A 96,213-nucleotide genomic window follows, 5' to 3' on the forward strand; every position below is an offset into this window, starting at 1 on the left:
TACAAGGAAAAAAGAGGAAAAGAACAAAAAAATTGGGCGCCACTTCTCCATGTAAAAGATGCTCTACAACAGGTGTATGAAGTTCCTGATTCAGCACAAATGCATTCACCTACTTATCGTTTGGCGTATATCGACCAAGAGTTTATGATGCGTCCGGAGTTACGTTCACAACGCATTGGTCTTGAGTTTTTAAAGCCAGAAATAGTACTTCAGGGATATAATATTCAATCAACAATTGTTTTATTTGGTGGTGCGCGTATTCCAGAATCTGGGCAAGCAGCATGGGCAGCAAAAAATGAAACGCAAAAGAAAAATCTACATGCTATGTCACATTATTACGATGAAGCAAGGGAATTTGCGCGTTTGTGTTCACGCTATTCTGCTACGACGGAGTATCGTGAATTTGTGGTTGTCACGGGGGGAGGACCAGGGGTAATGGAAGCAGGAAATCGTGGTGCCGCTGATGTTGGTGCACCAACGATTGGCTTAAATGTCGTTTTGCCGCATGAGCAAATGCCTAATTCTTATGTGACTCCGCATTTATGTTTTAATTTTCATTATTTAGGAATGCGTAAAATGCATTTTTTAATGCGGGCGAAGGCATTGGCTGTTTTCCCTGGAGGGTTTGGTACTTTGGATGAGTTGTTTGAAACTTTAACTTTAATGCAAACAGGGCGAATGAAACAGGTTCCAATTTTAATGTTTGGCAAAGAATTTTGGGACAACGTTATTAATTTCGATTATTTATCAGCACAAGGTACGATCTCTCCTGCTGATCTCACCCTGATGACATTTGTCGATACCGCAGCGGAGGCTTTTGAAGAAATCCGTTCCTTTTATAAGCTTCCTTAATTGCTTTTTAAGAAGTAACTTTTGCAGGATAGTTAATATTCCACTTTGGTCAAATAAAGTCCTGAAGGTGGTGCTACAACACCACAACGTGTGCGATCTTTAGCATGAAGAGCTGCTTCAAGATCTTGTGTTGTCCAGCGACCGATACCAACTTCCATGAGGCTTCCTGCAAATGAACGAATTTGATGATGAAGAAAAGAGCGGGCTTGTGCATAGAGAAAAATCTCTTCTCCTTCTCTTTGAACATCAAGGCGTTCAAGGGTGCGAATAGGGCTTTTGGCTTGGCAATGGGCTGAGCGGAAAGTGGTAAAATCGTGTTGCCCTATAAGTTTTTGGGCAGCTTCATGCATGGCTTCAGCGTTAAGGGGTTTTGGCAACCACCACACACGTTTGGCGTTTAAAGCTGGTGGTGAGCGGCGATTGAGAATTTTAAAAAGATAATGACGTTTGATTGCAGAAAATCGTGCATCAAAGTCATCAGGGACGTTTTGTACATTTAAAATCGAAATATCTTCTCCTTGTTTTCGTAAATGCGCATTGAGCGCATCACGTATAGTGTGCGTGTGCCAATTTTTTTCAAAATCAACATGTGCAACTTGCCCCGTAGCATGCACACCTGCATCCGTTCGGCCAGCTGTCGTAATAGTTCGTTGTTGGCCGCAAAAGTGAAAAATAGCTTGCTCAAGAGCTCCTTGTATGGTGCGGAGGTCTGTTTGGCGCTGCCAGCCAGCGTAATTTGAGCCATCATATTCAAGGGTGAGTTTAAAACGTGGCATATTAAAAAACAGCAGAAACATGAGCACCTCGCAAAAATGTGGCGCACTCAAGAATTTTACCACCAGATCTTTGGAGATGGGTTATTTCTAAACGTCCTTGTCCGCAGTGGACGATCAAAGAATTTGGCTCTATCCAACCAATTCCACGAGAAGGTCCCATTGTTAAGCGACTTCCAAGAATTTTTACGCGCTCTTCTCGTCCGCCGATAATCATGTTACACCAGCAACTAGGAGAGGGAAAAAGCGCACGAATATGCCTATGAATAAGTTCTGCAGGTTTTGTCCAATCAATGCGGGTTTCTTCCTTTTTGATTTTAGAGGCATAGGTTATGCCTTCTGCTGATTGTGGGGTAAGTTTAAGCTGGCCTTTTTCAAGAGCTGACAGAGCTTTTATCATGAGTTCTGCACCCATATGTGAAAGTTTATTTGAAAGTTCACAGGTCGTCATGTTATCAGTAATAGGGATAGAGTGGGAGAGAGCAATAGGTCCTGTATCAAGCCCTTCATCCATTTTCATAATCATCATCCCCGTTTCTTTATCACCAGCCATAATTGCACGCTGAATAGGAGCAGCACCACGCCAACGTGGTAAGAGTGAAGCATGAGCATTAAAACAACCAAAACGTGGTGTTTCAAGAATAGTTTTCGGTAAGAGGAGTCCATAGGCAACAACAACAGCAGCATCAACACCAAGTGCTGTAAATTGGGCTTGTTGTTCGGCTGTTTTGAACGTTAGAGGAGTGAACACAGGGATGCATTTTGCTTGTGCTGCGTTTTGAACAGGTGAGGGGATCAGTTTAAGACCACGACGACCTGCTGGGCGAGGAGGTTGGCTATAAACAGCTACAATATCATGTCCCGCATTCAACAAAGCATGTAAAATGGGAACAGAAAAATCAGGTGTTCCCATAAAACTTAACCGTAATGCCATTACAAAAGTGCTTTCTGTGCGTTGTTTTCTTTTGCGCGTTTTTTAAATTTTCGTATCACCATATCACGTTTGATTTTTGAAATGTGATCTATAAAAAGACAGCCGTTTAAATGATCAATTTCGTGCTGTAAGCAAGTAGCTAGGAGATCATCTGCTTCAATTTCTGTTTGTTTCCCTTGGCGATCTTGATAGCGCACACAAAGGCGTTTAGGGCGTTCAACTTCCGCGTAATATTCAGGAATAGAGAGGCAGCCTTCTTTATAAGTACTACGCTCATCTGAAAGCCATAAGATTTCTGGGTTAATAACAACAAGCGGATTTTTCGGGATATCATCTCTGGAGACATCTATGACCAACATACGCAGCGGTATACCAATTTGAATAGCAGCAAGGCCAACGCCTTGGGCATTATACATCGTATCCAACATATCATCAGCAAGCTTTTGGAGAGTTGAATCAATATGCTCTACGGGTTTGGAGACTTCCCGTAAAACCGGATCAGGTAAAGTAATTAAAGATTTAATTGGCATAAGTATAGATTAATCAATGGTTTGTTATGGGTCAATATTGAATAACGGATTCGTGCGCTTTTTTTATGATAAGAGGATTATATTATTTGGTATGTTTGATTCGTTTTTTTCTTTTATACTCACTAATGAGTCTTTTGCTAAACTGAGTGCTCTACTTTTACTGATACTCATTTGCTTAACATTTTTTATGCTGATACATTCTCATCGGAAAAAGGCACTTTGGGAAAATAAAACTGCTGAACGTGCCCGTGAAGCACAAATGCAGATGGCTACATTGCTAAAGACACAAGCTGAAATGCAAGGGCGAATGCAGACTATGGCAGAAATTTTTGGTCAAAGGCAGGCTGAATTGAATAAGTCACTCAGTGAGCAACTCAATGGGATGACAGCCAATTTGGGTCAAACGCTTCAGGTGCAGACCAAATCTACTTATGAAAATTTGGCTCGTTTGCAAGAACGTTTAGCGGTAATTGATGCGGCGCAAAATAATATTCAGTCGCTTACAGGGCAGGTTGTTCAGTTACAGGCTATTTTAAGCAATAAGCAGACACGTGGCACTTTTGGTCAGGGGAGGATGGAAGCAATTATTGCCGATGCCCTACCAACAAATGCTTATGCTTTTCAGGCAGTTCTCTCTAATGGAAAGCGCCCAGATTGCCTCATTTACATGCCGAATAAAGGACCATCTCTTGTGATTGATGCAAAATTTCCTCTAGAAGCGTGGAATGCCATGCGTAAAGCAACATCAGCGCAAGAGCGTCAGGAAGCAGAACGCCAATTCCGTACTGACATGGAAGTTCATATTCGCGATATTGCACAGAAATATTTAATTCCTGGAGAAACCCATGATACCGCTTTTCTCTTTGTACCCTCGGAATCGGTTTTTGCAACAATTTATGAAGATTTTGAGCCATTGGTACAAAAAGCCAATCGAGCACATGTGATTATTGTATCACCATCTTTGTTGATGTTATCTGTTCAGGTTGTACAAACTATTATGAAAGATGCGCGGATGCGTGAACAAGCGCATTTGATTCAGTCAGAAGTAGCAAAATTAATGGAAGATTTTGGACGAATGGATACGCGTGTTCGTGCGTTACAAAAGCATTTTTACAAAGCGGGTGAAGATATAGAGGGTATTTTAATATCATCTTCCAAAATTATGAAACGAGCTAATCGCATCGAAACTTTTGAGTTAAAAGAGAACAGCTTTGAGCCAACGAAAATGACAACCTCTATTCCATCTCAAAAATTACATTTGGTGGATGAGGAGTAAAACAAGGCTCCCAGTAATTACAAGTATGTCCATATTCTTTATTGGTTGGTAATAATTTTTTAGTATCTATATCTCATTAATTTCCTAATGAGAGGAAGAAAAGATATGCGGCGCTTTTTGTTTTTGGGGGCATTGGTGTTTCTGCTAGAGGGATGTGCAACAACCTCCCCAATCTATACAAACAATGCTTGCGCTGTTTTAGCACAAAAAAATAGTTTTTTTGATAATTGGGGAAAAGCTGCTCAACGCGCAGCAATGCACTATGGGATTCCTATGCCGATTATTCTTGCAACCATTAAGATGGAATCGAATTTTCGTTACAATGCACGTCCTCCACGCACAAAACTTTTTGGTTTTATTCCATGGAAACGCCGATCGACAGCATATGGTTATTCTCAAGCGCTTGACAGTACATGGGTAATGTATCTCCGTTCTACGGGACGGTCTTTTGCATGGCGGACTAATTTTGCAGATGCCGCTGATTTTGTTGCTTGGTACCATCGCCAAAGTGTCCAACGCAATGGTGTGAGGTTTGATGATGCGTATAGCCTTTATTTAAATTATCATATGGGGCATGGTGCTTATGCGCGCAGTAGGGGGCAAGCAAGTAGTAGCGCACTTGCACAAGCGGCACAGCGCATGGCAAGAATATCTAGACAATATGAACAACAATTAAAGGCATGTGGGTGGCGTTAAAGGAGGATATCTGCAAGCAGGGATTAGATTGGTTTTGGAATAGACTTAAACACAGAATTTATTATGCCTCGAGTGAACAAGTATGGTTTTTCTGATTACACGAGTTGAATAAATCCAGATGACTAGGAATCTTCCAATGCATTTAAGAATATTATGAGGAGGATTTTTTTATCAAAACCTTTATTAAAAAGAAACGCCCTCTCAAGAGATAAATAGTTCACTATAAATGCCGATAACAGAACAGATTCAAAGAGTATCAATCAACAAAGACCTTTTTTTATAGAAACAAGACAGTAGAATATCAAAGAAAAGAAAAAGCAGATACCATCGCTCAAAAGATTGATAGTGTATGAGAGGGATAGTAGGAAGTTAGATACAACTGCGCTTTTTTATTAAAAAAATTACGATACCTCACTGGAATGATCTGCTTCCAATTTACCCATACAAAGGTTTATTGTTGTGCTTTCCTATACAATATTGATAGCTTCATAAAGATGCTTTCATTATTTTTGGTGCAACAATCTAGTGCAGAGTCACAATTTGTAGCTCATGCTCATTAGCTCCTGCAAGAGCGATAGAACGCTCGTCGGATAAAATGATTGGATAGCCTGTTTCACCAAAGAGAGCCCATATTGTAATGCCTGGGGTCATTGGTGGAAGATCTGGAAAATTTTTAGCCAGATCATCTGTACAAACCTTTTTCAAATAAGCAATTTGCCCCGTATCAGAGTGGGCTGTATCTTGCAACGGCAGGTTCTGTTTGTGCTCTCCCATTTCACTACTCCTTTACGCCTTAATTTGTATTACTCACCACTACTACAGTTGATCGGAATCTGTACCGTTTGTTTTTTTGATTTTGGTTGATGTAGGTTAATTGATAAGAGACCATTTTTCAACTCGGCATTTGTAACATGCATTCCTTCAGCGAGAACGAAGATGCGTTGGAATTGGCGTGCGGCTATACCGCGATATAAATATTGATGATTTTGGCTATCTGTTTGTTTACCATGAATGATCAGTTGATTGTCATCGAGCAGGATACTAAGGTTATTGACTTTAAATCCAGCAACAGCCAAAGTTATGCGTATATGGTTTGTGTCATCGTTTTTGTGCAAACGTTCAATATTATAGGCTGGATAAGCCTCATCAGCTTTACCAATACGTCGCAATGTTTTTTCTATTGTTTCAAATCCTAAAAGAAAGGGATTGGAGAAAGGCGTCACATGTGTCATTGTGAGTGTCCTCTTCAAAGCGGCTCTACTTAACCAAGCTCTATAACAAATTGCTCGCTACATCTCTCTCAATATGGCGAGTGTGGATGACAACTTCAAGAGAGAAGATAAAAGAGTTCAATGATTCAAAGAAAAATAGAATTATTACAGACACGAAAATCTGTCAAAATATTATATAGCAAAGACGAAATTGAAGAAATATTTCGTCGTTTTTCTGTTCAACGCCCGCTTCCTAAGAGTGATCTTATCTATACCAATGTTTTTACTCTTTTGGTTGCGGTTGTTCTTTCGGCTCAAGCTACAGATACGAGCGTTAATAAAGCGACAAAAGAATTATTTCGCCTCGCTGATCAACCGGAAAAAATGGTTGCATTAGGAGAAGAAGAAATTGCACGTCATATTCGTACAATTGGTCTTTGGCGTGCAAAAGCGCGTAATGTTTATGCACTTTGCAACTTTTTAATTGATCACTATGGTGGTCAAGTGCCTGATAAACGTGAAGCACTTATGGCACTTCCTGGAGTAGGGCGTAAAACCGCTAATGTTGTTTTGAATGTTGCTTTTGGTCAGTCTACACTGGCGGTGGATACGCATATTTTTCGCCTTGGAAACCGCCTTGGTTTAGCGTCTGGCAAAACACCAGAGATTGTTGAAGAAAAGTTACTAAGGATTATACCAGTGCATTATCTTCGTCATGCGCATCATTGGCTTATTTTACATGGGCGTTATATTTGCCAAGCCCGTAAAGTACAATGTACGCAATGTATTATTGCTGATCTGTGTAAAGCAGCCATCAAAACAAATGCAATTCCAGCACCTTTGGTTGAAGTTCAAGGCAATGGGCCTCCGATTTTTTTTTGATATGGTCTTGCTATTTCGTGTATACTAGCTTATGAAAACGCTATCAGAGCCGCCCGGCAGGGCATGCCGTGGCTGTTTAAATGCTTGTTCAAGTGTTAGTCCGCGTTGGTCCGCTTGAATGAATAGATCCACTTGAATAAATAAATTGTATGGAGTAGCAAAATGCCCAAGATGAAGACCAAGTCGTCCGCTAAGAAGCGGTTTAAGATCACTGCGTCAGGCAAAGTTAAAGTAGCAGCTGCAGGCAAACGTCACGGTATGATTAAGCGTTCAAATAAGTTTATTCGCGATGCCCGTGGAACGATGGTTTTATGCGAACAAGATGCTAAAAAAGTTATTCAGCATTATTTGCCAAATGGTGTTTAAACCTTACGCTTTTGATTTTTAGGAGATTATTACATGGCACGTGTAAAAAGAGGTGTGACAGCGCACGCTAAGCACAAAAAAGTTTTGAAACAGGCTGAAGGTTTTTATGGCCGGCGCAAAAATACTATTCGTGCAGCTAAAGCGGCGGTTGATCGTTCAAAGCAGTATGCTTATCGTGATCGCAAAAATAGAAAACGTACTTTCCGTGCTTTGTGGATTCAGAGAATTAATGCCGCTGTTCGTGCAGAAGGTTTGACTTATGCGCGCTTTATTGATGGTTTATCGAAGGCTGGTATTGAGGTTGATCGTAAAGTTCTTTCAGATATAGCAGTTCACGAAACAGAAGCGTTTTCTACTTTAGTAGCTAGTGCAAAGAAGGCTTTGGAATATTTAAAAGACACGACGCCTAATGCTTTTGAAGGTGCTGTCAAGTAAGCCAGTCGTGTTCTCTTAAAGCATTCATTTATTCAGGGTCCCGTACTGGTTTTTACGAGTGCGGGTTTTTTTTATTAAAAACATAGGCAAAAAGATGAGCGATGTTGAGCGTCTGGAACAAGAAATTTGTTTAGCTTTAGAAGCGGCGGGGGATGAACAGGCACTTGAAGCAGTGCGTATTGCGGCGTTAGGCAAAAAAGGGAGCATCTCTGAAAAATTAAAAACATTAGGGAAGATGACCGCTGAAGAACGTCATAAAATGGGGCCTGCTCTTAATGGGTTAAAAAATCGTGTTTTAGAGTTATGGGCGCGAAAACGTGATCTTCTTAAAAAGCAAGCAATAGATGCGCGTCTTGTTAGCGAAACGGTTGATGTAACCTTGCCTGTTCGTTCTTCACCTATAGAACGGGGGCGTATTCATCCTATCTCACAGGTGATTGAAGAAATTATAGCTATTTACACGAATATGGGTTTTTCACTTGCGGAAGGACCAGATATTGAAACAGATTATTACAATTTTACAGCATTGAATTTTCCTGAAGGCCATCCAGCGCGTGAAATGCATGATACCTTCTTTTTTGAAGTCGATAAAGCAGGAGAGCGCAAATTATTGCGCACCCATACATCACCCGTGCAAATTCGTACGATGGAAAAACAAAAAGCACCCATACGTATCATTATTCCTGGAAAAACTTACCGTATGGATTCAGATGCGACTCATTCACCGATGTTTCATCAGGTGGAAGGTCTTGTGATTGATAAAAACTCTACCATTGCACATATGATGTGGCTTCATGAGACTTTTTGTAAAGCTTTTTTTGAAGTTTCATCTGTGAAGATGCGTTTTCGTCCCTCTTTTTTTCCTTTTACCGAACCATCTATGGAAGTGGATATCCAGTGTGACCGTTCTGGTTCAGAAGTAAAATTCGGTGAAGGACAGGATTGGCTGGAAATCTTAGGATGCGGAATGGTGCATCCTAATGTATTGAAGAATGTTGGTTTAGATCCCGATGAATATCAGGGATTTGCGTGGGGAATGGGCATTGATCGCATTGCCATGTTGAAATACGGTATGCCTGATTTGCGGGCCTTTTTTGATGCTGATTTGCGTTGGTTAGATCATTACGGCTTTCGTTGTTTTGATATGCCTGCTTTTTTTCCTGCTTTAAATAATGTGTGATCTTATCATAGCGTTGATGTGAGGTTTTAAAATGAAATTTACATTGTCTTGGTTAAAAGATCACTTAGAGACAGATGCATCTTTGAATGAAATTTGCGATAAACTAACGGCGATCGGTCTTGAGGTTGATCATGTTGATGACCGTTCTTCTTTAAAAGGTTTTGTGATTGCAAAAGTTTTAACAGCAACAAAACATCCTGACGCAGATAAATTACAGATTTTATCGGTAGATACGGGGTCTGGTACGTCTATGCAAATTGTTTGTGGGGCACCAAATGCGCGTGCTGGACTTGTTGGTGTTCTTGCATTGCCAGGCACTTATGTGCCGGGACTTGATGTGACCTTGTCTGTAGGCAAAATTCGTGGGGTTGAAAGTTTCGGGATGATGTGTTCACAAGCAGAGCTTGAATTATCAAGTGAGCATGATGGAATTATCGAACTCCCAGAGGATGCGACTATAGGAGGTTCATTCGCTGCTTATGCAGGTTTAGATGATCCAGTCATTGATATTGGTTTAACTCCCAATCGTTCTGATTGCACAGGTGTTCGCGGTATTGCGCGTGATTTAGCAGCTACTGGAATCGGGCGATTAAAAGAATTATCGTTCCCACAATTTGACGCTTCTTTTGAAACACTGCTTCATGTTTCTTTAGATTTTTCGCAAGGCTCATCGCTATGTTTAGGTTTTGCTTGGCGTGAAGTACGTAATGTTCAAAATGGGGCGTCACCGCAATGGATGCAGCAGCGTTTGAGTGCAATTGGTTTGAGACCTATTAATGCGTTGGTTGATATGACCAATTACATAAGCTTTGATCTTGGTCGTCCGCTTCATGTTTTTGATGCAGATAAGATTAAAGGGAACTTGAGTGTACGTTGTGGTCGTGAAGGTGAACAACTTCAAGCGCTTAATGGAAAAATTTATAATTTGGGTGTCAAAGATTGTGTCATCGCAGATGAAGAGGGAGTTGTTTCGATTGCCGGTATTATGGGTGGTGAAAGAACGAGCTGTGATGAGAAGACGCGTCGCGTTATTATTGAGTCAGCACTTTGGGATTCAAAGAGTATTGCGCAGACGGGACGTACATTAGGACTTATCAGTGATGCGCGTTATCGGTTTGAGCGAGGTGTTGATCCGACTTTTATGGAAAAAGGGCTTGAGATTGCAACAGAATTAGTCTTACGCCTTTGCGGTGGTGAGGTATCCAAGACGAAGATTGTTGGTTATCAGCAACCAGAAATCAAACAAATCGCTTTTCCTTTTTCTGAAATGAAGCGTTTGACAAATTTAGAAATAGAGCGTGAACAAGCCATTACTATTTTGATACAGCTTGGATTTCGTATTGAAGGGGAAGGAGATGTGGTTACCATTAAAGTGCCGACATGGCGTCCTGATATTGCTGATAAAGCTGATTTAGTAGAAGAAGTGATGAGGATTTATGGGTTGGATAAAATTAAACCCATTCCGTTAGCAGATTTTACAGCAGGAAAAGATCCAGTTTTCACAGGCGCACAGGTTCATTCACGTGTTGCGCGTTTAGCTTTAGCGCATCGTGGTATGAAGGAGGCCGTGACATGGTCCTTTATTTCTGAAAGTCAGGCTTTTGCTTTTGGTGGTGGTCAAGAACAGCTTAAATTAGTAAATCCTATTTCTGCTGACATGTCCGTGATGCGTCCTTCTCTTTTACCTAGTTTACTGATGGCAGCACAGCGCAATGCTGATCGTGGTTTTCCAGATCTTGCTTTGTTTGAGGTGTCCAGCATCTATGAAGGCGATACACCTGATAAACAGCAATGTGTTGCTGGTGGGATTCGCCGAGGAACAGAACGATTTGAAGGAGCAGGGCGTTTTTGGCATGGTGATGCTGCAACAGTTGATGTTTTTGATGCTAAAGCCGATGCATTGGCTGTTTTAGAAGCGTGCGGTATGGATATAGGCAAGATTCAAATTGGAGTTGGAGCACCTAATTGGTATCATCCTGGTCGTTCAGGGGTTATGAAGCTTGGATCAAAAATTATTCTTGGTTTTTTTGGCGTTTTTCATCCTGCTACATTGGAAAAGTTAGATGTAAGTGGTCCTTTATGTGGGTTTGAAATTTTTCTTGATAAAATTCCGGAGTCCAAGAAAAGGGTAACCAAAAGTCGTTCTCCATTGAAACTATCACCTTTTCAAATAGTGCGGCGTGATTTTGCATTTGTGGTTGATAAAACAGTGGCCTCCTCTGTTATCGTACGTGCTGCAAGTGGAGCGGATAAAAAACTTATTCATTCAGTGCAGGTTTTTGATATTTTTGAAGATTCAAGCCTTGGTGAAGATAAAAAATCTGTTGCGATTGAAGTCGCTATTCAACCCATTGAACGGACCTTAACGGATGAAGATCTAGAAGAGCTTGCTTTGAAAGTGGTAGAAAATGTCACTAAGGTGACAGATGCATGTTTGCGCTGTTAAGTCTTCTTCTCTTCTATTAGGTTATTTTATAAAGAGAGAGTACTCAAAAGTGCTCCCTCTTTTTTGGCATTCAGGATCTATAGAGCTCTTTGAAAAAAATTTTCCGTACAAAGCAGATTTTCTTTAAATCATTAGTCTTTTCAAAGTAGTAAAGAATGTTTTTAAATATCTTGAAAAGTTATTTTTTGTCAGAATCCTTCATTGCAAATGTTGAAGATAACTGTTATCTCTAAATGATAATGCAAATCATTGGCAATAAAGAGAGGATCAATGAACGTAAAAACATTTTGTACCGTATTTTTGGGAATTGTTATTTTTTTTACACCCAATTTCGCTTTTGGTGCTGGCAAATTTAAAGCTGTTACGACATTCACGATCATTGCTGATATGGCGCGTAATGTAGCAGGTGATGCAGCTGATGTTGAATCCATCACCAAACCAGGTGCTGAAATTCACGAATATCAACCTACACCTCGCGATCTTATGCGCGCCCAAGGTGCAAACCTTGTATTGTGGAATGGATTAGAATTAGAACTTTGGTTTGAAAAGTTTTTTCAAAATATCAAGGATGTTCCAAGTGTTGTTGTTTCAAAAGGCATTGTGCCAATTAAAATTGGTGAAGGACCTTTCAGCGGTAAGCCAAATCCTCATGCATGGATGTCGCCGAACTCTGCTTTGATTTATGTCGATAATATTCGTGACGCTTTTGTAAAGTATGATCCCGAGCATGCTGCTACTTATAAAGAAAATGCTGAAGTTTATAAGCAGAAGATTCGCGCAACGATTGATCCAATCAAGGCTGAATTGGAATCAGTACCGCAAGACAAGCGTTGGCTTGTGACAAGTGAGGGCGCATTTAGCTATTTGGCACGTGATTTTGATCTGAAAGAACTCTACCTATGGCCAATTAATGCTGATCAGCAAGGGACGCCACAGCAAGTTAAGCATGTTATTGACATGGTTCGCAAACACAATATCAAAGCAGTTTTTTCTGAGAGCACTATTTCTCCTGCGCCTGCTAAACAGGTTGCGAGAGAGACGGGAGCTAAATACGGCGGTGTTCTTTATGTTGATTCTCTGAGTGAAAAAGATGGTGAGGTCCCAACTTATATTGATTTATTACGTGTCACAAGCGGGCGTATTAGCAATGCGTTATTAGATGGAGTAAAAGGTTGATGACAGAATCTGGAATATTTGCTCAAGAGGTAACGGTAACTTATCGTAATGGGCATACAGCTTTACGCGATGTGAATTTTGAGAGTCCGACAGGTTCCATTACAGCATTGGTTGGCGTTAATGGATCAGGTAAGTCAACATTATTTAAAGCTATTATGGGATTTGTGCGACCATCCAAAGGAAAAATTCGCATTTTTGGTTTGCCTGTTGATACGGCTTTAAAACAAAATCTTATTGCTTATGTTCCTCAGAGTGAAGATGTTGATTGGAATTTTCCTGTTCTCGTTGAAGATGTTGTTTTGATGGGGCGGTATGGTCACATGAATTTCTTTCGCTATGCGCGGGCACGAGATTATGAGGCTGTCCGTGTTGCATTGGAACGTGTCGATATGTTGCCATTTGCTAAGCGCCAAATTGGTGAACTTTCTGGTGGGCAGAAAAAGCGTGTTTTTCTGGCACGTGCTCTTGCACAGCAGGCAAAAGCTATTTTGTTAGATGAGCCGTTTACAGGGGTTGATGTCACAACGGAAGATAAGATTATTGCTTTGTTGCAAGACCTGCGTCAAGAAGGAGCTGTGATATTAGTTTCTACCCACAATTTAGGCTCTGTTCGTGAATTTTGTGATCACACTGTCTTAGTAAAGGGAACGGTTTTGGCTTCTGGATTAACTGAAACTGTCTTTACAAAAGAAAATCTTGAGAAAACTTTTGGTGGTGCTTTACACCATCATATTTTTGATTTTCAAAACGCAAAAAAAAATAATGTTTTCACGGCAGGAAAACAATCTGTAATTTTCGAGAATATTGAAAAAGTGGAGCACGTAGCATGATGTCTTGGTTGCTTGAACCGCTGAGCTATCAATATATGGTTAATGCGATGTGGGTTTCGGGATTGGTGGGGTGTGTGTGCGCTTTTCTTTCTGCTTTTTTGATGTTGAAAGGTTGGTCGCTTATTGGTGATGCACTTTCCCATTCGATTGTACCTGGAGTAGCAGGGGCTTATCTTCTAGGGTTACCTTTTTCTCTTGGAGCATTTTTTTCTGGTGGTCTTGCTGCGGCAGCGATGCTCTTTTTTAATCACCGGACAAAACTGAAAGAAGATACTATTATTGGTCTCATTTTTTCTTCCTTTTTTGCTTTTGGCTTGTTTCTCAAATCATTAAAACCAATGGCCGTTAATATTGATACGATTGTTTTGGGAAATATTTTAGCAGTTAGCTCGTCAGATATTATACAATTGGCTTTTATTGGTTTTTTTTCTTTGCTTATATTGCTTTTGAAATGGAAAGATCTCCTTGTTTCTTTATTTGATGAGACGCACGCACGCGCTATTGGATTAAACGTAAAGTTTTTAAAGATACTTTTTTTCACATTGCTTGCCGCTTGTACTGTTGCTGCTATGCAAACAGTTGGAGCGTTTTTGGTCATTTGTCTTGTGGTGACGCCTGGAGCAACAGCTTATCTTTTAAGTGACCGTTTTGTGAATGTTTTAGTTATTGCAGTTATAATTGGGACATTCACAAGTGTATTAGGTGTCTATGTGAGTTATTTTTTGAATGCACAAACGGGTGGCGTTGTTGTACTTTTTCAAGCATTTCTATTTATTTTAGCTTTCATTTTTGCTCCTAAACATGGGTTTATAGCGGCACGCTTACGTATAAATGCGGCAAAAAAAGGTGTGATGTTATCATGATTGATCAATTACTACTTCCTTTTCAGTTTTCTTTTATGCTTAAGGGCATGCTTATTGTCATAATCCTTTCTGTTCCAATGGCGATGCTTTCTTGTTTTCTTATTTTGAAAGGATGGGCGCTTTTAGGCGATGCAATTTCTCATGCGGTTTTTCCTGGTGTTGTGCTTGGTTACATGGCGACACCGTGGGTGATAACAGTTTTGACTTCTTTGCCATTTGTTTGGTTTCAGCAAGTGCGCCCAGAGAATGTTACAATGACCTTGATTGCTTGTGGTGCTTTTATTGCAGGTATGGTTTGTGCTCTTACAACAGGTTTTTTAGGGAGCAATAGCCGTATCAAGCAGGACACGGTGATGGGTGTTGTTTTTTCGTCTATGTTTGGTTTGGGGCTTGTTTTGGCAACATCCATTTATAGTAGCTTAGACTTAAATCATATTCTATTTGGTAATCTCTTGGGTGTTAACTGGCTTGATATCACGCAGACGGCGATAATTTCTGCTGCTGTTACCTTTATTTTAGGAGCGAAATGGCGCGATTTTATGCTGTATATTTTTGATTCAGTTCAAGGTCGTGCAATGGGGTTGCGTATATCAGTACTCCACTACACTCTTTTAACAATGATTTCTCTCACGATCGTTGCAGCTTTGAAAGCCGTTGGGATTGTTCTCGTTATTTCTTTATTGATAGCACCGGGAGCAATTGCTTATCTTGTCACAAAGCGGTTTTCTTTTATGTTGGTGATTGCTATATTTATTGCCGCTTTTTCTGGTTTTTTAGGAGTTTATCTAAGTTTATTTCTTGGTTCTGATTCTGCTTCCACGATTGTGTTGATTTTGACTTTGATTTTTATCACTATTTTTACATCGACTTTTTTTCGCCGAGTTACAGTTCAGGAAATTTAAGTGTAATAAAGTTCGTGCATAGCAGACATGCGTTTTTGTCTATTGTCTCTTATGCTTGTTTTAACTAGAAGGCGTGGTGCTAGGCTGTTTTCCTCCTAATGTCTAGCAGATGGATGCAGTATGTATTCTCCCCCCAACACTGCATTCGTAATTGAGAGGCTGCATTGATTTATTCTGCAGCCTTTTTATTTTTTGTTTTCCCAACAATTTATTTTGCTTTCTTGAAACTTTTAAAATGATTATCATATTGCGTAAGTTGTTCTACGCGTTGAGAGGAGTAATTACCGAAAAATACGCTTATGAGTGAAATAGTATTGAGAAGTGGTTGTGTACCAAAGCGTGTAATATATTATGACTTTTCGTAGAGGAAAATGGTGCTAGAAGATGAAAAAAGATTTTACTACATCTCACCCTTTGCGTATCTTCATGTCTGTAGTGGGTTGGGCAATGGTTATATTGGGTATCATCGGCATAGTGCTCCCTATTATGCCAACCGTACCCTTTTTGTTAGTTGCTTCATGGTGTTTTGCGCGTTCATCACCACGTTTTCATCATTGGTTGAATAATCACCGCGTTTTCGGTCCGCCTATTAAGCAATGGGAAGAAAAGAGAGCTATTCCACCATTAATTAAAGTTTTTGCGGTGGTGAGTATGGCGGGAGGCTTTTTATCATTTTTGATGATGCTGCACCCTGCTTTGTGGTTTGCTTTGTTGGTTGCGGCTGTTTTATTGTTGATAGCCATTTATATTGTGACGCGTCCATCTTCATAATGACAGAAATAAAAAGCTTTATGAATCAAATGCTCTTTTTATCTTTGCTAGTGCGTTAGATTTATTGACAGAGATTTTCCACTCTCAAATTTAGTTAACGTTTCCATACCAAGGATGTATATGAGATAATAAGTTTTTTAGAGGGTTCATGAGATAGAATGATATATTCGTGAAACAATTTTATGAGCAGAGAGGATTATATAACACCTTAATCAAGTACGCTCGTAAAATTACTTTGATCAGCAATGATAGATTACATTGATAGAGAAGCACTACACTATTTTGTTAATGCTGAGAGAGTCTGCATCAGCTGACTAGTATCCATCAGTAATTGATTTTATAGCCGTTTGTATTTAATTTTATACAAATAAGCTTATGATTAAGTTTTTATAGGTATGGCAACACGTTTTTGATTACCAAAAAAATTGAGATAACGTTCTATTTCTTGCGGATTACCGATGGTTTTTTCAGGATTATCCGAGAGTTTTACAGCTGGTCGACCATTGGCATGAGTGGCTTTACAAACAAGGGAAAGAGCATCAAAGGTTGCAATTTCTTGGGGTGCACAACCTGCAAAATCATTGGTAAGATCTGTTCCCCATCCGAAACTCATACGCACTCTCCCGTGGAAATGATGATAAGTTTTTTCAATAGTATTGACATCAAGGGCATCAGAAAAAATCAATAATTTTTCGCGTGGATCTTTTCCTTTTTCTTTCCACCATTGGATAATGCGTTCGCCACCTTCAATGGGTGGAGCACTATCAGGTCTGAAACCTGTCCAATCAGCCACCCAATCTGGTGCATTGCATAAAAATGCTTCTGTACCAAAGGTATCAGGCAAAACAATGAGAAGATTTCCACCATAATAACGGTTCCAATCTTGCAGAACTTTATAAGGTGCTTTGCACAATTCGTTATCGTTATTAGCAAGAGCAGCAATGACCATGGGCAATTCATGTGCATTGGTTCCAAGAGCTTCTAAATCTGTATCCATGGCGAGAAGAACGTTGGAAGTCCCAGTAAAAGAATCGCCAATACCTTCTTTTAATGCTTCAACGCACCAGCGTTGCCATAAAAAAGAATGACGACGCCTTGTACCAAAATCAGATATTTTAATATCAGGCAATTTTTTAAGCCGCTCAACTTTACTCCACATTTTTGCTTTAGCACGTGCATAAAGCACATCAAGAGCAAAACGATCTAGTTTTTTCATAGCAGCACGTGAACGTAATTCACTGATAATAGCAAGGGCGGGGATTTCCCACATCGAGCTATGGGACCACGAACCATGAAAATGGAGGATATATTGGCCATCTTTGCGGGTGAGTTCATATTCTGGCAGTTGAAAGTTCTCGAGCCAATGAAGAAAATCTGGTTCGAAAATTTGTTTGCGTCCATAAAATGTATTACCAGCAAGCCAGATCATTTCTTTTTTTGTAAAGCGCAAACTGAGGGCGTGATCAAGTTGAGCACGCAATTCAGCCTCATCAATATCATCGGCGAGACGTATTGTTTTGGTACGGTTTATGAGGGAGAAAGTAACATTAACATTTGGATAAAGCCCCCAAATCATTTGTACCATAAGAAGTTTATAAAAATCCGTATCCAAAAGTGAACGAATAATAGGATCAAGTTTCCAAGTATGATTATAAACACGTCTCGCAATATCTGGATGATTCATAACCCTTTTTCTTTCAGTCTTGTGGAATCTAAAATTACTGTACACCAACACGATCAATATAGGGAATACAGGGACGATAACAACTCTATGGTTTTGGGCAAGAATAAAAAATCCGTTTCATTTTTCTGTTTTTAAGATTTAACAATACGTATGATTTCATATTTTCCCGTTTTTTTTAACTTTATTCCTGCGTGAACCTTGGCATATTTTTTACCATTAATACTGAGTGTATTTTCAGATCCCCATTTCACTTTAATGGTATAAACAGCATCATGAAACTTCATTTTTGCTTCGTATTCTGGCCATAAGGAAGGCAAATTTGGACGTAAAAATAATTGATTAGCTTGACGATTAATTCCAAGAATGTTTTGGGTTGCCGCGCGGTAGAACCAGCCTGCTGAACCTGTATACCATGTCCAACCACCTTGTCCACGACGTGGTTGGGTAGCGTAAATATCTGCGGACATGACATAAGGTTCAACACGATAAGTTTCAGGATTTTGCCCATGGGTAATGGGATTGATCATAGAAAACAAACTATAGGCTTTGTCCCTTTCACCCATTTCAGCAAGCGCTAAAATGCTCCAAATAGCACCATGCGTGTATTGACCACCATTTTCTCGTATTCCAGGAGGATAGCCTTTAATATAACCAGGTTCCAGAATACTTTTATCAAAAGGTGGCCAGAAAAGACGTATAAGTCCGCCGTCTTCATCACACAGATGTTCAAGCATGGATGCCATTGCTTGTTTTTGACGCTCAAGAGATGCCATTTGAGAAATGACAGCCCAAGATTGAGCAATAGTATCAATTTGGCATTCATCATTTATTTTAGAACCGAGAGGGGTTCCATCATCAAAATACCCTCGTCGATACCAAGCGCCATCCCAACTGTGGTTTTCTAGAGCATTCGTCAGACGTTTAAGGTGTGCACTCCATGATTGCATATGGCTGTTATCGCCACGGCTTTGAGCAAGGGGGATGAATGCTTTTAGCGTGGTTCCAAGAAACCACCCTAACCAAGTGCTTTCGCCTTTCCCTTCAATGCCTACCAAATTCATGCCATCATTCCAATCACCGCCGAGAATAAGCGGAAGTCCGTGTTGTCCACAGCGCTTTATGGCAAGGTCTAAAGCTAAAGCGCAATGTTCATAGACCGTTGCAATTTTTGAAGATTGTGTGGGTTGAAAATAAGCATCGTGTTGTCCATCGTTGAGAGCAGCTCCTTCAATGAAAGTGATTGGAGTATCGAGAAATGCGTAGTCGCCAGTCGTGTTGACATAAAGAGCTGTTCCATAAGCAAGCCAGACGATATCATCAGAAATGTGTGTGCGAACACCAGCATTGGTATGAGGGAGCCACCAATGCTGTACATCACCTTCAGGAAATTGATGCGCTACAGCATTTAACAATTGTTCACGCGCTAGTTTTGGTTCTAGCAATAACAAAGACAAGCTGTCTTGCAATTGGTCGCGAAAGCCAAATGCACCACTCGCTTGATAAAAAGCTGCGCGCGCCATCATGCGACAAGCATAGACTTGATAAGGAAGCCAATGATTGACCATAATATCAAAAGAGGGATCAGGTGTTTTTACTTGGAGGGGGGAAACAAAATGACTCCATTGTTGTTTTTGTTGTGTGAGCAGAATTTCAAAATCACTTGCACGTACTTGGTCTAGTAATTTTTCAGCCTCTTGTATATTTTCAGCACTACCAAGATAGAAAACGATTTCTTTTTTTTGTCCTGGGAGAAGATCAATATCATAGGCTAATGCTGAACAAGGATCACATCCTGTTTCAACCGTATTTGAAAGGGCGCCGGCTTTACGGATTGCGTGAGGATGTGTAACTGTTCCTGTTGGCCCGATAAACTCAGTGCGATTGGTGGTGGTGCTAGATGGTATTTCGGATGCGGATAAAAATGCTACGTGTTGAGATTTTTCGATATGATAGGGATTTTGAATAAAATGTGCACCACGTTTGGGATCATAAGAGGCAAGTATAAAAGGTGCATATTTTGTACGAATGTTTCCTAACACCCATTCAACATAATTGTAAAGACGTAAGTATCGCGGTTTCTTTCCTTCATTTTTAAGGATGAGACGTGAAAGGCGAGCCGATTTTTCTCGATCGAGTGTATGAGTAAGTTCTAATGTGATCTCTGAATGGGTAGATTTAAAGGTTGAGAATCCAAAACCATGGCAAGCTTCATAGATAACATTTTCATTACATTCAACGGCAGAAACAGGCGAGAAACGTTTTAAAGATAAGCGATCTACAAGGTAAAGTGCTTCTCCTGGACGGTTAGAAATGGGATCATTACTCCAAGGGGTTAATTGATAATCGCGGCTATTGTTTGCCCAAGTAAAAAGTGCACCTTCAGCAGAAACATGGAAACCAAAATTATGGTTAGCAATGACGTTAATCCATGGATGTGGTGTGGTGGTGTGTCCATGAAGACGTGTCACATAATAGTTATGCTGGTTAAACCCGCCATAACCATTCCAATATTGTAGGCCTTGTCCATCAACAGGGAGAATAGAATCTTTTTGATGACTGATAAGACCAATGGAAGCAAAAAGGCTTTGTTTTGTTTGTGTCGTAACTTGTCTTCCCTCGTTGCACTTTTTGTAGTTTAATTGATAATGAGATTCTTGATGACTATTGATTGCGAGATCAAAATCACTCTCATCAAGTCGTTTGAGCTGTTCAAACAAAGAGCCATTTTGGGCATCAAGAATGATGCGTGCTGATGCAAGAAGTGTCTTAAGGCTTTGGTCATTTATTTGATCACGTTGAAGCGTAAAAATATGTTGGCGTTCATTCGTGTCATGAGTGTGGTGGCGATAAGATTCGCATACCCATTCAATAGCACGTTGCGTATCTTGTATATAAGAACATGCTTGTTCATTGAGAATGACTAGGTCAACAATGAGGCCGCGCATGCGCCAATATTCATGTGCTTTAAGCAGTTCGCATAAAACAGTTATGTCTCCCTTATTATCTAATCTAAGAAGACAGATAGGGTAGTCTCCTGAAAGAGACATGGGCCAAAGATCAGATTGTTTACCGAGAGCTTTTGCTAATATTTTTGGAGAAAGACTCCATTTTCGGTCGGGATAAATAAGCGGTGTTGCATATTTTTGATACGTAATAGCTTCTTTAAGGTTGATGCCACTCTGATATAGCGAGACCTGCGAACGTGTCCACGCCATTGAAAATTCTTGCTGGAATATATTAGATTGTCGATAATGATTAATATGATTTTGCAGTGTTTCTTTTGTATTGGCAGCAAAAGTCCAAAAAATAAGTTCTGCTTTTTCATGTGCTGGGATTTTTATACGGCACCGGAGAGAGATGATCGGATCAAGAACACAACCTTGACTATTGTTAAAACGAGAATTTTGATCAAATGCCGCAGGTCGATGAATAGATCGACCTCGTCCAATAAACAGGGAGCGATCAGTTTCAGCTTCTACCTCTTGGAGAGTATCTGTTGTATCTGTAACAAAATGGGCAATATGAATCTCAGGGTCACTAGGTGAACGTTTACGCCTTTTGGCAAAAATCGTTCTTCTTTCCTCAGTAATTTCTGTTTCTATAAACATCCGAGAAAAAACAGGATGAGCGCAATCCGTATCCATTGTTGCAAGTGCTAGTTCGCCATAAGAGGTCACTTCAATGAGGCGCTCTTTGTTTGTTATATTTATAAGTTGAATACGTCGACCTTCACCGCACCCTTCAGATGTAATGAGACATTCAAGTGTTGATTTAATGCCGTCAACCATTTTCGTATATTCAGCTTTTTCATCTGTAAAAATGCAGATCGCTTCTTCTTCGACAACGCGTGTTGGTTCACCGGTAACAGACCACCAGCGTCCACTATGCGTATCACGGAGGAAGAATAAAGTACCTTGTTGATCTTCTGTCGTATCAGGAAGAAAGCGTGTAATCGCATAATTATGCCAACGGCTATAACCAGAGCCATTAGCGGTTAACATTACAGAGTAAAAACCATTGGATAAGAGCAAAGTTGCACGTGGTTTAAGAAGCGGGTTAGTAATAATGCGCAAAGGGACATCATCAAATTCTCGAGGGTTATTGCGCATTTGATTCATAACTTTGGTATGAATGATGGGAATTTGATGTGGAGCTCTTTCCTGTAATAATAATTGTACAGTTTCAATGATTGGATCACGGTGAAAACGATCGCGCATCCGCCCTTGAAAAATAACATTGTTAATGGCAAGAATGGACATGCCGTGATGGTGCGCATAATAATTACGCACAACAGCGTATTTTTTTCCTGTTGGCAGGCGTGAAGGGGTGAAGTCAACAGAGTCATAATAACCATATGTACCTAAAGCTCCAAGATCACGCAGCCGTTTTAAATTAGTTACAGCTTTGGTAGGCACGTATTGTGCTGCTAGAAGACTGGCATAGGGAGCAATAACAGCATTGCGTGAGAGACCACGTTGGAGTCCGAGGTTTGGTGCACCAAAATTGGCGTATTGGTAATTCATTAAGTGATCGCGAGCGTTAAATGCCGCTTCTGAAATACCCCAAGGTAATCTCCGTTTATGGGCGTATTGTATTTGATGACGAATAATAAGCCTATTAGTTTGATCTAAAAGAGACCCTAAAGGTTCGCACGTAACGAGGGACGGCATGAGATATTCGAACATGGAACCAGACCATGATAAGAGCGCGCTCTTCCAACCAATGGGGACGAGGAGGCGGCCAAGATGGAACCAATGTTTAATTTTTATATCGCCTTTCGCAATGGCAAAAAGACTTGCGAGGCGGGCTTCTGAAGCCAGTAGATCATAACAGCTTTCATCAAGTTTGTTTTCTTGAACACGATATCCAATGGACAAAAGATGCCTTTTAGGTTGTTCTAAAAAGTCAAATTTCATATCAAAGGCTATTTGTCGTGCCTTTACAGCTAAAGTGTTTAATTTTTTACGTAGTTTTTCACTGTCGTAATCGCTAGTAGCATCATGATGATGGGCTTCACAGGTTTCTACAAGACATTTGGCCCAAGAGAGTGCACGAGCGGATTCTATTGTTTGGATTTTTTGATTGAGCTCTTTTATTAAGTATAAAATATCACAGGCTGCGAGAGAAAGGTTAGTAGTGTAAAAAGTGGTTGTATCTGGTTTTTTGATGAAAACACTGATGGAGTGATAAAAATTGGTGATATGTTGTTCGATTTGTTGACGTAGGGGATGTGGAATATATTGATTATCTGGAATCTCTTTGACAGTTTCTTCAAGAATAGCATTAACATCACGTAAGCCTGCTCGATCACTTTGAAAAAAAACATGAGGTTTTTCAGCCCATTCACTTAAGGCTGAAGAGAGCGTCACCAAATGGCCAGCAAGATTTCCTGAATCAACCGTTGATATATAAGTTGGTAAGAGAGGTTTGAGTGTATCCGTTTCATACCAATTGTAGAGATGACCACGGAACTTTTCCATTTTTTCAAGAGAGCGTAATGTACATTCAACGCGTGTAATAGCCTCTGCAAAACTAATCCAACCAAAATCACGAGCAGCGATAATAGAAAGTAGATAAACTCCAATATTTGTAGGGGATGTCCGCTGGGCAACAAGAGGTTCTGGATCTTCTTGAAAATTATCGGGTGGTAAATAATTGTTTTGCGCATTAACAAAGGTTGCATAATAGAGCCATGTCCGTCGTGCAATGCATCGCAGGGTTTCTTTATCCCCTGAAGATATATGAAGAGTAGCTTCAAATGTTGAGGGTTGGCTGACAATCCACGCAATTAAGGGTGAAAAAAACCATGCGAGTCCAAAGGGCAAAGCAAGAAAGCTTGTAAAACTATGAAAAGAGAAAGGCAGCGCTATGGCAAGAATACCAATGAGCGATGCTGGCCACATTGTAAGGATATAGAAACCCAAACTATTAGGCATTGTTTTTGTTGAGGTGGAGGTTTTCCATTCAAGGAGGTGCTGTTTTGAAATCCCCATGCGATAGAGTGTGCGAACAATTGCATCAGTCATAAAATAAGCAGAATGAGCAATAAACGTGGTTTTAAGAAATATATTTGTTAGCGTAAAGATACTTTTGTTCAAAATCAATCGAAGATATCCACGTAAAGAATGATTAATATTGGAGGGAACAAAAGTTTTTAATACGCCTAAAATTGGTGAGACAAAGAGGCTAAGTAGCAAGAATGTTTGCCAAATGATTGCACTTTTTAACGGTAAAAGAGACCACCCTGTGATTGCTGCGATCAACCACATAAGTGGTGTGAGAGAGCGGCGCAGATTATCTTGCATTTTCCAACGCGTAATGGAGTTAATTTTATGGGGGGAAAAGAGATAAGGCAAGAGTTGCCAATCACCACGAATCCAACGGTGATGACGCGCAACATCAACATTATAAGCTGTTGGATAATCTTCAATCACTTCTACATTACTTACTAATGCAGTGCGTGCATATCCTCCTTCCAAGAGATCATGACTAAGAACAGTATTTTCTTTAATTTTACCCTTAAGTGCTTGTTGAAATGCATCAATATTATAAAGGCCTTTGCCTATGAAAGTTCCTTCTCCCAAAAGATCTTGATAAGTGTCAGAAACAGCAAAAACATAAGGATCAATGCCGCGATTGGTAGAAAAAAACCGTTGCAGAATTGATGTTACTTTTCCTGTTGTAAGAGAAGGTGTAATACGCGGTTGCAAAATGCTATAACCTTTTACAACTTTTCCATTGTGTGGATCAAAAATGGGATGGTTGAGCGGATAGTTAAGTTTTCCAACGAGTTTTGTAACACTTTCAGGGGTAAGACGTGTATCTGAATCTAGAGTCATCACAAAACGACAATCCATGGGAAGGTGTGGATTGGGGGGATAAAAGCTTGTGTTTTTATCGCCTCTTAATAGCAGATTAAGTTCATAAAGTTTACCACGTTTGCGTTCCCATCCCATCCAGCATTTTTCGCTAGCATTATAAAGGCGCCGACGATGTAAAAGGAAAAAGAGGGGAATGTCATAACGATGATAACGATGATTGAGTTTATCAATACTCCTTTGCGCATAATGCAATAGATCAAGATCATCTTGTGTTTGTTCAAAGGAAGAGTCATCCCAATCCGTAATGAGGGCAAAATGAATGGCGCCTTTGGGATTGGAAAGGTAGTGTATTTCAAGATTGCGCACTTGTTCATCAATATAATCGCGTGATGTGATGAGAGTAGGAACGACAACCATTGTACGTGCATTTTTAGGAATACCTTCTTTATATTCATAACCAATGAGCTGTTTTGATGGCATAAACCATGAAACAACAGTGTTAAAGAAAGCAAAAGCTGCATCCATAGCAGGAAAAAGCGCCAATGCGGTAAAGAGAAAGGTTGTCCTTGGTGTTGTTCCAGATGTCTCTAAGAAAGCGTAGACAGCAAGTAAAAGAGCAAAGGTTAAAAGAGAAACAGGAATTGCAATAATTCTTATTTTTGAACAACAAAGGGCTTGGATCCATTTTATGAAAAGGGGTGGAGTGTATCCACAAGCCTTTTCAAGAATATGTCGTCCCTCATCAACGAGATACCAGCCAACAGAGGGATTATTATGATGAGAGGACTCTTTAGAGGAAGAGGATGTCATCTCTACAGCTTTTCGTGCAACTTCCAGCTCATTGAGAGGTGAAAGGCGCGCAATCTTTTCAATCACTTGCCGATAGATATTGCGTGAGTGAGAATCAATTTTGGAAAAATCACTGTTTTCATGCAAAATAAAGTCTACAGAACTCACTGTTTCAAACCATATTGTCCAATCAGTATCATCAATGGCTTTAAGGGAACGAATAATATTGCCCATGGTTACACCATCTGAAGCTTGCCGAGTATGTTCATCGGCTGTTGCAATTTCTAAGCTACTGTTTTTGCTCTGTAATTGCTTTTCAAGCCAAGTGAGTGCTGTTGTTGAATCGATAGATGCACCACGTAGACGATAGAATAAATGCGCTGAAAAGGTTGAGTCGGCAGTGAATGGTTTATATAGCGTAAAAAGGGTGTGTAATTTTGTTTCATTGTCTGCGAGAGAAATTTTATCAGCTATTTTATGAGCGAGATGACGCATATACCGTGTTTGTTCAATACGTAATGAAAGACGACGAACATTTTCAATCAACAGCATTTGCATGACAGAAGGGAGCGCCCATAACTCACCAATTTCAAGGGCGCAAACTTTTTGGAATCCATTGATTGTAGCTGTGAGTGTTTCTTGTGAAAATTCGCTATCTGTGTGAGCAATATAAAGCCAAGCTAAAGCAAAAATGCGTGGTATGCCTGTTTTTTGTTTATAAAGAGGAAGTTGCTTGATGAAGGACTTTGATAAGTCACGTCGTAGTTGTTGTATAGTTTTGTCAATGGTATAATAATTATCAATGAGCCATTGAGCAGATGGTGCAATAGTTTCATCATTGTGAGCGGCAACATCGCTGATATGAAAGGCGTGGAGAATAAGTTTGGCATTTTCCCTCAACCTTTTGTGAAAATTATTTTCTCCTTTATATTCAGGAAGTGGGATTTCTCTTTTCGAAGCTATATCATGGCCTAATTTATAGAGTTCATTCTGCTGCTTATAAGTTGAGCGAATAGGAAAGTTGGTTTCAGTAAGATAGAGGTGTTCTGTTTTTTGAGAAAAAAAACACTTCATGAAAGATATTGTGTGTGCCATAATATTCTTTGTTATTTAATTACGCGGTTTCTTTATATTTAATAGGCTGTGAACACTTTATCTTAATAATGAGCAGTTTAAAGGAAAAAATGAACTTTTTGCTTTTCTTTGAGAGTATTTGCCATTTTTTGACTCTACAATTTAAGAAACAAACAGACAATTTCTTTGAAAAAAAAGGTCGCCAAAAACAGGCGACCTTAATTTTAACAACTGTTTAAATGTTTTAACAATTAATCTTGTTCTTGTTTTTTCAAAGCTGCACCAAGAATATCGCCAAGAGAAGCACCCGAATCTGTTGACCCATATTGAGCAACAGCTTCCTTTTCTTCTGCAATTTCTAAAGCTTTGATAGAAACTGAAAGCTTACGTGTTTTTTTATCGAATGCAGTAATGCGGGCATCAAATCTCTGACCAATTGCGAAACGTTCAGGGCGCTGCTCATCACGATCACGAGCCAAGTCAGCACGACGAATGGTTGTTTCAAGATTGTGGTCAATCAATTTCACATCAAGGCCATTATCATTAACCGCAGTAACTTCACATGTCACTACAGCACCTTTACGAAGTTCCCCAGCAGCAGCTGCTTCTCCAACTTTATCGCTGGAAAGTTGTTTAATTCCAAGAGAAATACGTTCTTTTTCAACGTCAACATCAAGGACCACAGCTTTAACGATATCACCTTTATTGTACGTATCAATGACTTGTTCACCAGGACGATTCCAATCAAGATCAGAAAGATGAACCATACCGTCGACATCGCCTTCAAGACCAATGAAGAGACCAAATTCTGTTTTATTTTTGACCTCTCCTTCGATTTGTGAATTGACAGGAAATTTATTAGCAAAAGCAACCCATGGATTTTCAAATGTTTGCTTTAAGCCAAGGGAAATACGTCGTTTAGATGGATCAATTTCAAGGACAACCACTTCCACTTCTTGTGATGTAGAGAGAAGTTTACCTGGATGGATATTTTTCTTTGTCCAACTCATTTCGGAGATATGGATTAATCCTTCGATTCCTGGCTCGATTTCAACAAAACCACCATAATCAGTAATGTTGGTAACAGCACCGGTAATTTTTTTACCAACCGGATATCGAGCGCTGATGCTTTCCCAAGGATCACTTTCAAGCTGTTTCATACCAAGAGAAATACGGTGTGTATCTTGATTGATGCGAATAATTTGGACTTTAATCGTTTGACCAATTGTAAGAACTTCAGAGGGATGGTTAACACGACGCCATGCCATATCGGTGACGTGTAAGAGACCATCAATCCCACCAAGATCAACAAAGGCACCATAATCGGTAATATTTTTAACAACACCTTCAACAATTTGGTTTTCTTCAAGATTTTGAACAATTTCTGAACGTTGCTCGGCTCGGCTTTCCTCTAAAACGGTACGACGTGAGACAACAATGTTACCACGACGACGATCCATTTTTAAAATTTCAAAGGATTGCGAATTATGCATGAGAGGTGAAACATCACGAATGGGGCGAATATCAACTTGGCTGCGGGGCAAGAAAGCAACAGCACCATCAAGATCAACTGTAAAACCACCTTTTACTTGGCTAAAGATAACTCCATCGACACGTGCGCCGGCATTGAATTTTTCTTCCAAACGAATCCAGCTTTCTTCACGCCGTGCTTTTTCACGCGATAGAATAGCTTCACCCATCGCATTTTCAATGCGCTCAATATAAACTTCAACTTCATCACCAATTTGCAAGGAACCGTCTTTTCCTTTAGCTCCAAATTCTTTGAGTGGAATACGTCCTTCGACTTTAAGTCCAGCATCAATAATGGCCATATCTTTCTCGATTGCAATGACACGGCCTTTAACAACGGATCCTTCATTAAGATCATTAGTTTGAAAGGATTCCATTAAAAGAGCTTCGAAATCCGCTGTTGTGGGATTGTATTGTGACATAAGAACTCCTGATACATACCTTAATTGCAAAAGGTATAAGCGCTAGGTTAGTGTTAATACACGGTAACTCCCTGCCTTTTTCCTCAATAACAGGAAGAAAGATTAGCGCTTGGCCGGAAATTACCTTGACGACATTATCCAATTATACGCGTTTTTATGATCGGATCAATAAAAGCGCGCGCAATTGCAAATGTTGTTTCTATACTCAATTCTGACGTATCAAGCAAGTGGGCGTTTTTTGCTGGTTTAAGCGGGCTGTGTTCACGGGTTATATCGCGCTTGTCGCGTTGTTCAAGTTGAGCTAGGATTTCATAATAATCTGCTTTGGCTCCTATTTTTAAAATCTCCTGATAGCGACGTTTTGCACGTGTTTGAACATTGGCTAGAACATAAAGCTTAATATCTGCATCGGGGCAGACGACAGTGCCGATATCACGTCCATCAAGCACACTACCAGGCAAAATTTTAGCAAAGTTACGCTGTTTGGCAACAAGAATTTCGCGTACAGTAGGGATGAGTGCTATTTTTGAAGCGGCTTCACCAAGTTCATGAGAAGAGAGAAGGGCTAGATTTAAAGTATTAAAATCAAGCTCTTTAGCACAAGCAAGAGCACTTTTTTCATCATCGAGAGCTAATTTTTGTTTTAGAAGTGCTTGGGCAACACCGCGATAAGTAAGACCAGTATCGAGATGACGAAGACGATAATGTGTAGCAATTTTTCTTGCTAATGTTCCTTTTCCTGAGGCTGCTGGTCCATCAATTGCAATAATAAAAGGTTTCAAGCGATTTTTCCCCCAAGCCGTTTTATGAAAGGGATAAATTCTGGAAAGCTGGTAGCGATCATCTGTTTATGGTCAATAGTAACGGGTTGTTCTGATGCCAATCCAAAGACAAGAAAACACATAGCAATTCTGTGATCAAGATGTGTGTTGACGTATCCACCACCTAGTCCTTTTGCGGAGTTTTTTCCATGAACAATGAGAAAATCCTTTCCTTCTTCGCACTCTACGTGATTTATTTTTAGCCCTTGAGCAAGTGCAGACAGTCGATCTGATTCTTTAACGCGCAATTCTTCAATTCCTAGCATAACTGTTTTGCCTTCCGCAAAAGCTGCTGCTACCGCCAAAGCAGGATATTCATCAATCATTGATGGAGCGCGTTCTTTAGACACCGTTACGCCTTTTAGCATTGATGATCGAACGCGCAGATCGGCAACATCCTCTCCACCTGTTTGGCGTTGGTTCAAAAGCTCAATTTGAGCTCCCATTTCCCATAATGTTTTGACAAGCCCCATTCGAGAATTGTTGATAAGAACATTTTCAATGGTGATATCGGAGTCTTCTACAAGAAGGGCGGCAATAAGCGGAAAAGCTGCAGAAGAGGGGTCGCCTGGGATATCAAGAGTTTGTCCAGTAAGGTGTGGTTGGCCATTAAGATGAATAAAACGCGTACCTTCAGCATCTGTTTCTATCTCAAGTTCAGCACCAAACGCTTTTAACATTTTTTCTGTATGATCTCGTGTGAGAATGGGCTCAATAACAGTTGTAGTGCCGGCGGTATTGAGTCCAGCAAGGAGGATTGCTGATTTAACTTGGGCGGAAGCCATTGGTAAACGATAGCGAATCGGGCTAGCCGTTTTCGGTCCATAAAGCGTTAAAGGAAGACGGTCGTCATGTGTTGCTTCAATTTCAACGCCCATTAAACGTAGTGGATCGAGAATACGTCCCATAGGGCGTTTGGAGAGAGAGGTATCACCGACAAAGGTTGTTTTCATATGATAAGGACCAGCCATTCCCATAACGAGGCGTGCGCCCGTTCCAGAATTACCGAAATCCAAAGGGCTTTGCGCTGCTAAAAGGCAACCATTTCCTGTTCCACGAATAACCCAGAGACCGTTTTTCCTAATAATACAAGCACCTAAGGCTTGTATAGCAGCTGCTGTATTGAGAACGTCATCGCTTTCAAGAAGTCCGTGAATATGTGTTTCACCACTGGCTAACCCTCCCAATATAAGAGACCGATGGGAGATTGATTTATCTCCTGGTATTTTAATTTTACCAGAAAGGCTGGTAGATTTGTAGGCGGTTATGGATATTGCTTTTTGCATAGAAGTTCTATTTAATCTCTATTTGCGTTTCGTTAAATTACGCTCCCTTTAGCACATGCTTTGAAAAGCGTCATGAGGAAATCCATGTAGCACTACGTTTTTATCTTTGACAAAGACATTATTTTTTGATTAAGCACCATGAAATTTATCTTTTAATGGAATTATAGTTAAGCAAAGAGGCATGGTTCATGGCAAAACAGGATCTTGGAACTAAGCGTGTTGATCCAGAAACGGGAAAGAAATTTTATGATCTTAATCGCGACCCTATTGTGTCGCCTTATACAGGGATTTCTTATCCGCGTTCTTATTTTGAGGTTGCAGCAGCTGAAGCAAATAGTGAAGAAGAAGTTGATACGGAAGAGCTTGATACAGCACTTGAAAAATCTGCTTTTATGCTTCTTGAAGAGGATGGTGACGACTCTAAAGATGATGATCTTCCTGATTTGGAGGATAGTGATGTGGATCTCGGGGATGACGATGATACATTTTTGTCTCACGACGAAGACGATGAGGATGATGACGTTGCTGATATTCTCGGAGGTGGTGTTTCTAACGATGATGATTCTTAAAAAGAGCGAGAGGGCATTCTTTTCATTGAATGCAAATTCTTCTTGATCTTCGATTTTTATCGTTCTAAAAACTCCTCTAAGATTGTTTACTTGTTCTTTTAGGGAAGAATCCATATTTATGTGGGGCTATAGCTCAGCTGGGAGAGCGCTTGCATGGCATGCAAGAGGTCAGCGGTTCGATCCCGCTTAGCTCCACCAAAAAGGTGAAACATTTGCTTAATAAAGCAGTAGCATTTATAAAAATACTTTATACACTGATCAAGAAGCACGGTGTTCTCCATAGAGATTGCTTCAATGTAACTTTGCTTTGTATTTTTCAATGATTTTATAAGGCGCTTCTTCAAAATTATTCACTATGTTTGTTCATTTATAGTATTCATAGGATTCTGCTGTATAAAAAAACGCAAGCTGTTCATCATTTGTGATGAAAATGTAGAAAATAAAAGGCTTCTAGATTAGAAAGTTATCACTGATGAAGGTTGTGTTATATGATAGACCAACTATTTCTATAATGAGGCAAATACCTGTTTCAACATTACCTCAATCTTAAAGATTTATGCAGCCAAGAGATAGCTATTTGCAATTCTATAAATGATAAAGATCATTCTTCTTAAAAACAATATTATTGGAGGGCCTCATTGTATTATGAACAATGGCTCTCAAACGGGCCTATGCGTAGCTTTAATTTTGTGATTTAAATGTCTCGATAGAAGCATTTTTCTCTTTTTCACGCAAGAGTTCTTGTCTTTAAGACTAGCTTGCGGCACAACAGAGAAAATGGAATTATTTGAGGGGAAAAAAATAATGCCTGCTTACCGTTCAAGAATATCGACTCATGGACGCAATATGGCGGGGGCTCGCGGTCTTTGGCGTGCAACAGGGATGAAAGAGACAGATTTTGGTAAACCCATTATTGCGATTGCGAATTCTTTTACACAATTTGTACCAGGGCATGTCCATTTAAAGGATCTTGGGCAACTGGTAGCACAAGAGATAGCTGTTGCTGGCGGTGTCGCGAAGGAATTTAACACAATTGCTGTAGATGATGGAATTGCCATGGGGCATGATGGAATGCTTTATTCTTTGCCTTCCCGTGAAATTATTGCTGATTCTGTTGAATATATGGTCAATGCCCATTGTGCTGATGCGCTTGTCTGTATTTCCAATTGTGACAAGATTACGCCTGGCATGTTAATGGCTTCTTTACGCTTAAATATTCCAACAATTTTTGTTTCAGGTGGCCCTATGGAAGCGGGTAAGATTAAATGGAAAAATCAAGATCTTACGGTTGACTTAGTTGACGCTATGATTGCAGCGGCTTCAGAGCATAATTCGGAAGAAGAAGTTGCTGAAATGGAACGTGCTGCTTGTCCTACATGTGGTTCTTGTTCAGGAATGTTTACTGCTAATTCTATGAATTGTCTGACTGAGGCATTAGGGCTTTCTCTTCCAGGCAATGGAACGATGCTAGCAACACATGCAGATCGTCGGATGCTTTTTGAAGAAGCTGGACGACAGATTGTTACATTAGCCAAGCGTTATTATGAAAAAGGCGATGAAACAGTTTTGCCGCGTTCTATTGCTTCGCGCAAGGCTTTTGAAAATGCAATGACTGTGGATATTGCTATGGGAGGGTCAACCAATACTGTTTTGCATATTTTAGCTGCAGCGCAAGAAGGTGAAGTGGATTTTACTATGACGGATATTGATCGCCTTTCGCGTCGTATTCCTGTTTTATGCAAGGTTGCACCTTCTGTAGCGAATGTCCATATGGAAGATGTACACCGCGCTGGTGGTATTATGGGACTTTTAGGAGAATTAGATGCGGCTGGACTTATTGATACATCCGCTTATACGGTGCATGCAAAAACGATGAAAGAAGCCCTTAGTCGTTGGGATGTGAAACAAACCCATGAACCAATAATCCATGAATTTTATCGTGCCGCCCCAGGAGGTATTCCAACACAGACAGCTTTTAGTCAATCTTGTCGCTATGAGACTCTAGATCTTGATCGTGAAAAAGGTGTGATTCGCGATAACGAACATGCATATTCGCAAGATGGAGGACTGGCAGTTCTTTATGGAAATCTTGCAAAAGATGGCTGTATTGTGAAAACAGCGGGTGTTGATCAATCAATTTTAACTTTTAAAGGACCAGCAAGAATTTTTGAAAGTCAAGATTCAGCTGTTTCAGCAATTTTGAATAATAAAATTAAATCAGGTGATATTGTTGTAATCCGTTATGAAGGTCCACGTGGTGGGCCTGGAATGCAAGAAATGCTCTATCCCACGAGCTATCTCAAATCTAAAGGATTGGGAAAAGTTTGTGCGCTTATAACGGATGGTCGTTTTTCAGGGGGAACTTCAGGGCTCTCGATAGGGCATGTTTCACCAGAAGCTGCTGAAGGAGGAGCAATTGCTTTGGTAGAAGAGGGAGATATTATAGAAATAGATATTCCTAATCGTACCATTCATATGATAGTCGATGACATTGAGATGATGCATCGTCATGGCAAAATGGAAGCAAAAGAAAAAGCGGCTTGGCAACCGGTTGAGGAGCGTAAGCGTAAAATTTCAAAGGCTCTCAAGGCATATGCAGCTATGACAACCTCTGCTGCTAAGGGAGCTGTTCGTAATCTTTGATGAGATGAAGGTTCATCTTGTGAAAGACAGGTTTTCTAGAGATTTTTGCACTTCAAGCGGGTTTTTCAATGTTCTTAACAGGATATTTTGAATCATTGCGAGTATAATTTTAGGGTTTCTGTAGTTTTCATTTTTTTCATATGAGAATAAAGAATTCATCTTAAGAAATATTATATATAGGCTTTGTCTCTCTATGCATTGTATTTATCAAGATACATTTGGTATAAAAAGAAATGATAATAGCGTGCATGGTTGCTACGCGTGAAGAATAACCATGAAGAGACACTTTTTTTAATTTGCCTATAGGGAGGTATTTTTCTCAAGTTGTTTAAGGCGATAAAGTGCTTCTAAAGCTTGCTTAGGGGAAAGTTCATCGGGATGAATATTCTCTAAAGCTTCATGAAGTATGCAATGTTTGTGTGTTTCTTCATTTATGGGAGATGCTGTTTTAAGGGAAAACAGCGGTAGATCATCAATTAATTTATGTCCTTTTCCAGCCATTTCACCTTGTTCTAGTTGGTGCAGAACATCTGTAGCACGGGTAATAACTGTCGCGGGAAGTCCAGCAAGTTTTGCAACTTGTACGCCGTAGGATCGATCAGCAGCTCCTGGCGCAACTTCGTGAAGAAAAACCACATCACCATCCCAATTTTTGACTTTCATGGTTACGTTATGAAGACGATTAAGTTTTTGGGTGAGTGCTGTCATTTCATGAAAATGTGTGGCGAGAATAGCACGACAGTGGTTAACTTCATGAAGATATTCAACAGCTGCCCAAGCAATGGAAAGGCCATCAAAAGTTGATGTACCTCGTCCGATTTCATCAAGAATAACAAGGGAATGGTGACTCGCATGATTAAGAATCGTTGCTGTTTCGACCATTTCCATCATAAAGGTTGAGCGCCCCCGTGCAAGGTCATCAGAAGCACCAACACGACTAAACAAGCGGTCAACAACGCCAATGTGGGCTGAAGTTGCAGGGACAAAGGAACCCATTTGCGCCATAATAGCGATAAGAGCATTTTGCCGTAAAAAAGTTGATTTTCCTCCCATATTAGGACCTGTCAAAAGCCAAATTGCTGCATATTGATGATTTTCCTGTGCAGAGAGATCACAATTGTTGGCAACAAAAGGTTCTGCTGCTTGCTTTCGTAGTGCTTGCTCTACGACAGGATGGCGTCCTGCGGTAATATGAAAGGTAAGTGAATGATCAATTATAGGACGACAATATCCTTGTTCTTCAGCGAGATGCGCTAACGCCACGGATACATCCAAAATCGCAAGAGCTTCAGCAGCTTTACGGATGAAATCAACCTGTTCAATAATTTCATTGACAAGAGTATCAAAGATTTCCAATTCAAGTGTCAATGCGTGGTTTGCGGCATGAGAAATACGACTTTCGAGGTCAGCGAGTTCTGTTGTGGTAAAACGCATAGCATTTGCCATCGTTTGCCGATGGATAAAACGAGCTTTTGCTTGTGAACTATTTGTAAGCGCGGGTGCTTGTAAGCTAGTTACTTCAATGAAGTAGCCTAGAATATTGTTATGTTTTATTTTAAGCGTTTTAATATCTGTTTCTTGGGCATATTGTGCTTGAAGTTCAGCAATGACACGACGAGATTCATCACGTAGAGCACGCATTTCATCCAGTTCTTTATGATACTGAGGACGAATAAAACCACCATCACGTTTAAGCAATGGGAGATCATCGGCTAGTGCTTGTTCTAAATGAAAGTGCAAAGTAGTAGGTAAGTGTGAGAAAATCTGCTGTACATCACTTATTTCTTGAGGAAGTAACGCATCGTTAAGAAGCTGATGAAGTTCGCGAATGATTTCAAAGCCGCGTTGGATTGCGGCCATATCACGGGGCCCCCCCCGTCCAAGAGCTAACCGAGAAACTGCGCGTGGCATATCTGGCCCCCCTTTTAAAATGAGCTTTATAGCTTCTGCAAGGGATGTATTGCGTAGAAAAAAGGCAATCGAATCGAGACGATGATCAATAGCTGAAGGTGTAGTGAGGGGTGCGATGAGACGATCAACAAGAAGGCGTGATCCACCTCCTGTTACGGTACGATCAATAGCTTTTAGTAAGCTTCCATCGCGTTGTCCTGATGTGGTCCGAACAAGCTCAAGGCTCAGTCTGGTTGCTGCATCAATGAAAAGCGTAGCGCTTTCATTTTGGCGTTCAGGGCGCATAAGAGGAGGGCGATGCGTGATTTGCGTTTTTTCGATATAACGAATGGCAGCGGCAATAGCGGAGAGTTCGGTGCGTGAATAATTGGCAACACCTTCAAGGGTTGAGAGTTTAAAATAATTGCAAATATCACGTTCAGCGGTGATTGGATCAAAGAGATTAGCGGGTTGAGGTGAAACAACGCGATCGAGAACATTAAAAAGCGGCTTGTGGGATTTATCATAAAAAAAAGAGTCTGCGACGATGATTTCTTGTGGATCTATGCGCATAATGTCTGCCAAAAGTTTTTCATGGCGGCTTTCTATTACACGAAATATGCCTGTTGAGATATCAATCCAAGAAAGGGCAAAATCTTCTCCGTCACTTGTTTTGATACGGGCAAGTGTCATCAGATAATTTGCACGCGTTGGATCAAGAAGTTTTTCTTCTGTTATGGTTCCAGGGGTGACAAGGCGTACGACATCGCGTTGAACAACGGATTTTGAACCACGTTTTTTTGCTTCTGCGGGATCTTCTGTTTGTTCACAAACAGCAACACGATAACCGCAGGCGATCAATTTTTGCAAGTAATCATCTGCAGCGTGAACGGGAACACCGCACATAGGAATATCTTCACCCAAGTGTTTGCCACGTGTTGTGAGTGTGATTCCTAAAGCTTGAGCCGCTTCAACCGCATCATTAAAAAATAATTCATAAAAATCACCCATCCTGTAAAAGAGAAGGGAATCGCTATTAACTGCTTTGATTTCTATATATTGCTCCATCATAGGTGTGAGACGTTTTTGTTGGGGAGCAGATGAGGGCGCAGGTTGTGGGATTAAATCGTTTTTATGGTTAGTTTTCTTATCCATTTTACGCGCTCGTTTTTTCAAGTGAGGCTTTGACGCCCTTTTTTGTTTACTTCAATGTTTATCTTCATTATTTCTGGATTGAACGCATGAACAGGTTCGTTAAAGCAAGCATAGCGATTTATGGCATATGAATCAAATTTTAAAATCGGATAATGACATGCATTATCAAGCAGAATTTACACTGTTTTGGGAGAAAATTAAGTGAGATGAAAAAAAGTGAGCAGGATCAGAAAATGCCTCAAATGGTTTATAATGCCAGTGAGCGAGAAGCCCTTGATTTTCATAGTCGTGGTCGGCCTGGAAAGCTTGAAATTATTGCAACAAAGTCTATGGCAACGCAGCATGATTTAGCACTTGCTTATTCGCCAGGTGTTGCTGTTCCGGTTAAGGCAATTGCGCAAAATCCAGCGTTAGCTTATGATTATACTGCAAAGGGAAATCTTGTTGCTGTTATCTCAAATGGAACAGCTATCTTGGGTTTAGGCAATTTAGGGGCGCTTGCATCTAAGCCGGTGATGGAAGGCAAAGCAGTGCTTTTTAAACGCTTTGCAGATATTGATTCTATTGATCTGGAAGTTGATACTAATGATCCAGAGAGTTTTATCAATTTAGTGCGTCATTTGGAGCCCTCTTTTGGTGGTATCAATCTTGAAGACATTAAAGCACCAGAGTGTTTTATGATTGAAAGTCGCTTACGCGAGGTTATGAATATCCCTGTTTTTCATGATGATCAACACGGTACAGCGATTATTGTGGCTGCCGGTGTGCTCAATGCCTTATCTTTAACGGGGCGCGATATGCAAAATACTCGGTTAGTCTGTAATGGCGCTGGTTCTGCTGGGATTGCTTGTATTGAACTGATTAAGGCGATGGGATTTCGACCTGAAAATATTATTTTATGTGATACGAAGGGTGTTGTCTATGAAGGACGTGAAGAGGGAATGAATCAGTGGAAGTCTGCTCATGCCATTCGAACAGATAAGCGTACGCTTGCTGAGGCAATGGAAGGCGCTGACATGTTTTTCGGGGTTTCTGCTAAAGGTGCCATTACTCCTGAAATGGTAAAGTCGATGGCGCCACAACCGATCATTTTTGCTATGGCCAATCCTGACCCAGAAATTACGCCAGAAGAAGTTATGCAAGTGCGCGATGATGCCATTGTAGCAACAGGTCGTTCAGATTATCCAAACCAGATTAATAATGTTCTTTGTTTTCCTTATATATTTCGTGGTGCGCTTGATGTACGTGCGACGGTTATCAATGAAGATATGAAGATTGCTGCAGCAAGGGCTCTTGCGGGTCTGGCTCATGAAGAAGTGCCTGACAGTGTTGCGGAAGCTTATCGTGGAAAGCGGTTAAAATTTGGTCCAAATTATATCATCCCCGTTCCTTTTGATCCGCGTTTGTTCACGGTTGTTTCAATGGCGGTGGCAAAAGCAGCAATGGAAAGCGGTGTTGCGCAAAAACATATTGATGATTTAGAGGCTTATGAGCGTGATTTGAGGGCAAGACGTGATCCCATTTCCTCTATGATGCGTGGAGTTTATAATCATGTTCGTCAAGCGCCAAAACAAATTGTCTTTGCAGAAGGTGAAGAAGAGCAGGTAATGCGGGCAGCTGTTTCCTATGTTCATCAAAAACTAGGGCAAGCGGTTTTGATTGGTCGTGAAGAACAAGTGAGAGAAACTGCTGCTATTGCTGGCATTGATCTTGAACGTGAAGGTATTTCTATTATGAATGCTAAGCTCTCTTGTCGCACGGATGCTTATGCGAATTATCTTTATAAAAAGATGCAACGCCAAGGTTGGTTGTTACGCGATTGTCATCGCCGCATCAATAATGATCGCAATTATTTTGCTGCGTGTATGGTGGCATTAGGGGACGTTGATGCGATGGTTACAGGGGTGACGCGCAATTATGAAACAGCGTTAATTGATATACGCCGAGTGATTGATGAGAAACCTAAGGAACGGTTGATTGGTATTTCAATGGCTATTTGCCGTGGAAGAACGGTGTTTATTGCCGATACAGCTATTTATGAGGCTCCTGACGCTGAAGAACTTGCTGATATAGCAGAACAGACAGCTTCTTTTGTTAGGGAGTTTGGATATAAACCACGGGTAGCATTTGTAGCATTTTCTACTTTTGGTTACATGAAAGGACAAGTTACGCAGCAAATTCAGGATGCTGTTAACATGTTGCATGAACGCAAAGTTGATTTTGAATTTGATGGAGAAATGAGTGCTGATGTGGCACTCAATTTGAAATTGATGCAGCAATATCCCTTTATGGGATTAACGGAACCAGCTAATATTTTGGTAATGCCTGGATATCATGCCTCTTCCATTGCGAGCAAGATGTTGCAAGAGCTTGGTGAAGCAACCATTATTGGACCTATTTTGATTGGGTTGGAAAAATCTGTCCAAATTGTACCGTTTAGTGGAAACGATACGGATGTTGTCAATATCGCAATGCTAGCAGCTTATCATGCGAAAAAGTTGTAAAAAATAAAGGCCTCTGATATTTCAGGGCCTTTTTTATAATGAAAAATATTTCTAAGAGGGTTGTGCCTGACTCTGATTGTTTTTTTGTTCTTCAGCAATACGTTTTTGAAACAATGCTGCAAAATCAATCGGATCAATCCACAGAGGTGGAAAACCACCATTTTGGGTGGCATCAGAGATGATTTGCCGAGCAAATGGAAATAAAAGGCGTGGACATTCAATAAAAACAAGAGGCATAATATGTTCTTGTGGAATGTTTTGAATATGAAAAACACCACCGTAAATCATTTCTACATGAAACAATATTTCGGTGTCATCATTGGCTTTGACGGAGAGGGATAAAACGACATCATAATTGTCATCACCAATTGGATCAGCGTTGACATTAATGTTGATATCAATTTGTGGTGCCTTATCACGTGGATGCAGTGAACGAGGAGCATTTGGGTTCTCAAATGAGAAATCTTTTAAATATTGAGTTAATACAGCAAAAATTGGCTCTCCACCACTGTTCTTTATTTCACTTTCGGCCATACTACAAACCTCTCATTATTAATTGTCTATATTTCTTTTTAGATCTAAAAACCAAGGTGGTTATCATGCCTTGCAAAAGGTTGCAAGAAACGTTTCCCTTGTCTTGATTATTTTTACGTCCGTTACAGATTTTTTTGGCACTTCAATGATTGTCATTATTTTTACGCCATGGAGATTCTGTGGTATTATGGATTTTGTAATCTTCTGCTTTAAGATCAATTATTTTTTCAGAATCATGCTGATCATTGGTTTTATTTTTAGTATGCGTGTTTATTTTGTTTTTAAATGATGAAAAGAAAAGCCAGACAATAGAACGGATTGGCCCAATAAGAAGTAATATTCCTAAAATATCGCTTACAAAGCCGGGAAGAATAAGTAAAATTGCGCTAAGAATGATGAAAGCATCATTGATAATATTATTCTCTACTGTATGCCTTTGAATAATTTCACGTTGCATATTTTTTAAAATGCTAACTCCTTGAATTCGCAGCAAAATGGTTCCAGATATTGTTGTGAGAACAATCAAACTCAGAGTTGCTAGAATTCCAATTTCTTTCCCGACAAAGATAAAACCAGCGATTTCGATCAAGAGAATGCTGAGGAGGATAATGATAAAAAAGCGAGGATTGATGGGGTAAGACTTTATCACATGAAAATTCCTTTCTTTAATTTTTGGGGTAGAAAATTATAAGAGCTATCTTTTTAAACATACATGAATAAAGGCTATAAAAATACATGAGAAGTTATAAAAATATTTGAATAGTAGATTCCCTATTTTACATATTTACTGATAGATGATATTGACAGCAATGTTTATTACAAGTCAGCTTAAGTTTGGAGATTGACAGCACCCATGGAATTTGACTTTATATTTGTCATAGCTCTTGTTATTATGGTTGTCGTTTTTGTGCAACTCCGTAATGTATTAGGAAAACGGATTGGTTTTGAAAAGCCTCCCTTTGATCCTTATTCACGTCGTTCTAAAAAACAGGTTGAGACAGAAACGGTTGAAAATATTGTTTCGTTCCCTCATCAAAGCAATTCAAAAAAGAACGATTTTAGCGAAATTGACGCTATTTCACCAGAGGGAAGTGCACTGAATGAAGGTTTGCGGGCGCTTCGCAAAATTGATTCTCATTTTTCTCCTCAATTTTTTATAAAAGGTGCTCAAGTTGCTTATGAAATGATCGTAACAGCTTTTGCTAAAGGTGATCGCGATCAACTTAAAAAGTTACTTTCTCAAGATGTTTTTGAGAGTTTTTGTGCTGCCATTGAGAAACGCGAAAACAACAATGAAAGAGTTGAGTTTACTTTTGTTGGAATTAATAAGATCGAGTTTATCTCAGCTGCAATACAAGACAAGGATGAATTTATAACTGTACGGATTATCAGTGAAATGATTTCTGTAACCTATAACGAGCAGGGAGAGCGCATAGACGGTGATCCTGATGCTATTGTAGAAATTAGGGATGTTTGGACTTTTGTTCGCAATAGCTTATCGTCGGATCCAAATTGGAAACTTTTTGCAACAGAAGATGCAAATTAAGATCTCTTTTTTTACAAGATCGTATAAATAAGATTTATAAGAGATTGAAATGTCCACGGATAAATGGAGACAAAAAAGGGATTTATTAGCTTCACGAGATCGTCTTTTATGGGAGATGGTTTGTCATACTACAATTCCGCTTCATGATAAGCTCCATTCTTCTACTGCAAAAGATGTTGTAAATATCGACAGTAAAAAACAGTACGTAACACCAATCTTTTCATTATTTCAGAGCAACCAACAAGAACCAACCGTTCTTAAAAGAGAAAAGGGAACAGTTGCACAAGCACATAAGATCCGTTTCTTCGATCGTATTGTACATCGTAAAATTGCCAAAGGTCTTTATCCACTTGAGGCAAGTCTTGATCTTCATGGGTATGGGCAGGAAGAAGCTTATTTTCTCTTAAAAAATTTTCTCCAATCATCTCAGCAGAGTGGATTACGTTATGTGCTTGTGATTACAGGAAAAGGCCAGTCTCTTGGAAGTGATGGTGCTTTGTATAAGTTTGTCCCTTATTGGTTATCAACCCCAGCTTTTCGGTATTGTGTTCATGCGTTTGAACAAGCGGCTCGCCAGCATGGTGGAGGAGGAGCGCTTTATATTTGGTTGCGCCGTTTTTTGCCATGAAAAGGGGGATGATATTGTTTGGGCTATTTCGAATTTAATATTGATTTTATCAGCTATAGTATTTTGCAAGCTATATTTTCTGGAAAAGTGTGAGAGCGCAAATTTGTATCGTGATATTCGCGCCATTGCGTCCAATTTTTACAGACAGTGCTCTGCTCAAGTCATTTTAGAAGAGGATGGCTGTTATCAGCAGCATGTTATCAAAATCACAATATTTTGTCTTCGCTTTTTCCCTTGGGGCATGTACGATAATGAAGGTGTATTACTACCATTCTTATGTTTATAAAATAACAGACTAGCGTTCTCATTGTATTTACTATCTACATACTGTACTTGTTCTCGCATGAAGATGATTTTATAAGCGCTATTTTTATAAACAGCATATGGTATGAATACTGATTTGAACAAGTGTATGATTGTGTAGGCAACAAAAGAGCGGTTAGCTCTAAGGAAACGAGATACACAAAATATTTTAACGGTTGATGTTAGCTGTTACTAGGTTTCAGTTACGTAATTAAAAGGGTTTTAGCTGCAATCAACATTTTCCTTTTTGTGAGGAATATTTGGTTACATTTTTGTTTCAGAAAATTCTTGCGGTTTAAAACGATGCGTTGTTGAACAAAACTCACATTTGACTGAAATATATTTGTTTTGAACCATTTTGTTCCGTTCATCAGTAGGAAAGCCTTCCAGTATTTCTTTAATTTTTTCGCGCGAACAAGAGCACTGATCTACAAGAGAAAAGGGATTAAAAATTCTAACACCTTGTTCATGAAAAAGACGGAACAATAGCTGTTTACTGCCGACTTGAGGATCTGTCAATTCTGCACTCTCAATGGTTACCATCAGTGCTTTGGCTTCTTGCCATTGGTCTTTAAGCCGATCATGTGTTCTGATCTCTTCTTGTTTTTTATCGGGTTCATATATTTTATGATGAGACGATTCTTGGGGTAAAAGTTGGGCTAAAATACCTCCTGCTCGCCAACTTTTCTGTGGTCTTCCGTGTTGGTCTCTGTTGACTAATATAGCAACTGCTAAACGAATATCGGTAGGAATTTGCTCTGATTGATCAAAATAAGTACGGGAAGCTTCTTGTAAATTTTCTCCCTCTAATGCAACTATCCCCTGATAGGGCTGTGTGTGTATGCCTTGGTCGATCGTGAAGGCTAAAGTGCCTCTTCCCAAAAGGGTTGCTGAAGATATTTGTTCATTAGCTGTTGCTTGTTTTAACTGTTCCTTATCAAAACGAGCATAACCGCGTAGACTGGAAGGAGGAGAGAAGTCGCACACTAACATATTAACCGGCCCATTAGAATGGGTTTGTAAAATAAATTTTCCCTTAAGTTTCAGGGAGGTACCAAGCAGAACAGTTAAGACTAAAGCCTCTGCTAGAAGGTAAGAAACTGGTTCAGGATATTGATGTCTTGTGAGAATAGAATTTAAAGTTTCTCCAAGTTGTACGGCACGACCACGGATATCAAGTTCTTCGACTTGAAAGGGAATAACGGTATCATCTGCGTTCCAGCAGATATTATTGAGAGAGTCTTCATTTTTAGTTTGTTTGCTTTCTCCACTCATATCTTTGCCTTGTATATGATTTGTTTTGGCAGGTTATTGTGGAGAGAAAAACGCATCTTGTAAACACCAAGAAAGAATTGCTTTTTGAGCATGAAGACGATTTTCAGCTTCGTCGAAAACAACAGAATGCGGTCCATCGATCACGGAATCTACGACTTCTTCTCCACGATGAGCAGGTAGACAATGCATGAAAAGGGCATTGGGTTTAGCTAATTTCATCAAAGCTTCATTAACTTGGTAAGGCTTGAAAATAGAATGACTACGGGCGCGAAATTCTTGCCCCATGGAAAACCATGTGTCGGTTATAATGCAATCGGCATCTTCGGCAGCTTTTTGAGGATTGTTTGTGAGCATAATATTAGCTCCGCGCTCACGTGCCCAGCTAACGTATTTTTCTTGTGGTTCATTGCCTTTTGGTGTAGCAAGGCGTAAATGAAAATTAAAGAGAGCTGTTGCTTCGATCAAAGAATGAAGAACATTATTGCCATCTCCCATCCAAGCAAATGTTTTGCCAGCGATTGGTCCACGATGTTCTTCATAGGTTAGGACATCTGCTAGAATTTGGCAAGGATGTGTGTCATCTGTGAGGGCGTTAATAATGGGAACTTGGGCATATTGTGCCAATTCGAGCATCCGGTGATGTGCTGTTGTGCGTATTATGATAATATCCACAAAACGTGATAATACACGCGCTGTATCGGCGATAGTTTCGCTATAACCGAGCTGCATTTCTGAGCCTGTTAACATGATCGTGTTCCCACCAAGCTGACGCATGCCAATATCAAATGAAACACGGGTTCGTGTAGACGGTTTTTCAAAAATCATCGCGAGTGTTTTGCCAACGAAAGGTTTTGAACTTTTCCCTGTTTTGAAAGATGCTTTGAGGGTTTTAGCATAATCGATAAGTGCGCGTGCTATTGGTGGGGTTAAAACAGATAAGTCGGTAAAGTGGCGAAGAACATTTGTCATGTTTATAATATTTGCCTTTTTTTATTTGTTTGCGAAAGATAAGCAATTGCTTTTTCAATACGCTGCAAGCTTTCATCTATTTCTTCTTCCTTAATAATAAGGGGAGGCAATAAACGCACCACATTGTTGTTGGCACTAACGCTTAGAACATATTCATTTTCCAAGGCACTGACGACAACATCTGAGGGAATGACGCACTGAATGCCTACCATAAGGCCCACACCCTGAATTGCACAGATAATATCAGGATAGGCATTGAGAATGCTCGAAAGACCACTTTTTAGCTTATTCCCCATATGTTGAACATGGTGGAGGAAGCCTGGTTCTAATATGATATCAAGAACACTGTTGCCTACAGCCATCCCAAGAAGATTACCGCCAAATGTCGAGCCATGTGTTCCTGGTGTCATACTTTTTGCAGCTTTATCTGTTGCAAGACAAGCTCCCAACGGAAATCCGCCACCTAGTCCTTTTGCGAGGGTAAGAATATCAGGTGTGATATCACTCCACTCATAAGCAAAAAGTTTTCCTGTTCGTCCAATACCCGTTTGAACTTCATCCAAAATTAATAATAGATTATTATCATCGCATATTTTGCGTAAGAACCTTAAAGTTTCATGAGAGACTGTTCGTATTCCTCCTTCGCCCTGAATGGGTTCAATAAGAATAGCTGCGGTGTTTTTATTGAGTGCATTACGTAAAGCGCTTTCATCACAAAAAGGAACTTGAATAAATCCACCAGCTTTGGGACCAAAACCCTCAAGATATTTTTCGTGTCCCGTAGCAGCAAGTGTTGCAAGTGTGCGCCCATGAAATGCACCTTCAAAAGTAATAATTTCAACGCGTGTTGGTTGACCAGATACATAATGAGTGCGACGAGCAGTTTTGAATGCACATTCTAATGCTTCAGCACCAGAATTGCAGAAAAAGACCTTATCAGCAAAGCTGTTTGTACAAAGCCGTGCAGCAAGAGCTTCTTGTTCAGGTGATTGAAAAAGATTGGAAATATGCCAAAGTTTTTCAGCTTGTATTTTGAGCGTCTCGACCAGTTTTGGATGCGCATACCCTAATGCATTGACAGCAATGCCAGATGCTAAATCAAGATAACGCTCTCCTTTATCAGAAATAAGCCACACACCATTGCCTTGTTTAAAATGCAAATTACGTCGAGCAAAACACTTATAAAGTGACTGTACAGTGGTAGCACTCATTGCTATTTCCTTTATATTTTAAATGGTACCGTACAATAAACAGAACAATGCTGCAAATAAGACAGTATTGTATCTTTAGGTACATCGCGACCAGTGTGTTATCACAAATCCACATAGTAGGTTATTACACTGATTGAAAAAAAAGCCAATGAGGGTTCTACAAGAAGCATTTGAAGGAAAAAGTTTTAAGCAAATACGATAATTTGGTTTGTGCTTGATTTGCAAGTTGGGGAAAACATTCTAAATAGACTCTTCAGGAAGGAAAGACTCTTGTCATAAAGTTAGTGCATATTGTAGTTTGAATCAGTAAATAAAGTTATGTGTTGGTTTATAAGTTCCGTAGGTTGGGTGAGTTTTTTGTGTTTGAGGTGGGCATAGAATTTTTCATTCGACGAGTTGGAAATATTATTCAAACATTTGAAGATGTTAAAGGGTGCGTCTTGGTAAGGTAATCAGAATGGAGTGCTGATATGGGTTGGACATATGAACGCGTTGAACTTCTTAAGAAGTTTTGGAGTGAGGGTTTAAGTGCAAGTCAGATTGCAACTCAGTTAGGTGGGGTCAGTAGAAATGCGGTAATCGGTAAAGTGCATCGGTTAAAGTTACCGGGACGTGGCAAGACAGCACAAGGGGGAGCACGTGCGCAAAAGACACCTGTGAACCAATCATCTCCGCGTGTGCGTCGTACACCATCGACGGTATTGCCAACGGATGCTACGTCTTGCAGTGTTGGAACAACAGCTTTAAAGATGGAGTTTATAGCGGAGAACGTGACAGAAGTTGATGTGCCGGCGAAGTCAAGTGTAGTTGTGCCTATATCACGTCAGCTTAATCTTTTGCAATTGAGTGAAAATACATGTAGATGGCCAGTTGGTGACCCTTTGGCAGCGGATTTTCATTTTTGTGGTGCTGATTCCGGTGAAAATAGTCCTTATTGTGCTTTTCATGCTAAAATAGCATTTCAGCCAATATCTGAAAGACGGCGAATAAGAATATAAAATTTGCAATGTAATTTCTATTGTCTTCTCTATCTTAGTCATTAACATATAATTCTTTTATAAGAGAGAAATTTGTGAAGGTGAGGGTTGTCGTGGAATAGAGAGAATCTTTCCGTAAAAAAGTTTATTCACGTGTTATTTTTTCGTACTATGTATAGTTATGTGCTGTAGAGATGCAAATAGGTATCCATTTTCCTCATCTCTTTTAATTCAACTTTACAGTTCTCTAAAGTCTCTACAGCGATATTTTAAAAACAGTGGAGATTGGATAGATGCCTCGTCTTTTTGTCTTTTGTGTTCTGTATTCAAATTGTTCATTGATATACTTATTTGAAAGAGATCTCTTTCCTTGCTCCAAATCTTATCACGCGTGAGAATAGCACAATTTAAGATTGATAGGGTAGAAATATTATTATGCTTATGAAAGTACAAATCAATACTATCCATTATATTTATCAGTTTTCAATGTTGTATCTTCTCTTACATTGAAAGATTTCATAAGAGATATATTCTGCCTTTTCTCAAACAGTTTTTATCTATACATCGCTTCTTGCTGTGACACGCAAGTAGTCATTTTTGGGGTTTCATCATAAGACGCGTTGAAGTGAGAAAATTTCACTGTGTTTTCATTCAATATGGGAAAATGGTGAATTGTCTTTATGAATTAATGCATTGCCGTTTGATGTTTCTTCTGTCGTGATAGCTTGTTCGATTTTTGGCAGGATTTTTTTCTGATAAATTTGCCATGTTAAAGGGCCAACATGTTTGGCAATAATAATGCTCTCTTTATTCAAAAGAAAGGTTTCTGGTGGCCCATACACTCCCCAGTTAATAGCTGTATGTCCTGAAACATCAAAGCCAATAAATTTAAAAGGATTACCAAAACTGTTCAGAAAACGTTGGGCATTCTCTTTGCTATCCTTATAATTAATGCCAATAAGATCAAAACGTTGATCTTGTATAATCTTCATAAGAAGCGGATGCTCTTCACGACAGGAGTGGCACCAGGATCCCCAAAAATTAACCAATGTTACACGCCCTTTAAAGTGTTCTGAGTTGAGAAGATAATTTTCATTACCAAGGAGGGGAAGACTGATTTTGGGGGCGGGTTTTTCAGCGAATGTGTTTGGGAGCAGAAAAGTATCATTGGGGTGTTTACTGTCCATAAAGTAGAAGAAGAGTATAATGAGAAGAAGAAAAAAAACAAATGGTCCAAAAAGACTAAACACGACGGACAAAGATATGTTTTTTTTAGATTTTTGAGGGGCGATTTTCATTCTATTTTTCTTTTCTAAACAGCTCTTTTTTGTTTAGCTGTTGTAGGATTTTTTTTTGGTATACACCTTTGCAAAGTGTGTATCCAATAAAACATAGGAGGGAGATTGCGGAAAGCATGTAGCTTAAAATAACAATTTGCTCGTTGTGAAGAGTACCAAGGAAAAAATCAATTTGCTGAGAAAGATTTCCTAAAAGTCCACTGTGAGTGCTATTTAAGTCGAGCATGATGAAGAGTCCTTATGTTGTGCGCGACGGGCCTTTTTTATCTGAAGTATTTGGATATGACGATTATTGATTTCGTTGCGCATAGCCATCAAATAAAGCAAAATAAACATAAAGCTAAAACAAAATATCATTGTTATGAGGGGCCATAACATAGCACGGTCGATTGTTGGGCCGCCTAAACGTAAAAGTGATGCTTGTTGGTGCAGTGTATTCCACCAATTAACGGAAAATTTGATAATGGGGATATTCACAAGTCCAACGAGTGTGAGAATTGCTGTAGCGCGTGCAGCTTTTTCTTGGTTATCAAAAGCGCGAGCAAGCATGACAATGGCAAGGTAAATAAAAAACAAAATCAGAACTGACGTTAGCCGCGCATCCCATACCCACCATGTTCCCCATGTAGGGCGCCCCCAAAGTGCGCCTGTCACTAGAGATAAGGCTGTAAAAATTGCTCCGATAGGCGCTCCACATTTGAGTGCTACATGAGCAAGATGATATCTCCAAATAAGACTTCCTAAAGCAGCAGCACTTATTATGATATAACAAAATGTAGAGAGCCACGCGAATGGTACATGAATATACATAATCTTGACGGTGCTACCCTGCTGATAGTCATCGGGAGAATGCATAATCAGAATAAGCCCTAAGATAAGAAGACACAATGTTATACCAGTTAACCAAGGCAAAACGGTGCCGCTTATTTTCATGAAACGGGTTAAACCTGTTGAGAGTGAACTCATTTTATGTATGTGAGATGTTTTATTCATGAGATTTATAATAGGCAGAGTTTTGCTGTGCGGCAATTACCTTTTATTATTCTGATAAAAGCTTGAGCGTTATAGCAGCAACAAAAGAGCTAAAAAGACTTAAAAGAAGTGAAAAGGCAATAAGAAAAGTCAAGGAGGTGAAAAAAGAAATGTTTGGGTTTGTCGGGGCTGTAGCAGCTGAAACACCAAAAATCATGATTGGAATGATCCACGGCAAGATGATGATAAAAACGAGAAGAGTGCTGTGTAACAATGACGTTGCGAGAGCTGCTCCTATAGCGCCAATAAAAATAATAGCAGGTGTTCCGCATAAGAGGGTGAGTGTTGTTGTAAAAGTTATCGTTGCATTTAAATGGAGCATGAACGCTAAAATAGGAGTAGCAAAAATAAGAGGCAGCATTGTTCCTACCCAATGGGCAAGGCATTTGGTAAATACAATCAGTGTGAAACTTTGTCTTTGTCCAGAAAGGATGAATTGATCAAGATTTCCATCATCACTATCGGTTTGAAAAAGTTTATTGAGATTAAGGAGTCCTGCGAAAAGGGCTCCAAACCATAATATGCCTGGGCCTATTTGTACAAGAATTTTAGGATTTGGCCCAATGGCGAAGGGAGTTATCATAATAAAAGCAATGAAAAACAAAAGTCCTGTTAAGGAAGAAGCTTGTGGTGCTAAGATTAATTTAAGATCACGCCAGAATAGTGCTTTCATTTGTTGATCTCCAAGGGAGGTAAGAATTTTTCCAGAGCGACTTTATGGTTTTCTGGAATACCAAGGGGATTATGGGTTGCAGCGATAATCATACCGCCTTGGTTTAGATGATACTGAAAAATATTGGTAAGGAGAGTTTGAGCATGGATATCAATTCCTGATATTGGTTCATCTAAAATCCAAATAGGACGATAGGAGAGCAAAAGGCGGGAAATGGCTACACATCTTTTTTGACCTGTTGACAGAATATTGAAGGGTAAGTGCTCAAGATTAGAAAGACCTACGTCGGCAAGAGCTTCATGGGGATAGCGTAGATGTTGTCCATAAAATGCTGACCAAAATTGCAGATTATCGATGACAGATAAGAGAGGTTTCATAGCATTTTGGGGACCAAGATAATGACATGCAGTTGCTACAGGATATGTTTGTTCTTTGTCTTTAAGGCTTACAACACCTTCGGCAGCTTCAAGAAGACCGACAATGATTCGCAGTAATGTAGATTTTCCGATTCCATTTGGGCCTGTGATTGTCATAAGTTGTTGTGGAAATAAACAAAAAGAAAGACCTTGGAATAAAACTTCTGCGTTTCTATAAGCCGCTAAATCTTTGCCCGATAACACCATATGCTTACCTGTTTTGCTTTTGTTGCTATAAACTTTATTGCATTATAGGATAAAAAACACGTTTTTTATACAATTGTACCTAGAATAGTTCTAGAAATAGTTCTATAAGGCATGTGTTACATCAAGATCTGGTGTAGAATGGTTTTTAGTGCCGATTTCTGAATTTGCTGATGAAAAGGTAGAGGAGGAAATGGAAGGCAGAGGTGATTGCGTCTGCACTCAAGCTGCGACCTTGACTCGTAGTTTGTGTTGTTTGTTCCGGGAAATTGTATGGTTTGTAGTATGAGGGTAGACAGTCATGACTCAAATTGATAGCTTTAATTGTCGCAAAACTTTAAATGTTGGTGGCAAAGAATATACTTATTATAGTTTGATTGAAGCGGAGAAGAACGGTCTTCAAGGTGTTTCTCGTTTGCCGTTTTCAATGAAAGTGATTCTTGAAAATTTGCTACGATTTGAAGACGGACGTTCGGTCAAAAAAGGAGATATTCTAAATGTTGCTAAGTGGTTAAATGATAAAGGCAGCGCTGGCGCAGAAATCGCCTACCGCCCCGCGCGTGTTCTCATGCAAGACTTCACGGGTGTCCCTGCCGTTGTTGATCTCTCTGCGATGCGCGATGCCATGGTAAAACTTGGAGGAAATGCTGAAAAAATCAACCCTCTTATTCCCGTTGATCTTATCATTGATCACTCGATTATCGTTGATCATTTTGGTAATCCTATGGCTTTTAAAGACAACGTTGAGTATGAATATGAACGCAATAGCGAACGTTATCGTTTCCTTAAGTGGGGACAGCAAGCTTTTCAGAATTTTCGCGTTGTGCCTCCAGGAACGGGAATTTGCCATCAGGTTAATCTGGAATATTTAGCACAATGTGTGTGGTTAAAGAATGAAGGAGGGTATCAGACGGTCTATCCTGATACCTGTGTGGGAACTGATTCGCATACAACTATGGTGAATGGTTTAGGCGTTTTAGGCTGGGGTGTTGGCGGTATTGAAGCAGAAGCGGCAATGTTAGGACAGCCTGTTTCTATGTTATTGCCTGAAGTGATTGGTTTCCGTTTAACAGGTAAACTTAAAGAAGGTGTGACGGCTACTGATTTAGTGTTGACAGTGACGCAAATTCTACGCAAGAAGGGTGTTGTTGGTAAGTTTGTTGAGTTTTTTGGTCCAGGTCTGGAGCACATGACGCTTGCTGATCGGGCGACGATTGCGAATATGGCACCCGAATATGGTGCAACATGTGGTTTTTTCCCAATTGACAAAGAAACAGTGCGTTATCTCAACATGACAGGGCGTGATGAAAGTCGAATTGCTCTAGTAGAAGCTTATTCCAAGGCACAAGGGATGTGGCATGACGAAATAATCGTCGATCCTATTTTTACTGATACAATTGAATTAGATATGGAAAGTGTTGTGCCTTCTATGGCCGGTCCTAAACGTCCTGAGGGGCGTATTGCATTGGAAAGTGTTGGACAGGGTTTTGAAGTGGCATTGTCTGGGGACTATAAGAAGACTGGTAGTCAAGATGATCGTTATAGAGTTGAGGGTGAGGGATATGATCTTGGCCATGGCGATGTGGTGATTGCTGCGATTACTTCTTGTACGAATACATCCAATCCAAGTGTTCTTATTGCTGCAGGTCTTTTGGCACGTAATGCTGTAGCGAAAGGTCTTAAAAGCAAACCGTGGGTTAAGACTTCTCTTGCCCCTGGCTCGCAAGTTGTTGAAGCTTACCTTATCAATTCCGGTCTTCAAAAAGATTTAAATACATTAGGGTTTAACTTAGTCGGGTTTGGGTGCACGACATGTATTGGAAATTCTGGCCCTTTATTGCCTGCTATTTCCAAAACGATTAACGATAATGGTTTAATCGCTGCTGCGGTTCTTTCAGGAAATCGTAATTTTGAAGGGCGTGTATCACCTGATGTGCAAGCGAATTATTTAGCTTCCCCACCGCTCGTTGTTGCACACGCTTTGGCAGGAACGGTGCGTAAAGATTTAACCAAGGAGCCTCTTGGAGAAGGTTCAGACGGACAACCGGTTTATTTGAGAGACATTTGGCCAACTTCTAAAGAAATACAGGAATTTATCGAAAAGAATGTCACACGTAAGATTTTTGCTGAAAAATATGCAGATGTGTTTAAAGGAGATGAAAATTGGCAAGAAGTCCAAGTCCCGACAGGAGCTACTTATTCTTGGGATGAACAGTCGACATATGTGCGTAATCCGCCATATTTTAATAATATGCGGAAGATCCCTGATGTCTTACAAGACATTAAAGATGCACGGATTTTAGGTTTGTTTGGTGATAAAATCACAACGGATCATATTTCTCCTGCTGGTTCTATTAAGATTGATTCTCCTGCAGGGAAATATTTGACGGATCATGGGGTTAAAGTAGCTGATTTTAACCAATATGGAACGCGTCGTGGAAATCATGAAGTGATGATGCGCGGAACCTTTGCCAATATTCGCATTCGTAATTTCATGCTAGGAGAAAATGGTCGTGAAGGAGGCTATACGATTCATTATCCGTCAGGAGCAGAGCAGGCAATTTATGATGCAGCAATGGCATATAAACGGGAAGGTGTTCCGCTCGTTGTGTTTGCTGGTATTGAATATGGTAATGGGTCATCGCGTGATTGGGCAGCTAAGGGTACCAATCTTCTTGGTGTAAAGGCAGTGATTGCTCAGTCTTTTGAAAGGATTCATCGCTCTAATCTTGTTGGTATGGGAATTGTTCCTTTTGTATTTGAAGAAGGCGAGAGCTGGAGATCTTTGGGTTTAAGGGGGGATGAAAAGGTAACGATTGAAGGAATTCATAGCTTGAAACCTCGACAAAAGACTATAGCCACAATCACTTTTTCTGATGGAATGATAAAAACTGTTTCATTATTATGCCGTGTTGATACTGAAGACGAGTTAGATTATTTGCATCATGGTGGAATTTTACAATATGTTTTGCGTAATCTTGCAGTTTAAATGCATTGTTCATTGAGGAATGATTTTAAATTATGAATGTAGGTTTCAAGGAGTTTGGCTTTGTTTTTTATACCTCTCTTCGAAAATTCGATTGACGTTGGCTTGAGGATTGCGTTATAAGCCGTACAGTTATCAGCAGCTTTATAGTTTTGCTTGGCTTGAGTTTATTTGGATTAGAAGGGATATTATTTAGACTCTTCCTATCCTGTGCGTTGAAAGAGAGAGATATTTATGGCGAATACACCTTCCGCTCGAAAAGCGGTGCGCAAAGTTGTGGCACGTACGCAGGTTAATAAGGCCCGCCGTTCACGTGTTCGTACTTTCGCACGTAAATTTGATGATGCTTTGGCTGGTGGTGATAAGACATCTGCGGAAATAGCATTTAAGAATTTAGAACCTGAGATTATGCGTGCGGTTTCCAAAGGGGTTTTTCATAAGAATACTGCTGCGCGAAAAGTATCGCGTTTAGCGAAACGTTTGAAAGCTCTTAGCGTTTAAGCTTCTTCCATTTTATTAGAATCGGGCCAGCATCTATGAAAGATGCTGGTTTTTTTTATTTTTAGAGAATTTTACACTTTTTAGGAGGGGAACTTGCAGCGATTCTTTCCATGAAAAGGGAGAGAAGATTTGTAGAATTTGTATGGTTATCCACAAGCTTTGTGGATTTTTACAGAGTCTTTTTTGTCAAGCATTTTTATTTTTTTTTTTTAATCTGAAAAGATTCTTTAATTATTGGTAAATTTATAGAAAAAAAATGAATTGAATCAATTATTTTTCTCATTCCTTATTTATGTGAGCAGATTTATAGCGGCCTTTTAAAGGCTTTTGATTTTATTTTGACCCCTTGCATTTTACCTCTGCTGTTTTGTATGGTTCTTATGAAAATTAAAAATGTATAGGGGTCACATCAGCGCATTATCTTATGTTACGTTGAGTTTAGATTCTTTTGTTTAGGTTGTTATGAGCTCTTATTTTGGATGGGTTTTCTGACGTATTTTTTAATTTTCTTGATCGGTATGTTTGCCATTTTAGAAGAATGGGTCGTATCATGAGGGCGAGTAAATCTTATTGGTCATCTTTGTTATGGAGTTGTAATGAAACTATCCCAAGGGGGGGATGAGTGATCTTATTTGGGGTAGGGCGTTTTGCCTTTGCTAAATCTGTTTTTAGCTGTTTGGCAGGACAAAATTTTTATTTTTATCAGGATGAAAGATGGTGGATAAATTGAACTCTAAAGCTAGTTCCTATAAAGGAGTTTTGGTGAATGTCCTGTCGACAGAGAAAATAATAAAGAGTAAAATGACGGATAGTGGAGGGGCAGTTGGTGGAAATGCTTCTATAGAGCATCCTGTTATTTCAGAGGAAGAAGGCACGGCGGCTTTCGCGCGTGTGATGGCGCAATTAAAAGCGCAGGTTGGTATTGAGGCTTATACGAGTTGGTTTGGTCGTGTGAAGCTTGCTGAATATAGCCGTAGTCTTGTAAAGCTTTCTGTCCCTACAGCATTTTTGCGTTCATGGATTAGTAATCACTATGGTTCTCTTTTGACAAATTTATGGAAACAAGAGAATTCAGCGATTCTTCGTGTTGAAGTCATTGTTCGCGGTATGAAGCGTGTTTCAGGAGGTGTGATCTGTAAAACGAGTACAGCTCCTGTTGTTCTGGAAGAGCGGACACCTCCATCTTTTGTTGAGAATTACACAGAACATTCTGTAAAGAATGTTCAAGCGGGTGTTTTTGGTTCACCACTTGATTCTCGCTATACTTTTGAAAGTTTTGTGGAAGGTTCTTCTAACCGTGTTGCTTTAGCTGCAGCACGTTCGATTGCAGAAGGACATAAAAGTGCTTTAAGATTTAATCCTCTTTTTATTCACGCATCTGTTGGTTTAGGGAAAACGCATTTGCTTCAAGCTATTGCAGCTGCAGCACTGAAGCGTTTGACACCTGCGCGGGTTATTTACTTGACCGCTGAATATTTTATGTGGCGTTTTGCGACGGCTATTCGTGATAATGATGCCCTTTCTTTTAAAGAGCAGCTTCGTGATATTGATCTTCTCATTATTGATGATATGCAATTTTTGCAGGGAAAGTCGATACAGCATGAATTTTGTCATTTGCTTAATATGTTGCTTGATAGTGCAAAACAAGTTGTTGTGGCTGCGGATCGTCCACCAGCAGAATTAGAATCGCTTGATCTTCGTGTTCGGTCTCGTCTTCAGGGAGGAGTAGCCCTTGAAATTGAAGCACCAGATTATGAAATGCGTTTAAAAATGCTACATCAGCGGTTGAAGGTAGCACAACAAGATGATAATATGCTCTCGATTTCTGATGATATTCTGGAGTATATTGCGAGAATAGTTTTAGGGTCGGGACGTGATATTGAAGGAGCATTTAATCAGTTATTGTTTCGTCAGTCTTTTGAGTCTGATTTATCGTTAGAACGGATTGATGAGTTATTAGGTCACTTGACACGTTCTGGTGAGCCTAGGCGCATCCGGATCGAAGAAATTCAGCGCACAGTTGCGCGTCATTATAATGTTTCTAAACAGGATTTGTTATCTAATCGTCGAACCCGTACAGTTGTTAAACCGCGACAAGTTGCGATGTATTTGGCAAAAATGTTGACACCTCGCTCGTTGCCAGAAATTGGGCGTCGTTTTGGTGGGCGTGATCATACAACAGTTTTGCATGCTGTTCGTAAAATTGAAGATTTGGTTTGTGGTGATCAAACTTTGGCCAAAGAGCTTGAATTGCTTAAGCGGTTGATTGGAGAGCAGGCTGCATAGTGTTTGTAGTCTTTCCTCTTTTTGGAGAAATCTTACAGAGGGTTTCATGAAGAGAGCTTTTTTTTCTTATAAAAGAGTCACTTGCCATTTTAAGAGAGGTTGAATAGAGTTTGGTGGATGATTCTTAAGGGGATAGGTTATTTTTCTAGAGAGTTTCTATAGTTTTCGGTAAATTATAACGGATATTTTATGCGTATTACAGTTGATCGCAGTCAATTTCTCAAGTCTCTTGGTCGTGTTCACCGTGTGGTTGAGCGTCGTAATACTGTTCCTATTTTGTCAAATGTGCTGATTGATGCAGAGAATGGGAGTGTGCAATTAAAGGCAACAGATCTTGATTTAGAGATTACAGAATCTTTTATAGCAAATATTGAACAAGCTGGGGCAATAACTGTTCCAGCACATTTGCTGTATGACATAGTTCGAAAACTTCCTGATGGCAGTGAAATCCTATTATCGGTTGATGAGAATCAAGCAAATACCATGTCCGTTGTTTCGGGTCGTGCACATTTTCAGCTTCAGTGTCTTCCAAAAATAGATTTTCCAGAGTCGCTTCCCGGTCAGTTCGGTTATCGTTTCTCTCTGTCAGCATTGAGGTTGAAACATTTACTTGATTGTACGCAATTTGCTATTTCTACTGAAGAAACACGTTATTATCTTAATGGTATTTATTTTCATGTTGTTAATGACGGTATTTTGAAACTGCGTTTAGTTGCGACCGATGGTCACCGTTTGGCACAAGTTGATATGGAAGCTCCTTCAGGTGTTGATGGTATGCCAGGTGTCATTATTCCTCGTAAAGCCGTAGGGGAATTACAAAAACTTCTTTCAGAAGAAATTGATGGGGATATGTGTGTAGAGCTCTCAGAGACGAAGATTCGTTTTTCTGTAGGTTCTGTAGTTTTTACATCAAAATTAATTGACGGAACATTTCCAGACTATCAACGTGTTATCCCTCTTGGAAATGATAAAAAGTTGATTGTCAATAGACAGGATTTTTCTTCTGCGGTTGATCGTGTTTCAACGATTTCGAGTGATCGCGGACGTGCGGTAAAGTTAACGATTGAGCATGGGCAATTGAAGCTTGTCGTTAATAATCCTGATTCGGGAAGCGCGGAAGACCAATTAGCGGCAGATTACACATCGGATCCATTTGAGATAGGGTTTAATTCACGTTATCTTTTGGATATTGCAGGGCAATTTTCGAGTGATGAGATGGTTTTTATGTTGTCTGATGCTGTGGCTCCAGCTCTGATTCGTGATAATGATGATGCGGACGCACTTTACGTGCTGATGCCCATTCGCGTTTAGGGAAGATTGTTTTGCAATGCATGGCTGGTCATGTGCACAAAGTGGCAGTGAGACAGCTAAAGCTTTGGCGTTATCGCAATTATCCTTCTTTTAATATTCGTTTTTCAGGTCAGCATGTGGTTCTTACTGGCCATAACGGTGCTGGTAAGACTAATCTTTTAGAGGCGTTATCTTTTCTTTCTCCTGGTCGTGGTTTGCGGCGTGCGTCCTATTCTGATGTTAGTTTTGCAGATAGTAGAGGCGAAGGGTTTGTTGTGTTTGCGCGTCTTGAATGTGCTCTTTATGGTGAAGTGAATATCGGTACAGCTTTAGAAATTGATGATAACAGTCGAAAAGTGCATATTAATGGTGTGAATGAGACAGGTGATTGTTTAACAGATTATTGTCATATTAGTATCCTGACTCCTTCTATGGACGGGCTTTTTACAGGTTCTGCGCTTGAACGTCGTCGTTTTTTGGATCGTATGGTTTTGGCTATTGATCCTTTGCATAGTCGCCGCATAGCAGATTATGATAGGGCTATGCGTGCACGTAATCGTTTGTTTTCGGATGGAAATGATGATTGTGCTTGGTTTGATGCTTTAGAAAAGCAAATGGCAGAACTTGCGACGGCTATTGCTGCGGCGCGTATTGATGTTATTCGGCTTTTAAATGAGATATTTTCACAAACGCCATCTCATATACCTTTTCCACGGGCTTTTTTGCAAATTGATGGTTTTTTAGAAACGGCTTTAAGTAAGATATCGGCGGTTGAGGTTGAAGAACAATTTTGTGATCGGTTGCAACATAACCGCGCAATAGATCGTGCTGCTGGGCGGACATTAGAGGGACCGCATCGCACGGATTTGCAGGTTTTTTATGCTGATAAAAATATACCTGCAGGATCTTGTTCAACAGGTGAACAAAAAGCTCTGCTAACAGGTTTGGTTTTGTGTCACGCGCGTTTAACAGGGATGATGTCGTATAAGGCTCCCATTCTTCTTCTTGATGAAATGGCTGCGCATCTTGATTCTTATAGGCGTGCTGCTTTATTTGATATTCTTGATGACCTAGGTGGACAAACATTTATGACAGGAACAGATCGCATTTTATTTGATGCCTTAAAAGGACGAGCAGAATTTTTTGAGATTAAGGATGGAGCTTTATTGCAGTAAGAAACATGCTAAAATTTTTTTATAAGGTGATGGTCGAGATGAGAGGCTTGCTGTGTCTAAAATTATAACGGTTTTAAATGGTCCTAATTTAAATTTTCTAGGTCAACGTGAGCCAGAAATTTACGGAACTGAAACCCTAGAAGATATTGAAAAATTTTGTAGGGAATGGGCAACAAGAGCTGGTGTGATAGTACACTTTCATCAAAGTAACTGTGAGGGTCAATTGATAGAATGGATCCAAGCAGCGATTGGGGTGAGTGCTGGATTGATCATAAATCCAGCTGCTTATAGTCACACATCTGTTGCAATTCTTGACGCCTTAAAAATGTTTTCAGGGCCAAAAGTAGAGGTCCATTTGTCTCATATTTATCAGCGTGAAGCTTTTCGCCATCATTCTTATACATCTGCTGGTGTGGATGCGGTTATTGCTGGCTGTGGGAGTGATGGATATCGGTTTGCGCTTGAATATATTGCTAAGAGGCTTAAATTTACTCCAGAAGGGATGAAGCTTGTAGAATAATGGTAAGTGCATTTTAATTTACTTGATAATTCTTTTTAAATAGGTAAGCATGTCATGAGGGTTTTGTTGTTTTTTTATAACAACTTCCGATATATATGATGGGGCAGGTAGAATGAGAAACTTTGTTAAACAAATAAAGATGCTCGTAATTTTAGGGGTGGCGTTGCTTTTATCTGGTTGTAAAATAGATGTTCTTCAACCGTCGGGTTATGTGGCACGTCAACAGCTCATTTTAATTGTTATTTGTGTAGCTGTTATGCTTTGCGTTGTGATTCCAGTGATGGTGAGTGTGGTGTTTTTGGCTATTAAATATCGTGCATCGAACACGGCAGAAGAATATTTACCTGATTGGGGACACTCAAATAAAATTGAAGCATTTATGTGGGGTGTTCCAATTGTTATTGTGTTGGTGTTAGGTTCATTGACAGCTTATTACACCTATAAGCTTGAGCCAGAGAATCCGCTTCCAGTGGAAGTAGTTGGTGAAGGAAAACCATTGCAAGTAGATGTTGTGGCTCTCGATTGGAAATGGCTCTTTATGTATCCTGAATATGGTGTTGCATCTATCAATGAAATTTACGCACCTGCAGGCCGTCAGGTTTTGTTACAATTAACATCGCATAGTTCTATTAATGCCTTTTGGGTACCAAAACTTGGCACGGTTCTTTACGCTATGCCGCAGATGAATTCTAAGTTGCATTTGATAGCTGATGAGCAGGGGGTATTCAAAGGGACTTCGGCAAATTACAGTGGTGATGGTTTTTCAGGGATGCGGTTTAAGTGGCATTCTGTTTCTCTACAGGATTTTGATGATTGGATTGCTAAAGCGCGTGCTAATGGCACGGTCCTTGATCGTGCATCTTATCGTCAGCTTTCCATTGCACCTCGTATGGGTGATATTTCTGCGAAAGAAAAGGATGCTGAAGTGCGTTATTTTGCACCCGTTGAGAAGCGGCTTTATTACCGGATTGTTAATCGGTGTGTTGATGAAAATACGGTATGTAATGAGGACTTAATGAAGCGTGCTGCGGCTCAGACACTGTGGGGCGCGCTTTGTTCTGTTTTTGATCCTGATGTTATTTAGAGTGTTGCTAGTGTTATTAGAGTATCGATCAAGAAAGAGCCTTTTTAAAATAAGGTTCTTTAGAGTGAAATTTATTTGATACGGGTTAAGAAATGTTTGGAAGACTTACAGATCCTACTGCTGGTGCTTTTCATGCACTAGCACATGAACCGATTGTTTTATACACATGTATTGCGATTGTTGTGGGTGGTTTAATTGCTGTTATTGCTTTGACAGCACTTGGCTGGTGGGGCGTTCTGTGGCGAAATTGGATTACAACAGTTGACCATAAACGCATTGGCATTATGTATATCGTGCTTGGCATTATCATGCTTGTTCGCGGTTTTGCCGATGCAATTATGATGCGAACGCACCAGGCTTTAGCACTTGGGAGTGAATCGGCAGGTTATTTGCCCCCCGAGCATTTTGATCAGATTTTTTCAGCGCATGGTACTATTATGATTTTCTTCATGGCTACGCCGATTTTATTTGGTCTGTTCAACTATCTTATACCACTTCAGATTGGTGCGCGTGATGTTGCTTTTCCCTTTGCGAATAATCTGGGGTTTTGGATTACAGCTGCAGGGGCGATATTGATTAACATATCACTAGGTGTTGGGAATTTTGGTCGTGGTGGTTGGTTGATGTATCCACCTTTTACAGAGTTGCAAAATAGTCCAGATACAGGGGTAGACTATTATTTATGGTCACTTCAGCTTTCTGGTATTGCGACGACAATGGGGTCAATCAATTTTGTCGCAACCATGATTAAAATGCGTGCTCCTGGGATGACGATGATGAAAATGCCCGTCTTTTGTTGGAGCGCTTTTGTTAGCAATGTTCTTATTTTAGTTATTTATCCTGTTTTGGCTGTAGCATTTGCACTCTTGGCATGTGATCGTTATTTAGGTATGAATTTTTTTACCAATGTTGGTGGCGGAAATCCAATGGTATGGGTTAACTATGTTTGGATTTTTGGTCATCCTGAAGTTTATGTTTTGGTTGTTCCTGCTTTTGGAATTGTTTCTGAAGTTGTCTCAACTTTTTCTTCAAAGCGCCTCTTTGGTTATACTTCAATGGTATGGGCAATGTTGGTTATTTTAATTCTTTCTCTTCTTGTTTGGGGACACCATTTCTTTACAATGGGTGGAGGTGAAGCTGTAAATACCTTCTTTGGTATTGCTACGATGATTATCTCGGTTCCAACAGGTGTAAAAGTTTTTAATTGGTTGCTGACTATGTATAAAGGTCGGATACGCTTTGAGCCTCCAATGCTTTGGTGCATGGGGATGATTTTTACGTTCGTTGGTGGTGGATTAACAGGCGTTTTGTTATCTATTGTGCCTGCTGATTGGCAGTTTCATAACTCGCTCTTTTTGATAGCGCATTTCCACCATACAATTATTGGAGGTGTCGTTTTTGCTTATTTAGCCGGGCTTGCTTTTTGGTTTCCAAAAGTTTTTGGTTATAAACCGAATCGGATGCTAGGCATTGCATCTTTCTGGTGTTGGTTTATTGGTTTCTATCTTGCTTTTTTCCCAGTTTATGCGCTTGGGCTAATGGGTGCAACGCGCCGTCTTCAACATTATATGGAGCCTAGTTGGCAGCCAATGTTTATGATTGCTGCATTGGGGGCTTTTATTATCTTGCTGGGCATCCTTTGTTTTGTGCTGCAAGTTGTTTTGGCGATTTGGTATGGTATCAAACATAAGGGACGCTTACCGATAACGTTAAATGATTCTTGGGGTGATGCACGGACTCTTGAATGGTCTACCTCTTCACCTCCTCCTTCTTACAATTTTGCGATAATTCCGAGAGTAGAAACTGATGATGCTTATTGGAATATGAAGAAGAATGGTTATCAGCGTCCGACAAGTGGATTTTCAAAAATTCATATGCCGTCAAATACATCGGCTGGAATTATTGCAGGGTTCTTTTCGTTAGTTGTTGGTTTTGCGCTTGTTTGGCATATTTGGTGGCTCGTTGCGATTGGAATAATCGGCTTTATTGCAACGATTGTGTGTCATTCGTTAACAGGTGATCATCATGGTTATTATATTCCAGCTGAAGAAGTACAAAAAACTGAAGATGCTTTTACGGCTGTTCTTAAAGAACAAGGAGCAACAGTATGAGTGCGATAACAATGGATAATGCTCACATTGATGAGCATCATCATGATAGTAGTTCGGTGATGATATTTGGTTTTTGGGTCTATATTCTTTCGGATTTGATCCTGTTCTCGACGCTTTTTTCAAGTTTTGCTGTTTTTTCTGCTTCTTATGGAGGGGGCAAAGCTGGCAGTGAGTTTATTGATTTAAAATTTGTTTTGGTTGAAACTGCCATTTTATTGCTATCATCAATTACTTATGGTTTTGTAATGGTACAAGCGCATAAAGGTAACCTTAGTGGTGTGCGTTTATGGATGGCTGTCACCTTTGTACTTGGATGCTGCTTTATTGGAATGGAAATTTATGAATTTCATGAACTTTTAAGTGAGGTGTTCTATTACGATCCTAATGCTTATGCTGGTATTGATCCTACAACGGGTTTACAGCTTTTTGGACGAGAAGTATTATCTGCTTATTGGTCAGCATTTTTTGCTTTGGTTGGCACCCATGGTCTTCACGTAAGTACTGGTCTTCTCTGGATGGTGGTAATGTTTTTTCATCTTCGTCGCCATGGTTTGGATCAGGATAATAAAACACGTTTAGCGTGCCTTTCAATTTTCTGGCATTTACTTGATATTGTGTGGGTTGGTGTTTTCACCATGGTTTATTTGTTAGGAGCACTGTAATGAGCATGCATAACGAAGCACATGGTCCCAGTACTGGTTCCTATTTAGTTGGTTTTATTTTAGCTGTATTTTTCACTTTAGGCTCTTTTATTCCTGTGATGTATGGAATGATGGAAAGCTGGGCAATTAGCACGAAGGTTGCATATCTTATTGGGATGGCGATTATTCAAATTATTGTGCAGATTGTTTTCTTTTTACACTTGAATTCCGGTCCAGATGCTAAATGGAATTTAAGCGCTTTGTGGTTTGCAGTCATTTGCGTTTTTATTATTATTGGAGGTACGTGGTGGGCTATTTCCCATTTGAATTATAATATGATGGGTGGTTCAGGACGTATTATTGAGTCGGGAATATTAGAAGGAGATAGTTCTGTATCGGCAGAGAAATTATCAGACATACAAAAGCCAGAGGGGCATTTATTAGGTGTCCAAGTGTCCTCAGGGCAAGCGCCGAATATGCAACCCTCTGTAGAGCAGGCGCCAGGTGTAGAAATGCCCGTAGGGCAATCGCCAAATATGCAATCCCCTGTAGAGCAGGCGCCGGGTGTAGAAATGCCTCTAGGGAAATCGCCAAATATGCAATCCCCTGTAGAGCAGGCGCCAGGTGTAGAAATACCCATAGGGCAATCGCCAAATATGCAACCCCCTGTAGAGCATGCACCAGGTGTAGAAATGCCCATGGAACGAGTGCCAAATGGGCAAGCTCCTGTAAAGTAGTTGCTAAGAATAAAAACAATCTATGAAGCCAATGCCAAGTGCATTGGCTCTTTTTGTATGTGTGAGTTACAAAAAAGTTTGTAGGATGTAAGGTGGGTGGATAGACAGGGCTATAGAAACATCATCACGGTTTTGAATGTGTTTTTGATTATAAAGTCCATGGAGAGTTCAGTGAATCCTTAATTTTGATTTGAGATGAGCAGTCATTTATAGAATGTACAAAATGACATTGATACAATTCAGTTCAGAGAGCACGAGAATCTTGAAAAGGTTTTATGTTGTGTTAGAATAAAACTATACGAGAGTAGTGTTTTCAAAGTGAGTGAATTTGTATTAAAAATATCTCACTTGAAAATATTTACTAGAATAACTTGTAATTAGTAGTGGAAACTAAAATTTGGAGAATAATCAGAAAACTTAATGAATGCGTTTTCGATGACAGTTATTGGTGCTGGTTCTTTTGGCACTGCATTAGCAGTTGCGCTTGCTCGTAACGGTTATCGTGTTTTATTATGGGGACGTGACCTTCAACATATCAGGAAATTACAGGAATATCGCTGTAATCAGGCATTTTTACCTGGTGTTCGATTTCCTGACAATTTATCGCTTGAAGTTTCACTTGAGGCTGCAATAACCGCAAGTCGCGATGTATTAATCGCTGTTCCGAGTCATGTGTTTCATAAGGTATTATACAAAATCAAGCCTTATTTAAATCAACATTCACGTATTATTTGGGCAACAAAAGGCCTAGAACATGGTACAGGACGGCTCTTACAAGAAGTTGCTCGTGAGATTTTGGGTGATAAAATCCCTTTAGCTATCTTTTCTGGACCAACTTTTGCTAAAGAATTGGCTATGGGTTTGCCTACGGCAATTACGGTTGCAGCTTCTGATGTTAAATTTAGTGAAGAACTACAGAAGCTTTTCCATTGTAGCAAAAATTTTAGAGTTTATAAAAATCCAGATATGATAGGCGTTCAATTAGGTGGAGCTGTCAAAAATGTCATTGCTATTGGTGCAGGAATATCAGATGGTCTGGGATTTGGAGCAAATGCTCGGGTAGCTCTCATTACGCGGGGGTTAGCTGAAATCAGTCGGCTAGGTATTGCTATGGGCGCTGAGCTCTCCACATTTATGGGTATGACAGGCTTAGGCGATTTGGTTTTGACATGTACTGATAACCAGTCACGTAATCGGCGTTTTGGAATGCTGCTTGGTCAAGGAATGGATACAAAAGAAGCGGAAAAACAGGTTGGTCAAGTTGTTGAAGGTTATTTAAATACTAAAGAAGTGCATACGTTAGCACAACGTATCGGGGTAGAAATGCCAATTACAGAGCAAATTTATCAAGTCCTATTTCGTGATAAAAGCGTAGTTGAAGCGGCCAATACATTACTGAGCCGGTCACTTAAAGATGAAATACATGATACAGTATGCTTTTAAATTATTCAAACACATGAGAAATACGGTTATAATTAACGAAACTTTGAGAAAGATTACGTTGACTATTAGGTAAGATGATAATGCTTTAGCAAATTATAAAGTTATATAAGTTAGTTTTTTCTGGGACATAATTTGGACGTAAGAAATTTACTCATTGTTTGAGCTGTATCTTTGAAAATGAGCTATTTTTTTCAATTATAAATATTACACCCTAGAGAAAATAGCCAATACACTTCTAAAATGATTGGCACATAATCATTTTTGCACTTTTTAAAAGGACTGTGGCTAGTTATTCTCCACGAGTTTCTTCACTTTGTTTTAACTCTTCAAGTGTTGGCATAGACATAATGTTATAACCTGAGTCAACATAATGAATTTCTCCAGTAACACCTGATGATAAATCAGAGAGTAGATAAAGAGCAGATTTTCCTATCTCATTAATGTTTACGGTGCGGCGCAATGGTGCATTACGGCGTTGATACGAAAAAATTGCACGCGCAGCTGCAATACCATTGCCAGCCAAAGTTCTAACAGGTCCCGCTGAAATTGCATTAACGCGAATATTTTGTGGACCAAAATCTGCGGCTAAATAACGCACCATAGCTTCTAAAGCAGCTTTAGCCACACCCATGATATTGTAATTAGGGACAACTTGCTGTGAAGCTCCATAGGTGAGTGTTAGAAGTGTACCTCCGTTGGGCATAAGCTTACCGGCACGCTGGGCGATCTCAGTAAAAGAATAAGCTGAAATAACCATTGTGCGCTTGAAGTTTTCGCGTGTTGTAACATCAACGTAACGTCCCTTTAATTGAGCTTTATCTGAAAAGCCAATAGCGTGTACAACAAAATCAATTGTCTTCCATTCTTTTTCAAGTTGTTCAAAGACGCGATCGACATTTTCAATTTTTTCAACATCGCACTCAAGTAATAATTTACAACCAAGCTTTTCTGCTAGTGGTTGGACCCGTTTTCCGAAAGCATCTCCTTGATAAGTAAAAGCTAATTCAGCTCCTGCTTCTGCTAGTTGGCACGCAATACCCCATGCGATTGAATGGTCATTTGCAACCCCCATAATAAGGCCACGTTTGCCCTCCATCAAACCTTTCATATTATTCTCCGTAAAAGATCGTGCTTTTTTCAACCAGCTAAGAATTCCTGTTTATGTATAGCGTTGGAAAACGAGCGTTGCATTGGTACCGCCAAAACCGAATGTATTTGACAATACAGTATTAAGTTGTTGATGATCACGACGTTCACGAACAATGGGCATATCAGCAAAAATTGGATCAAGCTCTTCAATATGAGCGCTTTCGCAAATAAAATTATGATTCATCATTAACAGTGTATAGATTGCTTCTTGAACACCTGCCGCTCCCAAAGAATGACCAGTTAAGGATTTTGTGGCAGAAATTGGAGGGCATTGATCACCTGCTCCAAAGATACGGCGGATTGCTTCTATTTCTGGAGGATCACCAACAGGTGTTGCGGTTGCATGGGGATTGATATAATCAATCTTATTATTTACGGTTGCAAGCGCCATACGCATACACCGTTCTGCTCCCTCGCCAGATGGAGCGACCATATCATGTCCATCAGATGTAGCGCCATACCCAACAATTTCTCCATAGATTTTCGCACCACGTGCTTTAGCAAGTTCTAGCTCTTCAAGAACCAAAACACCAGCCCCACCAGCAATAACAAATCCATCACGATTGATATCATAGGCACGTGAAGCTTTTTGAGGTACATCATTATATTTGCTGGACATAGCACCCATAGCATCGAACAACACAGATAGTGTCCAATCTAAATCTTCGCAACCACCGGCAAAGATACGGTCCTGCCTGCCGTATTGTATCAATTCATAAGCATTTCCAATACAATGATTAGAAGTGGCACAAGCCGAAGAGATTGAATAATTCACTCCTTTAATTTTAAAAAAAGTTGCAAGTGTTGCAGATGCTGTAGAACTCATCGCTTTAGGTACGACAAAAGGACCAACGCGCTTTGGACCTTTTTGGCGTGTAATATCAGCAGCTTCAACAATTGATTGAGTTGAAGCCCCTCCAGAGCCCATAATGATACCTGTACGTTCATTTGATACTTCATGAAGTTCTAAACCTGCATCAGCAATTGCTTGATCCATGGCAATGTGATTCCAAGCAGTTCCACGTCCATGAAAACGTAAAGCACGTCGATCAACTAATTCTTCTACATTAACATTAGGTTTGCCATAAACTCTGCTACGAAAGCCCAACTCGGCATACTGGGGCGCATAAGAAATCCCAGATTTCGCTTCATACAAGCTAGTTAAAACAGCTTGAGGGTTATTTCCGATTGCAGAGACAATTCCCATTCCAGTTACAACAACTCGACGCATTCATACCTCCTTGTTTCACACAGAATAACAAAATGTCCCTGCTAATGGAAATAATTTCAGTCTTCTTTAAACAAAGCAACACGTAAATCACTCGCTTTATAGATGGATTCCCCATCTGCTTTTACCCATCCATCGGCTATTCCCAAGACCAAATTCCCACGCCGAATACGTTTAAAATCTATTCCATATTCAAGAAGTTTGGTTTGCGGAGTTACCATACCTGATAATTTTACTTCACCTGTTGATATAGCTCTTCCTTTGCCTAGTTCACCTAACCAACCGAGAAAAAAACCTGTTAATTGCCACATACCATCTAAACCGAGACATCCTGGCATGACCGGATCACCTATAAAGTGACAGTCAAAGAACCATAAGTCTGGAGTAATATCAAATTCGGCACGGACCATTCCTTTATTGTATTCACCACCGGTTTCACTAATTTGGGTGATTCGATGAATCATTAACATTGGTGGTGCAGGTAATTGTGCATTACCCCTACCAAACATTTCGCCGCGCGCGCAGCTTAGAAGCTCTTCATAAGTGTAGCGAGACTTTTGTTCAGTCATTGTTACTCCATTTATTTGCGTATATTTTTAACTTCTGCGCTTCTCCACAATCTACTTTTAGAGCAAATTTTAAGGAGAGGGAAATGATTTTATATCATTTTTAATGACAAATACCCTTTTTTATGTATCCTGCACGGTAGGTTATTTAAAAATGGAATAAAAATTACACCATACTGTCCCCATTTTTATGTTTTAACCTTATTTGAACAGAAATAAGTTGTGGTCTTTAACATGTCAGTGAGCGTAGAGAATTTAGGTTTGGATGAAGAAGAACAGTCAACGAAGGATTGTGAAGAGGTTGTGCATTATTATTCCATCCCTATGTTAGAAAAACGTTTGCGTCAAAATGGATTGCGGCCAACACGTCAGCGGTTAGAGCTTGCTCATATGATTTTTTCTCAAGGCAACCGTCATATCGCTGCTGAAGAGCTCTATGAAGAGGCAATAGCGTTAGGTGTGCCTGTGTCTTTAGCAACTGTTTATAATACACTTCATCAATTTACGGAAGCAGGGTTATTACGGATTATTGCCGTAGAAGGTTCGAAAACTTGGTTTGATACCAATACATCTAATCATTATCATTTTTATATAGAAGGTGAGAATCGTATTCTTGATATTTCGTGCGATTTGGAAGAAGCTCCTATTATTGGAAATTTGCCTAAACCACCAGAAGGTATGGAAATTTCGCATGTTGATTTGATAGTTCGGTTAAAACCAAAAACTTAATTATAGGATTCGAGGAATTCAATAAGGAATGAAAATTAAACTTTATTGATTTGAAAATTTACCAACCTTTTATTTTTTCATCAGGATAGATTCCCCATAACTGTGGTTGAGGAAGCCATCCGCGCGTATTGTTAATACTTAATTCGCACCAGTATCCATCGCATTGGCGGATGTTACCAATGACATTAGGCTCTACTTCTGCCACAAGTTCTGCGTTGTCTGCAGGACTTTTGCGTAGCATCAGCCTTTTTGTTTTATCTTTTTGCCATGGAATAGCTATAGCGGTTCGTTTTCCTGATAAAAGCGATTGATATACCCATCCCTCATCGCCTTCGGCATCACGAATTTTGCGCCATTGATCATATTCTTGTATAATTTCAATAGGCAAGCCCTGTTTTTTGTAGGTGAAAATGATAGAATAATTGCTGCCTGGTCCGATGCGCACATTAACACGGGTAGGTTTAATCGAAGCAAACCGTGGAAGTGGTAAACCGCTTGGTCCTAAATTTTGCCCTGAGCTTTGCTCTGAATTTTGATTGAGTGTTTGTGCGTGCAAAAAACGAGGTGAGCTGAATACAAAGGTTCCTGCTATTAGGATACGTAATGCAAGCACTGAGAATCGAAACCAACTAAAATATTGCACACTTAAACCTTTTATCTATTCGTTTCTATATATTGGTAATCTAAGATCTGGAAGATAGGATTGAGAACTGATCAAAATTATGGCATACTGCTAGTTAAAGAGATCTAAACAATGAAGAATTTGTTACAAGAATAACAGAATAAGTAAAACAAAAGTTTGGACTTCTAATGCTTACATTGTTTATGAGAGTATACCGTTCATCAACATCCAGTTTTCTTTTGCATCAACCAAGTACAGAAGTATAAAATTGAACAGAAGATTCAGAGCAAAACTCGTCCAGAGCCTATGCAATGAATCACATAAGTGGTTAGAAAGTGGAGTGTAGTTGACAGAAACCGATCTTTAATCAGATTGGTGATGGTTAAGGATTTTCGTTTTTTAAGGTGGGGAGGAAGTCAAGATATGCAAAAAGTTACAAAATTTTATCATCTGATTAAATTACATGAAGAAGGAGAAGTCATGGTTTGATATAATATTCTTTCCACACACAATTACATATTGTGACAGTGATTTGTATTTGCGATCTGTCGTGATTCAGGGGATTTGAAAGATGCGGAATGTTTTATACCAGATAAGAAAACCATCACGGAGTTGTATACAAAAAAATTACAGAAAAAGACAAAAAACACTCCATACGCATACTCATTTCTTGAAATAGCTAAAAGCAAAACGAAATAAGATTCACAATGCAACTATAAGTGAGAATAAATCATCGCTCTCATAGATACAAAAAATAAAGAAATTATACCGACATTATCATAGAAAAGCAAAAAATCAGTGTACTATATCTACACACCTGCCGACGGAAATCTTACAATACAATTACACAGAAGTTCAATCGTACACTATTTTAATGCAGCGGTCCGACCGTTACTAACAAGGCCTTCTCTTTGCGCACGCTTACGAGCAAGCTTCCGTGTACGGCGAACAGCTTCAGCTTTCTCACGAGCACGCTTTTCCGATGGCTTTTCATAATAACCACGCATTTTCATTTCACGAAAGATACCTTCACGCTGCATCTTTTTTTTCAACGCGCGTAGCGCCTGATCAACATTATTATCACGAACGAGTACTTGCACTATTTATCCTGCTTTGTTTCAGTGTCATAAATAATAGGAAAAAACCCAGTCCCTTTTAAATAAATATCTAAAAGGACACACATCATACGTATACTATACGTATAATACATACACCCATACCACATAAAGAAGGGGTTTGTCTATATCGCTTTTTAAAATTCTAAGCTTTTTATTATAGGGTGCTTTTCATAATGAATGATTGATTTTACAAATATAAGCTTATGAAAGCCCTTGTATCTGATCATTTTCGTCAAGATGAATTTTTTCAGCGATAGGGTAATGCGGTAAGCCGGGCATGGTCATGACATCTCCGCAAATAACAACAATAAAACCCGCACCTGCAGAGAGACGAACTTCTCGCACAGGAATTTCAAAATCAACAGGAGCGCCGTATTTTGTTGGATCAGAGGAAAAAGAATAAGGTGTTTTTGCCATACAAATAGGGAACGCACCATAGCCCTCTTTTTCCCAACATTCAAGTTGCTTGAGAATAGGGGTTGCGATTATAGCTCCGCGCCCACCATAGAGATTTGTTATGATACAATTAATTTTCTGAACGAGCGGCAGGTTATCTTGATACAGAACTTTGAAATGGGCACTTTTTTCTTCAATTAAGCTAACGAGCTCTTGTGCGAGTTCTATGGCGCCTTTTCCACCTTGTTTCCAATGTTTGCAGAGAACAGCTTCGCAGCCAGTTGTCGAAACTATTTTTTGCAATGTACTTATTTCAGCATCGCTATCGGTATCAAAATGATTGATAGCAACAATACAAGGGATACCGTAGTGTTCCATATTTTTTATATGCCGTAAAAGGTTGTCTGCTCCCTTTTGTAAAGCTGTGATATTTTCTACCGTCAAATCATTTTTAGCCACTCCACCATTCATTTTTAGTGCGCGAATTGTTGCGACAATCACTGTAGCATTCGGTAGAATATCTGCTTGTCGACATTTAATGTTGAAAAATTTTTCTGCTCCAAGGTCGGCTCCGAATCCTGCTTCTGTAACAACATAATCCGCAAGTTTTAAAGCGGTTTTTGTTGCTATAACTGAATTACAGCCATGAGCAATGTTAGCAAAAGGTCCTCCGTGGACAAGAACAGGGTTGTTTTCAATTGTTTGTACAAGATTAGGTTGCAGAGCATCTTTGAGAAGAACTGTCATTGCACCTTCCGCATTGAGATCAGCAACTGTCACAGGTGTTTTATCGTAACGATAGGCGACAATAATTTTTTTGAGTCTTTGCGTAAGATTTTCTAAATTTTCAGCAAGACAAAAAATAGCCATAATTTCTGATGCGACAGTAATGTCAAAACCTGTTTGACGTGGAAAACCGTTGGTTACTCCACCCAATGAAACAACAATATCACGCAATGCACGGTCGTTCATATCAACGACTCGCTTCCAAACAACGCGGCGTGGATCAATATTCAGAGTATTTCCCCAGTAGATATGATTATCGATCATTGCAGCAAGAAGATTATGAGCAGCTGTAATGGCGTGAAAATCACCGGTAAAATGCAAATTAAGATCATCCATTGGTACAACTTGGGCATAACCACCTCCAGCAGCACCACCTTTTATACCAAAGCAAGGACCTAAGGACGGTTCTCTCAAGGTAGCTATTGTTTTTTTTCCAATGAGATTGAGAGCGTCATTGAGTCCAACCGTTGTTGTTGTTTTTCCTTCTCCAGCAGGTGTTGGATTGATAGCCGTGACGAGGATAAGTTTACCATTCGGATTTTTATTGAGCGATTTTATGTATGCAGAAGAAATTTTAGCTTTGTCATGTCCATAAGGAATGAGATTTTCATGTGTGATACCAATTTTTTGCGCAATTTCAGTGATGTGTTGCTTGTGAGCCGTGCGAGCAATTTCAATATCTGTTTTAGGCATGGGAAAGTTCTTTAAATTTAGTTTTGTTGATGTTGAGGGCGTGTACTATAATCGAATGAGAGAGCCTATAGCACATAGAAAGAAGATAAAACACTATAAAGGTTGATGACATGCTGTGCAAGCAGGAATGCTCTCGTAAAACAAGAAGTATTTATAATTTTCATGGGAGTGTTCTGTTGCGCTTTTTGATTTTCCAAATAGCTCATTCTGTTCATGTTTTCTATATCTTACTAAGAAAGAATGTTAAAACTCTAAAAATTTTGTAGCAAAGTTTTTTGTTAAAATTGTAACGATTCTTCGAACGAAGACAGAATATCTTGTTTTGTATTTTAAGAGATGAAAGAGATCTTAAAAGACTACTATTTTTGAAGAGTGAACACACCTTAGATATCTGATACATCTAAACGGAAAGAAGTTCTGATTCCCAATCAGGAAAAGCAGGTACGGTGCAATCTGGCAACACTATAATGGAAAGTAACCCAATAAGAGAGGCGCTATTTACAATCCCAAAAATTACTGAAGAAAAACGAAAGCTCACATAATGGCGCACCCGAAGAGATTCGAACTCCTGACCCCCAGATTCGTAGTCTGGTGCTCTATCCAGCTGAGCTACGGGTGCATACATTTCCAATTTTTTATCTTATTAAGACAAGGGGTTCCTAATCGTTTCATTGAGGAATTGCAAGTGAAACTTGATGGAAATAAAAATTTTATCTCTTTGTTGAGGATATATTTAAAAAAGCTACCGTATATTTTCTGTTTCATTTGGATTTTGACATGGTCATTTCTTTGTTCTGTGAACGGTATAGTTCAAGATGAACGATAGTTAACTTGACGTTGTTATTTACGAAAGATAGTCAAGCAAGAGATGAGATATGTTTTTGCGGTGGAGGGGTAAGATACACTACCTGCAGTTCAGTTTTTGTGTGAAACTTGGATATCACTGTTGGGAGCTTTTTCAGATAAATTTATATACTCATGATACAGCAAGGATAGATGTATGAAATTTTTAAAAAAGATCTTTCCATTGGTGTTTTTCGTTGTCGTTTTGATGGTGACCTATTGGGCAGGGAAACAGAGTTCAGAACAACGCATTGCTATAGTGGATAAAACAACAAATGCATCGCATAAAACTTCGAAGGTTTCGATAGGAAGCCCCCCAACGAATGTTGTTGTTGATCTTGTTAAAGTTCAGGATTTCTACGAACAGTTGAATGTTCTTGGGAGCGGGCGAGCGTCTGTTGCGGTGGAGTTAGCTCCTTGGTCATCAGGTGTTATTGATAAGATTTTTGTATCAGCTGGCATGAAAGTACAAGTGGGTGATGTGATTGCAAAGCTTGATTCTAAAAAGGAAGAAATAGCGGCTGCAAAAGCAAAAATACAACGTGATAATAGTGCTTTAACGCTTTCACGTATTCTTAAATTACGTGCCAGTCATACAGCGACAGAGGTTCAGGAAATTACTGCACGCTTAGAGCTGGATAATGCAAATTTGGTTTTGCGTAATGCTGAGTTAGATCTTGAACGGCGCACAATTCGTGCACCGATTAGTGGTGTTATTGGTATTTTACCCATTAATGAGGGCAATGCTGTTACTCCTAATATTATAATAGGCCGTATTGAGAATAGAGAACGCATTTTTGTCGATATATGGGTTCCTGAACGATATGTATCGCGAATACATAAAGGAGATGAAGTGACTGCAACATTAACGGCACAGCCGGATAAAGCTTTTGTTGGTCATATTTATGCGATTGATAATGTTGTTAATACAGAAAGCCGCACACTTCATATTCAAGTTGAAATCAATAATGAAAAAAATACGCTCATGACAGGTATGTCTTTTTCTGTTGCGTTAGAATTCTATAGTGGTTCTTTTCCTGTCGTTAATCCTCTTGCGGTTCAATGGAATAGTAGAGGATCATTTGTTTGGCGTGAAAGAGAGGGAAAGGTAGAGCCCGTCCCAGTATCGATTATTCAGCATAAAGCAGATCAAGTATTTGTGAAAGCACCTCTAAAAAGTGGTGAACGAGTTGTCATACAGGGAGTACAGATGCTCCATCCAGGAAGTAGGGTTACTTTTGATGATCCAAAACCCAATCAACAGCAACTATCAGCCGTTTAGGGGTAAGGATGTACAATGAGTCAAGAATTTAGCGCAAAACAGCCTATGGTGCAGATGGAGCAGGGCGGTATAATTGCATTATTTATTCGCAGGCCGGTTTTTACCTTTGTTTTGAATGCTATGATTATGATTGCGGGATTTGCTGCATGGTTGAATGTTGATGTACGCGAATTACCAGATGTTGATACTCCAGTGACAACGATTATGACGATTTTTGCTGGTGCATCGGCAGAGACAATTGATCGTGAAATTACAAGAGTTATAGAAGATACAGTTTCTCGTGTTTCAGGTGTTAAGACAATTTCTTCAACTTCCTCTTTTGGACGTTCCCGTGTGGAGGTTAGTTTTAATGTTGGTGTTGATTTGAATGTTGCAGCATCTGATATTCGTGATGCTCTGTCTCGTGTTGCCTATTCTTTACCTAAAAACGCGGATTCACCTCTGATCATTAAAGCAGATTCAAATGCTGCTGCAATGATGTATTTGGTTGTGACTTCACCAACGATGAGCATTGATGATTTAACAACGGTTGTAGACGACCAGATTGTTGATGCGCTTTCTGCTGTTGATGGTGTTGGTGATGTGCAAGTTGATAGTGCGCGCACGAAGATTTTTCAGGTTGATATAGATCAAGCAAAACTTGCCAGTTATGGGTTAACAGTAGCAGATATTTCACGTGTTCTTGCTGATATGACAACGGATGTACCTGTTGGGTCGTTACGTAATTCTAAGCAAGCTTTAATTGTACGCGCTACAGCACGTTTAACAACACCAGAAGCTTTTGAACAAGTTGTCTTAAAACCTCATGTGCATCTTGGTGATGTTGCGCATATTACTTTGTCACCGGATGTAGAAACGGTCATTCTTCGTATCAACGGAAAGACAGGCATTGGGTTGGGAATTGTGCGCAAAGCACAATCCAATACCCTTAATATTTCCGAAGGTGTTAGAGCGGTTGTCGATAATCTTAAGAGTGTTATTCCTTCTTCTGTGCATATAAGTGTTATTAGTGATGATGCACTTTTTATTAAAAGCGCGCTTCATGAGGTTGAGGTTGCATTGGTCATTGCTATCCTTAGCGTTATCTTGGTTATTTTTCTTTTTCTAAGAGATATTCGTGTAACGCTTATTCCCACTTTATCTCTTCCTGTAGCTTTGATTGGTACAATTGCTGCCATTTATCTTGCAGGATTTTCGTTGAATATTCTCACATTTTTAGGATTGGTTTTGGCAACAGGGCTTGTTGTGGATGATGCTATTGTTGTTCTGGAAAATATTGTTCGATGGCGCAATATGGGATTAGGCCCTAGAGCAGCAGCGGTGCTAGGAACGCGTGAAGTATTTTTTGCTGTTTTAGCAACAACATTGACGCTTGTTGCCGTTTTTGTGCCTATTTCTTTTCTTCCTGGACAAGTTGGTGCACTTTTTAGAGAATTTGGTTTTGTATTGGCAATTTCTATTCTGCTTTCTTCGGTTGTTGCTTTAACTCTTTGTCCTATGTTGGCTTCACGCTTTCTTAAAGAACATGTTGAAGGCAATAAAGGAGAGACGCATCATTCTATTTTTCTGTACAAATTAGGCGCTTTCTTGAGCAAGGGATATGCTTATAGTTTGCATAAATGTTTGGGAAAACCTTGGACCGTCGTCATTGTATCACTTATTTTTGCGGGTCTTTGTGTTGGAGGCTATATGAAATTACAACAGGAATTAACGCCAGCAGAAGACAGAGCACTTATTTTTTTAGTCATTAATGGACCACAGGGTATTTCAACACAATATCTGAATGAGCAGGTAGAGCAAATTGAAGCGAGTTTAAAACCGTTACGTGATTCTGGTGAAATTGCTAACAGTTATTCTATTGCGGGTATTGGCGGTTCGCCCAATACCGCTTTTTTGGTTTTGTTGCTTTCGTCTTGGGATAAGCGTGTGCGTAGTCAGCAAGAAATCGTGAAAGATGTTAATACAAAGGTTAGACAATTTCCTGCAGTTTTTGTGTTTGCTGCACAGGGAAACTCTTTAGGTGTGAGAGGAACTGGACAGGGGTTACAATTTGCAATTCTTGGAAATGATTATACGAAATTACAACCCATTGCTGATAAACTGGTTCGTGCTTTACAAGTTGATTCGCATTTCATTCGCCCTCGTCTTACTGTTGATGCAACGCAACCGCAATTTTTTATTGAAATTAATCGAGAAAAAGCCTCTGATTTAGGGATTGATATCACCAATTTGGGCAATACATTACAAGCAATGTTGGATGGTAAAAAGATCGGTTCTATTTATGTAGATGATCATTCTTACGATGTTAAATTGACATCGCGTAGGAATCCTATGAAGAGTCCTAGTGATTTGGAAAATATTTTTTTAAAAACTAAAGGAAATCAATATGTTCCTTTGTCGGTTATTGCAAATTTACATGAAAAAGCTATTGCTCCCCAATTAAAACGGGAGAAGCACATGAGTGCTGTTATTTTAAGCGCAAATCTTGCTCCAGGTGTCGTTTTAGGGGAGGCTTATCAAATTGTACAGAAAATTGCTTCTCCTTTGTTATCGAAAGGAAACTACGTGGTTCCCTTGGGGGAAGCTGCGACACTTGATGAAACATCTTCCAATTTTATGATTGTTTTTGGAATTGCCTTTGTGATTATTTTATTGGTTTTAGCTGCACAGTTTGAAAGTTTTGTTTCAGGATTTATTATCATGGCTACTGTACCATTAGGGATTGGTTGTGCTGTGATTGCGATGCTTTTAAGCGGTGTCAGTCTTAATATTTACAGCCAAATTGGTTTAATTTTGTTGATTGGAGTTATGGCCAAAAATGGTATCCTCATTGTTGAGTTTGCAGATCAGTTACGTGATCAAGGTAAAGGCGTGCGTGAAGCTGTAGAAGAAGCGGCAAATATTCGTCTTCGTCCAGTTTGTATGACGATGATTTGCGCCATTTTAGGGGGTATACCCTTGGTTTTAGCAAAAGGTGCTGGTGCAGAAGCACGTATAGCTTTAGGTTGGGTTATTGTTGGTGGTTTGGGGTTGGCAACTATTTTTACGCTTTATGTTACACCGGTTGTTTATCTTTTTCTCGGACGTTTTGTAAGAGCAAAAGCAGAAGAAGCTACACGCTTAACAAGAGAACTCAGCCAAGTTGAATGATTTATGGGGAAGTTTTAAATTTTTTTATTTGCGTTTAAAAAATGTCGTTTTCGGATTTTATCTTTCCATTTTTGTACCCCTTCATTTTGTATATGAGCAGTAAAAATGACTGGTAATAAAGGAGACACTCTCTGTTTTATTATTGTTTATGCATAGATTTTATTGGCAATAACCGTGCGGGATCAGTTCATGGAAGATATCTTTTCAATTCGAAACGAAAAAGCTTTTGGGGAAGCTTTGAAAGCGTTAAGAAGACACGCCACAAAGGATGGGGTGAGTGATATCCGTAGGCATTTCTTAGAAGATCAGCAACGGTTTTCTCATTTTTCTTTAAGACTTGATGATCTCCTTTTCGATTTTTCGAAGTGTGGTGTAACATTTAAAACGTTGCAACTCCTAGATGATTTGGCTGTCGCAGCAGATGTATTAGGCAGGCGTGAGGCAATGTTTTCCGGTCAGGCCATTAATACAACTGAAAAGCGCTCGGTTCTTCATATTGCGCTACGTTTACCTGCTGACGAAGTTTTCATGTTGGACGGACATGATCTTGTCCAAGATATTCAGGATGTTCTTAAAGATATGGAAAGATTTTCTGAAAGGGTACGTGATGGCAGCTATAAGGGAAACAGTGGCGAAAGAATAAATGATATTGTAAACATTGGTATTGGTGGCTCCGATCTTGGACCTGCAATGGTCACACGTGCTTTAAAACCATATCATGATGGTCCGCGTTGTCATTTCGTTTCTAATGCTGACAGTACGCATATTTCTGATACTCTCTCGGTTTTGAATCCAGCAACGACTTTATTTGTCATTGCCTCTAAAACTTTTACAACGGCCGAAACAATGGCAAATGCTCAAATTGCACGTCAATGGATTCACTCACATTTGGGGGAAAAGGCTGTTTGCACGCATTTTGTTGCTGTTTCGAGTGCACTTGATAAAGTGGTGGAGTTTGGCATAGATTCTTCAAGAGTTTTTAGATTTTGGGATTGGGTTGGAGGGCGTTATTCAATTTGGTCAGCCATTGGCCTTGTTGTTATGTTAGCAATAGGGGGGCAGAATTTTCGCCAATTTCTGAAAGGCGCCTTGCAGATGGATCAACATTTTAAAGCGACGCCTTTGCATAAAAATATCCCTATTCGATTTGCTCTTTTAGGGTTCTGGCATCGTGTTATATGTGGTTATTCATCACGTGCTATCATTCCCTATGCACAGCGTTTAGCGTGTTTTCCGGCTTATTTACAACAACTTGATATGGAATCAAACGGTAAGCAGGTTTCTTTGGATGGCAAACCATTAACTTTTTCGAGTGGTCCGGTTGTTTGGGGTGATTCAGGGACAAATGGTCAACATGCTTTTTTTCAGCTTTTGCACCAAGGAACAGATGTTATTCCTGTAGAATTTATTTTATTTGTAAAAGAACATGAGCAAAATTTACATCCTATGTATGATATGTTGGTAGCGAACTGCTTAGCGCAATCAAAGGCTCTCATGAAAGGGCGTAGTATTGAAGATACTCGGCGTATCCTAGTAAAAAATGGAATTGATAAATGTGAAACAGACAATTTAGCTCTTCACAGAAGTTTTGAGGGAAATCGCCCTAGTATTACGTTAGTTCAAGATTTGTTGACACCTTTTGCACTTGGTCGCCTCATTGCACTTTATGAGCATCGTATTTTTGTCGAAGGCGCTTTGATGAACATTAATTCATTTGATCAATGGGGTGTTGAACTTGGTAAAGAATTGGCAAATGAATTGTTACCAATACTCCGTGGAGAAAACAAGGCTGATAAACGCGATAGTTCAACATTAGGATTATTGGCACATATTCAGGCGAGACGTGCAAAATAAGTGTAATTGAGCAGTTTTTTACACAGTGGAAAAGAAATTTATGAGATAGGAATGTATGATAATCGATTATTTTTATGCATATTTTTATCATTAATCTGCTATTTCTAATATTGGATTGTAACAGCAGAAAATCAAAAAAAAAGACAAAAAATCACAAAAATAAAAATTTGAAGCACATAATAGAGAAGGGTTTTAAAAACCTTTTAGGATCCTTTGAAATCCTCTTTAAAATTTTTTTAAAAATGAATTAGAGCAAAATCTGGTGACAAATTATATAAAATCTGTCAACAAGCTGCACTGCACTAAAGACATTTTAAAGAGAACTAGCGAACACTTTGGCGGAGAGAGAGGGATTTGAACCCCCGATAGAGTTACCCCTATGCCGCATTTCGAGTGCGGTGCTTTCAACCACTCAGCCATCTCTCCATATAAAAGCGCGACAAAACTTTACATTATTTAAGTATATGGCGGGTAGATAACCTCCAATTGCTTTTAGTACAACCACTTTTTTGCTTTTTTGTGGGACTTTATTGACAGAGAACAGAAATTCCGTCATATATGCGGGATGCAAGCGGGGAGAAATCCGTGCATGTTTGCGTTTAGGAAGGTATTTTTATCCTTCTTGAGATCCATTACGACTGATAAAAAGCAGCCTATTTTCCTTTATTGACAAGGTGGAAATCAAATAAGAGCTGGAGTGAACGAAAGGATAAAAAATGTTCGCAGTCATTAAAACCGGTGGTAAGCAATATCGTGTTGTTGCTGACCAGATGATGAAAGTTGAGAGAATTATTGGAGATGCCGGTGATGTTGTTGAATTCAATGACATATTAATGGTTGGGCAAGAAGGTAATGCGGTTATTGGTACGCCTGTTGTCGCTGATGCGTTGGTTACAGCTGAGATTGTAGAGCAAACACGTGGTCGTAAGGTTATCGCGTTTAAGAAGCGCCGTCGTCAAAATTCGAAGCGCACGCGTGGTCATCGCCAAGAACTGACAACCCTTCGCATCTTAGAAATTTTAATGGGTGGTGCAAAGCCTAAAAAAGCAGCGACAAAATCAATTAAAGAGGAAGCTACTGCATTAGAAGAGGCGACAAAGGAAACAAAAGCACCTGCTTCTGTTAAGAAAGCGGCTAAAAAAACTGCTGAAAAAAAGGCTGCGCCACAGAAGAAAGCAACTGTAGCATCAAAGAGTAAAGAAAATTAAAGGAGAACTCCATGGCACATAAAAAAGCTGGTGGTTCCTCGCGTAATGGTCGCGATTCAGAATCGAAACGTCTTGGCGTTAAAAAATTTGGTGGTGAAACCGTTATCGCTGGAAATATTATTGTTCGCCAGCGTGGTACGCGCTGGCACCCTGGTGATAATGTTGGCATTGGAAAAGACCATACCCTTTTTGCATTGTCAAATGGTACGGTTTCTTTTCAAAGAAAAGTGAATAACCGTTCCTATGTCTCAGTTGTTCCTATGGTAGAGGCAACAGAATAAGCTGTATGTTCTTTTCATAAGCCGGTGTTTCGTTGGATTTCGGTTCTGAGATTATGAATTTTAGAAAGGAAAGATAGAGCGCTATCTTTCTTTTTTTACGTTGATGTCATAATAAAATGTAACAATATACAAAAAACTGAAAAGGCAAATTTGAGGCAATTATTTTCCTCAAATAACCAAAAGATTAGTGCTCTGTTTGGTATACACTGAGAATATTGACGTGATGATAGAATTTATCGATAAATTTGTATGTGATAGTCATGAGAAAAGTTTTTTCTTTATGCACGAAAAAGCGTTAAATAATTTATTTTCGGGGAATTTGAGAGAAATTTGATGGAAGCATTTGCGCGATCGTTTTGGTAAAGATAAGCCAATTTGTTGGTGTCAATGGTTTTCATAATGTTTTTTAAACGGTTATGCATATTGATTAGGCTCTCTGTTTAGAAGAAAATAAGTATGTAAGAGAGATTATAAAAACATTGACCAAAGCTGTTTTGCAAATGATATGCGTTTAGGGAGCAATAAATCTAGAGTAAAATGACATTGCAAAGGATTTGGTTTGAGGCAATCGAAATGTCGGATGTGCAATCAGTAATATCAAGAGTATTTTTGAGTTATCTATTATGGAGCATTGTGAACATAAACTCTATCAGTATTTAAAGGAAAAACATTTTTCATTTTGTAACTTTATTGATTTTATTTACCAGAGTATCTAGAAATTAAGGGTATGTGTGGCGTTTGGTTTGATTTTAGCTGTTTAGCATATGGTTTTTAGGTAGAGACACTTGGGTATGCAGCCAAAGAATATTTTGTGATTGCTATATTTACTTGAGAAAGAGAAAACCTACAATATCGTTAAGGTTATACCTTTAAGGTTTGATGTTATGAGACATTTAGCTACGTGGAGTTTTAAGAAGGTAGGCTACATGTAGAAATTTGTAATCCTGTAATAGATCAGAAAGAGGAAAAGGTGGGTTGCTCAGTTTAGGGGGATCAGTTAAAATGTCAGCTGAAGCTAGGGGTAATTGGGGAGGTGCTTTCTTGTATGAGGAATAATGACAGGTTATATCAGATAACTTGAAATGATGGGAGCATTTTAAAAATAGCTTTTCAGTTAATTGGGTATGTAAAAAACAGAGTATTTTTCTTTGTGCAGTAAAGAGTGGGAATCAGATTGGCCTATAATGGTTTTAGGTTACTCGGGGGGCAGCGGTATCCAATTTTTTGATAGTTCATGTTGAGGTGTTTAAACGCCTTACTTAGATATTCCGTGCAAAAAAAGGAAAAGCATAGTGTTATTTATAGTTTGTATTTTGGGGAACGCTGCTTTGAAATGAAATTTATCAGACATGTTCATACTCAAATGTGAAGCAGTTTAAATTCATTATGAGATGTGAGGAAGTAGAAGCGATGAATACAGATTTTAATGAAAGTGAAATCTTGTCTATAAGGTCTGTACAACTTGCAGCTGCTTTTGATCATAAAAATGATGCGATTCATGCTGCTGCTGAATTGCTTGTGCAAGTTGGTGCAGTTGATAAATCCTATCTGGCAAGCATGCTTAAACGTGAGGCAATAACGAATACTTGGCTTGGGAATGGTATAGCAATTCCCCATGGAATGGTTGAGAGTCGTAATTTAATTATCAGAGATGCTGTTGCTGTTATACAGATTCCTGCTGGTGTTGAGTGGAGGGAAGGAAATAAAGCGCGTTTAGTTATTGCCATTGCAGCTTGTCCAGATCGCTATAGAGAGATTTGTAAACAATTGGCGTGTCTTTTGTTTGATAGAGAACGGCTTGAAGCACTTTTGACGACCGCCGATAAACAACAGATTGTTACAACTCTTTTTGGTCAGGATATGAAAATGGGGAAGACTTTTATAGGTGATCTTTCAGTGTGTCAGGAATGGACTTTAGATTATCCAAGTGGTCTTCATGCACGACCAGCTTCTCTTTGGGTTGACTTTGCAAAAAAAGCTCAGAGCTCTATCAGGGTTCGGCATGGTCAGTATGCCGTTGAAATGAAAAATTTGGTTGGTTTATTGCAATTAGGAGCAAAAAACGGTGATGTTCTCATTTTTTCGACAGATGCTGCAGAAGGTGCGCGACTTCTTAAGGATGCGATTTCTGTTGTGAAGAAAGTAAGTGTAAGTGAAAAGTGTGTGATGAGAAGAATAGAATCTCAAACAAAGACTTTTCATGGTTGGTATCCGCGTTACAGACAAAAAAGTATTTCTGGTGTTGGAGCAAGTTCAGGGCTGGCTCTTGGCAAGATTTTTGTTTTAAAGCAAAATAATATTTCCATAATAGACCAGCCAACAGATTTTGCAGTTGGCGCGACATGTCTTGAAAGCGCTCTTACAAAGACAAAACAGAAAATGGCATTAGTTATTGCTGATATCACAGCGCGTATGGGGGCGGATTCTGCTGCGATTTTTTCTGCGCAAATGGTTTTGCTTGAAGATGAAGATCTGATAGCTCAAGTTTTTCGTTTTATGGCAGAAGGTCATGGTGTTGCTTGGTCTTGGGATAGGGCAGTTCGGCAATTTGCAGATATGTTTTCTAAGGTAGATAATCCTTTATTAGCGGCGCGTGCTGTCAATTTAATTGATGTTGGTCGTCGTGTCCTAGGCGAAATCAATCCATCGTATAGATCATTCTTTTTAAATGATATTCCGCATGGTATTATTCTTGTTACAGATGATCTATCTCCTTCTGATGTAGCTCAGCTTGATTGTACAAAAGTGCACGGATTAGCAACGGCATGGGGAGGGCCTCTGTCTCATACAGCTATTCTGGCCCGTACCCTTGGTATTCCAATGGTTGTTGCTACGGGTGTGGATGTTTTAGCAGTTGAGTGTGATGTTCAAGCTATTATTGATGGCGATAATGGGTACATTTATCTTGATCCTGCTTCTGAAGATATTGAAAATGCCCAAAGGCAGATAAGTATGGTTGCGCAAAAGCGTAACAGTGAGATACGTATGTGTAGATTACCAGTGCAAACGACAGATGGCCAAAGGATCCGTATCATGGCTAATGTTAACTACACAAATCAGGTTCCTGTTGCACTAAATTTAGGGGCTGAAGGTATTGGACTCATGCGTACAGAGTTTTTGTTTTTAGATGGTCCACATATTCCAGATGAAGAAGCACAATTTGATGTGTACTGCGCGATGATTGCAGCAGTAGGGGGTAAGCCATTAATTATTCGTGCACTTGATATTGGTGGGGATAAACAGGTTACGCATTTACGGTTATCTAAAGAGGACAATCCTTTTTTAGGCGTTCGAGGAACACGGCTTTTGTTACGTCGACGTGATCTTTTAATTCCTCAGTTGCGTGCTTTGTATCGAGCAGCAAAAGAGGGTGGAGATTTATGGATTTTGTTTCCAATGATTATGTCTGTTTCAGAGATTTTTGCTGTAAAAAAGATCGCAGAAGAAATTCGCAACGATATTGATGCGCCAAAATTAAAGCTGGGTATTATGATTGAAGTCCCAGCAGCAGCTATTATGGCAGATGTTTTGAGTGCTTATGTTGATTTTTTCTCGATTGGAACCAACGACTTAACACAGTACACAATGGCTGTTGATAGACAAAATCCTTATCTTGTGTCTGAAGCCGATAGCCTTGATCCCGCGGTTTTGCGTATGATTTATCAGACTATTCAAGGTGCAGAAAAACATAAGTGTTGGGTTAGTGTGTGTGGCGGTATGGCTGGAGATCCTTTTGCAGCAATGATTTTGACTGGATTGGGGATTAACGAACTTTCCATGATATCTTGTGACATTTCTTCGGTAAAAGCGTGTTTGCAGGCGCATAGTTTTGAAGACATGAAAATTTTAGCAAAAAAAGCATTACAATGTGAAACTGCGCGAGCTGTACGCGCTCTTAGCGATGATATAAAGTGATATAGAGGCTTTAAGGGGGAAAGAGCTCGTTAGTCCTGTAATTTGGTAACACAATCACATTATAAATCATTTTTGTTGGAATAAGGTCTATTATCTCAGTAAAGCACGTTTTAATGTTGGTAAACAAGGTTTTAAGAGTTGCTTGTCCTATTTATTAGATATAATGAATAGTAATGGGTTAGTAGTGATGCTTAATTATCAATTTGAAGATGATGTTATTCATAAAATGTGAAGGTCTACAAATGGGCTAAGAGAATGGTTGTTTTTGTTGATTTAGTGATTGCATTTTGGATGCCTATCCACGGAAAAATCACTTCTTAAAAGGAGAGGAAGTGCTTGTTATTCAACGAGTATTACATCTTGTTTTAATAAATGAAGTTGTTTTTTAAATTTTGAATGTATAGTTTAGGCTTGCACGTTATTTCTTTCTGGGTATAGTGCGCAAATCTGGAGAGGTGGCCGAGTGGTTGAAGGCGCACGCCTGGAACGCGTGTATATGGGAAACCATATCGAGGGTTCGAATCCCTCTCTCTCCGCCAGATTTTTTAAGGGTAACTTTTCTCATCGTCACCAAAAGTCATCATGTTGAGGAATCGCAGATGACAAAGCAATCCTGTAAATGGCTATATCGCCAGGCTCTTTCAGAGCTCGCGATGACGATTGAGAATCGTGCTTCGCTTTCTCGAATTGCGCCATTTTACCCTCTCCTTTTCCAATGCATGCGAACACTCCGATTGAGGGTACATATGTACTAAAACCATTGATTTACCTGAGTTTTTTGCGATAAGGCTTTTTTAACCCCTCATTTTTAGAGAACGAAAACCGGAGTATTGCTTTTACGTTGGTGGAATAAACAAAGATTTATTGAGAAATAAAATTAACGATATACTACCAAATTATATGGTTCCTGCTTTTATAATTGCTATTGATATGTAGCCTTTAAACAAAAGTGGAAAAATAGATAAAGATCATTTGATCAGCACCTATAACGCAAAACCGTATTTTTGAAGAGCGAATTATTGCAATATGGTTTACGATATTGGAGAGTAACAATATCATCCGCGAGGATAAATTTTTTAGTATTGGCAGCGGATTTTTTTACAGCCCCATTATTAAAAGATCAATTAGGAATGATGAGCAATTACAAGGAAAAAATGTTAAACAAATCAAAAATTGACTTATCGTTAGAGAATAACTTTTTTTCAAAGGTACGTTTTTTACCGAAATTATGCCCTAAAATGAAGGTTGTTGATTTTCCAAATGGAGTATCTTCTGTTAATTCAACATTTGCTTCAGACACATTCAATATTGTCTCTGCTAAAAATTTACAAGAAACTATACCTGTAGACCAAGCAAAATCTATAATCGATTCCTTTAATGCACAAAAACTGCCTTTATCTTGGTGGGTTGGACCTCATTCGTCTAATTACGAAGTTAATGAAGTTCTCTTATCTATTGGCTTAGAGCGTGTTGAAACAGAGGTAGGAATGGCAGCTTTAGCTCAAGATATAGACTCTCATGTTACTTCTATGCTGGATGATTTCAAAATCAAGGAAGTTGAATCACTTCAAGATTTTATAGATTATGGAAATGTTATGGCATCAGTATTCGAGCCTTTTGATGAGGAGGCGATAATATTTTATGAAACAATAGGTGGCTGTTATAAAAAAGATCCTGATGTAGATATGTTCGTTGGTTATATAAATAACAATCCTGTAGCAATATGTTTTTGTATTAAAGCGGATGGAGTTGGTGGAGTGTATGATATTGTCACCAATCCAGATTTTCAGAAAAGAGGTGTCGGGACATTAATGACAAAAATGGCTATTGAGCATTTAAAAAGAAAGAAATGTCATGTTATTGGTATGCAAGCCTCTCACGAGGGAATTGGCATTTATAAAAAATTGGGTTTTATAAACTTTGGTGAATTCAAAGTTTATTCCAATAAACACATGGTAATTTAGCTATGAACTCTTTTTTGCTAATTTACAAGAGAATTTATTATGTTTAGCAGAACTCAAATATGGTCAACCAATCTATAAAATCAAGGAATTTTGACCAATCTCCTTTAATACTGATATAGAAAAGCTAAAATCAGTTATTACAAATATAATTGTATCAAAAAAAGATATCTATCACAGATCCAATTTGGACAAGCGAAATTTTTTATTTGATATGACTGACAATTTACAGTCTGTTGTTGGTCTTTCCTCCAGCATAAAAGAGCCACTTCCTACAACACGGCATAGCGGTCCTGATTCTGAAGTAGTAACGGCTAGAGTTTCTTCTTTGCATGGGTAGAAACTGCGTAGACACCGTGTTAGATCTATAAAATTTGCCTGATCTTTGACAGATATTTTTTGCCTTTTGGCACCATAAAAATAAGTAGATCTAACGGTGCCATATTGCGTTTGTGATCGGAGGTTGAAAACTCTAAATTCTAATGAAACCACATAAAACGCTCGTGATAATGATAAATTAATATTCACACTGAGATCTTTTTTAGAGTTTCTTCTAAAAAGAACACTGCAAACAAGTAAATAAACAAATATATACCAAAAATGTAAATTAATGACAAAAAACCAAACATATTTACCATATACGCACTAAGGTAAAAAAATACCAATAGGCTCATCCTTCCAACAGTTGACAAGAAAGATTCGTATGTGGCCCTAAGATTATCGCTAATACTATCGTGCAGGACAACTTCTACACGAAGATATGTATACTTAATGAGATAAAAAATCATACAGACTAAAATAACAGCAATTTCTTTTTTGGGCTCAAAGAAAACAACTGTGAAAATTGTAGCCGCTGAAAGAACCAGCAGTAAAACAAAATTCATTCCTTCACTTAGTTTTGTAAAGAGAAAACTAGCCAGTAGCTGAGAGAGCAATATAAGAGAAAATGTCACACCAAGATAAAAATAAGTTACATTGATATCATAATCTTTAAATATCCACTGCCAATACTGCGAAAATATATTGGAAAAAATAAGGGAAAAATAAAAACATAGAGATATGTAAGGAACTTTAACAAAAATAGATAACATTTCTCTTGCGTCAGAAATGAAAGAATTCGCTTTTATTGATTTTTTCTCTCCTTTTAGATCATCCAAAAAAAACAAACCAAAGATTGTTGTAATCATCATTAAAAATGCAGATATATACCATATATATTGGCTAGAATAATCGGCAAAATATGCGCCTATCAAACTAAATATAAACATGCCAATGTAATTATATTGAGAGCTGGAACCGAGCGCTTTTTTAGTAGATATAAATTTTGTTTTTGCATATTGAACAAGTAAAGCATTATAAGCACCAGCAATCAATGTAAGCGATAATGCATTAAAAAGTTCTGCCAAAAGAAAACCATAAAAGCTTGTAGAAACTCCCATGAGAAAGAGCCATGTGGCTGCAAAAGCTGCTGCTAAAATTATAGATATTTTATAACTTTTTCTATCTGCAAAATATCCAAGAGGAATATCTGTAACCATCATAATAAAAGCTTGAAATGATTTAATTATACCGATATCAATAAGAGTTAACCCTTTTTCAAGCATATAAAATACAATAAAGGCGCCTGTTAAAATCCTTATACCATTAAATAAAAATCCAAATGCTAATATACTCTTCATTTACGCACCAATAATACCAATAAAGTAATAAGTAAATTACTTTATATGAAGATATATAAATATGAAAAATTATATTTTATTACAAATATGACACTAGCGGCTATACGGATCTCCAGTTCTATAATTTGACATTTGTCAAAATCCTTTAAATATTTTACTGCTTCAAGAGCAGCCAAAGAACCAGTAATCGTATTATATGGATCTATCAAAGTATTCATATAGTTTTGCTTAATATTTTAAATAAACTCAAACTTATTGATATCCTCCTTTGGTGATAGGTATTGATGACAAAAGATTGAACAGCGCTAAAATAAGGAATTTTGCTTTCTTAAATCGAATAAACTGAAAAACAAAATTGTAAAAAATATATGTTTTTAAATGCGTTACAATACATGCCAAATGACGTTTGTGCGAGGGGATAATTTATGTTAACTGCAAATTTGAAAGAACGCATTGCTTTATTTGAGAATAGAACTTTTCTCTATTTTACATTGAGCGGCTTATTTGCTACATTTGGTAGTGGGCTGAATTACATCATATTGTCATGGCTCGCCTATAATCAGACAAATTCAATTCGCGGTGTGGCACTGCTGATGTTTTTTCTTTGGATGCCTAGTGTTGTTTTTGCGCCTGTTTTTGGTGTTTTGGCGGATAAATACGATCGTAAAATACAGATCATCATTTCAAACCTTGTCAGAGGTCTGGTGATCGTGGGTTGGGTAACACTTGGTCAGTTTGGCATAGAAATTAATTTAATGTTTTTATCTGCTCTCTTGGGTGTTTTTATCTCTTTTTATATGCCATCAGCTATTCCCTTAATCCAAAGTATTGTTCCGAAAAAACAGCTGATCAATGCGAATGCAACAATTGATATGGTCTATGAACTTGGTGCTATTATAGGTATGGGGTTAAGTGGATTTATACTTGCCTATGCAGGAACAAAAGGAGCCCTTTTGATAGGCGGCATACTCTTTATTATTGCTGGTTTGTTTAACTTTGTCATGAAGGTACCTAAAACGCGAGGATCTGAAAGCAAAAACCAGCAAAACTGGTGGGAAAGTTATATATCGTCACTTTGTTATTTTAAGCAGAATCCAGCTCTTTTTATGCCTTATATGAGCCAGATGATTATTATGGTTCTTTTGATGACTATTCCTGTTATTTTGGTTCCTTATACACAAGAGATTTTGAATGCGGATAGCTGGACCTTTGCAATATTGGAAGCGCTTTATTCAGCGGGCGTATTTACTGGTGCACTTCTTTCTCCATTTTTTTGTAAAGTTTTATCCATAAGGAAAACATTGGCACTTTTATTAGCTGTTATGGCTATTGGTCTCCTCATTTTGTCTGTCAATACACACATTTTCATTGTTTTTCCTGTCTATTTCATGATTGGATTTGGACTTTCGAGTTGGGCTCTTTCAATTTCTTTATCTCAACTCTATTGTAATCCTGAATATCAAGGAAGACTACAGGCAAGTTTTAATGGGATCTCTGGTTTTTTTATTCTTGTGGTCTATCTATTTATGGCAAGTGATAGCAACGGCATCTCATCTCAGTCTGTATATTTTCTTCAAAGTATCATTGCTGCTGCTGGAATGCTCATCGTTCTTTTTTATAAAAATAAAAAACAATGAATTGTATTTGAGAGCTGTAAACACTCTTCATACTACAAACATTTATGATTTCTCATCATCTCATATGTTGCTTTTAAAGTGGAGATAAGCAAATATCAAGGTTAAAGCTTTTAAAGAGTAAAGCATAAATCTGATGTGTGCTATAAAATGCTAGTTATTTTGATGAACCACCAAAAAACATTAACATACTTTTCCAATTAACCTCACACTTGTGAGAGCCAATAACACAGCGCTTTGGAACTTCTAAAAGCCCTTTAGTTTCAAGTTTAAGCAAAGCAATGAGGAGACCTCTCACCCAGCAGGGGGTATTATTTGTGTTCTTCAAAATCCATATGAATAACTGTGCTAGTTTCATCTTCAGTGGAATGAAAGCTTTTGCGACGGCGCAAGGTTTGTAAAATTTCTTTTTGTAAAGCTGTATCGGTTTCACTTAAACGGTGAATACTCAGTTCCAATTCAAGAGATAAAGCCAAATCCACACACGATTTAAGCTCTTCTCCAATATCAAAACCGCGCTGGTAGTCGTCATAAAGACCAACAAGCGTATCGGATAATTCTTTATCGCATGAAGAGGTCATGCACATTCCTCCACATTGCGGTTGTTCCAAGCGGCTTTGATATGTTTAGACATCACTTCACTGTTATCACCAAGCATTGCCATGTATATCAACATCCTAGTTTTGTCAATTTTGTGCAAAGCACTAACTTTTAAACCAATGCCTGTCAGAAACTTTATCGTTCTAGGATTTTCAATTTCCCAATGACAAATACGTGCGGCAATGCCTTTATAAGGGAATTTGCAGCATTTAAGATACATTGTCAAACAGCTTTTAATTTGTGTGTAAGAGCGGCTGTTTTGACGATAGGTGAAATGTCCCAAGATTTCATCATTGCTAACCAAAGCCAAATTGGTGCCATTGATATCAACAATAAGCGAGCATGGCTTATAAACGTTTAGCCTTTGAATAAGAAATGATGACCTTATTTTTTGTAGAACATCAATTATCCTGCCTATTTTGTGTTGATTTTTAGACATTGATAAACCTTTTATCGTATGTAATATAAAAATGATGGGAAATGCGCTTAATACGCATGTCTTTGCAACGAGATTCAAGCAGCGTTATCGCGCAGTACAGAAGGATGAGAGAAACCGTATTGGGCTGTATTGCTGTTTTGGAAATGCGACCACGACTTTTAGAGTAGTGGTCGATAAAAATTTATTTGACGAGCAAACCGATAAAATCGGCAATGGCACGTTCAGCTTTTTCGTTAAGCTGTGTTCAAATATTTTTGACACGGGATAACGGTCTTTAGGAAGCTTTTGCGCGTTTCGTCAAGGTTATATTCCTGTGGCGGTGCTCGGTAAAATACTATGGCGATCCCATATGTGGGTGATGGTCATAACTTTCGCTCCTGCTTAAACGGATGCTGTAACATCTGCTTTTGGTGGGGTTATAATGTGATAACCGCCCAATATAACGGGCAGTAACGATGGATATAAATCAATATAATTACTTAGTCAATAATTATATTGATTTTGGAGTAATTTTTTGGCACGTCGAGAAGCAAAGCCTAAAACCGAGTTGGCAAAACGTTTTCGTGAAGTGCGCCGCGCTCTTGGTTTCACGGAGCGTAAGCAGTTTGCTGAACATCTTGGTGTAACGGCTGGTTCCATAGGAACTTATGAAACTGGTACAAGTGAACCTACGGCTTCCGCTCTCTCAAAATATCAAGAAATTTGTGGCATTTCATTAGACTGGCTTGTAACTGGTAATGGTGAAATGTTTATGGATATAGCCAAGGCAAAAACGTGTGGTTTTAAACCGCAAGGGATTCCTGCTGGGTTGATGAAAAAGCTCGGGTATTTGGTCTATACGGCTTATCATGATGCGCAAAGAGAACTTCCTCCTGAAGATATAGCGGAATTAGCAGCAGAGCTTTATGGCAAGCTGCAAGAGCTCATTCAAAACATCCACGATATGGAAGAAGTTGAAGCGACCTTTCCGCTTTTAAAATTACATTTAAAACGTCAAATTGAAGCTGAAAAAGCACATCGAGCAACTCCACAAGATACGGACTAAAAATTCTCTAAAACAAAAATCTTTCTTTTCCACTGAATACGACATCTCATGTTAAACTATACTGATTTTGTATGGGTTTTTAGACATTGATAAACCTTTTGCTTTATGTAATGAAAAAACTATGTCCAAATATTTTTGACACTGGACGACGGTATTTGATATGCTTTCGCAGGTTCTGCCAAGGTTATATTCCTTTGGCAGAGCTTGGAAAAATACTATGGCAATCCCATGCGTGGGTGATGGTCATAACTTTCGCTCCTGCTTAAACGGATGCTGTAACATCTGCTTTTGGTGGGGTTATGTGGGTAATATATGCCCAATATAATGGGTAGTAACAAGAGGTATAATGCAAATATTGCATAATGTCAACGCAATATTTGTATTATTGTATAATTTGGCAAAAAAAGAGATTGAACCAAAAACAGAACAGGCGAAGCGGTTACGTTTGATACGAAAAAGCTTACAACTTCATCGGGATCAGATAGCTGTTCGTTTGGGTATTAATAAGGCGATTTATGACCACGCTGAAAGAGGCACAACCTTTCCCAATGTGGAATTTTTGGCTGCTTTATCACAGAAATTAAAAGTCAATTTAACCTGGCTCATTACGGGTGAAGGTGAAATGTTTACAAATGCGGGAAAGGCGAAAGCGTGTGGTTTTAAACCGCAAGGGATTCCTGCTGGGTTGATGAAAAAGCTCGGGTGTTTGGTCTATACGGCTTATCATGATGCGCAAAGAGAACTTCCTCCTGAAGATATCGTGGAATTAGCAGCAGAGCTTTATGGCAAGTTGCAAGATATTGTTCAAAACATTAACGATATAGAAGAGGTTGAAGCAACCTTTTCGCTTTTAAAGTTACATTTAAAACGTCAAATCGAAGCTGAAAAAGCACATCGAGAAACTTCACAAGATACGGACTAAAAGTTCTCTAAAATAAAAATCTTTTTTGTTTTTTTGTCGTAAAAACCCAGTTTAAAAAACAACCCATTATCACATCTTCTTATTGAATCCTTTCTTTTTCATTGAATACGACATCTCATATTAAGCTGTATTGATTTTTAGAATTGTTATAGATCAAAAATAAAAAGCACCGCGCATAAAGGTAAAGAAGAACAAAAGAAAGTTTAAAGAACTTCTATATTTTTCATGAAGCCTATCGAATAAAAAACAAAACTTTATTCTAGAAAAGTACTTAATTTTATCAAGAAATATTTCTTTTAAATATTCATATCGTATTTTATAGCAGATTATCTCAGTGTAAAGAGTGGGGTTATCATGATAAGAAATATCGATTACATTATATAAGAAGTCTAAAAAAATCATAAGATTATAATTATAAAAACAGATTGTATAAAAAATATCTTTTTGTGTTTAATGATAAGTATTTTTTCAAATTAAGAAAAAATTATTTTGCATACTCTTGCCATTCTGCTTATGCGCTTTATCTGAAAGAGATAATTGCTCTTTAAAAAGCTATTTTTATTATGAGCTAAGTCGCGATATTTTTGAATGGAGATTATGTAATATTCTCAAAAGTTGTATTTTTCTTTATTTTTTAGTTTGAATCCCTCTAGCTAAAAGGGTTGGGGACTTTTCTAGATTCAATGTCTTTTCAGAGATTTTAGAGTGATGCCGTAATGAATGTCGGCATCTAAGGGGGAGGGGTCTGTCTTTATTTGTTTGTTTTTTGTGCGCGAACAGGGTTTTGCCATGAGGGTTTTTGCGCGCTGTAATGATATTGTGCTCTGTTGGAGGAGGTTTTATGAAAAAGTTATATTCAAAATCAAGTTTGGTTAGAACGGTTACATTGGGAGCCGCAGTGGCCACACTCTTGTCAAGTGTTTCTCCCGTTGTTTCACCTGTTTTTGCTGCGAATCTTTCGATAGTAGGAGAGTTAAATAGAAGCACAAATGGTACCAATGTATTGTATCCATGGGGTAGTCATGGCAGTATTGTTTTTTCGGGTGATGATAATCTCTGTGGTGTTGATAATGTTGTTGGTCGTGGGGGCAAACAACAGCAGGGAATACAAGATACTTCTCGAATAACTGCAGAAACCCAATATAACAGATTTATCAATAATCAAGAATTTAATGGTCGTCACCCTTATGGCACGACCACTAACCAAGAGTTTTGGGGTGGTGATGGTCTTACAGGTCTGCCTGCTACTCCGACTACTGGTAGTGGCTATATGGGTGTAGCTTCTACTGGTAGTTTCTCTGATGCTCTGCCTGAGGCTTTTGGTATTTATTCTTTTGCAACTGGTTGTGGATCTGCTGCGACGGGTAATTATTCAACAGTATTTGGTGCAGGTGCAACAGCAAAGGCAGGGGGTGCGCAAGCTTTTGGTGTTTCTGCACTTGCAAGTGGAAGAGCAAGTGTTGCTATGGGTGTTGATTCAGAGGCATCAGGGCTCTCTGCAGTTGCTGTTGGAGGGCTTGCAACTGCTTCTGGTAAACGTAGCATTTCTATGGGTGATAGTTCCAAAGCTACGATGGACGATGCGATTGCGATTGGTTCAAATGCGGAAGGAACTGGTATAAATAGTGTTGCTATTGGTAAGTTCGCATCTGCATCTGGTTACAATAGTATTTCGTTAGGGCTCAAGACCAAAGCAACTAACGAGTATACGATTGCTATAGGTTCGAAGGCTGAAGCTCAAGCTCTTGGTTCTATCGCAATAGGTGGTGGGGAGCCTGCAGAAAGCGGGGAGGAAAGAAAAGTAATAGCGAAAGGCAAAAATTCGATTGCCATAGGTTCTCATACTTTTGCTGAGACGGCTCATTCAGTTGCAGTTGGTATAAATGCACAGGTACGTGTTATAGATGGTGTTGCTGTGGGTGGAGGATCTGTCTCTCGTGTTGATAAGGATACTTTTGGTTATGATCCTGTAACAAATAGTCTGACAACAAAGGGTGATCTTGCGTGGAAAAGCACTGCAGGTGATTTTAGTGTTGGTAATACTAATCAGAATTTAACACGGCAAATTACAAATGTTGCAGCTGGTTCTGCAGATACTGATGCCGTTAATGTGGCACAGCTGAAAGCTTTGAGAAATGTCATAGCAGGAGCAGGAGGGGGCTGGAAAATTTCTGTTAATGATGTAAATCCTACAGATGTTACTTCAGGCAGTACAGTAGATTTTTCAGTGACATATAAAGATGAAGCAGGAAAAGATAACTTAACGATTGTAAAGCAAAGTGAAAATAGTAAGCATAAAGTCAAATTTTCTTTGAGTGATAATCTTAAGCTGACGAGTGTCACTACAGGGGAAGCCTCTATGAGTGATGATGGCTTTGTGATTCAGAATGGGCCAAAGATAACCGCTGATGGTTTTATATTCGATAAAGGGGCAAGCATAACTATTAATGGTGTTGATGCTGGCAGTAAAAGTATCTTCAACGTAGCAGACGCGACTGAAGATGACGAAGCAGTCACTTATAGACAGTTGAAGGAAGTGCAAAAAGGTATCAAAACAAGTTGGCAGCTTTCTGTTGATGGTAACAACGCTACAGACGTTCAAGCTGGAAGTACAGTAGATCTTGTTGCGGGTGCGAGTGGGAATGGAAGCAAAAATATTAAAATTGCAAAAGACAATAGTAATAAAATCACATTTTCTTTAAATGATGATATTAATGTAACGTCTGTCACTACAGGGGAAGCCTCTATGAGTGATGATGGCTTTGTGATTCAGAATGGGCCAAAGATAACCGCTGATGGTTTTATATTCGATAAAGGGGCAAGCATAACTATTAATGGTGTTGATGCTGGCAGTAAAAGTATCTTCAACGTAGCAGACGCGACTGAAGATGACGAAGCAGTCACTTATAGACAGTTGAAGGAAGTGCAAAAAGGTATCAAAACAAGTTGGCAGCTTTCTGTT

At 39.2% G+C, this 96,213-nt stretch carries 73 protein-coding genes, 4 tRNA genes and 1 pseudogene (1 of these 78 running past the window's edge); 45 read left to right on the forward strand and 33 right to left on the reverse strand.

Features of this window, described 5'->3' with window-relative positions:
* Positions 1-852, forward strand: partial view of an LOG family protein gene (locus J7R13_RS01830; protein ID WP_208437204.1) — the 3' portion only. Its footprint begins 12 nt before the window's first position; 852 of the gene's 864 nt are visible here — the last part of the coding sequence; the start codon falls outside the window, past its left edge; the stop codon is at positions 850-852.
* A 32-nt stretch (positions 853-884) separates the two neighbouring features.
* Here the strand turns inward: J7R13_RS01830 and truA are convergent, their stop codons facing one another.
* The 3 genes from truA to def are packed head-to-tail and all read right to left on the reverse strand — an operon-like array spanning position 885 to position 3,089.
* Positions 885-1,628 (reverse strand): tRNA pseudouridine(38-40) synthase TruA, encoded by a 744-nt coding sequence (gene truA / locus J7R13_RS01835; protein WP_208437205.1) that lies wholly within the window; start codon positions 1,626-1,628, stop codon positions 885-887.
* Position 1,629: 1 nt separating this feature from the next.
* Positions 1,630-2,559, reverse strand: coding sequence for a methionyl-tRNA formyltransferase (gene fmt / locus J7R13_RS01840; RefSeq protein ID WP_208437206.1), 930 nt, complete (start codon positions 2,557-2,559; stop codon positions 1,630-1,632).
* A complete protein-coding gene (gene def / locus J7R13_RS01845) occupies positions 2,559-3,089 on the reverse strand; it encodes a peptide deformylase (RefSeq protein WP_208437207.1) in 531 nt (176 codons plus the stop codon). The genes fmt and def overlap by 1 nt, the downstream gene beginning before the upstream one ends.
* 91 nt (positions 3,090-3,180) lie before the next feature.
* Between def and J7R13_RS01850 the strand changes: the two genes are divergently transcribed.
* Both J7R13_RS01850 and J7R13_RS01855 read left to right on the forward strand, forming a co-directional pair.
* Positions 3,181-4,365, forward strand: coding sequence for a DNA recombination protein RmuC (locus tag J7R13_RS01850; RefSeq protein ID WP_208437208.1), 1,185 nt, complete (start codon positions 3,181-3,183; stop codon positions 4,363-4,365).
* 105 nt (positions 4,366-4,470) lie between these two features.
* The gene (locus J7R13_RS01855) at positions 4,471-5,061 is read left to right on the forward strand and encodes a transglycosylase SLT domain-containing protein (RefSeq protein WP_208437209.1); all 591 of its coding nucleotides are present in this window, start codon (positions 4,471-4,473) and stop codon (positions 5,059-5,061) included.
* A 522-nt stretch (positions 5,062-5,583) separates the two neighbouring features.
* Here the strand turns inward: J7R13_RS01855 and J7R13_RS01860 are convergent.
* Both J7R13_RS01860 and J7R13_RS01865 read right to left on the reverse strand, forming a co-directional pair.
* Positions 5,584-5,835: a BQ00720 family protein gene (locus tag J7R13_RS01860; RefSeq protein WP_004858221.1), complete on the reverse strand. Its 252-nt coding sequence runs from the start codon at positions 5,833-5,835 to the stop codon at positions 5,584-5,586.
* Between the two features lie 29 nt (positions 5,836-5,864).
* Positions 5,865-6,293 (reverse strand): Hsp20 family protein, encoded by a 429-nt coding sequence (locus tag J7R13_RS01865; RefSeq protein ID WP_004858225.1) that lies wholly within the window; start codon positions 6,291-6,293, stop codon positions 5,865-5,867.
* 120 nt (positions 6,294-6,413) lie between these two features.
* Here J7R13_RS01865 and nth point away from each other — a divergent pair, with 120 nt between their 5' ends.
* The 10 genes from nth to J7R13_RS01915 all read left to right on the forward strand — a co-directional run bounded on the left by nth (position 6,414) and on the right by J7R13_RS01915 (position 16,123).
* Positions 6,414-7,154: an endonuclease III gene (nth, locus tag J7R13_RS01870; protein WP_208437210.1), complete on the forward strand. Its 741-nt coding sequence runs from the start codon at positions 6,414-6,416 to the stop codon at positions 7,152-7,154.
* 162 nt (positions 7,155-7,316) lie between these two features.
* Entirely contained in the window at positions 7,317-7,520 is a 204-nt protein-coding gene (rpmI, locus tag J7R13_RS01875) for a 50S ribosomal protein L35 (protein WP_006590038.1), read from the forward strand.
* Between the two features lie 33 nt (positions 7,521-7,553).
* A complete protein-coding gene (rplT, locus tag J7R13_RS01880; protein ID WP_208437211.1) occupies positions 7,554-7,955 on the forward strand; it encodes a 50S ribosomal protein L20 in 402 nt (133 codons plus the stop codon).
* A gap of 94 nt (positions 7,956-8,049) precedes the next feature.
* Entirely contained in the window at positions 8,050-9,135 is a 1,086-nt protein-coding gene (gene pheS, locus J7R13_RS01885; protein ID WP_208437212.1) for a phenylalanine--tRNA ligase subunit alpha, read from the forward strand.
* Positions 9,136-9,166: 31 nt separating this feature from the next.
* Entirely contained in the window at positions 9,167-11,581 is a 2,415-nt protein-coding gene (gene pheT / locus J7R13_RS01890; RefSeq protein WP_208437213.1) for a phenylalanine--tRNA ligase subunit beta, read from the forward strand.
* A 270-nt stretch (positions 11,582-11,851) separates the two neighbouring features.
* Complete coding sequence (locus J7R13_RS01895; RefSeq protein ID WP_208437214.1) at positions 11,852-12,757, forward strand: metal ABC transporter substrate-binding protein; 906 nt, start codon at positions 11,852-11,854, stop codon at positions 12,755-12,757.
* Positions 12,757-13,587: a manganese/iron ABC transporter ATP-binding protein gene (locus tag J7R13_RS01900; RefSeq protein ID WP_208437279.1), complete on the forward strand. Its 831-nt coding sequence runs from the start codon at positions 12,757-12,759 to the stop codon at positions 13,585-13,587. Before J7R13_RS01895 ends, J7R13_RS01900 begins: the two co-directional genes overlap by 1 nt.
* Positions 13,584-14,450, forward strand: a complete 867-nt coding sequence (locus J7R13_RS01905; RefSeq protein WP_281432484.1) for a metal ABC transporter permease — start codon at positions 13,584-13,586, stop codon at positions 14,448-14,450. The genes J7R13_RS01900 and J7R13_RS01905 overlap by 4 nt, the downstream gene beginning before the upstream one ends.
* Positions 14,447-15,352, forward strand: coding sequence for a metal ABC transporter permease (locus tag J7R13_RS01910; RefSeq protein WP_208437215.1), 906 nt, complete (start codon positions 14,447-14,449; stop codon positions 15,350-15,352). Before J7R13_RS01905 ends, J7R13_RS01910 begins: the two co-directional genes overlap by 4 nt.
* Before the next feature lie 384 nt (positions 15,353-15,736).
* Complete coding sequence (locus J7R13_RS01915; RefSeq protein ID WP_208437216.1) at positions 15,737-16,123, forward strand: YbaN family protein; 387 nt, start codon at positions 15,737-15,739, stop codon at positions 16,121-16,123.
* A 379-nt stretch (positions 16,124-16,502) separates the two neighbouring features.
* On the opposite strand, the gene pncB is transcribed toward J7R13_RS01915, so the two are convergent.
* The 5 genes from pncB to aroA form a co-directional block, all read right to left on the reverse strand.
* A complete protein-coding gene (gene pncB, locus J7R13_RS01920) occupies positions 16,503-17,807 on the reverse strand; it encodes a nicotinate phosphoribosyltransferase (RefSeq protein ID WP_208437217.1) in 1,305 nt (434 codons plus the stop codon).
* Positions 17,808-17,938: 131 nt separating this feature from the next.
* The gene (locus J7R13_RS01925; RefSeq protein WP_208437218.1) at positions 17,939-26,512 is read right to left on the reverse strand and encodes a glycoside hydrolase family 94 protein; all 8,574 of its coding nucleotides are present in this window, start codon (positions 26,510-26,512) and stop codon (positions 17,939-17,941) included.
* A 230-nt stretch (positions 26,513-26,742) separates the two neighbouring features.
* Positions 26,743-28,443: a 30S ribosomal protein S1 gene (gene rpsA / locus J7R13_RS01930; RefSeq protein WP_208437219.1), complete on the reverse strand. Its 1,701-nt coding sequence runs from the start codon at positions 28,441-28,443 to the stop codon at positions 26,743-26,745.
* Between the two features lie 134 nt (positions 28,444-28,577).
* Positions 28,578-29,225, reverse strand: coding sequence for a (d)CMP kinase (cmk, locus tag J7R13_RS01935; RefSeq protein ID WP_208437220.1), 648 nt, complete (start codon positions 29,223-29,225; stop codon positions 28,578-28,580).
* Positions 29,222-30,550 carry a 3-phosphoshikimate 1-carboxyvinyltransferase gene (gene aroA / locus J7R13_RS01940; protein ID WP_208437221.1) on the reverse strand — a complete coding sequence of 443 codons (1,329 nt, stop codon included), beginning with the start codon at positions 30,548-30,550 and terminating at the stop codon, positions 29,222-29,224. Before aroA ends, cmk begins: the two co-directional genes overlap by 4 nt.
* Before the next feature lie 188 nt (positions 30,551-30,738).
* Between aroA and J7R13_RS01945 the strand changes: the two genes are divergently transcribed.
* The 3 genes from J7R13_RS01945 to ilvD all read left to right on the forward strand — a co-directional run bounded on the left by J7R13_RS01945 (position 30,739) and on the right by ilvD (position 33,762).
* On the forward strand, positions 30,739-31,119 hold the full coding sequence (locus J7R13_RS01945; RefSeq protein ID WP_004858276.1) for a TIGR02300 family protein: 381 nt from the start codon (positions 30,739-30,741) through the stop codon (positions 31,117-31,119).
* Positions 31,120-31,241: 122 nt separating this feature from the next.
* A tRNA-Ala gene (locus tag J7R13_RS01950) sits at positions 31,242-31,317 on the forward strand.
* A 606-nt stretch (positions 31,318-31,923) separates the two neighbouring features.
* A complete protein-coding gene (ilvD, locus tag J7R13_RS01955) occupies positions 31,924-33,762 on the forward strand; it encodes a dihydroxy-acid dehydratase (RefSeq protein ID WP_208432414.1) in 1,839 nt (612 codons plus the stop codon).
* Positions 33,763-34,062: 300 nt separating this feature from the next.
* On the opposite strand, the gene mutS is transcribed toward ilvD, so the two are convergent.
* Entirely contained in the window at positions 34,063-36,807 is a 2,745-nt protein-coding gene (mutS, locus tag J7R13_RS01960; RefSeq protein ID WP_208437222.1) for a DNA mismatch repair protein MutS, read from the reverse strand.
* A 206-nt stretch (positions 36,808-37,013) separates the two neighbouring features.
* Between mutS and J7R13_RS01965 the strand changes: the two genes are divergently transcribed.
* Entirely contained in the window at positions 37,014-39,311 is a 2,298-nt protein-coding gene (locus tag J7R13_RS01965) for an NADP-dependent malic enzyme (RefSeq protein WP_208432416.1), read from the forward strand.
* 51 nt (positions 39,312-39,362) lie between these two features.
* Here J7R13_RS01965 and secB read toward each other — a convergent pair whose 3' ends face one another.
* Together secB and J7R13_RS01975 are read right to left on the reverse strand one after the other, a co-directional pair.
* Positions 39,363-39,845: a protein-export chaperone SecB gene (gene secB / locus J7R13_RS01970; RefSeq protein WP_004858288.1), complete on the reverse strand. Its 483-nt coding sequence runs from the start codon at positions 39,843-39,845 to the stop codon at positions 39,363-39,365.
* Between the two features lie 142 nt (positions 39,846-39,987).
* Positions 39,988-40,494, reverse strand: coding sequence for an FxsA family protein (locus tag J7R13_RS01975; protein ID WP_208437223.1), 507 nt, complete (start codon positions 40,492-40,494; stop codon positions 39,988-39,990).
* A gap of 204 nt (positions 40,495-40,698) precedes the next feature.
* On the opposite strand from J7R13_RS01975, the gene J7R13_RS01980 reads away from it, so the two are divergent.
* Complete coding sequence (locus J7R13_RS01980; protein ID WP_208437224.1) at positions 40,699-41,391, forward strand: Tim44/TimA family putative adaptor protein; 693 nt, start codon at positions 40,699-40,701, stop codon at positions 41,389-41,391.
* Between the two features lie 49 nt (positions 41,392-41,440).
* Positions 41,441-42,019 (forward strand): Smr/MutS family protein, encoded by a 579-nt coding sequence (locus J7R13_RS01985; RefSeq protein ID WP_208437225.1) that lies wholly within the window; start codon positions 41,441-41,443, stop codon positions 42,017-42,019.
* 567 nt (positions 42,020-42,586) lie between these two features.
* Here the strand turns inward: J7R13_RS01985 and J7R13_RS01990 are convergent.
* From J7R13_RS01990 to J7R13_RS02000, 3 genes are read right to left on the reverse strand one after another with little or no spacing between them, the layout of a single operon-like run.
* Positions 42,587-43,597: an Hsp33 family molecular chaperone gene (locus J7R13_RS01990; protein ID WP_208437226.1), complete on the reverse strand. Its 1,011-nt coding sequence runs from the start codon at positions 43,595-43,597 to the stop codon at positions 42,587-42,589.
* Positions 43,598-43,630: 33 nt separating this feature from the next.
* Positions 43,631-44,566 (reverse strand): ornithine carbamoyltransferase, encoded by a 936-nt coding sequence (argF, locus tag J7R13_RS01995; protein ID WP_425522872.1) that lies wholly within the window; start codon positions 44,564-44,566, stop codon positions 43,631-43,633.
* Positions 44,567-44,568: 2 nt separating this feature from the next.
* Positions 44,569-45,777, reverse strand: a complete 1,209-nt coding sequence (locus J7R13_RS02000) for an aspartate aminotransferase family protein (protein ID WP_208437227.1) — start codon at positions 45,775-45,777, stop codon at positions 44,569-44,571.
* Between the two features lie 470 nt (positions 45,778-46,247).
* On the opposite strand from J7R13_RS02000, the gene J7R13_RS02005 reads away from it, so the two are divergent.
* A complete protein-coding gene (locus J7R13_RS02005; RefSeq protein WP_208437228.1) occupies positions 46,248-46,775 on the forward strand; it encodes a GcrA family cell cycle regulator in 528 nt (175 codons plus the stop codon).
* 626 nt (positions 46,776-47,401) lie between these two features.
* On the opposite strand, the gene J7R13_RS02010 is transcribed toward J7R13_RS02005, so the two are convergent.
* The 5 genes from J7R13_RS02010 to ccmA are packed head-to-tail and all read right to left on the reverse strand — an operon-like array spanning position 47,402 to position 50,380.
* Complete coding sequence (locus J7R13_RS02010; protein ID WP_208437229.1) at positions 47,402-48,052, reverse strand: DsbE family thiol:disulfide interchange protein; 651 nt, start codon at positions 48,050-48,052, stop codon at positions 47,402-47,404.
* 1 nt (position 48,053) lies between these two features.
* Positions 48,054-48,278, reverse strand: a complete 225-nt coding sequence (locus J7R13_RS09495; protein WP_246786252.1) for a hypothetical protein — start codon at positions 48,276-48,278, stop codon at positions 48,054-48,056.
* A complete protein-coding gene (locus tag J7R13_RS02015; protein WP_208437230.1) occupies positions 48,266-49,045 on the reverse strand; it encodes a heme ABC transporter permease in 780 nt (259 codons plus the stop codon). The genes J7R13_RS09495 and J7R13_RS02015 overlap by 13 nt, the downstream gene beginning before the upstream one ends.
* Positions 49,046-49,091: 46 nt before the next feature.
* Complete coding sequence (gene ccmB, locus J7R13_RS02020) at positions 49,092-49,757, reverse strand: heme exporter protein CcmB (protein WP_208437231.1); 666 nt, start codon at positions 49,755-49,757, stop codon at positions 49,092-49,094.
* Positions 49,754-50,380, reverse strand: a complete 627-nt coding sequence (gene ccmA / locus J7R13_RS02025; protein ID WP_208437232.1) for a heme ABC exporter ATP-binding protein CcmA — start codon at positions 50,378-50,380, stop codon at positions 49,754-49,756. The genes ccmB and ccmA overlap by 4 nt, the downstream gene beginning before the upstream one ends.
* Before the next feature lie 298 nt (positions 50,381-50,678).
* Between ccmA and acnA the strand changes: the two genes are divergently transcribed.
* From acnA to gpsA, 11 genes are all read left to right on the forward strand, one after another.
* A complete protein-coding gene (gene acnA / locus J7R13_RS02030) occupies positions 50,679-53,366 on the forward strand; it encodes an aconitate hydratase AcnA (protein ID WP_208437233.1) in 2,688 nt (895 codons plus the stop codon).
* A gap of 231 nt (positions 53,367-53,597) precedes the next feature.
* Positions 53,598-53,864 carry a 30S ribosomal protein S20 gene (rpsT, locus tag J7R13_RS02035; protein WP_208432136.1) on the forward strand — a complete coding sequence of 89 codons (267 nt, stop codon included), beginning with the start codon at positions 53,598-53,600 and terminating at the stop codon, positions 53,862-53,864.
* Between the two features lie 714 nt (positions 53,865-54,578).
* The gene (gene dnaA / locus J7R13_RS02040; protein ID WP_208437234.1) at positions 54,579-56,150 is read left to right on the forward strand and encodes a chromosomal replication initiator protein DnaA; all 1,572 of its coding nucleotides are present in this window, start codon (positions 54,579-54,581) and stop codon (positions 56,148-56,150) included.
* A 189-nt stretch (positions 56,151-56,339) separates the two neighbouring features.
* Positions 56,340-57,461, forward strand: a complete 1,122-nt coding sequence (gene dnaN, locus J7R13_RS02045; RefSeq protein ID WP_208437235.1) for a DNA polymerase III subunit beta — start codon at positions 56,340-56,342, stop codon at positions 57,459-57,461.
* A 20-nt stretch (positions 57,462-57,481) separates the two neighbouring features.
* Positions 57,482-58,615, forward strand: coding sequence for a DNA replication/repair protein RecF (gene recF, locus J7R13_RS02050; RefSeq protein WP_208437236.1), 1,134 nt, complete (start codon positions 57,482-57,484; stop codon positions 58,613-58,615).
* 52 nt (positions 58,616-58,667) lie between these two features.
* Positions 58,668-59,135, forward strand: coding sequence for a type II 3-dehydroquinate dehydratase (gene aroQ, locus J7R13_RS02055; protein WP_208437237.1), 468 nt, complete (start codon positions 58,668-58,670; stop codon positions 59,133-59,135).
* Positions 59,136-59,247: 112 nt separating this feature from the next.
* Positions 59,248-60,219: a ubiquinol oxidase subunit II gene (gene cyoA, locus J7R13_RS02060; protein ID WP_208437238.1), complete on the forward strand. Its 972-nt coding sequence runs from the start codon at positions 59,248-59,250 to the stop codon at positions 60,217-60,219.
* Between the two features lie 92 nt (positions 60,220-60,311).
* The gene (gene cyoB / locus J7R13_RS02065) at positions 60,312-62,330 is read left to right on the forward strand and encodes a cytochrome o ubiquinol oxidase subunit I (RefSeq protein WP_208437239.1); all 2,019 of its coding nucleotides are present in this window, start codon (positions 60,312-60,314) and stop codon (positions 62,328-62,330) included.
* Complete coding sequence (locus J7R13_RS02070; protein ID WP_208437240.1) at positions 62,327-62,992, forward strand: cytochrome (ubi)quinol oxidase subunit III; 666 nt, start codon at positions 62,327-62,329, stop codon at positions 62,990-62,992. Before cyoB ends, J7R13_RS02070 begins: the two co-directional genes overlap by 4 nt.
* Entirely contained in the window at positions 62,992-63,708 is a 717-nt protein-coding gene (gene cyoD, locus J7R13_RS02075) for a cytochrome o ubiquinol oxidase subunit IV (protein WP_208437241.1), read from the forward strand. The genes J7R13_RS02070 and cyoD overlap by 1 nt, the downstream gene beginning before the upstream one ends.
* Before the next feature lie 420 nt (positions 63,709-64,128).
* Positions 64,129-65,151, forward strand: coding sequence for an NAD(P)H-dependent glycerol-3-phosphate dehydrogenase (gpsA, locus tag J7R13_RS02080; protein WP_208437242.1), 1,023 nt, complete (start codon positions 64,129-64,131; stop codon positions 65,149-65,151).
* Positions 65,152-65,440: 289 nt separating this feature from the next.
* Here the strand turns inward: gpsA and fabI are convergent, their stop codons facing one another.
* The 3 genes from fabI to fabA are packed head-to-tail and all read right to left on the reverse strand — an operon-like array spanning position 65,441 to position 68,097.
* Complete coding sequence (gene fabI / locus J7R13_RS02085) at positions 65,441-66,259, reverse strand: enoyl-ACP reductase FabI (protein ID WP_208437243.1); 819 nt, start codon at positions 66,257-66,259, stop codon at positions 65,441-65,443.
* Positions 66,260-66,310: 51 nt separating this feature from the next.
* Positions 66,311-67,531 (reverse strand): beta-ketoacyl-ACP synthase I, encoded by a 1,221-nt coding sequence (gene fabB / locus J7R13_RS02090; protein ID WP_208432424.1) that lies wholly within the window; start codon positions 67,529-67,531, stop codon positions 66,311-66,313.
* Positions 67,532-67,587: 56 nt separating this feature from the next.
* A complete protein-coding gene (gene fabA / locus J7R13_RS02095; protein ID WP_004858364.1) occupies positions 67,588-68,097 on the reverse strand; it encodes a 3-hydroxyacyl-[acyl-carrier-protein] dehydratase FabA in 510 nt (169 codons plus the stop codon).
* 231 nt (positions 68,098-68,328) lie between these two features.
* On the opposite strand from fabA, the gene irrA reads away from it, so the two are divergent.
* Positions 68,329-68,823 (forward strand): iron response transcriptional regulator IrrA, encoded by a 495-nt coding sequence (gene irrA / locus J7R13_RS02100; RefSeq protein WP_004858366.1) that lies wholly within the window; start codon positions 68,329-68,331, stop codon positions 68,821-68,823.
* A gap of 58 nt (positions 68,824-68,881) precedes the next feature.
* Here irrA and J7R13_RS02105 read toward each other — a convergent pair whose 3' ends face one another.
* The 4 genes from J7R13_RS02105 to J7R13_RS02120 form a co-directional block, all read right to left on the reverse strand.
* Entirely contained in the window at positions 68,882-69,466 is a 585-nt protein-coding gene (locus tag J7R13_RS02105; protein WP_208437244.1) for an SH3 domain-containing protein, read from the reverse strand.
* 845 nt (positions 69,467-70,311) lie between these two features.
* Positions 70,312-70,545 carry a 30S ribosomal protein S21 gene (rpsU, locus tag J7R13_RS02110; RefSeq protein ID WP_208437245.1) on the reverse strand — a complete coding sequence of 78 codons (234 nt, stop codon included), beginning with the start codon at positions 70,543-70,545 and terminating at the stop codon, positions 70,312-70,314.
* 219 nt (positions 70,546-70,764) lie between these two features.
* Positions 70,765-72,438: a formate--tetrahydrofolate ligase gene (locus tag J7R13_RS02115; RefSeq protein WP_208437246.1), complete on the reverse strand. Its 1,674-nt coding sequence runs from the start codon at positions 72,436-72,438 to the stop codon at positions 70,765-70,767.
* A gap of 542 nt (positions 72,439-72,980) precedes the next feature.
* Positions 72,981-73,057: transfer RNA gene (locus J7R13_RS02120), tRNA-Arg, on the reverse strand.
* A 381-nt stretch (positions 73,058-73,438) separates the two neighbouring features.
* Between J7R13_RS02120 and J7R13_RS02125 the strand changes: the two genes are divergently transcribed.
* The 3 genes from J7R13_RS02125 to pgi all read left to right on the forward strand — a co-directional run bounded on the left by J7R13_RS02125 (position 73,439) and on the right by pgi (position 79,567).
* A complete protein-coding gene (locus J7R13_RS02125) occupies positions 73,439-74,563 on the forward strand; it encodes an efflux RND transporter periplasmic adaptor subunit (protein ID WP_208437247.1) in 1,125 nt (374 codons plus the stop codon).
* Between the two features lie 15 nt (positions 74,564-74,578).
* On the forward strand, positions 74,579-77,713 hold the full coding sequence (locus tag J7R13_RS02130; RefSeq protein WP_208437248.1) for an efflux RND transporter permease subunit: 3,135 nt from the start codon (positions 74,579-74,581) through the stop codon (positions 77,711-77,713).
* Positions 77,714-77,902: 189 nt separating this feature from the next.
* Positions 77,903-79,567, forward strand: a complete 1,665-nt coding sequence (gene pgi / locus J7R13_RS02135) for a glucose-6-phosphate isomerase (protein WP_208437249.1) — start codon at positions 77,903-77,905, stop codon at positions 79,565-79,567.
* A 336-nt stretch (positions 79,568-79,903) separates the two neighbouring features.
* Here pgi and J7R13_RS02140 read toward each other — a convergent pair.
* Positions 79,904-79,993: transfer RNA gene (locus tag J7R13_RS02140), tRNA-Ser, on the reverse strand.
* A gap of 290 nt (positions 79,994-80,283) precedes the next feature.
* On the opposite strand from J7R13_RS02140, the gene rplU reads away from it, so the two are divergent.
* The 4 genes from rplU to J7R13_RS02160 all read left to right on the forward strand — a co-directional run bounded on the left by rplU (position 80,284) and on the right by J7R13_RS02160 (position 85,510).
* Positions 80,284-80,775 (forward strand): 50S ribosomal protein L21, encoded by a 492-nt coding sequence (gene rplU / locus J7R13_RS02145; protein WP_208437250.1) that lies wholly within the window; start codon positions 80,284-80,286, stop codon positions 80,773-80,775.
* An 11-nt stretch (positions 80,776-80,786) separates the two neighbouring features.
* Entirely contained in the window at positions 80,787-81,056 is a 270-nt protein-coding gene (gene rpmA, locus J7R13_RS02150; RefSeq protein WP_208437251.1) for a 50S ribosomal protein L27, read from the forward strand.
* A gap of 1,410 nt (positions 81,057-82,466) precedes the next feature.
* On the forward strand, positions 82,467-84,971 hold the full coding sequence (gene ptsP / locus J7R13_RS02155; RefSeq protein ID WP_208437252.1) for a phosphoenolpyruvate--protein phosphotransferase: 2,505 nt from the start codon (positions 82,467-82,469) through the stop codon (positions 84,969-84,971).
* A 449-nt stretch (positions 84,972-85,420) separates the two neighbouring features.
* Positions 85,421-85,510, forward strand: a tRNA-Ser gene (locus J7R13_RS02160).
* A 28-nt stretch (positions 85,511-85,538) separates the two neighbouring features.
* On the opposite strand, the gene J7R13_RS09810 is transcribed toward J7R13_RS02160, so the two are convergent.
* Positions 85,539-85,667 (reverse strand): hypothetical protein, encoded by a 129-nt coding sequence (locus J7R13_RS09810; RefSeq protein ID WP_281432485.1) that lies wholly within the window; start codon positions 85,665-85,667, stop codon positions 85,539-85,541.
* 386 nt (positions 85,668-86,053) lie between these two features.
* Between J7R13_RS09810 and J7R13_RS02165 the strand changes: the two genes are divergently transcribed.
* Together J7R13_RS02165 and J7R13_RS09815 are read left to right on the forward strand one after the other, a co-directional pair.
* Entirely contained in the window at positions 86,054-86,935 is an 882-nt protein-coding gene (locus J7R13_RS02165; protein WP_246786253.1) for a GNAT family N-acetyltransferase, read from the forward strand.
* Positions 86,936-87,146: 211 nt separating this feature from the next.
* Positions 87,147-87,272 (forward strand): hypothetical protein, encoded by a 126-nt coding sequence (locus J7R13_RS09815; RefSeq protein ID WP_276577404.1) that lies wholly within the window; start codon positions 87,147-87,149, stop codon positions 87,270-87,272.
* A 184-nt stretch (positions 87,273-87,456) separates the two neighbouring features.
* Here the strand turns inward: J7R13_RS09815 and J7R13_RS02170 are convergent, their stop codons facing one another.
* Positions 87,457-88,611, reverse strand: coding sequence for an MFS transporter (locus J7R13_RS02170; protein WP_208437253.1), 1,155 nt, complete (start codon positions 88,609-88,611; stop codon positions 87,457-87,459).
* 425 nt (positions 88,612-89,036) lie between these two features.
* On the opposite strand from J7R13_RS02170, the gene J7R13_RS02175 reads away from it, so the two are divergent.
* A complete protein-coding gene (locus J7R13_RS02175) occupies positions 89,037-90,248 on the forward strand; it encodes an MFS transporter (protein ID WP_208437254.1) in 1,212 nt (403 codons plus the stop codon).
* Between the two features lie 308 nt (positions 90,249-90,556).
* Here J7R13_RS02175 and J7R13_RS02180 read toward each other — a convergent pair whose 3' ends face one another.
* Positions 90,557-90,826: a hypothetical protein gene (locus J7R13_RS02180; RefSeq protein WP_208437255.1), complete on the reverse strand. Its 270-nt coding sequence runs from the start codon at positions 90,824-90,826 to the stop codon at positions 90,557-90,559.
* The gene (locus tag J7R13_RS02185) at positions 90,823-91,284 is read right to left on the reverse strand and encodes a hypothetical protein (RefSeq protein WP_208437256.1); all 462 of its coding nucleotides are present in this window, start codon (positions 91,282-91,284) and stop codon (positions 90,823-90,825) included. The genes J7R13_RS02180 and J7R13_RS02185 overlap by 4 nt, the downstream gene beginning before the upstream one ends.
* A 514-nt stretch (positions 91,285-91,798) precedes the next feature.
* On the opposite strand from J7R13_RS02185, the gene J7R13_RS02190 reads away from it, so the two are divergent.
* From J7R13_RS02190 to J7R13_RS02200, 3 genes and pseudogenes are all read left to right on the forward strand, one after another.
* Positions 91,799-92,329 carry a helix-turn-helix domain-containing protein gene (locus J7R13_RS02190; RefSeq protein WP_208437257.1) on the forward strand — a complete coding sequence of 177 codons (531 nt, stop codon included), beginning with the start codon at positions 91,799-91,801 and terminating at the stop codon, positions 92,327-92,329.
* Between the two features lie 394 nt (positions 92,330-92,723).
* Complete coding sequence (locus J7R13_RS02195) at positions 92,724-93,251, forward strand: helix-turn-helix domain-containing protein (protein ID WP_208437282.1); 528 nt, start codon at positions 92,724-92,726, stop codon at positions 93,249-93,251.
* 841 nt (positions 93,252-94,092) lie between these two features.
* Positions 94,093-96,213: pseudogene (locus tag J7R13_RS02200) on the forward strand (Vomp family autotransporter); the annotation flags it as partial.

Source organism: Bartonella taylorii 8TBB, from assembly GCF_902825155.1.
In the GTDB taxonomy this organism is placed as follows: domain Bacteria; phylum Pseudomonadota; class Alphaproteobacteria; order Rhizobiales; family Rhizobiaceae; genus Bartonella; species Bartonella taylorii_A.

Excerpts from the sequence above, each read along its gene's own strand:
- truA (WP_208437205.1), bottom strand. The coding sequence starts at position 1,628 with ATGCCACGTTTTAAACTCACCCTTGAATATGATGGCTCAAATTACGCT.
- fmt (WP_208437206.1), bottom strand. The coding sequence starts at position 2,559 with ATGGCATTACGGTTAAGTTTTATGGGAACACCTGATTTTTCTGTTCCC.
- def (WP_208437207.1), bottom strand. The coding sequence starts at position 3,089 with ATGCCAATTAAATCTTTAATTACTTTACCTGATCCGGTTTTACGGGAA.
- J7R13_RS01850 (WP_208437208.1), top strand. The coding sequence starts at position 3,181 with ATGTTTGATTCGTTTTTTTCTTTTATACTCACTAATGAGTCTTTTGCT.
- J7R13_RS01855 (WP_208437209.1), top strand. The coding sequence starts at position 4,471 with ATGCGGCGCTTTTTGTTTTTGGGGGCATTGGTGTTTCTGCTAGAGGGA.
- J7R13_RS01860 (WP_004858221.1), bottom strand. The coding sequence starts at position 5,835 with ATGGGAGAGCACAAACAGAACCTGCCGTTGCAAGATACAGCCCACTCT.
- J7R13_RS01865 (WP_004858225.1), bottom strand. The coding sequence starts at position 6,293 with ATGACACATGTGACGCCTTTCTCCAATCCCTTTCTTTTAGGATTTGAA.
- nth (WP_208437210.1), top strand. The coding sequence starts at position 6,414 with ATGATTCAAAGAAAAATAGAATTATTACAGACACGAAAATCTGTCAAA.
- rpmI (WP_006590038.1), top strand. The coding sequence starts at position 7,317 with ATGCCCAAGATGAAGACCAAGTCGTCCGCTAAGAAGCGGTTTAAGATC.
- rplT (WP_208437211.1), top strand. The coding sequence starts at position 7,554 with ATGGCACGTGTAAAAAGAGGTGTGACAGCGCACGCTAAGCACAAAAAA.
- pheS (WP_208437212.1), top strand. The coding sequence starts at position 8,050 with ATGAGCGATGTTGAGCGTCTGGAACAAGAAATTTGTTTAGCTTTAGAA.
- pheT (WP_208437213.1), top strand. The coding sequence starts at position 9,167 with ATGAAATTTACATTGTCTTGGTTAAAAGATCACTTAGAGACAGATGCA.
- J7R13_RS01895 (WP_208437214.1), top strand. The coding sequence starts at position 11,852 with ATGAACGTAAAAACATTTTGTACCGTATTTTTGGGAATTGTTATTTTT.
- J7R13_RS01900 (WP_208437279.1), top strand. The coding sequence starts at position 12,757 with ATGACAGAATCTGGAATATTTGCTCAAGAGGTAACGGTAACTTATCGT.
- J7R13_RS01905 (WP_281432484.1), top strand. The coding sequence starts at position 13,584 with ATGATGTCTTGGTTGCTTGAACCGCTGAGCTATCAATATATGGTTAAT.
- J7R13_RS01910 (WP_208437215.1), top strand. The coding sequence starts at position 14,447 with ATGATTGATCAATTACTACTTCCTTTTCAGTTTTCTTTTATGCTTAAG.
- J7R13_RS01915 (WP_208437216.1), top strand. The coding sequence starts at position 15,737 with ATGAAAAAAGATTTTACTACATCTCACCCTTTGCGTATCTTCATGTCT.
- pncB (WP_208437217.1), bottom strand. The coding sequence starts at position 17,807 with ATGAATCATCCAGATATTGCGAGACGTGTTTATAATCATACTTGGAAA.
- J7R13_RS01925 (WP_208437218.1), bottom strand. The coding sequence starts at position 26,512 with ATGGCACACACAATATCTTTCATGAAGTGTTTTTTTTCTCAAAAAACA.
- rpsA (WP_208437219.1), bottom strand. The coding sequence starts at position 28,443 with ATGTCACAATACAATCCCACAACAGCGGATTTCGAAGCTCTTTTAATG.
- aroA (WP_208437221.1), bottom strand. The coding sequence starts at position 30,550 with ATGCAAAAAGCAATATCCATAACCGCCTACAAATCTACCAGCCTTTCT.
- J7R13_RS01945 (WP_004858276.1), top strand. The coding sequence starts at position 30,739 with ATGGCAAAACAGGATCTTGGAACTAAGCGTGTTGATCCAGAAACGGGA.
- ilvD (WP_208432414.1), top strand. The coding sequence starts at position 31,924 with ATGCCTGCTTACCGTTCAAGAATATCGACTCATGGACGCAATATGGCG.
- mutS (WP_208437222.1), bottom strand. The coding sequence starts at position 36,807 with ATGGATAAGAAAACTAACCATAAAAACGATTTAATCCCACAACCTGCG.
- J7R13_RS01965 (WP_208432416.1), top strand. The coding sequence starts at position 37,014 with ATGAAAAAAAGTGAGCAGGATCAGAAAATGCCTCAAATGGTTTATAAT.
- secB (WP_004858288.1), bottom strand. The coding sequence starts at position 39,845 with ATGGCCGAAAGTGAAATAAAGAACAGTGGTGGAGAGCCAATTTTTGCT.
- J7R13_RS01980 (WP_208437224.1), top strand. The coding sequence starts at position 40,699 with ATGGAATTTGACTTTATATTTGTCATAGCTCTTGTTATTATGGTTGTC.
- J7R13_RS01985 (WP_208437225.1), top strand. The coding sequence starts at position 41,441 with ATGTCCACGGATAAATGGAGACAAAAAAGGGATTTATTAGCTTCACGA.
- J7R13_RS01990 (WP_208437226.1), bottom strand. The coding sequence starts at position 43,597 with ATGAGTGGAGAAAGCAAACAAACTAAAAATGAAGACTCTCTCAATAAT.
- argF (WP_425522872.1), bottom strand. The coding sequence starts at position 44,566 with ATGACAAATGTTCTTCGCCACTTTACCGACTTATCTGTTTTAACCCCA.
- J7R13_RS02000 (WP_208437227.1), bottom strand. The coding sequence starts at position 45,777 with ATGAGTGCTACCACTGTACAGTCACTTTATAAGTGTTTTGCTCGACGT.
- J7R13_RS02005 (WP_208437228.1), top strand. The coding sequence starts at position 46,248 with ATGGGTTGGACATATGAACGCGTTGAACTTCTTAAGAAGTTTTGGAGT.
- J7R13_RS02010 (WP_208437229.1), bottom strand. The coding sequence starts at position 48,052 with ATGAAAATCGCCCCTCAAAAATCTAAAAAAAACATATCTTTGTCCGTC.
- J7R13_RS09495 (WP_246786252.1), bottom strand. The coding sequence starts at position 48,278 with ATGCTCGACTTAAATAGCACTCACAGTGGACTTTTAGGAAATCTTTCT.
- J7R13_RS02015 (WP_208437230.1), bottom strand. The coding sequence starts at position 49,045 with ATGAATAAAACATCTCACATACATAAAATGAGTTCACTCTCAACAGGT.
- ccmB (WP_208437231.1), bottom strand. The coding sequence starts at position 49,757 with ATGAAAGCACTATTCTGGCGTGATCTTAAATTAATCTTAGCACCACAA.
- ccmA (WP_208437232.1), bottom strand. The coding sequence starts at position 50,380 with ATGGTGTTATCGGGCAAAGATTTAGCGGCTTATAGAAACGCAGAAGTT.
- acnA (WP_208437233.1), top strand. The coding sequence starts at position 50,679 with ATGACTCAAATTGATAGCTTTAATTGTCGCAAAACTTTAAATGTTGGT.
- rpsT (WP_208432136.1), top strand. The coding sequence starts at position 53,598 with ATGGCGAATACACCTTCCGCTCGAAAAGCGGTGCGCAAAGTTGTGGCA.
- dnaA (WP_208437234.1), top strand. The coding sequence starts at position 54,579 with ATGGTGGATAAATTGAACTCTAAAGCTAGTTCCTATAAAGGAGTTTTG.
- dnaN (WP_208437235.1), top strand. The coding sequence starts at position 56,340 with ATGCGTATTACAGTTGATCGCAGTCAATTTCTCAAGTCTCTTGGTCGT.
- recF (WP_208437236.1), top strand. The coding sequence starts at position 57,482 with ATGGCTGGTCATGTGCACAAAGTGGCAGTGAGACAGCTAAAGCTTTGG.
- cyoA (WP_208437238.1), top strand. The coding sequence starts at position 59,248 with ATGAGAAACTTTGTTAAACAAATAAAGATGCTCGTAATTTTAGGGGTG.
- cyoB (WP_208437239.1), top strand. The coding sequence starts at position 60,312 with ATGTTTGGAAGACTTACAGATCCTACTGCTGGTGCTTTTCATGCACTA.
- J7R13_RS02070 (WP_208437240.1), top strand. The coding sequence starts at position 62,327 with ATGAGTGCGATAACAATGGATAATGCTCACATTGATGAGCATCATCAT.
- cyoD (WP_208437241.1), top strand. The coding sequence starts at position 62,992 with ATGAGCATGCATAACGAAGCACATGGTCCCAGTACTGGTTCCTATTTA.
- gpsA (WP_208437242.1), top strand. The coding sequence starts at position 64,129 with ATGAATGCGTTTTCGATGACAGTTATTGGTGCTGGTTCTTTTGGCACT.
- fabI (WP_208437243.1), bottom strand. The coding sequence starts at position 66,259 with ATGAAAGGTTTGATGGAGGGCAAACGTGGCCTTATTATGGGGGTTGCA.
- fabB (WP_208432424.1), bottom strand. The coding sequence starts at position 67,531 with ATGCGTCGAGTTGTTGTAACTGGAATGGGAATTGTCTCTGCAATCGGA.
- fabA (WP_004858364.1), bottom strand. The coding sequence starts at position 68,097 with ATGACTGAACAAAAGTCTCGCTACACTTATGAAGAGCTTCTAAGCTGC.
- irrA (WP_004858366.1), top strand. The coding sequence starts at position 68,329 with ATGTCAGTGAGCGTAGAGAATTTAGGTTTGGATGAAGAAGAACAGTCA.
- J7R13_RS02115 (WP_208437246.1), bottom strand. The coding sequence starts at position 72,438 with ATGCCTAAAACAGATATTGAAATTGCTCGCACGGCTCACAAGCAACAC.
- J7R13_RS02125 (WP_208437247.1), top strand. The coding sequence starts at position 73,439 with ATGAAATTTTTAAAAAAGATCTTTCCATTGGTGTTTTTCGTTGTCGTT.
- J7R13_RS02130 (WP_208437248.1), top strand. The coding sequence starts at position 74,579 with ATGAGTCAAGAATTTAGCGCAAAACAGCCTATGGTGCAGATGGAGCAG.
- pgi (WP_208437249.1), top strand. The coding sequence starts at position 77,903 with ATGGAAGATATCTTTTCAATTCGAAACGAAAAAGCTTTTGGGGAAGCT.
- rplU (WP_208437250.1), top strand. The coding sequence starts at position 80,284 with ATGTTCGCAGTCATTAAAACCGGTGGTAAGCAATATCGTGTTGTTGCT.
- rpmA (WP_208437251.1), top strand. The coding sequence starts at position 80,787 with ATGGCACATAAAAAAGCTGGTGGTTCCTCGCGTAATGGTCGCGATTCA.
- ptsP (WP_208437252.1), top strand. The coding sequence starts at position 82,467 with ATGAATACAGATTTTAATGAAAGTGAAATCTTGTCTATAAGGTCTGTA.
- J7R13_RS09810 (WP_281432485.1), bottom strand. The coding sequence starts at position 85,667 with ATGGCGCAATTCGAGAAAGCGAAGCACGATTCTCAATCGTCATCGCGA.
- J7R13_RS09815 (WP_276577404.1), top strand. The coding sequence starts at position 87,147 with ATGACTGACAATTTACAGTCTGTTGTTGGTCTTTCCTCCAGCATAAAA.
- J7R13_RS02170 (WP_208437253.1), bottom strand. The coding sequence starts at position 88,611 with ATGAAGAGTATATTAGCATTTGGATTTTTATTTAATGGTATAAGGATT.
- J7R13_RS02175 (WP_208437254.1), top strand. The coding sequence starts at position 89,037 with ATGTTAACTGCAAATTTGAAAGAACGCATTGCTTTATTTGAGAATAGA.
- J7R13_RS02180 (WP_208437255.1), bottom strand. The coding sequence starts at position 90,826 with ATGACCTCTTCATGCGATAAAGAATTATCCGATACGCTTGTTGGTCTT.
- J7R13_RS02185 (WP_208437256.1), bottom strand. The coding sequence starts at position 91,284 with ATGTCTAAAAATCAACACAAAATAGGCAGGATAATTGATGTTCTACAA.